General features: G+C 68.9%; 91 protein-coding genes and 1 pseudogene (2 of these 92 cut by a window edge). 55 read left to right on the top strand and 37 right to left on the bottom strand.

Features of this window, described 5'->3' with window-relative positions:
- From OHS16_RS06205 to OHS16_RS06160, 10 genes are all read left to right on the top strand, one after another.
- Positions 1-111, top strand: the 3' end of a protein-coding gene (locus tag OHS16_RS06205) for an AAA family ATPase (protein WP_328536162.1). 1,014 nt of this gene lie to the left of the window's left edge; only the last 111 of its 1,125 coding nucleotides appear in the window; the start codon falls outside the window, past its left edge; its stop codon occupies positions 109-111.
- Positions 108-458 carry a nucleotide pyrophosphohydrolase gene (locus OHS16_RS06200; RefSeq protein WP_328536161.1) on the top strand — a complete coding sequence of 117 codons (351 nt, stop codon included), beginning with the start codon at positions 108-110 and terminating at the stop codon, positions 456-458. Before OHS16_RS06205 ends, OHS16_RS06200 begins: the two co-directional genes overlap by 4 nt.
- 122 nt (positions 459-580) lie before the next feature.
- Positions 581-1,042 (top strand): DUF6099 family protein, encoded by a 462-nt coding sequence (locus OHS16_RS06195; protein WP_328536160.1) that lies wholly within the window; start codon positions 581-583, stop codon positions 1,040-1,042.
- Positions 1,043-1,198: 156 nt separating this feature from the next.
- Positions 1,199-2,119 carry an LLM class F420-dependent oxidoreductase gene (locus OHS16_RS06190; RefSeq protein ID WP_328536159.1) on the top strand — a complete coding sequence of 307 codons (921 nt, stop codon included), beginning with the start codon at positions 1,199-1,201 and terminating at the stop codon, positions 2,117-2,119.
- Positions 2,120-2,129: 10 nt separating this feature from the next.
- Positions 2,130-3,038 carry a homocysteine S-methyltransferase gene (mmuM, locus tag OHS16_RS06185; RefSeq protein ID WP_328536158.1) on the top strand — a complete coding sequence of 303 codons (909 nt, stop codon included), beginning with the start codon at positions 2,130-2,132 and terminating at the stop codon, positions 3,036-3,038.
- A 358-nt stretch (positions 3,039-3,396) separates the two neighbouring features.
- Positions 3,397-4,884, top strand: a complete 1,488-nt coding sequence (locus OHS16_RS06180; protein WP_328536157.1) for a 3' terminal RNA ribose 2'-O-methyltransferase Hen1 — start codon at positions 3,397-3,399, stop codon at positions 4,882-4,884.
- The gene (locus OHS16_RS06175) at positions 4,881-7,421 is read left to right on the top strand and encodes a polynucleotide kinase-phosphatase (RefSeq protein ID WP_328536156.1); all 2,541 of its coding nucleotides are present in this window, start codon (positions 4,881-4,883) and stop codon (positions 7,419-7,421) included. Before OHS16_RS06180 ends, OHS16_RS06175 begins: the two co-directional genes overlap by 4 nt.
- 50 nt (positions 7,422-7,471) lie before the next feature.
- A complete protein-coding gene (locus OHS16_RS06170) occupies positions 7,472-8,698 on the top strand; it encodes an arginine deiminase (protein ID WP_328536155.1) in 1,227 nt (408 codons plus the stop codon).
- A 103-nt stretch (positions 8,699-8,801) separates the two neighbouring features.
- Positions 8,802-9,809, top strand: coding sequence for an ornithine carbamoyltransferase (gene argF / locus OHS16_RS06165; RefSeq protein WP_328536154.1), 1,008 nt, complete (start codon positions 8,802-8,804; stop codon positions 9,807-9,809).
- Positions 9,810-9,939: 130 nt separating this feature from the next.
- A complete protein-coding gene (locus OHS16_RS06160; RefSeq protein WP_328536153.1) occupies positions 9,940-11,367 on the top strand; it encodes an amino acid permease in 1,428 nt (475 codons plus the stop codon).
- Here OHS16_RS06160 and OHS16_RS06155 read toward each other — a convergent pair.
- Positions 11,339-11,740, bottom strand: a complete 402-nt coding sequence (locus OHS16_RS06155; RefSeq protein WP_328540734.1) for an ATP-binding protein — start codon at positions 11,738-11,740, stop codon at positions 11,339-11,341. The two genes, OHS16_RS06160 and OHS16_RS06155, sit on opposite strands and share 29 nt — an antisense overlap.
- Positions 11,741-12,088: 348 nt before the next feature.
- On the opposite strand from OHS16_RS06155, the gene OHS16_RS06150 reads away from it, so the two are divergent.
- On the top strand, positions 12,089-12,916 hold the full coding sequence (locus OHS16_RS06150; RefSeq protein ID WP_328536152.1) for an enoyl-CoA hydratase family protein: 828 nt from the start codon (positions 12,089-12,091) through the stop codon (positions 12,914-12,916).
- Positions 12,901-15,252, top strand: coding sequence for a bifunctional salicylyl-CoA 5-hydroxylase/oxidoreductase (locus tag OHS16_RS06145; RefSeq protein ID WP_328536151.1), 2,352 nt, complete (start codon positions 12,901-12,903; stop codon positions 15,250-15,252). The genes OHS16_RS06150 and OHS16_RS06145 overlap by 16 nt, the downstream gene beginning before the upstream one ends.
- Here the strand turns inward: OHS16_RS06145 and OHS16_RS06140 are convergent.
- The 3 genes and pseudogenes from OHS16_RS06140 to OHS16_RS06130 form a co-directional block, all read right to left on the bottom strand.
- A pseudogene (locus OHS16_RS06140) lies at positions 15,239-15,394 on the bottom strand (GNAT family N-acetyltransferase); the annotation flags it as partial. The gene OHS16_RS06145 and the pseudogene OHS16_RS06140 overlap by 14 nt on opposite strands.
- 80 nt (positions 15,395-15,474) lie before the next feature.
- On the bottom strand, positions 15,475-15,822 hold the full coding sequence (locus OHS16_RS06135; RefSeq protein ID WP_328536150.1) for a VOC family protein: 348 nt from the start codon (positions 15,820-15,822) through the stop codon (positions 15,475-15,477).
- A gap of 90 nt (positions 15,823-15,912) precedes the next feature.
- Complete coding sequence (locus OHS16_RS06130; RefSeq protein WP_328536149.1) at positions 15,913-17,526, bottom strand: AMP-binding protein; 1,614 nt, start codon at positions 17,524-17,526, stop codon at positions 15,913-15,915.
- 81 nt (positions 17,527-17,607) lie between these two features.
- On the opposite strand from OHS16_RS06130, the gene OHS16_RS06125 reads away from it, so the two are divergent.
- The 4 genes from OHS16_RS06125 to pspAB all read left to right on the top strand — a co-directional run bounded on the left by OHS16_RS06125 (position 17,608) and on the right by pspAB (position 20,803).
- A complete protein-coding gene (locus OHS16_RS06125; protein WP_328536148.1) occupies positions 17,608-18,717 on the top strand; it encodes an acyl-CoA dehydrogenase family protein in 1,110 nt (369 codons plus the stop codon).
- Positions 18,714-19,112, top strand: a complete 399-nt coding sequence (locus OHS16_RS06120) for a RidA family protein (RefSeq protein WP_328536147.1) — start codon at positions 18,714-18,716, stop codon at positions 19,110-19,112. The genes OHS16_RS06125 and OHS16_RS06120 overlap by 4 nt, the downstream gene beginning before the upstream one ends.
- 158 nt (positions 19,113-19,270) lie before the next feature.
- Positions 19,271-20,188, top strand: coding sequence for a zinc metalloprotease HtpX (gene htpX / locus OHS16_RS06115; protein WP_328536146.1), 918 nt, complete (start codon positions 19,271-19,273; stop codon positions 20,186-20,188).
- Between the two features lie 33 nt (positions 20,189-20,221).
- The gene (gene pspAB / locus OHS16_RS06110) at positions 20,222-20,803 is read left to right on the top strand and encodes a PspA-associated protein PspAB (protein ID WP_328536145.1); all 582 of its coding nucleotides are present in this window, start codon (positions 20,222-20,224) and stop codon (positions 20,801-20,803) included.
- A gap of 129 nt (positions 20,804-20,932) precedes the next feature.
- On the opposite strand, the gene OHS16_RS06105 is transcribed toward pspAB, so the two are convergent.
- The 3 genes from OHS16_RS06105 to OHS16_RS06095 form a co-directional block, all read right to left on the bottom strand.
- The gene (locus tag OHS16_RS06105; RefSeq protein ID WP_328536144.1) at positions 20,933-22,462 is read right to left on the bottom strand and encodes a helix-turn-helix domain-containing protein; all 1,530 of its coding nucleotides are present in this window, start codon (positions 22,460-22,462) and stop codon (positions 20,933-20,935) included.
- Between the two features lie 9 nt (positions 22,463-22,471).
- Positions 22,472-23,872 carry an FAD-binding oxidoreductase gene (locus OHS16_RS06100; protein ID WP_328536143.1) on the bottom strand — a complete coding sequence of 467 codons (1,401 nt, stop codon included), beginning with the start codon at positions 23,870-23,872 and terminating at the stop codon, positions 22,472-22,474.
- A 107-nt stretch (positions 23,873-23,979) separates the two neighbouring features.
- On the bottom strand, positions 23,980-24,495 hold the full coding sequence (locus OHS16_RS06095; protein WP_328536142.1) for a YceI family protein: 516 nt from the start codon (positions 24,493-24,495) through the stop codon (positions 23,980-23,982).
- 233 nt (positions 24,496-24,728) lie between these two features.
- Here OHS16_RS06095 and OHS16_RS06090 point away from each other — a divergent pair, with 233 nt between their 5' ends.
- The gene (locus tag OHS16_RS06090; RefSeq protein ID WP_328536141.1) at positions 24,729-25,175 is read left to right on the top strand and encodes a MarR family winged helix-turn-helix transcriptional regulator; all 447 of its coding nucleotides are present in this window, start codon (positions 24,729-24,731) and stop codon (positions 25,173-25,175) included.
- On the top strand, positions 25,168-26,610 hold the full coding sequence (locus OHS16_RS06085) for an MFS transporter (protein WP_328536140.1): 1,443 nt from the start codon (positions 25,168-25,170) through the stop codon (positions 26,608-26,610). The genes OHS16_RS06090 and OHS16_RS06085 overlap by 8 nt, the downstream gene beginning before the upstream one ends.
- A gap of 127 nt (positions 26,611-26,737) precedes the next feature.
- Here OHS16_RS06085 and OHS16_RS06080 read toward each other — a convergent pair whose 3' ends face one another.
- Together OHS16_RS06080 and OHS16_RS06075 are read right to left on the bottom strand one after the other, a co-directional pair.
- Positions 26,738-27,883, bottom strand: coding sequence for an RNA polymerase sigma factor (locus OHS16_RS06080; RefSeq protein WP_328540733.1), 1,146 nt, complete (start codon positions 27,881-27,883; stop codon positions 26,738-26,740).
- Between the two features lie 6 nt (positions 27,884-27,889).
- The gene (locus OHS16_RS06075; protein WP_328536139.1) at positions 27,890-28,297 is read right to left on the bottom strand and encodes a YciI family protein; all 408 of its coding nucleotides are present in this window, start codon (positions 28,295-28,297) and stop codon (positions 27,890-27,892) included.
- Between the two features lie 161 nt (positions 28,298-28,458).
- Here OHS16_RS06075 and OHS16_RS06070 point away from each other — a divergent pair, with 161 nt between their 5' ends.
- Entirely contained in the window at positions 28,459-29,676 is a 1,218-nt protein-coding gene (locus OHS16_RS06070) for a sensor histidine kinase (protein WP_328536138.1), read from the top strand.
- A complete protein-coding gene (locus OHS16_RS06065; RefSeq protein WP_328536137.1) occupies positions 29,673-30,323 on the top strand; it encodes a response regulator transcription factor in 651 nt (216 codons plus the stop codon). Before OHS16_RS06070 ends, OHS16_RS06065 begins: the two co-directional genes overlap by 4 nt.
- Positions 30,324-30,510: 187 nt before the next feature.
- On the opposite strand, the gene OHS16_RS06060 is transcribed toward OHS16_RS06065, so the two are convergent.
- Positions 30,511-31,107, bottom strand: a complete 597-nt coding sequence (locus OHS16_RS06060) for a TetR/AcrR family transcriptional regulator (RefSeq protein ID WP_328536136.1) — start codon at positions 31,105-31,107, stop codon at positions 30,511-30,513.
- Positions 31,108-31,283: 176 nt separating this feature from the next.
- On the opposite strand from OHS16_RS06060, the gene OHS16_RS06055 reads away from it, so the two are divergent.
- The 3 genes from OHS16_RS06055 to acnA all read left to right on the top strand — a co-directional run bounded on the left by OHS16_RS06055 (position 31,284) and on the right by acnA (position 37,180).
- Complete coding sequence (locus OHS16_RS06055) at positions 31,284-32,249, top strand: alpha/beta hydrolase family protein (protein WP_328536135.1); 966 nt, start codon at positions 31,284-31,286, stop codon at positions 32,247-32,249.
- 650 nt (positions 32,250-32,899) lie between these two features.
- A complete protein-coding gene (locus OHS16_RS06050; RefSeq protein ID WP_328536134.1) occupies positions 32,900-34,120 on the top strand; it encodes an MFS transporter in 1,221 nt (406 codons plus the stop codon).
- Between the two features lie 345 nt (positions 34,121-34,465).
- On the top strand, positions 34,466-37,180 hold the full coding sequence (gene acnA, locus OHS16_RS06045; RefSeq protein ID WP_328536133.1) for an aconitate hydratase AcnA: 2,715 nt from the start codon (positions 34,466-34,468) through the stop codon (positions 37,178-37,180).
- A 297-nt stretch (positions 37,181-37,477) separates the two neighbouring features.
- Here the strand turns inward: acnA and xylA are convergent, their stop codons facing one another.
- Positions 37,478-38,647 carry a xylose isomerase gene (xylA, locus tag OHS16_RS06040; RefSeq protein ID WP_328536132.1) on the bottom strand — a complete coding sequence of 390 codons (1,170 nt, stop codon included), beginning with the start codon at positions 38,645-38,647 and terminating at the stop codon, positions 37,478-37,480.
- 227 nt (positions 38,648-38,874) lie between these two features.
- Between xylA and xylB the strand changes: the two genes are divergently transcribed.
- Entirely contained in the window at positions 38,875-40,341 is a 1,467-nt protein-coding gene (gene xylB / locus OHS16_RS06035; protein ID WP_328536131.1) for a xylulokinase, read from the top strand.
- A gap of 455 nt (positions 40,342-40,796) precedes the next feature.
- Here xylB and OHS16_RS06030 read toward each other — a convergent pair whose 3' ends face one another.
- The 3 genes from OHS16_RS06030 to OHS16_RS06020 all read right to left on the bottom strand — a co-directional run bounded on the left by OHS16_RS06030 (position 40,797) and on the right by OHS16_RS06020 (position 46,260).
- On the bottom strand, positions 40,797-41,426 hold the full coding sequence (locus OHS16_RS06030) for a class F sortase (protein WP_328536130.1): 630 nt from the start codon (positions 41,424-41,426) through the stop codon (positions 40,797-40,799).
- 52 nt (positions 41,427-41,478) lie between these two features.
- A complete protein-coding gene (locus tag OHS16_RS06025) occupies positions 41,479-42,162 on the bottom strand; it encodes a hypothetical protein (protein WP_328536129.1) in 684 nt (227 codons plus the stop codon).
- 273 nt (positions 42,163-42,435) lie between these two features.
- Positions 42,436-46,260 (bottom strand): GH92 family glycosyl hydrolase, encoded by a 3,825-nt coding sequence (locus OHS16_RS06020; RefSeq protein WP_328536128.1) that lies wholly within the window; start codon positions 46,258-46,260, stop codon positions 42,436-42,438.
- 472 nt (positions 46,261-46,732) lie between these two features.
- Here OHS16_RS06020 and ngcE point away from each other — a divergent pair, with 472 nt between their 5' ends.
- The 10 genes from ngcE to OHS16_RS05970 all read left to right on the top strand — a co-directional run bounded on the left by ngcE (position 46,733) and on the right by OHS16_RS05970 (position 59,988).
- A complete protein-coding gene (ngcE, locus tag OHS16_RS06015; RefSeq protein ID WP_328536127.1) occupies positions 46,733-48,178 on the top strand; it encodes an N-acetylglucosamine/diacetylchitobiose ABC transporter substrate-binding protein in 1,446 nt (481 codons plus the stop codon).
- A gap of 49 nt (positions 48,179-48,227) precedes the next feature.
- Complete coding sequence (locus tag OHS16_RS06010) at positions 48,228-49,151, top strand: carbohydrate ABC transporter permease (RefSeq protein ID WP_328536126.1); 924 nt, start codon at positions 48,228-48,230, stop codon at positions 49,149-49,151.
- Positions 49,151-50,071: a carbohydrate ABC transporter permease gene (locus OHS16_RS06005; RefSeq protein WP_328536125.1), complete on the top strand. Its 921-nt coding sequence runs from the start codon at positions 49,151-49,153 to the stop codon at positions 50,069-50,071. Before OHS16_RS06010 ends, OHS16_RS06005 begins: the two co-directional genes overlap by 1 nt.
- A 242-nt stretch (positions 50,072-50,313) precedes the next feature.
- Positions 50,314-51,513, top strand: coding sequence for an ROK family transcriptional regulator (locus OHS16_RS06000; protein ID WP_328540732.1), 1,200 nt, complete (start codon positions 50,314-50,316; stop codon positions 51,511-51,513).
- 132 nt (positions 51,514-51,645) lie between these two features.
- The gene (locus OHS16_RS05995) at positions 51,646-52,746 is read left to right on the top strand and encodes an ABC transporter substrate-binding protein (protein ID WP_328540731.1); all 1,101 of its coding nucleotides are present in this window, start codon (positions 51,646-51,648) and stop codon (positions 52,744-52,746) included.
- A gap of 170 nt (positions 52,747-52,916) precedes the next feature.
- Positions 52,917-53,705: an ATP-binding cassette domain-containing protein gene (locus OHS16_RS05990; protein ID WP_328536124.1), complete on the top strand. Its 789-nt coding sequence runs from the start codon at positions 52,917-52,919 to the stop codon at positions 53,703-53,705.
- Between the two features lie 2 nt (positions 53,706-53,707).
- The gene (locus OHS16_RS05985) at positions 53,708-54,982 is read left to right on the top strand and encodes a sugar ABC transporter permease (RefSeq protein ID WP_328536123.1); all 1,275 of its coding nucleotides are present in this window, start codon (positions 53,708-53,710) and stop codon (positions 54,980-54,982) included.
- A 304-nt stretch (positions 54,983-55,286) separates the two neighbouring features.
- Complete coding sequence (dxs, locus tag OHS16_RS05980; protein ID WP_328540730.1) at positions 55,287-57,203, top strand: 1-deoxy-D-xylulose-5-phosphate synthase; 1,917 nt, start codon at positions 55,287-55,289, stop codon at positions 57,201-57,203.
- A gap of 124 nt (positions 57,204-57,327) precedes the next feature.
- Positions 57,328-58,842 carry an amino acid permease gene (locus OHS16_RS05975; protein WP_328540729.1) on the top strand — a complete coding sequence of 505 codons (1,515 nt, stop codon included), beginning with the start codon at positions 57,328-57,330 and terminating at the stop codon, positions 58,840-58,842.
- A 99-nt stretch (positions 58,843-58,941) separates the two neighbouring features.
- Complete coding sequence (locus OHS16_RS05970; RefSeq protein WP_328536122.1) at positions 58,942-59,988, top strand: hypothetical protein; 1,047 nt, start codon at positions 58,942-58,944, stop codon at positions 59,986-59,988.
- A gap of 52 nt (positions 59,989-60,040) precedes the next feature.
- On the opposite strand, the gene OHS16_RS05965 is transcribed toward OHS16_RS05970, so the two are convergent.
- The gene (locus OHS16_RS05965) at positions 60,041-61,039 is read right to left on the bottom strand and encodes an LCP family protein (RefSeq protein ID WP_443042746.1); all 999 of its coding nucleotides are present in this window, start codon (positions 61,037-61,039) and stop codon (positions 60,041-60,043) included.
- A gap of 319 nt (positions 61,040-61,358) precedes the next feature.
- Between OHS16_RS05965 and OHS16_RS05960 the strand changes: the two genes are divergently transcribed.
- On the top strand, positions 61,359-62,498 hold the full coding sequence (locus OHS16_RS05960; RefSeq protein WP_328536120.1) for a hypothetical protein: 1,140 nt from the start codon (positions 61,359-61,361) through the stop codon (positions 62,496-62,498).
- Between the two features lie 23 nt (positions 62,499-62,521).
- On the opposite strand, the gene OHS16_RS05955 is transcribed toward OHS16_RS05960, so the two are convergent.
- The 11 genes from OHS16_RS05955 to OHS16_RS05905 form a co-directional block, all read right to left on the bottom strand.
- Positions 62,522-64,141: a glycosyltransferase family 2 protein gene (locus tag OHS16_RS05955; RefSeq protein ID WP_328536119.1), complete on the bottom strand. Its 1,620-nt coding sequence runs from the start codon at positions 64,139-64,141 to the stop codon at positions 62,522-62,524.
- Complete coding sequence (locus OHS16_RS05950; RefSeq protein ID WP_328536118.1) at positions 64,135-64,971, bottom strand: Ig-like domain-containing protein; 837 nt, start codon at positions 64,969-64,971, stop codon at positions 64,135-64,137. The genes OHS16_RS05955 and OHS16_RS05950 overlap by 7 nt, the downstream gene beginning before the upstream one ends.
- The gene (locus OHS16_RS05945) at positions 64,968-65,783 is read right to left on the bottom strand and encodes a rhamnogalacturonan acetylesterase (protein ID WP_328536117.1); all 816 of its coding nucleotides are present in this window, start codon (positions 65,781-65,783) and stop codon (positions 64,968-64,970) included. Before OHS16_RS05945 ends, OHS16_RS05950 begins: the two co-directional genes overlap by 4 nt.
- A 7-nt stretch (positions 65,784-65,790) precedes the next feature.
- Positions 65,791-67,233, bottom strand: coding sequence for a bifunctional cytidylyltransferase/SDR family oxidoreductase (locus tag OHS16_RS05940; RefSeq protein WP_328536116.1), 1,443 nt, complete (start codon positions 67,231-67,233; stop codon positions 65,791-65,793).
- A 45-nt stretch (positions 67,234-67,278) separates the two neighbouring features.
- Positions 67,279-69,273 (bottom strand): hypothetical protein, encoded by a 1,995-nt coding sequence (locus tag OHS16_RS05935; protein ID WP_328536115.1) that lies wholly within the window; start codon positions 69,271-69,273, stop codon positions 67,279-67,281.
- Between the two features lie 338 nt (positions 69,274-69,611).
- Positions 69,612-70,649 carry a phage baseplate protein gene (locus OHS16_RS05930; protein WP_328536114.1) on the bottom strand — a complete coding sequence of 346 codons (1,038 nt, stop codon included), beginning with the start codon at positions 70,647-70,649 and terminating at the stop codon, positions 69,612-69,614.
- Between the two features lie 93 nt (positions 70,650-70,742).
- Positions 70,743-72,875 (bottom strand): 3-hydroxyacyl-CoA dehydrogenase NAD-binding domain-containing protein, encoded by a 2,133-nt coding sequence (locus OHS16_RS05925; protein ID WP_328536113.1) that lies wholly within the window; start codon positions 72,873-72,875, stop codon positions 70,743-70,745.
- Positions 72,872-74,092: a thiolase family protein gene (locus OHS16_RS05920; protein ID WP_328536112.1), complete on the bottom strand. Its 1,221-nt coding sequence runs from the start codon at positions 74,090-74,092 to the stop codon at positions 72,872-72,874. The genes OHS16_RS05925 and OHS16_RS05920 overlap by 4 nt, the downstream gene beginning before the upstream one ends.
- A gap of 453 nt (positions 74,093-74,545) precedes the next feature.
- Complete coding sequence (locus OHS16_RS05915; protein WP_328536111.1) at positions 74,546-75,829, bottom strand: ribonuclease D; 1,284 nt, start codon at positions 75,827-75,829, stop codon at positions 74,546-74,548.
- A 78-nt stretch (positions 75,830-75,907) separates the two neighbouring features.
- Complete coding sequence (locus OHS16_RS05910; protein ID WP_328536110.1) at positions 75,908-76,564, bottom strand: response regulator transcription factor; 657 nt, start codon at positions 76,562-76,564, stop codon at positions 75,908-75,910.
- A gap of 289 nt (positions 76,565-76,853) precedes the next feature.
- Positions 76,854-77,501 (bottom strand): DUF3000 domain-containing protein, encoded by a 648-nt coding sequence (locus tag OHS16_RS05905; protein WP_328536109.1) that lies wholly within the window; start codon positions 77,499-77,501, stop codon positions 76,854-76,856.
- A gap of 92 nt (positions 77,502-77,593) precedes the next feature.
- On the opposite strand from OHS16_RS05905, the gene hemE reads away from it, so the two are divergent.
- Positions 77,594-78,700, top strand: a complete 1,107-nt coding sequence (gene hemE, locus OHS16_RS05900; RefSeq protein ID WP_328536108.1) for a uroporphyrinogen decarboxylase — start codon at positions 77,594-77,596, stop codon at positions 78,698-78,700.
- 25 nt (positions 78,701-78,725) lie between these two features.
- On the opposite strand, the gene OHS16_RS05895 is transcribed toward hemE, so the two are convergent.
- Entirely contained in the window at positions 78,726-80,105 is a 1,380-nt protein-coding gene (locus OHS16_RS05895) for an FAD-dependent oxidoreductase (protein ID WP_328536107.1), read from the bottom strand.
- A 47-nt stretch (positions 80,106-80,152) separates the two neighbouring features.
- Entirely contained in the window at positions 80,153-81,127 is a 975-nt protein-coding gene (locus OHS16_RS05890; RefSeq protein ID WP_328536106.1) for a DUF4349 domain-containing protein, read from the bottom strand.
- A gap of 128 nt (positions 81,128-81,255) precedes the next feature.
- Between OHS16_RS05890 and hemG the strand changes: the two genes are divergently transcribed.
- Both hemG and hemQ read left to right on the top strand, forming a co-directional pair.
- Positions 81,256-82,677, top strand: a complete 1,422-nt coding sequence (gene hemG, locus OHS16_RS05885; RefSeq protein ID WP_328536105.1) for a protoporphyrinogen oxidase — start codon at positions 81,256-81,258, stop codon at positions 82,675-82,677.
- A 4-nt stretch (positions 82,678-82,681) separates the two neighbouring features.
- Positions 82,682-83,419 carry a hydrogen peroxide-dependent heme synthase gene (gene hemQ / locus OHS16_RS05880; protein WP_328536104.1) on the top strand — a complete coding sequence of 246 codons (738 nt, stop codon included), beginning with the start codon at positions 82,682-82,684 and terminating at the stop codon, positions 83,417-83,419.
- Between the two features lie 46 nt (positions 83,420-83,465).
- Here the strand turns inward: hemQ and OHS16_RS05875 are convergent, their stop codons facing one another.
- The 4 genes from OHS16_RS05875 to OHS16_RS05860 all read right to left on the bottom strand — a co-directional run bounded on the left by OHS16_RS05875 (position 83,466) and on the right by OHS16_RS05860 (position 88,310).
- Complete coding sequence (locus tag OHS16_RS05875; RefSeq protein ID WP_328536103.1) at positions 83,466-85,082, bottom strand: alpha/beta hydrolase; 1,617 nt, start codon at positions 85,080-85,082, stop codon at positions 83,466-83,468.
- Between the two features lie 85 nt (positions 85,083-85,167).
- Positions 85,168-85,944 (bottom strand): TIGR04222 domain-containing membrane protein, encoded by a 777-nt coding sequence (locus OHS16_RS05870; protein ID WP_328536102.1) that lies wholly within the window; start codon positions 85,942-85,944, stop codon positions 85,168-85,170.
- A 61-nt stretch (positions 85,945-86,005) separates the two neighbouring features.
- Positions 86,006-87,355, bottom strand: a complete 1,350-nt coding sequence (locus tag OHS16_RS05865; protein WP_328536101.1) for a DUF692 domain-containing protein — start codon at positions 87,353-87,355, stop codon at positions 86,006-86,008.
- Positions 87,356-87,584: 229 nt separating this feature from the next.
- The gene (locus OHS16_RS05860; RefSeq protein ID WP_328536100.1) at positions 87,585-88,310 is read right to left on the bottom strand and encodes a peptidyl-tRNA hydrolase; all 726 of its coding nucleotides are present in this window, start codon (positions 88,308-88,310) and stop codon (positions 87,585-87,587) included.
- A gap of 71 nt (positions 88,311-88,381) precedes the next feature.
- Between OHS16_RS05860 and OHS16_RS05855 the strand changes: the two genes are divergently transcribed.
- The 12 genes from OHS16_RS05855 to OHS16_RS05795 all read left to right on the top strand — a co-directional run bounded on the left by OHS16_RS05855 (position 88,382) and on the right by OHS16_RS05795 (position 102,768).
- Positions 88,382-89,059: an AIM24 family protein gene (locus OHS16_RS05855; protein ID WP_328536099.1), complete on the top strand. Its 678-nt coding sequence runs from the start codon at positions 88,382-88,384 to the stop codon at positions 89,057-89,059.
- 613 nt (positions 89,060-89,672) lie between these two features.
- Positions 89,673-90,641, top strand: coding sequence for a GlxA family transcriptional regulator (locus tag OHS16_RS05845; RefSeq protein ID WP_328536098.1), 969 nt, complete (start codon positions 89,673-89,675; stop codon positions 90,639-90,641).
- A 304-nt stretch (positions 90,642-90,945) separates the two neighbouring features.
- Complete coding sequence (locus tag OHS16_RS05840; protein WP_328536097.1) at positions 90,946-93,861, top strand: AfsR/SARP family transcriptional regulator; 2,916 nt, start codon at positions 90,946-90,948, stop codon at positions 93,859-93,861.
- A gap of 878 nt (positions 93,862-94,739) precedes the next feature.
- Positions 94,740-95,495, top strand: a complete 756-nt coding sequence (locus OHS16_RS05835; protein ID WP_328536096.1) for a class I SAM-dependent methyltransferase — start codon at positions 94,740-94,742, stop codon at positions 95,493-95,495.
- Entirely contained in the window at positions 95,492-96,751 is a 1,260-nt protein-coding gene (gene ectB, locus OHS16_RS05830) for a diaminobutyrate--2-oxoglutarate transaminase (protein ID WP_328536095.1), read from the top strand. Before OHS16_RS05835 ends, ectB begins: the two co-directional genes overlap by 4 nt.
- 12 nt (positions 96,752-96,763) lie before the next feature.
- Complete coding sequence (locus tag OHS16_RS05825; RefSeq protein WP_328536094.1) at positions 96,764-97,765, top strand: isopenicillin N synthase family dioxygenase; 1,002 nt, start codon at positions 96,764-96,766, stop codon at positions 97,763-97,765.
- Positions 97,762-98,442, top strand: a complete 681-nt coding sequence (locus OHS16_RS05820; protein WP_328536093.1) for a 7-cyano-7-deazaguanine synthase — start codon at positions 97,762-97,764, stop codon at positions 98,440-98,442. Before OHS16_RS05825 ends, OHS16_RS05820 begins: the two co-directional genes overlap by 4 nt.
- Before the next feature lie 53 nt (positions 98,443-98,495).
- The gene (locus OHS16_RS05815) at positions 98,496-99,209 is read left to right on the top strand and encodes a 7-carboxy-7-deazaguanine synthase QueE (RefSeq protein ID WP_328536092.1); all 714 of its coding nucleotides are present in this window, start codon (positions 98,496-98,498) and stop codon (positions 99,207-99,209) included.
- Positions 99,210-99,249: 40 nt separating this feature from the next.
- Positions 99,250-99,612, top strand: a complete 363-nt coding sequence (locus OHS16_RS05810) for a 6-pyruvoyl trahydropterin synthase family protein (RefSeq protein WP_328536091.1) — start codon at positions 99,250-99,252, stop codon at positions 99,610-99,612.
- 84 nt (positions 99,613-99,696) lie between these two features.
- Positions 99,697-100,290 (top strand): GTP cyclohydrolase I, encoded by a 594-nt coding sequence (gene folE, locus OHS16_RS05805; RefSeq protein WP_328536090.1) that lies wholly within the window; start codon positions 99,697-99,699, stop codon positions 100,288-100,290.
- Positions 100,291-100,407: 117 nt separating this feature from the next.
- Positions 100,408-101,859 (top strand): helix-turn-helix domain-containing protein, encoded by a 1,452-nt coding sequence (locus OHS16_RS05800; protein ID WP_328536089.1) that lies wholly within the window; start codon positions 100,408-100,410, stop codon positions 101,857-101,859.
- A gap of 27 nt (positions 101,860-101,886) precedes the next feature.
- Positions 101,887-102,768 carry a fumarylacetoacetate hydrolase family protein gene (locus OHS16_RS05795; protein ID WP_328536088.1) on the top strand — a complete coding sequence of 294 codons (882 nt, stop codon included), beginning with the start codon at positions 101,887-101,889 and terminating at the stop codon, positions 102,766-102,768.
- Between the two features lie 409 nt (positions 102,769-103,177).
- Here the strand turns inward: OHS16_RS05795 and OHS16_RS05790 are convergent, their stop codons facing one another.
- From OHS16_RS05790 to OHS16_RS05770, 5 genes are all read right to left on the bottom strand, one after another.
- A complete protein-coding gene (locus OHS16_RS05790; RefSeq protein ID WP_328536087.1) occupies positions 103,178-104,470 on the bottom strand; it encodes an ATP-grasp domain-containing protein in 1,293 nt (430 codons plus the stop codon).
- A 93-nt stretch (positions 104,471-104,563) separates the two neighbouring features.
- Positions 104,564-105,580 (bottom strand): hypothetical protein, encoded by a 1,017-nt coding sequence (locus tag OHS16_RS05785; protein WP_328540728.1) that lies wholly within the window; start codon positions 105,578-105,580, stop codon positions 104,564-104,566.
- A gap of 531 nt (positions 105,581-106,111) precedes the next feature.
- On the bottom strand, positions 106,112-106,762 hold the full coding sequence (locus OHS16_RS05780) for a cyclase family protein (RefSeq protein WP_328536086.1): 651 nt from the start codon (positions 106,760-106,762) through the stop codon (positions 106,112-106,114).
- A gap of 74 nt (positions 106,763-106,836) precedes the next feature.
- The gene (locus OHS16_RS05775) at positions 106,837-107,724 is read right to left on the bottom strand and encodes a TauD/TfdA family dioxygenase (RefSeq protein ID WP_328536085.1); all 888 of its coding nucleotides are present in this window, start codon (positions 107,722-107,724) and stop codon (positions 106,837-106,839) included.
- Positions 107,725-108,251: 527 nt separating this feature from the next.
- Positions 108,252-110,144, bottom strand: coding sequence for a methylaspartate mutase subunit E (locus OHS16_RS05770; protein ID WP_328536084.1), 1,893 nt, complete (start codon positions 110,142-110,144; stop codon positions 108,252-108,254).
- A gap of 489 nt (positions 110,145-110,633) precedes the next feature.
- On the opposite strand from OHS16_RS05770, the gene OHS16_RS05765 reads away from it, so the two are divergent.
- The 5 genes from OHS16_RS05765 to OHS16_RS05745 form a co-directional block, all read left to right on the top strand.
- A complete protein-coding gene (locus OHS16_RS05765; protein WP_328536083.1) occupies positions 110,634-110,957 on the top strand; it encodes a hypothetical protein in 324 nt (107 codons plus the stop codon).
- A gap of 20 nt (positions 110,958-110,977) precedes the next feature.
- A complete protein-coding gene (locus OHS16_RS05760) occupies positions 110,978-111,892 on the top strand; it encodes a phytanoyl-CoA dioxygenase family protein (RefSeq protein WP_328536082.1) in 915 nt (304 codons plus the stop codon).
- Positions 111,893-112,417: 525 nt separating this feature from the next.
- Entirely contained in the window at positions 112,418-113,554 is a 1,137-nt protein-coding gene (locus tag OHS16_RS05755; RefSeq protein WP_328536081.1) for an ATP-grasp domain-containing protein, read from the top strand.
- A 76-nt stretch (positions 113,555-113,630) separates the two neighbouring features.
- Positions 113,631-114,872: an MFS transporter gene (locus OHS16_RS05750; RefSeq protein WP_328536080.1), complete on the top strand. Its 1,242-nt coding sequence runs from the start codon at positions 113,631-113,633 to the stop codon at positions 114,870-114,872.
- Positions 114,869-115,343 carry the beginning of an ATP-grasp domain-containing protein gene (locus OHS16_RS05745; protein WP_328536079.1) on the top strand. 743 nt of this gene lie beyond the right edge of the window, so only the first 475 of its 1,218 coding nucleotides appear in the window; it begins with the start codon at positions 114,869-114,871; its stop codon lies beyond the right edge, outside the window. Before OHS16_RS05750 ends, OHS16_RS05745 begins: the two co-directional genes overlap by 4 nt.

Genomic DNA, 115,343 nt, shown 5'->3' with positions numbered 1-115,343 from the left:
CTGGCCGCCGCGATCTGCAGGCACGGCCACATCCGTGTGGTGGGGACGGCGGCGGAGGCCTCATGGGCGGGCGAGGTGGCGGGGGCCGCGGTGGTAGACCTGAGCGCGTGACAGAACTCGACATGGCGGGATTGCAGCGGCGGCTGACCGAGTTCGCCGCTGCGCGCGACTGGGAGCAGTACCACACGCCGAAGAATCTGGTGGCGGCGCTGAGTGTGGAAGCGGCAGAACTGCTGGAGATCTTTCAGTGGCTCACCCCGGAACAATCGGCGCGGGTGATGGAGAGGCCCGAGTCCGCGCACCGGGTGGTGGACGAAGTCGCCGATGTGCTGGCGTATCTGCTGCAGTTCTGCGAGGCACTGGGGATCGATGCGCTCGCGGCACTTTCAGCCAAGATGGACCGAAATGAGACGCGGTTCCCGCCTGTGGATTCAGCTGATCGTCACTCTCCGGAGTGAGTGAGTTATCAACAACTCGCTTTGAGTCCACAGATTTCCGATTTCCTCTGGCTTTTCGGACTCCATCACTTCACTCTGGGTAATGAAAGGGGAGAGGGAAAGTCATACGAACGGGGGCGCAGATGGACGGAGTGCGGCTCATTGCGATCAGCCGGGACGCTCTCGCGCGGAGCCTGCCGGAGCTGGACACCATGGTGGAGGCCTGGCAGGCGCAGGCGCTTGCCCAGGCGGTTGGCGGACACCTCGCGTTGAGCGGTCCGCCCGAGTTGCGGGCCGAGGGCAGGGCGCTGGGCGAGGCGGGCGGGCGAGGGTGTGGGGCCATCGGTATCCCGGCGCTGCGCGGTGGGTCGATACGAGCGGCCCAGCTGACCGAAGTCACCGATGTGCACGCGGTGTTGACCGAGCTCGGGGTGTTGCTCGGCGAAGTGGGAATCGCCCTGGTCGGTGTCGCCTGCGGCACCGACGAGGAGGGCGTGTACTGGCAGTGCATCGAGGCCATGGACGCTGCCGACGAGTCAGGGGACCGCGTGCGAGGAATGCTGCGCAGGCTGGAGGCGCGCGACGAGGAGAGATCGCGGGGGTGACATATGAGTTGGCGCCCGGTGTGATGCGTCAGATCGGCGAGCCGGGGTGAGCGCGGGGCCCGGAGCGCCGGCCGGCCTCACCGTGCCCTGCGGTGGGGCAGGGTGGCGGGCGGTGCGAGCGCCGCCGGTGCGGGCTCGAAGGTGCAGGATGGATGCATGGATCTTCGAATCTTCACCGAGCCCCAGCAAGGGGCCAGCTACGAAACGCTGCTGACCGTCGCCAAGGCGACCGAGGACCTCGGCTTCGACGCCTTCTACCGCTCCGACCACTATCTGCACATGGGGTCGGGGGACGGTCTCCCCGGTCCCACCGACGCCTGGATCACGCTGGCCGGACTCGCCCGTGAAACGAAGCGGATCCGCCTCGGGACACTGATGACTGCCGGAACGTTCCGGCTGCCGGGTGTCCTGGCCATTCAGGTCGCCCAGGTCGACCAGATGTCCGGTGGCAGGGTCGAACTCGGTCTGGGGGCCGGCTGGTTCGAGGAGGAACACCGGGCGTACGGGATCCCCTTCCCCAAGGAGAAGTTCGGCCGGCTCGAAGAACAGCTGGCGATCATCACCGGGCTGTGGGGCACGGGCGCCGGTCACACTTTCAGCTACGACGGCACGTACTACCAGCTCACCGATTCGCCCGCGCTGCCCAAGCCGGCGCAGGCCAAGGTACCGGTGCTGATCGGCGGGCACGGTGCGACCCGTACTCCCCGGCTGGCCGCGCAGTACGCGGACGAGTTCAACATCCCGTTCGCTTCGATCGAGGACAGTGAGCGCCAGTTCGGGCGGGTGAAGGAGGCCGCCAGGAAGGCGGGGCGCACCGACGAGCTGGTCTATTCCAATGCCCTGGTCGTCTGCGTCGGCAAGGACGACGCCGAGGTGGCGCGCAGGGCCGGCGTCATCGGACGGGACGCGGCGGAGCTCAGGGCGAACGGTCTGGCCGGCTCGCCTGCCGAGGTCGTCGACAAGATCGGCCGCTATGGCGCCATCGGCGCCTCGCGGATCTACCTCCAGGTCCTCGACCTCGATGATCTCGACCATCTGGAGCTGATCTCCTCCCAGGTCCTCTCCCAGCTGAAGTAGGAGCCCCATCGTGAAGCCTGCCCGTCCGCTTGCCGCCGCGCTGGCCGAGGCCGCCGTCCTGCTGGACGGCGGCCTCTCCAACCAGTTGCGGGACCAGGGCTGCGATCTCTCCGATGCCCTCTGGTCGGCGCGACTGCTCGCGGACGATCCGCAGCAGATCGAGGCAGCGCACCGGGCGTATCTGCGGGCAGGCGCACAGGTACTCATCACCGCGAGCTATCAGGCGACGTTCGAGGGGTTCGTGCAACGCGGCATCACGCGGCGCGAGGCCACGGACCTCATGGCCCGCAGTGTTGCTCTGGCCCGCAGTGCCGGCGGGCCGGTGGACCGGGAGGTCTGGGTCGCCGCATCCGTCGGCCCGTACGGCGCGATGCTCGCGGACGGCAGCGAGTACCGGGGCAGGTACGGGCTCTCGGTGCGGGAACTCGAGCGCTTCCACCGTCCGCGCATCGAAGCGCTGGCGGCGGCGGGACCCGATGTGCTCGCCCTGGAGACCGTGCCGGACACCGACGAGGCAGAGGCGCTGTTGCGTGCGGCGCAGGGATGCGGGGTGCCCGTGTGGCTCTCGTACAGCGTCGCGGGCCGGCGGACCAGGGCCGGCCAGGACCTGGCCGGTGCCTTCGCGCTCGCCTCGGGCCTTGACCAGGTGATCGCCGTGGGGGTGAACTGCTGCGAGCCGGCCGACGTGGAATGGGCGGTGGAAGCCGCGGCGCTCACCGGCAAGCCGGTCGTCGCCTATCCCAACAGCGGAGAGCGGTGGGACGCCGTGAGCCGTGACTGGCGCGGTGGAGCCACCTTCGCCGCAGCCCGGATACGGGACTGGCGGGCTGCGGGGGCGCGGCTGATCGGCGGCTGCTGCCGGGTCGGCCCATCGGAGATCGCCGGACTGGCTGAGTACCTGGATCGGGGCCCCCGGTGAGCGCTGCCCGCGACCGGGGCGGGTCCGAGAAGTAACGGCGTCCACCCGGAGGGCGGGCCCTGTGGCGCCCGGTGCGTGCCATCGCCCGGCGGATGATCGCCCGCGTACTGGGCGTATTCGGGCGGCTCCGAAAGCACGGCGAGGCGCCGTGGCCGGCGGCGTGCGCCCGCCAGGGATGACCGGACAGCCCTCAGGGGTCGCGGGGGCCGCCGGGACCTCCCGAAACAGGGGCTCGCCCCCTGCCGAGCGGTGCGGGCCCAGTGGGGTGTGTCCCGAGCCGGGTCACCTGTGGACAGCGGGGCGTGACGGCGGCGAAATCCTCTGGTCGGGAGGGGTGAAGCGGACGATACTCGGACGTGTGTTCCTGACGATCAGTACTACCGGCACCCCGGAGCGTCCTGCCACCGACCTGGGCTTTCTGCTGCACAAGCATCCCGGCAAGGCGCAGACGTTCTCCACCTCGCACGGCACGGCACATGTCCTCTACCCCGAGGCCACTGCCGAGCGCTGCACCGCGGCGCTGTTGCTGGAGGTGGATCCGGTGGCGCTGGTGCGGCGCGGCAAGGGCAAGGGACGTGGTGGCGCGCCCGATTCCGCGCTGGCTCAGTATGTCAACGACCGGCCGTACGCAGCGTCCTCCCTGCTCTCCGTAGCCATCACCACCGTCTTCAAGAGCGCACTGCGCGGAGTGTGCAAGGCACTCCCCGAGCGGGCGGCGGCCACGATGCCGCTGCGTATCGAGGTGCCCGCGCTGTCGGCACGCGGCGGCCCCGAGCTGGTGCACAAACTGTTCGGCCCGCTCGGCTGGGAGCGGGTGAAGTCCGAACCGGTCGCCCTGGACGAGAAGTTCCCGGCGTGGGGTGAGTCGCGCTACGTGAAGCTGGTACTCGAGGGCGAGCTACGGCTCGCCGACGCACTGCGGCAGCTCTATGTCCTGCTGCCGGTGCTCGACGACACGAAGCACTACTGGGTCGCGCCCGACGAGGTCGACAAACTGCTGCGAGCCGGTGAGGGATGGCTCGCCGACCACCCCGAGCAGAAGCTGATCACCAGCCGCTATCTGTCCCGTCGCTGGGGACTGACCAGGCAGGCGATGGAGGCGCTGGAGCTGGTCCGGCTCGCGGAGGCGGACGACACCGAGGTCGAGGACATCGACAACGCGGTGGCGGAGACCGCGGAAGCCGACGAGAAGCCCGCACCGCTCGCCGCTCAGCGGCGCGAGGTGATTGGGCGGGTGCTGCGCGCCGCCGGCGCCGGCCGGGTGCTCGACCTGGGGTGCGGCGAGGGCCAGTTGGTCCATGAGCTGCTGAAGGATGTGCGTTTCACCGAGATCACCGGTGTCGACGTGTCCATGCGCGCGCTTCGCATCGCGGCCCGCAGGCTGCGGCTCGAGCAGATGGGCGAGCGCCGGTCGGAGCGGGTGAAGCTGCTGCAGGGCTCCCTCGCCTACACCGACAAGAGGCTCAAGGGCTACGACGCGGCGGTGCTCAGCGAGGTGATCGAGCACGTCGACCCGGAGCGGCTGCCCGCCCTGGAGTACGCGGTGTTCGGTGCGGCAAGGCCGCAGACCGTCCTGGTGACCACCCCCAACGTCGAGTACAACGTCCGCTGGGAGACCCTCCCCGCCGGACATGTACGCCACGGCGACCACCGGTTCGAGTGGACACGCGAGGAGTTCCGGGGCTGGGCGGCGAAGGTGGCGCAGCGGCACGGCTACGAAACGGAGTTCCTCCCGGTGGGACCCGACGACCCCGAGGTCGGCCCGCCGACCCAGATGGCGGTCTTCCGCAGGGCAACCGCCGACAGGACCGACGAGAAGACCACCAAGGAGGCGAAGGCGGCATGACGGACACCATCGGCGAGCGCATCCTCCCCGTGACCGACCTCTCCCTCGTGGTCCTCATCGGGGCGACCGGTTCCGGTAAGTCCACTTTCGCGCACCGGCACTTCAAGCCCACCGAGATCATCTCGTCGGACTTCTGCCGTGGTCTGGTCGCGGACGACGAGAACGACCAGAGCGCGAGCGGCGACGCGTTCGACGTTCTCCACTACATCGCCGGGAAACGGCTGGCCGCCGGCCGGCTGACCGTCGTCGACGCGACCAATGTGCAGTCCGAGAGCCGCAAGCAGCTGGTCCAGCTGGCGCGCGAGTACGACGTACTGCCCATCGCGATCGTCCTGGACCTGCCCGAGGAGGTCTGCTCCGAGCGCAATGCGGCGCGCCCCGACCGGGCCGGGATGCCCCGCCATGTCGTCCAGCGCCACCGCCGTGAGCTACGGCGTTCACTGCGCGGCCTGGAGCGCGAGGGTTTCCGCAAGGTGCACATCCTGCGCAGCGCCGAGGAGGTCGATGCTGCCGAGGTGACGCTGGAGAAGCGCTACAACGACCTCACCCACCTCGAGGGGCCGTTCGACATCATCGGCGACATCCACGGCTGCAGCTCCGAGCTCGACACCCTGCTCTCCGAACTGGGCTATGTCGACGGAGCGCACCCGGAGGGCCGCACCGCTGTCTTCGTCGGCGACCTCGTCGACCGCGGACCCGACAGCCCCGGCGTGCTGCGCCGCGTCATGTCGATGGTTGCCGGTAACAACGCCCTGTGCGTGCCCGGGAACCACGAGAACAAGCTCGGCCGCTATCTCAAGGGCCGCAAGGTCCAGCACACCCACGGCCTCGCGGAGACCATCGAGCAGCTGGAGAAGGAGGACGACACCTTCCGGGACCAGGTCCGGGAGTTCATCGACGGGCTGGTCAGCCACTACGTCCTCGACGGCGGCAGACTGGTGGTCTGCCATGCCGGTCTGCCCGAGAAATACCACGGCCGCACATCGGGCCGGGTCCGCTCACATGCGCTGTACGGCGACACGACCGGTGAGACCGACGAGTTCGGCCTGCCGGTGCGCTACCCGTGGGCCGAGGACTACCGGGGCCGTGCCGCCGTCGTCTACGGCCACACCCCGGTGCCCAGCACCAGCTGGATCAACAACACGATCTGCCTGGACACCGGTGCGGTCTTCGGCGGGAGGATGACGGCCCTGCGCTGGCCCGAGCGCGAGATCGTCGACGTACCGGCCGAGCAGGTCTGGTACGAGCCGGCCAGGCCCCTCACCACCGAAGCCCCGGGCGGTCACGACGGCCGTCCGCTCGACCTCGCGGATGTGCACGGCCGGCGGACGGTGGAGACCCGGCACACCGGCCGGGTCGCCGTCCGTGAGGAGAACGCGGCGGCGGCTCTGGAAGTCATGAGCCGCTTCGCTGTCGACCCACGGCTTCTCGCCTATCTGCCGCCGACCATGTCGCCCACGGCCACCTCGCAGATCGACGGCTATCTGGAGCATCCTGCCGAGGCCTTCGCGCAGTATGCGTCGGACGGTGTCACGAAGGTCGTGTGCGAGGAGAAGCACATGGGCTCGCGAGCGGTGGCGCTGGTCTGCCGTGACGCGGATGTGGCGCGTGAGCGGTTCGGGGCCGATGGGCCGACAGGCGCATTGCACACCCGGACCGGCCGCCCCTTCTTCGACGACCCCGCGGTCACCGAGGAGATCCTGACCCGGCTGCGCACCGCCGTGTCCGACGCCGGACTCTGGGACGAGCTCACCACCGACTGGCTGCTGATCGATGCCGAGCTGATGCCCTGGTCGCTGAAGGCCACCGGGCTGCTGCGCAAGCAGTACGCGGCAGTGGGTGCGGCGGCCCGGGCCGTCTTCCCGGGCGCCATCGGAGCGCTCGAAGCGGCGGCCGCGCGTGGTGTCGAGGTCGAAGGGCTGCTCGCCCGCCAGCGCGAACGGGCGGAGGACGCCGTCGCGTTCACCGAGGCGTACCGGCGTTACTGCTGGACGACCGATGGCCTGCAGGGCGTGCGGATCGCGCCGTTCCAGCTTCTCGCGGTGCAGGGCCGTTCGCTCGCCTCCGTACCGCACGATGAACAACTGGCCTGGCTGGACCTGCTGGTCGAGCACGACCAGAGCGGTCTGCTGCAGACCACGCGAAGGCTGATCGTCGACACCGGCGACGAGGAATCCGTGCGCCTGGGCACCGACTGGTGGCTGGAGATGACCGGACGCGGAGGCGAGGGCATGGTTGTCAAACCGCTCCAGACGCTGGTACGTGACCAGAAGGGCCGCCTGATCCAGCCGGGCATCAAGGTCAGGGGCCGTGAGTATCTGCGCATCATCTACGGGCCCGAGTACACCCGCCCCGACAATCTGGTGAGACTGCGCAGCCGTTTCCTCGGCCACAAGCGGTCGCTGGCCCTGCGCGAATACGCACTCGGCCTGGAGGCGCTGGACCGGCTGGCGGACGGCGAACCGCTCTGGCGGATCCATGAGGCGGTCTTCGCGGTGCTGGCACTGGAGTCGGAACCGGTGGATCCCCGGCTCTGAACCGGCCGGTTCGGGGGGTGAGCGCGGCGGCCCGGGGACAGGATGGAGAGATGGGATTCCATGTCGACTCCGAGACCGGGCCGCTGCGCCGCGTCATCCTCCACCGGCCCGATCTGGAGCTGAAGCGACTCACCCCGAGCAACAAGGACGCGCTGCTCTTCGACGATGTGCTCTGGGTGCGGCGCGCCCGTCAGGAGCACGACGGTTTCGCGGATGTACTCCGTGACCGTGGTGTGGAGGTGCATCTCTTCGGCGATCTGCTGCGCGAGTCGCTGGAGGTGCCCGAGGCTCGCACGCTCGTCCTGGACCGGGTCTTCGACGAGAAGGAGTACGGACCGCTCGCCACCCACCACCTGCGGACGGCATTCGACGATCTGTCGGTGGGCGAACTGGTCGAGGCGCTGATCGGCGGGATGACGAAGAGGGAGTTCCTGGAGCGCCACAAGGAGCCGACGTCGGTACGTTTCCACGTGATGGATCTGGACGACTTCCTGCTCGGCCCGCTGCCGAACCACCTCTTCACCCGGGACACCTCGGCCTGGATCTACGACGGTGTCTCCATCAACGCGATGCGCTGGCCCGCCCGGCAGCGTGAGACGGTCCACTTCGAAGCGATCTACCGCCATCATCCGCTGTTCACCGGTTCCGGTGCCTTCCACCACTGGTCCCAGGGGCAGGTCGACTACCCCTCGACCATCGAAGGGGGTGACGTCCTGGTCATCGGCAACGGCGCGGTGCTGATCGGAATGAGCGAGCGCACCACCCCGCAGGCTGTGGAGATGCTGGCCCGGGGGCTGTTCGCAGCCGGCTCGGCGCACACGATCGTGGCGCTCGACATGCCGAAGAGGCGGGCGTTCATGCATCTCGACACGGTGATGACCATGGTCGACGCGGACACCTTCACGCAGTACGCCGGGCTGGGCATGCTCCGTTCCTACACGATCGAACCGGGCGGCGGAGAGAGCGAGCTGAGGGTCACCGACCACGCGCCGGAACAGATGCACCGTGCCATCGCCGAAGCCCTCGGTCTGAAGGACATCCGGGTGCTGACCGCGACGCAGGACGTGCACTCGGCGGAGCGCGAGCAGTGGGACGACGGCTGCAATGTGCTGGCCGTCGAGCCCGGCGTGGTCGTGGCCTACGAACGCAATGTCACCACCAACACCCATCTCCGCAAGGAAGGGATCGAAGTGATCGAGATTCCCGGCAGCGAGCTGGGCCGCGGAAGGGGAGGACCCCGGTGCATGAGCTGTCCGGTGGAGCGGGGGACCGCATAGACATGTCGTATAGTGATGCACTCAATCGCATACACTTCCATCATCCGGTGTTTTCCGTGCCCGCATTTTCCGTGCCCATATCTGCGACCCAGGAGCAGTCATCATGGCGATAGACCTCGCAGGCCGCCACTTCCTCAAGGAGCTGGACTTCACAGCGGAGGAGTTCCGCAGCCTGATCGAGCTGGCTGCCGAGCTCAAGGCGGCCAAGAAGTCCGGAGCCGAGGTGCAGCGGCTGCGCGGCAAGAATGTCGCCCTGATCTTCGAGAAGACCTCGACCCGCACCCGCTGCGCGTTCGAGGTGGCGGCGGCGGACCAGGGCGCGTCGACCACGTATCTGGACCCGTCGGGCTCCCAGATCGGCCACAAGGAGTCCTTCAAGGACACCGCGCGTGTGCTGGGCCGGATGTTCGACGCCATCGAGTACCGCGGGGACAGCCAGCCCGATGTCGAGGTGCTCGCCCAGTACGCGGGAGTGCCGGTCTACAACGGGCTCACCGATGACTGGCACCCCACCCAGATGCTCGCCGACGTCCTCACCATGACCGAGCACAGCGCCAAGCCGCTGGAGCGGATCGCCTTCGCCTACCTCGGTGACGCCCGCTTCAACATGGGGAACTCCTATCTGATCACCGGTGCGCTGCTGGGCCTCGACGTGCGGATCGTCGCGCCCGAGGCGTACTGGCCGGCGGATGACGTCGTCGTGCAGGCCCGAAAGCTCGCCGAGGTCAGTGGTGCGACCGTCACGCTGACCGAGGACATCGCCGATGGGGTCCGCGGTTGCGACTTCGTCGTCACCGATGTCTGGGTCTCCATGGGGGAGCCCAAGGAGATCTGGGCCGAGCGCATCGCCGCACTCGCGCCGTACGCGGTGACGATGGACGTACTGCGCGCCACGGGCAACCCGGACGTGAAGTTCCTGCACTGCCTGCCGGCCTTCCACGACCTGGGCACCAAGGTAGGGCAGGAGATCCACGACCAGTACGGGCTGAGCGAACTCGAAGTCACCGACGAGGTCTTCGAGTCGGCGCATTCGGTCGTCTTCGACGAAGCGGAGAACCGGATGCACACCATCAAGGCGATCATGGTCGCCACCTTGGCGGACAGGGATTAGACATACGCCCAATTGGGTGAATATGTGGTGCGACCGTTAGTGTGTCGCCGACTGGTGGGGTTCGGGCTCGCACGCTCGAACCCCACTTTGCTGCGTTCGCACCCCCTGTACGTCCAGAGAAAGAACCCCCATGAGTCCGCTCCGTCCGTCCGGACTGCGCATCAAACCGCCGGAACTGCTGATCGCCGAGTCCGGTGCGGACCTGGAGGGGCACGGCCTCCGGCGCAGCATGGGGCTCTTCCAGCTGGTGTGCTTCGGTGTCGGGGCGATCGTGGGGACCGGTATCTTCGTCGGCCTCTCCGACACCGTCGCCGAGGCAGGACCCGCGGTCATCGTCTCGTTCGTGCTGGCCGCGGCCACCTGTATCTTCACGGCCTTCTCCTTCGCCGAGCTCGGCGGTGCGATCCCGGTGTCGGGCAGCTCGTACTCCTTCGCCTACGCGACGCTCGGCGAGCGCATCGCCTTCCTCGTCGGCTGGTGCCTGCTCCTGGAGTACGGCGTCTCGGTCAGCGCGGTCGCCGTGGGGTGGAGCCAGTACCTCAACGAGCTGCTGAACAGCCTCGTCGGGCTCCAGCTGCCCGCCGCGCTCTCCAGCGGGCCCGGTGACGGAGGTGTGATCAACCTCCCCGCCATCGTCGTGATCATGCTGGCCGCTGTGCTGCTGGTGCGCGGGGTCCGCGAGAGTGCGCGGGCCACGGCCGCGATGGCGGTGCTGAAGATCGTCATTCTGCTGGTCTTCTGTGCCATCGCGTTCACCGCCTTCGAGGCCGGACATCTGGTGCCCTTCGTGACGGACGGCGCCGGCGGCATCACATCAGGCGCGTCGATCGCCTTCTTCTCCTACATCGGCTTCGACGCGATCACCACCGCCGGCGAAGAGGTGAAGAACCCCCGGCGCAACATCCCGGTCGCGATCATGATCTGCATCGGTGTCGTCACCGTGCTGTACTGCGCGGTCGCGGTGGCCGCCATCGGCGCTTTCGGAGCCACGGCTGTCGGCGGCAAACCGGCCGCGCTCTCCCTGATTGTCGACCAGGTGACGGATTCGACGGTCGGCGGTGGTGTCATCGCCTTCGGCGCGGTCGTGGCCATCGCCTCGGTGGTATTGGCCGTGATGTACGGGCAGACCCGCATCCTGATGTCGATGTCCCGGGACGGCCTGGTCCCGAGGGTGTTCGAAAAGGTCTCCCCGAGGACCTCGACACCTGTCGCGAACACGTGGATCGTCGCGATCGTCTTCGCGGTGCCGGCCGCGTTCGCCTCGCTCGACGTCGTGGTGAATCTGACGACCATCGGAGCGCTCGCGACCATGGTCGCGGTGAATGTGGCGGTGGTGGGGCTGCGCCGCAGCCATCCCGCGCTCCCGCGCACCTTCCGGGTGCCCCTCTACCCCGTCAGCCCGCTCCTCGGCGTCGGCTTCTGCGCGTACCTGATGTACGGGACGGGCTGGCAGGCATGGGTTCAGTTCGCCGTGTTCCTGCTGGCGGGGCTTGCGATCTACGCCGGCTACGGCCGCCGCAATTCGCGTCTCATCCGGACGGAGCCGGCGGCAGGGTGAACCAGACCGCCTTGCCGTGTTCGGTGGGGCGGTGGCCGTAGTCCGAGCTGAGGGTACGGATGAGCAGCAGTCCGCGGCCGTGCTCCTGCCACGGGTCGGGGGCATCGGCCGGCGGCGGACGGGTGAGGCCGCCCGGCGGGAACGGGTCGCCGTCATGGACTTCGACCTGACAGCCTGCCGTCATCAGCTCGATGACCAGCTCGATCGGGTCATCACCGGCTGTGTGCTCGACGGCGTTGCCGACCAGTTCGGCGGTGAGCAGTTCGGCGGTGTCGCGGTCGGCCGCCGAAGCATGTCCCTCGATGTCGGCGAGCACCGTCCGGATCAGCGCACGCGCAATGGGCACGGCGGCCGCGGAGTGCGGCAGCGCCATGCGCCAAGAGGCGGGGCTGTGGAGGTCGGGCACGGCTGGTGTTCCGTTCTGTGTCGTTCGATTTCCTACGGGTTGTCCGGGGCGTCCGGGTCGTTCGATGCCGAAGTGAATGTCCTGCTTTCAACCTTACGAAGTGTGGGCCTTCCCGAGTAGAGGCACCGGCCCGCAGGAAATGGGACCTGCGACACACATGCCGTCCGGACTTTGATCGGACGGCACCCGCCTTCTCTTTATTGCGTACTCGTGACGGTAGTCACGCGGGAGTGATATTTTGGTCCCGCAGGCACCCCTCTCACGGGCCCGGCCGGTCCACGGGCGGCCCCCTCCGACCGAAGGAGGCCGCATGTCATGAGCCCCTTTACCGGCTCCTCCCCGCGCACGGCCGGCTGGCAGCATCTCCGCCTGACGAGGCAGGACGGGGTCGCCACCGTCACTCTGGCGCGCCCCGACAAACTCAACGCGCTCACCTTCGGCGCCTATGCCGATCTCCGCGACCTGCTGGCGGAACTCTCCCGTGAGCGATCCGTGCGAGCACTGGTTCTCTCGGGTGAGGGACGGGGATTCTGCTCGGGTGGCGATGTCGACGAGATCATCGGTGCCACTCTCGCCATGGACACCGCCCAGTTGCTGGACTTCAACCGGATGACCGGGCAGGTGGTGAGGGCGGTACGCGAGTGTCCCTTCCCGGTGATCGCCGCCGTGCACGGGATCGCCGCAGGCGCAGGGGCCGTCCTGGCGCTCGCCGCCGATTTCCGCGTCGCCGATCCTTCGGCCCGCTTCGCGTTCCTCTTCACGAAGGTGGGGCTGTCCGGTGGCGACATGGGGGCCGCTTATCTGCTGCCCCGGGTGGTGGGCCTCGGGCATGCCACCCGGCTGCTGATGCTGGGGGAGCCCGTGAGGGCGCCCGAGGCCGAGCGCATCGGCCTGATCAGCGAACTGGCGGAGGAGGGCCTGGCCGATGAAAGGGCGGCCGCCCTGGCGCACCGCCTCGCCGAAGGCCCCGCACTCGCGTACGCACAGACCAAGGCCCTGCTGACGGCCGAACTCGACATGCCACTGGCCGCCGCGGTCGAGCTGGACGCGGCGACCCAGGCGCTGCTGATGAACGGCGAGGACTACGCCGAGTTCCATGCCGCCTTCACCGAGAAGCGGCCTCCGAAATGGCAGGGCAGGTAACCGTGGCCACGGCCCTGCGGGTCGCCGTCGTAGGAGGCGGGCCCGGTGGTCTCTACGCGGCCGCCCTACTCAAGCGGCTCGACCCGGCCCGGTCCGTCACCGTCTGGGAGCGCAACGGACCCGATGACACCTTCGGCTTCGGCGTCGTCCTGTCCGACGAGACCCTCGGCGGTATCGAGCATGCAGATCCGGTCGTCCACCGGGCGTTGCAGGCCGAATTCGTGCGATGGGACAACATCGACATCGTCCACCGCGGGACCGTACTGACCTCGGGCGGACATGGATTCGCGGCGCTCGGACGGCGCCGGCTGCTGGAGATCCTGCACCAGCGCTGCCTCTCGCTCGGTGTGCGGATCCGCTTCCGGGAGGAGGCACCGCCGCCCGCCGAACTGGCCGCCGCCCATGACCTGGTGATCGCCGCCGACGGAGTGCACAGCGCGACCCGCGAGGCGTTCGCCGATGTCTTCGCGCCCCGCGTCACCACGCATCGCTGCCGGTACATCTGGCTCTCCGCGCCCTTCGCCTTCGACGCCTTCCGTTTCGAGATCGCCGAGACCGACCACGGCGTCATGCAGCTGCACGGCTACCCCTACTCCTGTCCGCCGCCCGGCGACGGTCCGGCCGGGGCACCAGGCCGGCACCACCCGGCGGGCGCCTCCACCGTCATCGTCGAGATGCGCGAGGAGGTCTGGCGGGCCGCCGGATTCGACGGCTGCGACGAGCAGGAGTCCATCGGACGCTGCGCCAAGATCTTCGCCGATGCCCTCGGGGGGCACCCTCTCAGTGGCAACAACTCCTCCTGGACCGCCTTCCGCACCGTCGTCAACGACCGCTGGTCGCACGGCAACACGGTGCTGATCGGCGATGCCGCACACACCGCGCACTTCTCCATCGGCTCCGGCACCAAGCTGGCCGTCGAGGACGCTCTGGCGCTGGCCGCGAACATCGAGGAACACTCCGGTCTGCCCGAGGCTCTGGCCGCTTACGAGGCCGAGCGTCGCCCCGTGGTGGCCTCCACCCAGCGAGCCGCGGGAGCCAGCCTGGAGTGGTTCGAACAGCTCGGGATGTATCTCGACCAGCCGCCGCGCCAGTTCGCCTTCAACCTGCTCACCCGCAGCCGACGGGTCACCCACGACAACCTGCGGCTGCGTGACGCCGGCTTCACCGACACGGTGGAGAGGGGCTTCGGCTGCCCGCGGGACACCCCGCCGATGTTCACACCGCTCAAGCTGCGCGGCCTCGAACTGCGCAACCGCGTCGTCGTCTCGCCCATGGACATGTACTCGGCGACCGACGGCGTGCCCGGCGACCTCCACCTCGTCCACCTGGGCGCACGGGCGCTCGGCGGGGCGGGCCTGGTCATGACCGAGATGGTGTGTGTCAGCCCCGAGGGCCGTATCACTCCCGGCTGCACCGGTCTCTACACGTCCGAGCAGGCCGCCGCATGGCAGCGGATCACCGAATTCGTCCACGGACAGTCGCCCGGCACGGCCATTGGCGTCCAGCTCGGTCACTCGGGACGCAAGGGCTCCACCCGGCTGATGTGGGACGGTATCGACGAGCCGCTCCCCGACGGTCACAACTGGCCGCTCTCGGCGGCCTCAGCACTTCCCTACCGGCCGGGCGTCAACCAGGTTCCCGGCGCCCTCGACCGTGCCGGACTCAATGAGATCCGCGAGCAGTTCGCCGCAGCAGCCCGCCGCGCCGTCCGCTGCGGCTTCGACCTCATCGAACTGCACTGTGCACACGGTTATCTGCTGTCCGGCTTCCTCTCTCCGCTCACCAACCGCCGCACCGACGGCTACGGCGGCTCGCTCAGGGGCAGGCTCCGCTTCCCTCTGGAGGTCTTCGACGTCATACGGCAGCTCTGGCCCGCGGACCGGCCCATGACGGTCAGGATCTCGGCGACCGACTGGGCGCAGGGCGGCACAACAGCCGCCGACGCGGTCGAGATCGCACGGGCCTTCGTGGCGCACGGGGCGGACGCCATCGACGTGTCGACAGGCCAGGTCGTGGCCGACGAACAGCCTGCCTACGGGCGTTCGTACCAGACTCCGTACGCCGACCGTATCCGCAACGAACTGGGCATCCCGGTGATCGCGGTGGGCGCCGTCTCCTCCTGGGACGACGTCAACTCCCTGCTGCTGGCGGGCCGCACCGATCTGTGCGCCCTCGCCCGCCCGCACCTCTACGACCCGCACTGGACCCTGCACGCGGCGGCGGAGCAGGGATACGCAGGCCCCGCCGCGCCCTGGCCGCTTCCGTACCGGGCGGGCAGCAGGGCGCCGCAGACCGGCAGGACCGATGCCCCGAAGCCCCGGCTCAGACTCGGCTGACGCCAATCAGGTCGCCGACGGGGCGGAAGCCGATGCGCCGGTACACACCGTTGCTGGTCGGATTGGCCAAGTCGGTGAAGTGCAGCACCTGACCCGCTCCGGCGACCAGCGCCGCGCTGCTGACAGCGGCCGTCACCGCCGCCGGGGAGCGGCATCCGCCTGTCGGCCGTGAGCACCGGCCGGTGACCTGCGTCGTACGCCCGCCGGGGACGCCGGACAGCCTCAGGAGACCGGGTTCTCCAGCAGGGTGACCCGGTTGCCGTCGGGGTCGTGCACGGCGGCGAAGCGCACCTTCTCACCGCCCGGCTGGATCTCACCGGCCGTGATCCCGCGGTCCGCGAGCTCGGAGAGTGTGGTGTCGAGGTCGTCGACGACGAGATTGAGCAGGGTCGATCCCGCGTGCTCGGGTGACCGGAACACCTGGAGCCAACCCCCGGGCGAGAGGTGCCAGTCGGCCAGTCCGGGCATCGGTGTCCTGTCGGCGGGCCGTCCGAGCAGGCGCTCGTACCAGTGCACCGAGGTGCTGATGTCGCTCACCGGGGCTACGGCGAGAACGTGGGTGAATGCCATGGGCCGGGTCATCTCCTCGGCTGTGCCCGCTGATACCTGTATCAGTGCAGACCCCCGGCCCAGGGAAAACTCATCGCTGTCCGGGGCCGGTCATTCCGCGTCCCGCAACCGGAACCGCTGCAGCTTCCCGGTGGGGGTCCTGGGAAGTGCGTCGAGGAACACCACATCCCGCGGACACTTGTACGGCGCCAGCTCCGATCTCACGAACGCCTGCAGGGCCTGGGCGTCCCGTCCGGCGCCGTCCCGCAGCACGACGTACGCCACCACCACCTGTCCGCGGCCGGCATCCTCCCGTCCGATCACCGCGGCCTCCACCACATCCGGGTGCCGCAGCAGCGCGTCCTCGACCTCGGGACCCGCGATGTTGTATCCGGCGGAGATGATCATGTCGTCGGCGCGGGCCACATAGCGGAAGTAGCCGTCCGGGTCCCTGGTATAGGTGTCGCCCGTGAGGTTCCAGCCGTCCCGTACGTAGTCCGTCTGCCGGTCGTCGGCGAGATAACGGCAGCCGACAGGACCGCGCACCGCGAGCAGACCGGGTTCGCCGTCGGGCACCTGGCGGCCCGACGCGTCCACCACCCGCGCCTGCCACCCGGGCACCGGCACCCCCGTGGTTCCTGGACGGATCGCCTCGTCGGCCGCCGAGATGAAGATGTGCAGCAGCTCCGTCGCGCCGATGCCGTTGATGATGCGCAGACCGGTCCGGTCGTACCAGTCCTGCCAGGTTGCAGCCGGCAGGTTCTCGCCCGCCGACACACAGCGCCGCAGGGCGGAGATGTCGTGTGCGCCGATGTCCTCCAGCATGCTGCGGTACGCCGTGGGGGCGGTGAACAGCACCGTCACCCGGTGTTCGGCGAGCGCCGGGAGCAGGTGACGCGGAGCGGCCTGCTCGAGGAGCAGCGACGAGGCCCCGGCCCGCATCGGGAAGATCACCAGGCCGCCGAGGCCGAAGGTGAAGCCCAGCGGCGGACTTCCGGCGAAGACATCATCGGGGCGTGGCTTCAGGACGTGCTGTGCGAAGGTGTCGGCGACCGCCAGTACGTCGCGATGGAAGTGCATACAGCCCTTGGGCCGCCCGGTCGTTCCCGAGGTGAAGGCGATCAGCGCCACATCGTCGGCCGAGGTCTCGACGGCGCTGAAGTCGTCGGGCCCGCCCGCTGCCAGATGCAGCAGATCCTCGGGTCCTTCGCCGCCGTAGGTCGTGATCCGCAGACCGGCCACCTCAGCTTTCACCAGGTCATCCACCGATCTGATGTCGCACAGCGCATGGCTGATCCGTGCGATCCCGCAGATCGTGGCCAGTTCCTGCGGGCGTTGCGCGGCCAGTACGGTCACCGCCACCGCCCCCGCCTTCATCACAGCGAGCCAGCAGGCCGCCAGATGAGGGGTGGTGGGCCCCCGCAGCAGCACCCGGTTTCCGGGCACGACCCCGAGACCGGTGGTCAGGACATGAGCGATACGAGCGACCTCCGAGCGGAGTTCGCCGTAGGTCCAGACCTCGCCCGCGGCGGTCCGGAAGACGGGGCGATCCGCGCCGAAACGCTCAATGGTCCGGTCGAGCAGCTCAGCACCGCAGTTGAGGCGGTCCTGACCGGCGGGCCCCGGCGGGCCTGCAGGGTCGAGGAGCAGCGCCGGCCATTGGTGAGCGGGCGGCAGCTGCTCGCGGGGAAAGGTGTCGACGTGCGCTGATGTTTTCAGCTCCATGACGGGATCGCCCCCTAGTCGCCTATGGAGCGTATCGTTTGCGTGACGACAGTCAACGGTTCACGATAGAGGGGATCGGTGATGGCCGCATTCGCGCTGGACCACGACCAGCTGATGTGGTGCGAGGAGCTGCGCACACTTGCCGCCGAGCGGCTCCGCCCGCTCGCTGAGCAGGGCGAGCCCGGACGCGTCAACCGGCCCCTGGTGGCCGCGCTCGGCCAATTCGGCCTGCTGGAGCGCTTGTTCGGAGCCGGCGCACTGGAACTCTGCCTGATGCGTGAGTCCCTGGCGTACGGCTGCACCGAGGCGGAGACCGCCCTCGCCCTTCAGGGCCTGGGCACGTATCCGCTCGTCCAGGCGGGGAGTCCGCAGCAGCGGGAGCGCCTGCTCCCGGAGGTCGTCTCCGGCCGCGCCGTCGCCGCTTTCGCGCTGAGTGAGGCCGGTGCCGGATCGGATGCCGCCGCGCTGGCGCTGAAGGCGGTTCCGGACGGGGCGGGGTGGCGGCTGTCCGGCGAGAAGTGCTGGATCTCCAACGCCCCCGAGGCCGACTTCTACACGGTCTTCGCCCGTACCGGCGCGGGTGCCGGTGCCCGGGGGGTCACCGCCTTCCTGGTGCCCGCCGACCGTCCCGGCCTGACCGGAACCCCGCTCGACATGCTCTCCCCGCACCCCATCGGCACACTGGCCTTCGACGATGTCCGGGTCACCCGTGACGATCTGCTCGGCGAGCCGGACCGCGGGTTCCGGGTCGCCATGAACACCCTCAACCTCTTCCGGCCGAGCGTCGGTGCCTTCGCCGTCGGGATGGCCCGGTCCGCGCTGGACGCGACCATCAGCCACACCTCCCGGCGAACGGCCTTCGGCGGTCCGCTGAAGGACCTCCAGTCGGTGGCCCACCAGGTCGCCGACATGGCCGCCCGTACCGAGGCCGCCCGGCTGCTGGTGTACGCGGCGGCCTCCGCCTACGACGCGGGAGCCCCCGGAATCGCGATGCGTTCGGCCATGGCCAAGATGGTCGCCACCGAGACCGCCCAGTACGTGGTGGACTCCGCAGTCCAGCTGCACGGCGCCCGGGCCCTCCAGCGCGGCCACCTTCTGGAACACCTCTACCGCGAGGTCCGCGCACCGCGGATCTACGAAGGCGCGACCGAGGTCCAGCGCACCATCATCGCCAAGGAGCTCTACGGATGAGTCTCGACCGCCTCAACCCGCCGGAACTCTCGCCGCCCACCGGTTTCTCCCATGCCGTCGCGGCAACCGGCTCCCGGCTGGTCTTTCTCGCCGGCCAGACCGCACTCGACAGGGACGGCAAGGTCGCCGGGGGCGCGCTCCCCGACCAGTTCGAACTGGCTCTGACGAATCTGCTCACCGCGCTGCGCGCGGCCGGCGGTACACCCGCCGACCTGGCCCGGGTCACCGTCTATGCCACGGATGTCGCGGACTACCGCGCACATGCCGCCGAACTCGGCCTCATCTGGCGGAAGCTGGCAGGCCGCGACTATCCGGCCATGGCGGTGATCGGCACCACCCGGCTGTGGGACGAGCAGGCCATGGTGGAGATCGACGGGTTCGCCGTACTGTCCTGACGCGCCACGGAGTGAGCAGTCCGTCCCTGCCGCCCCTGACCGCGCCGCCGCGGCCCGACGGGGCCGATCGCCGTCCCACGTTGCTTTTTTGCCCCCTTATGCCGTCCTTCCGGCGAAGAGAGCACTATGGGAGGTGAGAGAGCGACGGGAGGAGGACGATGGCGCGAACGCGTAATCGCTACGCCCAGGACCGCGGGCTGACCACCCGCATGGTGACCACCATGTTCCTGATCGGTCTGCTCTACGTCGTCCTGGTCGGCGTACTTCTCGCGCTGCTGCGCGGCGCCTGGCCGATCATCCTGATCCTCGCGGGCGGTCTGTTCGTCGCGCAGTTCTGGTTCAGTGACCGCATCGCGGCGTACGGCATGGGCGCCCGGGAGGTCACCCCGGAGGAGGCACCGGAACTGCACGGCACCGTCGACCGGATCTGCGCACTGGCCGATATGCCCAAACCCCGCGTGGCCATAGCGCAGAGCGACGTCCCGAACGCCTTCGCGACCGGTCGCAGCGAACGCTCCGCACTGGTCTGTGCGACCACCGGCCTGCTGCGCAGGCTGGAGCCCGAGGAGCTGGAAGGTGTCCTGGCACACGAGATGTCGCACGTCGCGCACCGGGATGTCGCCGTCATGACCGTCGCCTCGTTCCTGGGTGTGCTCGCGGGCCTGATCACCCGGATCGCGCTCTGGGGCAATCTGGGCCGCAGCGCCCGGAGCAACGATCCCGTCGGTATCGCCATCATGCTGATCCCGCTGGTCAGCGCAGTGGTGTACGCGCTGAGTTTCCTGCTGACCCGGCTGCTCTCCCGCTACCGTGAACTGTCCGCCGACCGCACCGCGGCCCTGCTCACCGGACGTCCGTCGGCGCTCGCGTCCGCGCTGACCAAGGTGAGCGGGCAGATGGCACGCATCCCGACGGAGGACTTGCGGGCCGCCGAGCCGTACAACGCCTTCTACTTCATGCCGGCCTTCGCCGCGAAGGAGAGCCTGGGGCGGCTGCTCTCGTCCCACCCGACACTCGAGCAGCGCCTCGACCAGCTCGCCCGTATCTCCGCATCCCTCGACCGGCCGCAGCAGTAGCGGCAGTCACGCCGTCCGTCAGGAGTTGATCCTGTGGGTCTGCTCGACACCATCCTGGGCCGGAGCAAGCCGGTCCGGCCCGACCTCGACCAGCTCTTCGCCCTGCCCTCGGCGGCTCTCACTCTCGAGGCGGGTGCCGGATTCACCCCGACCGGCCGTGGGTCGGTCTGTTTCGCCGGCGCCGAGGGCGGTTCCTTCGCCCGGATCCAGCAGGATGTGCGGGAACTGCTCGACGCGGACACCGGCCGGGGCGGAGTCCCCGTAGCGTTCAGCCAGGACTCGTACGGATACACCTGGCTGCTCGCCCGCAGAACGCCCGATGACACGGCCGGCCTGGTCAACGACCTGCACGCGGTGAACAGCCTCCTGCAGGACGGGGGCTTCGGTCCGCAGCTGCTCTGCTCCCTGATCGGCTTCCAGGATGAGGCGCACCGGCCGCTCGCCCTCGTCTACCTCTACAAACGCGGCACCTTCTACCCCTTCGCGCCCCTGCCGGGGGACCAGAAACGCGACAGCCGGCGCGAGCTCCAGGCCAGGGCGGTACTCGGCGACGATCTTCGTATCGAGAAGGACCTTGCCCGCTGGTTCCCGGTCTGGGGTGCGCCGGGTCTCTAGCGCCGCGGCACGCAACGTCCGCCGCGTCGCGAGGCCCGGCACGTACGCTCGCCGAGCACGCACGGGATGCCGCTCCTCCCCGGGCAGAGTTCGTCTGGGGAGGAGCGGCATCCCGTGCGATCCGCCGGCCTAGATGTCCCGGAAGATCTCGATCTGCGCCCCGACCGAATTCAGCCGCTCGGCCAGCTCCTCGTACCCGCGGTTGATCACATACACGTTCCGCAGGACCGACGTGCCCTCGGCCGCCATCATCGCCAGCAGCACCACCACGGCCGGACGCAGTGCGGGCGGACACATCATCTCGGCCGCCCGCCAGCGGGTCGGGCCTTCCACGAGTACCCGGTGGGGGTCGAGAAGCTGCAGTCTGCCGCCCAGCCGGTTGAGGTCGGTCAGATAGATGGCCCGGTTGTCGTAGACCCAGTCGTGGATCAGGGTCTGGCCCTGGGCGACCGCCGCGATGGCCGCGAAGAACGGCACATTGTCGATGTTCAGTCCCGGGAAGGGCATCGGGTGGATCTTGTCGATCGGCGCTTCGAGCTTCGATGGCCGGACGGTCAGGTCCACCAGCCGGGTCCGCCCGTTGTCCGCGGGGTACTCCGCGCTGCGGTCGTGGTCCAGGCCCATCTCCTCGAGTACCGCGAGTTCGATCTCCATGAACTCGACCGGCACCCGCCGGATCGTCAGCTCCGACTCCGTGACGACGGCGGCGGCCAGCAGGCTCATCGCCTCGACCGGGTCCTCGGACGGCGAGTAGTCGACGTCGGTGTCGATGTGCGGGACGCCGTGCACCGTGAGCGTCGTCGTGCCGATGCCCTCGACCTTCACGCCCAGGGCCTCGAGGAAGAAGCACAGGTCCTGGACCATGTAGTTGGAGGACGCGTTACGGATCACCGTCACACCGTCGTTGCGGGCGGCGGCGAGCAGCGCGTTCTCGGTCACGGTGTCACCGCGCTCGGTCAGCACGATCGGGCGGTCCGGGGTGGCGCCCCGGGCGACTCGCGCGTGATAGAGCCCCTCCGTCGCGGTGATCTCCAGACCGAAGCGGCGCAGCGCGATCATATGGGGCTCGATGGTGCGGGTGCCGAGGTCGCAGCCGCCGGCGTACGGGAGTTTGAAGGCGTCGAGGCGGTGCAGCAGCGGACCGAGGAACATGATGATCGAGCGGGTGCGGCGGGCCGCCGTCGCGTCGATCGCGTCCATGTCCAGGCGGGCGGCTGGGACGATCTCCAGATCCTTGCCGTCGTTGATCCAACGGGTGCGTACGCCGATGGAGTTGAGCACCTCCAGCAGGCGGTACACCTCCTCGATGCGGGCCACCCGGCGCAGTACGGTGCGGCCTCTGTTCAGCAGCGAGGCGCACAACAGGGCCACACAGGCGTTCTTGCTCGTCTTGACGTCGATCGAGCCGGAGAGCCGGCGCCCGCCGACCACGCGCAGATGCATCGGCCCGGCGTACCCCAGCGAAACGATCTCGCTGTCGAGCGCCTCGCCGATGCGGGCGATCATCTCAAGGCTGATGTTCTGGTTCCCACGCTCGATGCGGTTCACGGCACTCTGACTGGTGGACAGCGCATCGGCAAGCTGTGTCTGTGTCCAGCCCCGGTGTTGACGGGCGTCACGGATGAGCTTGCCGATGCGTACGAGGTAGTCGTCTGCCATGGGGCAACGCTATCTCAGATATGAGATGACAGTCTGTCCGGGGTGGGCCATTGGAGTGATGTTGCGGTTGAAGCGGAACAGGTTCGCCGGGTCGTGGACGGCCTTCAGCCGGGCCAGCCGCGCATAGTCGGCGGGGTCGAAGCCGGAGCGGGTCAGGTCCTCCCCGGCCCGCTCCCCGTCCCCGTACACAAAGGGGAGCGAGCGTCCTACGGTCCATGGCTCCAGCGTCCGCTCCACCGTGTCCTGCAGGTCACGCGCGACGGAATGGCTGTCCGGGTCCTGGAGCATGGTGATGACCCGCAGGATGTAGCCCGCGTCCCGGCGCCCGACCGCGCTGCCGCCCTCCGGCCGGCGTGCCAGAGCGCCGCCCATCTGCCGGAGGTCGACCACGGACATCAGAGGGGCGCTGGGGCCCGTCAGGCCGCTCACGGCTCGCAGCGCGCCGGCGTCCAGCTCGCGCAGCAGCACATTGGTGCCGCTGTAGGCGTGCGGGAACGGCGGGTCCTGGTAGACCGACCCGCTCTCCGTGTACGGCAGTACCCGCAGGGAGTCGATGAGCCGTGGCCCGATCGCGCGCAGCGGAGCGACCAGCCTCTCGCCCTCCTCCGCGGAGCCGTTGAGGACGAGCCGGATGTGCGCGACGTAACGGCCGCGCAGCTTCTCCGGCAGCTGTTCCATGTCCGGGTAGTCGATGAGCCCCACCGATGAGGTCAGCTCCTCCGGGACCGAAGCGGACCAGGTGCGGTAGGTCTCCAGGACCTGGTCGACCAGATCTGCGGCGAAGAACATGCCTCCGCCCCAGACCCTCGACACCTCGACCAGCTCCACTTCGAGCGCGGTCACCACCCCGAAGTTGTGCCCGGCCCCGCGCAGCGCCCAGAACAGGTCCGGGTCGCTCTCCGCGGTCACCCGGCGCAGCCGCCCGTCGGCGGTGACGATGTCCGCCGCCCGGACACGGTCGGCCGCGTACCCGAACTCTCTGGCCAGCAGGCCGATTCCGCCCCCCAGGGTGTACGAGACCGCGCCGACGCCCGGGGCCGAACCGCTCAGCGGTGCGAGTCCGTGCGCGGCTGCCGCTTCGACGACCTGCTCCCAGCGCACACCGGCCTCGATCCACGCGGTGCGCGAGGCGGCGTCGACGCGGACCCCGTCCATCCGGCCGGTGGTGATGAGCACCCCGTCGTCGGCGGGCACCGAGAGTCCGTGCCCGGTGGCCTGGACGGCGACCGGCACCTTCCGCGCGGCGGCGAACGCCACCGCGACCCGCACATCCTCAGGGCAGCCGGCGCCCACGATCACCGATGGCCGGTGCCGGTACGCGGTCTGGAAACCGGCGGTCTCCGCGTCGTAAGCCTCGTCGCCCGGGAACAGGACCGGGCCGCTGATCTCGTCCGTGGGGAAATCGTTCATCGCAGGACCCTCCATCTGTCGCCGGCTGTCGCCGTCCGGATCATGGAGGGAGTCTGACGCCCATACCTGACATCTGCTGTCAGGTATGAGGAGCGACCGGGGGTGGGTCAGCCCCGCACGCACTCGACCTCGATCGACACGTCGAGATGACGGCCTGCCATCCCCCGCGACGCCGTCACCCCGAAGAGGGTGCGGTCGATACGGGCGGTGGCACGGGCGGTGAACCCCCGAGGTGTCGCCGACTGCTGTTCGACCGACAGCCGGACCGGCTGGGCCACACCGTGCGCGGTGAGCGTTCCGGTGACGCAGGCGCCGTCGACGCCATCGGCGGCGAACGTGATGAGCGGATGACGGTCGGCGTCGAGGAAGCGCGCCGACCGGACGGCGTCGTCCCGCATCGGATTGCCGGTACGGAAGCTCGATGCCGCGATCTCCACGCGGATGACCGATGCGCCGAGCGGTTCGGCCACGTCGACCGTCCCGGAACGGATCTCGAAGGTGCCGTTCACCGGCAGGAGCCCGAAGACGTGACGGGTCCCGAAGGTGACCGTGGAGCTGGCGGTGTCGATGGCGTAGCGCCCCAGTCGGGGCGCAGCCGGCGGGTTGTCCGGTTTCGGTTCCATGACCCCATCAGACAGCAGGTGGCCGCCCGGGCACAGGGCGAGCGGTAGGTTCCCGGTGCGACGAACGGATGGCCGGCGTGAGGCGCCATGCGACTTTCGTAGGGGTGCCGCCCAGCGGAGTCCCGCCGGCTGTGACCGGATGCCCGGCACGGCCCGCAGAGTACGGTTCATCAAGCAATCAAACTGTACAGGTGAACTGTACAACTTGAGCTGCGTATTTTAATGTGCACCGCATGAACGAGAGCCCGCGCCTGTCGCCCTCGGCGATTCAGGCTTCGCGAGAGGTCCGAGCGGTCATCAGCCGCCTGCGGCGCCGCATCCTGAACGCCGCCGAGGCCGAGGACATGACTCTCGGGCAGGCGTCCGTCCTGGCTCGCCTCTCCGGCAAGCAAGGCGTCACGGCAAGTGAGCTTGCCTCGGCCGAGGGGGTGCGCCACCAGTCCATGACGGCGACGGTCGCTTCACTGACCGCGCTGGGGATGGTGAAACGGCGGCCCGACCCCGATGACGGGCGCCGTCTGCTGATCGCGCTGACCGCGGAGGGGCACCGGCGTGTGGAGGAGGGCCGGCAGGCCCGGCAGGAATGGCTTGCCGGTGAGTTGCAGGAGAAGTGCACGGAGGAGGAACGGCGGGCCGTGATCGCCGCCATGGCGATACTGGAGCGCCTCACCCATGACTGAGCAGAGAACAGCGGGGCGGGACGGGACGGCGACGGCCGGTTTCGACCGGCGGCTGCTGCCGCCGATGATGCTGGGCTCGGTCCTGAACCCGGTCAACTCGACGATCATCGCCGTCACGCTCGTACCCATCGGCGACGCATTGCGCGTGCCGCCCGCGCAGACCGCGTGGCTGGTCTCGGCCCTCTACCTGGCCACTGCGCTCGGGCAGCCTGTCGTAGGGCGGCTCATCGACGTCTTCGGGCCGCGCAGACTCTTCCTCGCCAGCACGAGTCTTGTCGGGGTCGCCGGTGTCGTCGGCACCCTGGCGCCGAACCTGGGGATGCTGATCGCCTCGCGGGTCCTGCTCGGGTTCGGCACCTGCGCCGGATATCCCGCCGCGATGGCGCTGCTGCGCAGCGAGGCCAAGCGCACCGGGCAGGACAGTCCCGGCGGGGTGCTGACCGCCCTGGCGGTCGCCAACCAGACCATCGCCGTGCTCGGCCCTCTGCTGGGCGGCCTGCTGATCGGGCTGGGCGGCTGGCGCGCCACCTTCGCGCTGAATGTGCCACTGGCCGTCGCGGCCGTGCTGCTGGGACTGCTCCGGCTGCCCAGGGAAGCGGGTACAGGGGAGTCCCCGCAGCGTGGGCGGATCGCCGCCCAACTCGACCTGCCCGGCATGGCGCTGTTCGCCGTGCTGCTGATCTCGCTGCTGGTGTTCCTGATGAACCTGCACCTGCGCGACTGGTATCTGCTGGCGATCGCCGCCGCCGCGAGCGCCGCTTTCGCGGCGCGGGAGCTACGGGCCCCCACCCCGTTCATCGACCTGCGGGTGCTGGGTGGCAACACCCCGCTGCTCGTCACTTACGGGCGTGCGCTGGTGGCCTACGTCGTCGCCTACGCCTTCCTCTACGGCTTCGCCCAGTGGACGGAGGAGGGATTCGGGCTCTCGCCCTTCCACGCCGGGCTGGTGCAGATCCCCATGTTCCTCGTGGCCATCGGTGTCTCGGTCGTCTCCGGGCGGCGCGAAGGGGTGCGCGGCAAGCTGCTCGCCGGCGCGGTCGGGCAGGTTGCCGCCTGTGCGGTGATGCTGACGCTCACCGGGGACAGCGCCGTGTGGATGCTGATCCTCGTCGCCCTGATCTTCGGCGTCCCGCAGGGACTGAACAGCCTGGCCCTGCAGAACTCCGTCTACTTCCAGGCCGATCCCGAGCGCACCGCCTCATCGGCCGGTCTGCTGCGCACCTTCGCCTACGTCGGTTCGATGGTCGCCTCCTCCACAACGGCAGCCTCCTTCGGGCAGCGCGCCGACACCGATGGAATGCACCACCTCGCCTGGATCATGCTCGGCACGGGCGTGCTCCACCTCCTCATGACCGTCATCGACCGCACTCTCGGCCGCGGGACGGCCGGGGACACCTCGGCCGATACGCCGCAAGCGCCGCAGACCACCCGGTAGCTCCGCACCCTGAGGCTGTAAGCGCCTCAGCACCCGGCTTCCGGAGATCCGCGCGACCGCACACACTCGACGCCACTTGCCAGGCGTTCGCCGTCACGTCTCACCGTGTGCCGCGCCCGCCTGCCGTTCAACTGCGCAGCTGGGTGTTGAGCCGTGCGGCCTGTCGCGTGAGGTGGTCGCGTTCGGGGAGGCTGGACGCCGATCGGGCGGCTTCGGCGTAGAGCCGTGCCGCGGTCACCGGGTCACCGTCGCGCTCGTGCAGGTACGCCGCGACGGCGGTGTGGCGGGGCAGGGCCGGGTCGAGCCCGGCCAGGGCGGCCAGGCCGGCCCGCGGGCCGTCGGCCTCGCCGACCGCGACGGCCCGGTTGAGGCGGGCCACCGGGCTGTGCGTGAGTCGCACCAGTTCGTCGTACCACTCGACGATCTGCACCCAGTCGGTCTCCTCGACCGTCCGGGCGTCGCCATGGAGCGCGGCGATGGCGGCCTGGGCCTGGAACTCGCCCAGGCGGTCGCGGGTGAGGGCTGTCTGGAGCACGTCGACGCCCTCGGCGATCAGGCGGGTGTTCCACAGGCCGCGATCCTGCTCGGCGAGAGTTACGAGTCTGCCGTCGGGGCCGGTCCGTGCCGGGCGCCGTGCGTGGTGGAGCAGCATGAGCGCGAGCAGGCCCGAGACCTCTTCATGACGGGTCATGGCCGCCAGCCGGCGAGCGAGCCGGATGGCCTCGCCTGCGAGGTCGACGTCACCCGAGTAACCCTCGTTGAATACCAGGTAGAGCACGCGCAGCACCGTGGCGACGTCACCGGGCTGGTTGAACCGGACGTCCGAGACGGTCCGCTTGGCCCTGCTGATCCGCTGCGCCATGGTCGCCTCCGGCACGAGGTATGCCTGCGCGATCTGACGTGTCGTCAGGCCACCGACCGCGCGCAGCGTGAGTGCGACGGCCGATGCCGGCGTCAGGGACGGGTGCGCGCACAGGAAGTACAGCTGGAGCGTGTCGTCCACCGCCTCGCCCGGGCCGGGCACGGGCTCGCTGTCGACGCGCACCTCGCGGTGCCGCCGGGAGGCGTCGGCGCGCGCGGCGTCCAGGAACTTGCGCCAGGCCACGGTGACCAGCCAGCCCTGGGGGTTCCGTGGCGGGTCGTCCGGCCACACCCGCACAGCCTCCACCAGGGCGTCCTGCACGGCATCCTCGGCCGCCGCGAAGTCTGCTCCGCGACGGACGAGGATGCCGATCACGGTGGGGGTGAGGGCCCGCAGCAGAGCCTCGTCCACCATGTGTCACTCCGTGATGGTCGGGGGCGCGGTCAGGAACGGGCGCAGCTCGAGCCACTCGTGAATCGGCTTTCCACCCGCACCGGGAGCCGCGGACAACTCGCCGGCCAGCTCGAGCGCCCGCTCGTAGGTCTCGACGTCGATCACCATCCAGCCTGCGATGAGGTCCTTGGTCTCGGCGAACGGGCCGTCGGTCACCGGTGGCCGCCCCTCGCCGTCGTAGCGGACGAAGGTGCCCTCCGGGGAGAGTGCCTGACCGTCGACGAACTCGCCGGTGCCCTCTAGCCGAGTGGCGAAGTCCTGCATGTACTGCATGTGGTCCGAAACCTCCTCCGGCGTCCACTTGTCCATCGGCACGTCGTTGAACGATGCGGGCGCGCCCCGGTAGTGCTTGAGCAGCAGGTACTTGGTCACTGTTCTCTCCTTCGTGCGATACGGCCCATTGTGGCCGTGTTCACCCCTGGGACGGAGCCGCACCCGGGTTCTCGACATCCCGCCGCGATAATTTTCCGCCGGATTTCGAAGACTCCGCGGACCGGGCCACCGGAGCCCGGTCCTGCCCTACCGTGAGCGGCATGACTGACGGCCCGTGGCACCGCCGCCACTGTGTGGTCCTGGACGTGGCGATCGCGGTCCTGTTCGCGCTGGCCGACACCGCTGCGACGATGCTGGGGGCGAGCTGGTGGCCGGCCCGCCCCGGGCCGCTCGCCTGGGCCGTCCTCGGCGTGCAGGCTGCCGCCTGTCTGTCGCTGGCCGCCCGCCGTCGCGCCCCGCTCACCGTGATCGGAGTACTGGGCGCCTTCACCCTCGCTGTGACACTGCTGATCCACCCGGTGGGTGCGATCACCCCGGAACACAGCGCCAACGTCTGGGCGCCGTACTCCACCGCCCTCGCCGCCTACGGTCCGGTGCTCCACCGGCAGGACCGGCGAACGGCGTACGTCGCGCTGGGGGTCTTCAGCTTCGTCGTCGCGCGGCCGTGGCAGCCATCGGTGCCGGTCATGACGGTGGGGCTGCTGCGCACCGCCGTCGGACCGTTGCTCGCGCTGTACTTCGAGGCCCGCAGACGGCTGGTGCTCGCCCTGACGGAGCGGGCCGAACGGGCCGAGCGTGAGCGCCATCTGCTCGCCGAGCAGGCGAGGACCGAGGAACGCGCACGACTGGCGGGGGAGATGCACGATGTGGTGACCCACCGGGTGAGCCTGATGGTGTTGCAGGCGGGCGCGCTGCGGATGACGGCGGCCGACGACGCGACCCGGCAGGCGGCGGAGCAACTGCGGGCGGCCGGCTGTCAGGCGCTGGATGAACTGCGGGACCTGGTCGGCATTCTGCGCACGGCGCCCGGGGGCGACGAATCGCCGTCGGTATCGGGGTTCGCCGCGCTCGTGGAGGAGTCGACCGCGGTGGGCACCCCGGCCGAGCTGGTCGAGCAGGGCGACCGGACGCTCGCCTCGCCGGTGGTCGGGCGCACGGCCTACCGGGTGGTGCGGGAGGCACTGACCAATGTACGCAAACACGCTCCCGGCGCGCGGGTCACCGTCCGGGTCGAGTACGGCGAGGCCTGGCTGCTGCTCACCGTACGCAACGCACCGCCGCCGGCCCGAGCGGCCGGTGCCCCCGTCGGCGGTGGACTGTCCGGGACCGGCTCGGGCCTGGGGATCGCCAACCTCAGGCAGCGGATCGAGCTCGTGCACGGCACTCTGCGTGCCGGAAGCACACCGGACGGCGGCTTCTGTGTCGAGGCCGGACTCCCCGCGTACGTTCCGACCGCCGAACCGGTGGTGGGACGGTGATCAGGGTTGTCGTGGTGGACGACGAGCCGATGGTGTGCGGATTTCTGCGCACCATTCTGGGGTCGGCGGACGACATCGAAGTGGTCGGAGAGGCACACGACGGGGCGGCGGGTGTCGACGCGGTGCGGCGCAGCCGCCCGGACGTCGTACTGATGGACTTGCGGATGCCGGTGATGGACGGGCTCACCGCGATCGAGCACATCGGCACACTCGCCGAGCCGCCGGCCGTGGTGGTGCTGACGACCTTCGACGCCGATCAGTACGTACTGCGCGCGCTGCGGGCGGGCGCGGCCGGGTTCCTGGTCAAGTCGACTCCGCCGGAGGACCTGATCGGCCTGGTCAGGGTGGCGGCCGAGGGGCACACCGTGCTGTCCGCCGCCGCGGCGCGCAGGCTCGTCGCGGCGTCGACCGACGGCCTTTCGGCCCGTGACCGGGCACGGAAGCTGACCGAGTCGCTGACCGGGCGGGAGAGGGAGGTGCTGGCCTGTCTCGGGCAGGGACTCTCGAACGCGCAGGCCGCTGCCCGGCTCCATCTGTCCGAGGCCACGATCAAGGGATATGTGTCCCGGACGCTGGACAAGCTGGGCTGCGTTAACCGCACCCAGGCCGGTCTGATCGCCCATGACGCGGGCATCGCCCGCCCGTGACACTCCCGGCCACGGACCTCGTTGTGGGTGCGCTGTCCCGGCGAAGCCGGTCGCGGACGGTGTTCATGAGCAGCGACAGCACCAGCTCAGGGGCACCGTTGCCTGTCGACGGCTCCGGCTGTTGGGGCGGCAGCTCGGATCGCGTGCGATTCGCGCGGGGACCCGGCCACGATGTCGCTCGTCGGCATCAGGACGCGTGAGGTCGCTGGAGTCCCTCGAGGAGGAGAGCGATCAGGCGTCGGGGGTCGTAGCGGGGGTCGTTGTCGCGTCGGATGCAGAGATTTCCGATCCCGCGCATCAGCTCGTACGGCTGCGTGCCGGGGCTGATGCCGCCGGCCTCGACTGCGGCGTCGAGCAGTTGGGCGCAGACGGGCAGCAGGCGGTCGAGGAAGTGGGCGTGCAGCGCGGCGAAGCGGTCGTTGTCGGACTGCAGGGCGTCGGCGAGTCCGTGCTTGGTGACGAGGAAGTCGACGAAGAGGTCGATCCACTGGCGCAGTGCGTCGAACGGGGAGTCAGCACTGGTGAGCAGGTTCGGGCCGGCTTCGGCGCATTCCTCGATCTGGTGGCGGTAGACGGCGGTGACGAGATCCGCCCGGGTCGGAAAGTTGCGGTAGATCGTGGCCATCCCGACGCCTGCCTGGGCCGCGATCTGGCGGATCGGCGCGTCGACGCCGGAGGTGACGAACACTTCGGCGGCGGCAGTGAGCACCGTCTGCCGGTTGCGCTGGGCGTCGGCCCGCTTGCCTCCGGACGGCGACTCCCCTGCAGGGCTCTCGGTGGCCATCACGTAGTCCTTCCACGCCGGTTGACAAAGCGGAGCGCTGCTCCAGATACTAAATGGAGCGGCGTTCCGTTTCAGCTTAGCCGAAACGGGACGGCTTCTGACCGCCTTGCCCGTCGCCGATCGCCGGTCTGTGGAGACCAGCGGGCGGCAGTTGCCACCGAAAGGGAACCCTCATCGTGAGCACATCCACTGCCACCAGGGCCGACGCCTTGGGCACGCCCGCCCCTGTCCTGTCCTTCAGCCCCGTGGTCCTCTCCGTGCCCGGGCGTCCCGTGGACCTCCAGGTGCGCGTCTCCGTACCCGCGACCGGAACCGGTCTCCCGGTCATCCTGCTCTCCCACGGTCACGGCCCCTCGAACAGCCTCTCCTCACTCAACGGCTACGCGCCGCTCGCCAACTACTGGGCCGCCCACGGGTTCGCCGTCGTCCAGCCCACCCACCTCACCTCCCGGACACTGAGCCACCTGGTCGCCGACGCACCCGGTGCACCCGACTTCTGGCGCTCCCGCGCCGAGGACATGACCCACATCCTCGACCGGCTCGACGTGATCGAGGGCACCGTGCCGCAGCTCGCGGGTCGGATCGACCAGACCAAGGTCGCCCTCGCCGGACACTCGCTCGGCGGTTTCACCGCCGCCCTCCTGCTGGGCGCCGGGCTCAACGACCCCGCCACCGGAAACGTGGTGCACCTCGTCGACCCCCGGATCAAGGCAGGCGTACTGCTCGCCGCGCCCGGCAGGGGTGGCGAAGCCCTCAACGGGCCCATGGCCGAGCAGTGGCCGATCATCGGGGCCGTCGACTTCTCCACCATGACCGCACCCGCGCTGGTCGTCGCCGGCGACAAGGACGACTCCCGCCACTTCACGGACATGGGGCCCGACTGGCACGCCGACCCCTACACCCTCGCCCCCGGTCCCAAGACCCTGCTCACCCTGTTCGACGCGGAGCACGGACTCGGCGGGATCGCGGGATACGACGCCGCCGAGAACACGGACGAGAACCCGGTGCGAGTCGCCGCCCTCGCCCGGCTCACCGCGGCCTATCTCCGCACCCGGCTTCACCCCGGCTCCCTCGCATGGCAGACCGCGTGCGAGGAACTGACGACCGGCACAGACCCGGTAGGACGAGTCGAATCCAAGTAGGCCTCCCCACGGCGCGCCCCCGTCGCGCGAGGCGAAAGGGGCGCACAGGGACAGTCAGGGGGCTCGTGCTCGGCGACATGTCCGGGCAGCCGGCGCCACGGCGTGAAGTGCCGCGGGATCCAGGGCCCTCAGACGAATCGGCTGCCTCCGCGCTGCCCGGACCCATACACCTGGCCGATGGCCCTTGGCTGCGACCCTGGTGCGCAGCTTGTCGCGCACCATCGGCCATTCGTCTGCGAGCAGGCTGTAGGAGAACGAGTCACGAGATTCACCGTGTTCGTCCCACAGGATCTGAGCCGGAACCCGGGAAGCGACGGCATCACCAGCCCACCAGCGTCTGTTCTCCGGCCTCGCGCTTGAGCCGGCTGACGCCTCGCCGGATGTGACAGCTCACCATCGGCACATCGGGACCGCCGATGGGGCCTGGACATGACCGGCCGCGGGTGCCTACGCTCCCGAGTGTGATCGGCTGAGACCAGCCGGACTACGAGACCGTACGAAAGCTTCTGCCCGGTGACGGAGTCGGCGTGGGGTGTGTGTCCCCGCTCCACGCCAGCACTGGACGGTTCCAGGCGATGACCACGGGTCGGTGAACCGGACGCCGACGACCCAGGGTGGTCCGCCCCGCCGGGCAGCGAAGGGCAGACGCCGTGTCGTCGGCGCCTTACCGTAATCTGCTGCGCGCTCCCGGCGCCGCAGCTTTCTTCCTGACCGCCACCGGTGGCCGCATCGGTATTGCGATGACCGGCCTCGGCATCATCTGGCTGGTGCACGGCCACACGGGCAACTACGCCTCGGCTGGTTCGGTGAGTGGCGGCTTCGCCGTGGCCGAGGCCGTGGTCGGGCCTCAACTGGCCCGGCTGATCGACCGCTTCGGCCAGACCCGGGTGCTGCCACCTGCTCTGCTGGCCCACGCCGCAGCGGTGACCATGCTGGTGGCGCTGGTCGCCGGTGACAGCCCGAGCGTGCTCATGACGGTGGGCGGGGCACTGGTCGGCGCCACCGTCCCGCAACTGGGCGCGCTGTCCGCTGCCCGCTGGGTGGCGCTGCTGCGCGAGGAGCGGCCTGCGGAGCTGCCCAGTGCCTTCGCGCTCGAGTCGCTCAGTAACGCACTCGGCTACCTGGCCGGCCCGACGCTGGTCAGCGTCCTCGGGGCGAACGGGCATCCGGCGCTGGGAACCGTGCTGGCAGCCGCCCTGGTGGTGGCCGGCGGAGGGTGTTTCGCCGCGCAGCGCCGTACCGCGCCGCCGCCGTCCGGAGCCGCCGAGCGCTCCCGGGCGGATCGCTCGCTGCTGCGGCCCCGATTCGCCGTACTGGCCGGTCTCAACCTTGCCATCGGCGTGTACTTCGGCGCCGTGCAGGTCTCGGTGACGGCCTTTGCGGTCGAGCACCACGCGGCAGCCGCAGCCGCACCGATCTTCGCGGTATCGAGTTGCGGCGGCCTGCTGGCCGGATGGCTGTACGGGCTCCGGCGGTGGCGTACGCCACCGCGGATCCAGCTGGCCGTGGCCACGGCCGGGCTGGCGCTCGGCAGTCTGCTGCTGCTCGCGGCCGGCTCACCGCTGGCGCTGGGATCCGTGATCGTGCTGACCGGTGCAGCGGTTCCACCCGTCCTGGTACTTCTGTCGGTGCTGGCCGAGTCCGCTGTCCACCGGGCCGTGATGACCCAGGCATTCACCTGGCTGAACTCCGCCAGTGCGGCCGGCTCAGCCGCCGCGGCGGCGGTTTCCGGCCGGGCGGTGGATGCCTTCGGCGCGCACGGCGGCTTCGCGATCGCCGCCGCGGCAACCACCGCGATGGCCGCACTGGCCGTGGCCGGCCTGCGAGCCGTGCGCGAGCGGGGGTGTGTTCCTCCCGCGCACGGCTCCTGACGGGCCTGTTGAGGAGCTCGGGTGGCCGCTGTGGCCGCCTGCACCCTTGGCCGGCGCGGTACGACCCCTGCCCTCCCCGGAGCGAGAACCTCTATCGGATGGGAGGGGTCACCGGCCACGGGCATGGGTGTGGGAGTCCCCACATGACCTCCGGCCGGTCGTGTACTAGAGTTATCTCGACATCGAGATATCTGCCGAGGGCACATCGCCGCCATCAAGAGGTAAGGGTTACCTAAAAAACCTTACCTCACCGGATGGCCGGTGAGCCGTCGGCGCACCCGCGGCGCCGGCCGCAAAATGAGGCGCGGCGCGGAGTTACGCGCACATTTGATGAAGGAGACTGTCGTGTCGGCGAACAGCTTCGACGCCCGCAGCACGCTGCGCGTGGGCGACGAGTCGTACGAGATCTTCAAGCTGGACAAGGTCGAGGGCTCCGCGCGCCTCCCTTACAGCCTGAAGGTGCTGCTGGAGAACCTGCTGCGTACGGAGGACGGCGCGAACATCACCGCCGACCACATCCGGGCGATCGGCGGCTGGGACTCGCAGGCCCAGCCCAGTCAGGAGATCCAGTTCACGCCGGCCCGCGTGATCATGCAGGACTTCACCGGCGTCCCGTGTGTCGTCGACCTCGCCACCATGCGCGAGGCCGTGAAGGAGCTCGGCGGTGACGCCGCACAGATCAACCCGCTGGCCCCGGCCGAGCTGGTCATCGACCACTCCGTCATCGCCGACAAGTTCGGCACATCGGACGCGTTCTCGCAGAACGTGGAGCTGGAGTACGGCCGCAACAAGGAGCGCTACCAGTTCCTGCGCTGGGGCCAGACCGCCTTCGACGAGTTCAAGGTCGTCCCCCCGGGCACCGGCATCGTCCACCAGGTCAACATCGAGCACCTGGCCCGCACCGTCATGGTGCGCAACGGCCAGGCGTACCCCGACACCCTGGTCGGCACCGACTCGCACACCACCATGGTCAACGGCCTCGGCGTGCTGGGCTGGGGCGTGGGCGGCATCGAGGCCGAGGCGGCGATGCTCGGTCAGCCCGTCTCGATGCTCATTCCGCGCGTCGTCGGCTTCAAGCTGACCGGCGAGCTGAACCCGGGCACCACCGCGACGGACCTCGTCCTCACGATCACCGAGATGCTGCGCAAGCACGGCGTCGTCGGCAAGTTCGTCGAGTTCTACGGTGAGGGCGTCGGCGCCACATCGCTCGCGAACCGCGCCACCATCGGCAACATGTCGCCGGAGTTCGGTTCCACCGCCGCGATCTTCCCGATCGACGACGAGACGCTGAAGTACCTGCGGCTGACCGGACGTGACGAGAAGCAGGTCGCGCTGGTCGAGGCGTACGCCAAGGAGCAGGGGCTCTGGCTGGACCCGGCCGCCGAGCCCGACTTCTCCGAGAAGCTGGAGCTCGACCTCGCCACGGTCGTCCCCTCCATCGCGGGCCCCAAGCGTCCGCAGGACCGCATCGTCCTCGCCAACGCCAAGCAGCAGTTCGCGCAGGACGTCCGCAACTACGTCGCCGACGACGAGGAGTCGGGCAAGGAGTCCTTCCCGGCCTCCGACGCCCCGGCCGCCCACAACGGCGTGCCGTCGCGTCCGACCACCGTCACGGCCCCCGACGGTTCGACGTACGAGATCGACCACGGCGCCGTCACCGTCGCCGCGATCACCTCATGCACCAACACCTCGAACCCGTACGTCATGGTCGCCGCCGCGCTGGTGGCCAAGAAGGCGGTGGAGAAGGGCCTCACCCGCAAGCCGTGGGTCAAGACCACGCTCGCTCCGGGCTCCAAGGTCGTCACCGACTACTTCGACAAGGCGGGGCTGACGCCCTACCTCGACAAGGTCGGCTTCAACCTCGTCGGCTACGGCTGCACCACCTGCATCGGCAACTCGGGCCCGCTGCCCGACGAGGTCTCCAAGGCGGTCAACGAGCACGACCTGGCCGTGACCTCGGTGCTCTCCGGTAACCGGAACTTCGAGGGCCGGATCAACCCCGACGTCAAGATGAACTACCTGGCCTCCCCGCCGCTGGTCGTCGCGTACGCCATCGCGGGCTCCATGAAGGTGGACATCACCAAGGACGTCCTGGGCACCGACCAGGACGGCAAGCCGGTCTACCTCAAGGACATCTGGCCCACCGAGGCCGAGGTCAACGACGTGGTGGCCAACTCCATCGGCGAGGACATGTTCAACAAGTCCTACGCCGACGTCTTCGCGGGCGACGCCCAGTGGCAGGCCCTGTCGATCCCGACCGGCAACACCTTCGAGTGGGACCCGGACTCCACCTACGTCCGCAAGGCCCCGTACTTCGAGGGCATGACGATGGAGACCTCGCCGGTCGAGGACATCATCGGCGCGCGCGTTCTCGCCAAGCTGGGCGACTCGGTCACCACCGACCACATCTCCCCGGCCAGCGCGATCAAGGCCGACTCCCCGGCCGGCTCGTACCTGACGGAGCACGGCGTCGAGCGCCGTGACTTCAACTCGTACGGCTCGCGACGCGGCAACCACGAGGTGATGATCCGCGGCACCTTCGCGAACATCCGCCTGCGCAACCAGATCGCGCCGGGCACCGAGGGCGGTTACACCCGCGACTTCACCCAGCCGGAAGGCCCGGTGTCGTTCATCTTCGACGCCTCGCAGAACTACCAGGCGGCGGGTGTCCCGCTCACCATCCTCGCGGGCAAGGAATACGGTTCGGGCTCGTCCCGTGACTGGGCGGCCAAGGGAACCGCGCTGCTCGGTGTCAAGGCCGTCATCGCCGAGTCGTACGAGCGCATCCACCGCTCGAACCTCATCGGCATGGGCGTTCTGCCGCTGCAGTTCCCGGAGGGCCAGACCGCCGAGTCCCTCGGGCTCGACGGCCAGGAGACCTTCTCCTTCACCGGCGTCACCGAGCTGAACAACGGCGTCACCCCGCGGACGGTCAAGGTCACGACCGACACCGGCGTGGAGTTCGACGCGGTCGTCCGTATCGACACCCCCGGTGAGGCGGACTACTACCGCAACGGCGGCATCATGCAGTACGTGCTGCGCAACCTGATCCGCAAGTAAGAGATCACACGCCAAAGCGCCGCATCCCGTCCGCGGGATGCGGCGCTTTGCCGTGCGTTCGGCGCCGGTGAGCGGCGATCGGTTGCGGATCGCAGCGGGGGCGATCGCGCCGGAGGCGGCCGCGGCCCTCCGTCCGGGACACCTGAGGTCGTCCGGCGGGCACCTCGGTCCGGCGCGACGCGGTGGCGGCGCCGAAGCCGAATCCGCGCAGGAGACCGGACACCTCGCTTCCTTGCCGCCTCAGGTGACGGGCCCCGGTGATTCCGGCGGTGAGTACTCCCGGGCTGCCCCAGCGGGTCAGCGGACGCCGAGCAGGTGCTCCATGGCGAGCTGGTCGAGCGCCTCGAAGGCCATGCTCTTCCCGGCAGCGGCCTCGACGTCGAACTCCTCGTACGCGGAAGCGTCGCCGAGCAGGCCCTTGACACCGTCGGCGGCGGTGGGGAGGGCGAGCTCGTCGAGCCGGGAAGCGGTCAGCGCCTCCTGGACGGCGGGGTCTGCCCGGAAGGCGGCCGCACGCTCCTTGAGAATCAGATAGTTGCGCATGCAGTTCTTCGCGGACTCCCAGACTCCGTCGAAGCCGTCGGTACGGACCGGCTTGAAGTCGAAGTGGCGCGGGCCCGCGTAGTCGGAGCTCTCGAGCAGGTCGACCAGCCAGAAGGCCTGGCGCAGATCACCGGCGCCGAAGCGCAGGTCCTGGTCGTACTTGATGCCCGACTGGCCGTTGAGGTCGATGTGGAAGAGCTTGCCCGCCCACAGGGCCTGGGCGATGCCGTGCGGGAAGTTGAGCCCCGCCATCTGTTCGTGGCCTACCTCGGGGTTCACGCCGTACATCTCGGGGCGCTCCAGGCGCTCGATGAAGGCCAGGGCGTGGCCGACGGTGGGCAGCAGGATGTCGCCGCGCGGCTCGTTGGGCTTGGGCTCGATCGCGAAGCGCAGACCGTAGCCCTGCTCGACGACGTACTCGCCGAGCAGGTCGAAGGCCTCCTTCATACGGTCGAGGGCCACCCTCACGTCCTTGGCGCCGCCGGACTCCGCGCCCTCACGGCCGCCCCAGGCGACGTAGGTCTCGGCGCCCAGCTCGGCCGCGAGATCGATGTTGCGGATGACCTTGCGCAGCGCGAAACGCCGTACGTCGCGGTCGTTCGCGGTGAAACCGCCGTCCTTGAACACCGGATGCGTGAACAGATTCGTGGTCGCCATGGGGACCTTGAGACCGGTGCGGTCCAGGGCGTCCTTGAAGCGTGAGACGAGCGCCGTGCGCTCGCTCTCCGACGAGCCGAACGGAATCAGGTCGTCGTCGTGGAACGTCACGCCGTGAGCGCCGAGCTCCGCCAGGCGCTCGACGGATTCGACGGGGTCCAGGGCGGCACGGGTGGGCTCGCCGAAGGGATCGTTGCCCCGCCAGCCGACGGTCCACAGACCGAAGGTGAACTTGTCCGCTGCGGTGGGGGTGAAACGGTCCGACATGATCTGCCCCTTGTCGACGAAGGCACCGGGGGCCGCTGTGCTGCCCGCCCTGCCAATTTGTTTGTTGACACTACTAATACGGCATCGGCTCGCCTGTTTCCAGAGTGCGCCGACTGAATCCGGGTCACATCACGTCGTGGCGGCGTACGGGATCAGGGGTGTTGCCCGGCCCCTCGGGTGTGATTTGTTTTGTGTACGATCAAAAAAACCAAGAGGAAGGTGGCCCCGTGACGCTGCGACCGGACACGACCGTGCTGTCGGCTGTCATCGGTGTGGACAGCTCTACTCAGTCCACCAAGGCCGCGATCGTCGAGACCGGCTCGGGCCGGCTGCTCGCCGTGGGACGGGCCCCGCACACGGTGACCGGAGCGGACGGTGCCCGTGAGAGCGACCCCGAGAACTGGTGGCAGGCCCTGCGCGCCGCCGTCGCAGAAGCCCTCGCCGAGTCCGGGCTCGCCCCGTCCGCGATCTCCGGTATCGCCGTGGCAGGCCAGCAGCACGGTCTGGTCGTCCTCGATCACGACGGCGTTCCGCTGCGCCCCGCCCTGCTGTGGAACGACACCCGCTCGGCGCCGCAGGCCGCTGCCCTGACGGCGGCGATGGGCCCGGACGGCTGGCTGGACCGGGTGGGATCGGTGCCGGTCGCCTCCATGACGGCCGCCAAGTGGATGTGGCTGCGCGAGAACGAACCGGACACCGCGGCGGCGGCAGCAGCCGTCCGGCTCCCGCACGACTTCCTCACCGAACGGCTGTGCGGGGTCGCGGTCACCGACCCCGGCGACGCATCGGGAACCTGCTGGTACTCCCCGGCCGCTGGCGGCTACGACCCCGAGGTGCTGGCTCTCACCGGTATGCGTGCGGAGCTGTTGCCGGCCGTCGCCGCCACCGGCGCCGCCCTCGCCGGAAGACTCACCGCCGCGGCAGCCGAGGCACTGGGCCTCCCCGCGGGTATCGCTGTGGCCGCCGGCACCGGAGACAACATGGCCGCAGCAGTGGGCCTGGGCCTTGGCGCCGAAGGGCTCCTGGACCATCCGGTGGTCAGCCTCGGCACATCCGGCACGGTCTTCGCGGCCACCCGCAGCCGCCCGCACTCTCCGCTGCTGGCCGGCTTCGCCGCCGCCGACGGCACCCATCTGCCCCTGGGCTGCACCCTGAACTGCACACTCGCCGTGGACAAGGTCGCCGAGCTGCTCGGGCTGGCCCGCGAGGACGCGGCCCCCGGCGGCGACACCGTGCTGCTTCCCTTCCTGGACGGCGAGCGCACCCCGGACCTGCCGTCCGCGTCCGGTCTGCTGTACGGGCTGCGGCACACCACAACCCGGGAGCAGATCCTGGGCGCCGCCTACGAGGGCGCTGTGGTCACGGTCCTGCGCGCGCTCGACGAGCTGCCCTTCGACGCCCCGGACGCGCCGTTGAGGCTGATCGGCGGCGGGGCCCGCGGGGCGTTCTGGGTGGAGACGGTACGCCGGCTGTCCGGCCGCCCGGTGGTCGTGCCGGACTCCGGTGAGCTCGTCGCACTCGGCGCCGCCGCGCTTGCCGCCGGCGCCGTCACGGGCCGTGACCCGGTGGGTCTGGCCACGGACTGGGGCACCGGCCTGGGCCGCGAACTGCCCGCCCTCGCCCGCGACAAGGCCACCTGGGACCGCGTCACCTCGGTTCTCGACCGTGCTGCGCCCGCACTGCTCAGCCCCTGAACCGCCTCCGGTCCGCCGGTGCGGGCCGGGCTCACCGTCGCCCACCCCCGGGTCACCGCCAGCCGTCGGACCTCCCGTCCGGATCACGCACCGATCGGCGCGTCCGTCCCGCCCGTCCTTGTGCCATGGAGGCACTGGCCCATCGGCCGCCCCTGGATTCGCACGGGCAAGGCGCGGTCCGCGGCGTCGCCTTCTACGACACGCTGATGCGCCGGCGGGTGGATCTCCCGGCGCTCGCCCGGGCATCGGCGGGCCTGGCCGGGTGCGTGGCCGGGATCCGGCTCCACCGCACCGGGATGGTGGTCCGCGTGTCGCCCGACCGGGGGGAGTCGTCCCGAACCGCCGGATCCCGCGTCCACCACGGCGCCGATCACCCTCGACGACGAGGAGACCGGCACGGTGTGGCTGGAACCGTACCCGCCCACGTGCCCTTCGCCCCGCGTGCACCGTCCGGGTCAGGTATTCCTGACGTTGCTGAGGTGGGCGAAGACGACCACGTTGGCCGAGTAGCCGGACTTCTTGTCGAAGCTCCCGCCGCATGTCAGCAACCGCAGTTCGGGGCGGCCCGTCGCGCCGTACACCTTGGCGCTGGGGAACTCCTCCTTCTTGTACGTCTTCACCGTGTCAACGGTGAAGACCGCGGTCCGGTGGTCCGACCGGACGACGTTGACGGCATCCCCGCGGTTCAGGGCGTTGAGGTTGAGGAAGATCGCGGGCCCGGTCCTGGTGTCCCGGTGGCCGACGATCACGGCTGTTCCCATGTCCCCGGGTACCGGACCGCCCCGGTACCAGCCGACGACCTTGGGTCTGCTCAGCGGTGGAGTGCCCAGACGGCCCTTGCTGTCGAGCCCCAGACTGATGACCGGGGCCTCGATCACCATGGCGGGAATGGCGAGTTTCCTGACGGGGGAGGATGACTGCGGCGCCGCACGCTCCGACGTCACCGCCCTCCCCTTCGCGTTCCCGGCCGCCCCCTCGCCGCCCGCGGCGTGAGTGCCGTGGGCGGCGTCGACCGTCGGCGGATCCGAGTCCCTGCTCGCCCAGACCACGCCGCTCACCAGTGCTGAGGTCACACACAGCGTCATGGTGAGGCGGCATGCGCGACTGGGGCCCCGCCGCCGTCGCCGGTAGGGGGCGTTACGCGGCGCCACGGGCACGGCGGCGGGCTGCCCGGCGGACGAAGACCAGCCCGGTCGCCGCGGCGGCCGCGGCACCCAGCACCGTGGTCACCCCTGCCGCCGATCCTCCGGCCGTGCTGCTCTCCGCGGTGGGAACACCGCCGCCACCCGCGTGCACCGCACCGTCCGGCCGGTGCTCCGGCCCTGCCCAGGAGCTGCTGTGCTCCTGGCCCCCCGGCGACCAGGGCTTGCCGCGCGCCTCCTGGCCGTTGGCACCCTGGTGCGAGCAGTCGACCTCGAATGTCTTCTGCTTGGAGAGACCGCCGGGGAACGTCCAGTTGAGAACGTAGGTGCCGTCCGGCAGTGAGTACTCCTCGGTGCGCCCCTTGCCGTCCACGAGCGAGATGGCCCCGGTCAGGGTGGCCGTGATGGGCGACGGAGGCCGAGCGGTGATCGTCCAGTTGACCAGGGGCACCGACTCGAAGTTGGCCGCGGACAGCACGAATCTGCAGACCGGCGCCGCGGCGCGGTGGGGGCCGTAGGCGGCGCGGGATGCCGGCTGGACGGTGACATCACCGCTGTCGCCGGGGACCGCGTACGCGGCCGGCGCGCCGGCGAGTGAGAATCCTGCGACGGCGAGAGCTGCGGCGACCGCGGTGCCTGTGCGGGCGCCGGGCAGGCGGACGTAGGCTGAGATGGGCATGCGGGGCTCCTTCAAGCCGAGATGATTGTCATACTGATCACTCGATCGCCTAACTCAATGTCACCTCATGTCGCAAAAAGGTGCAGAAACGCCGCAGATTGATCGAATACCCCCTGACTGGCCGAACAGGGGGAGCGTGCCGACGGGGTGAGAGCGCTCCCTGAGCCCGGCCCCGGCAGACGGTGGCGCACGAGAACGGGCCACCCGCGATGCCGCGAGTGGCCCGTCCTGTGAGCGCGCCCGGAACGGTCCGGACGGTGATGTGCCCGGGTCTCAGCCGAGAAGCTCGATCTCCGCCAGGGTCGCCGGCGCCGTGCTCACCAGCCGGTACTTCGCGTACGTGCCCGGCTTCTGCACCGAGAACACCCTGGTCTGCTTGTCCCAGCTGAACGTCTGGGCGGACCGCTTGTCGAGGTCCTTCCAGGTGGTGCCGTCCGACGAGCCCTGGAGGACCCAGCCGGCCGGAGCCTTGTCCGCCGCGCTCGACGTCAGCGTGTACTGGACCGCCTTCGTGGCCGACCCCACCGGCAGGTCCACCGAGTCGACCGTGGCCGAGGTGGCGGAGGTGTTGTCGAAGAGCGCGCCGTCACCCTTCAGCATGTCCTCCTTCGGGGACGGCACCTTGTCGTCCTTGGTGATGGAGACCGGTGCCGCGTCCTTGCCCGTACCCCATGACGACGGCTTGGAGCCCATGTCGAAGTCCAGCACACCGCCCTTGGACAGCAGGTCGTTCGGCAGCGAAGTGGACTTCCACTGCTTGCCGTTGACCTTCAGGCCCTGGATGTAGATGTTCTTGTTGCTGTTCTTCGGAGCCTTGACCACCAGGTCGCGGCCGTTGTCGAGATGGACGGTGGCCTTCGTGAACTGCGGTGAGCCGATGGCGTACTCACCGCTGCCCATGACCAGGGGGTAGAAGCCCAGCGAGGAGAAGATGTACCAGGCCGACTGCTCGCCGTTGTCCTCGTCTCCGTGATAGCCCTGCCCGATGTCACTGCCGGTGTACAGCCGGCCGAGCACCTCGCGGACCTTCTCCTGTGTCTTCCAGGGCTCGCCCGCCGCGTCGTACATGTAGGTGACGTGGTGCGCGACCTGGTTGCTGTGGCCGTACTGGCCCATCCGTACGTCACGCGCCTCGGTCATCTCGTGGATGATGCCGCCGTACGAACCCGCGAACTCCTGGGACGCCGTCTCCGGGGTGGAGAAGTAGGTGTCCAGCTTCTTCGCGAGCCCCGCCCGGCCGCCGTAGAGGTTGGCCAGACCACGTGAGTCCTGCGGCGCGGTGAAGGCATAACCCCAGCCGTCGGTCTCCGTGTAGTCGTAGCCCCAGACCCGCGGGTCGTACTGGTCGGCCGGCAGCCGCCACTTGCCGTTGAGGTCCTTGCCCTGGAAGAAGCCGACCTCGGGGTCGAACAGCTTGACGTAGTTCTGCGCCCGGTTGAGGAAGTAGTCGGATTCCTCCTTGTAGCGGGCCTCGTGGGTCTTCGCGTAGAGCGCCTTGCCCATCTGGGCGATGCCGTAGTCGTTGACGTAGCCCTCCATCGACCAGGACATGCCCTCATGGGTGTCGGTGGACGCGTAGCCGAGGAACGGTGAGGTGTCCATGCCCTTGCGGCCGACGCCGGAGGACGGCGGGACGACGGTGGCGTTCTTCAGGGCTGCCTCGTAAGCCGCCTTGGCGTCGAACTTCACGCCCTTCACATAGGCGTCCGCGAAGGCCACGTCCGAGCTGGTGCCGGTCATCAGGTCGGCATAGCCGGGGGACGACCAGCGCGAGATCCAGCCGCCGTCCTTGTACTGCTGGACGAAGCCGTCGACCAGTGTTCCCGCCTTCTTGGGGGTGAGGAAGGAGTACGCGGGCCACGTCGTCCGGTAGGTGTCCCAGAAGCCGTTGTTGACGTACACCGAACCGTCGACGACTTTCGCGCCGGTGTGGGTCGGGGTGTTCTCACCGGCGTGCGCGGAGAACGGGCTGGCGTACTGGGTCTTCGAACCGACCTTCTCGGAGCCGGAGTTCGGGTACAGGTACAGCCGGTAGAGGGAGGAGTAGAGCGAGGTCAGCTGGTCGTGGCCCGCACCCTCCACCTCGATCTTGCCGAGGATCTTGTCCCACTGGGACTGCGCCTTCGCCTCGGTGCCCGCGAAGCCGGCCGACGCGGGCAGCTCCTGGGACAGATTGGCCTTCGCCTGGTCCAGGCCGATGAGGGAGGTCGCCATCCGCAGCGTGACCGTGCGGTTCTTGCCCGGCTTGAAGCGCATGTAGCCGGTGACGTTGTCGCCGCCACCGCCGCTGAGCTTGGACCCCGCGGTGACCGGAGTGTCGAAGACGCCGTATACGAACAGCCGGGTCGCGCCGGCCGAACCACCGCTCTTGACATCCGAGTAACCGCTGAACGAGCCGGTCTTCGGGTCGAGGGTCAGACCACCGTCATCGGTGATGTTGTCGAAGATCATCGAGGCGTTGTCACCGGGGTAGGTGAACCGCATCATCGCCGCGTGGTCGGTCGGCGTCATCTCGGCCTTGAGGCCGTTCTCGAAGGTGACGCCGTAGTAGTGGGGCTTGGCGACCTCGTTCTCGTGCTTGAAGGGAAGCTCCCGCGCGGTACGGGAGGCGTCCGGGGTGCCCGCGGCCACCGAGGGCATCAGCTGGAAGGTCTGCCGGTCGCCCATCCAGGGGCTGGGCTCGTGGCTGGCGCTGAACGCCTGGATGGTGGGCAGATTGTCGTCGTTGTTTCCGTTCGCGTAGTTGTAGAGCCAGCTGGTGGAGCCCGCGTCGGTGACCGGCGTCCAGAAGTTGAAGCCGTTGGGGACGGCGGTCGCCGGGAAGTTGTTGCCGCGTGAGAAGGAGCCGCTCGAATTGGTGCCCCTGGTGGTGAGGGCGTAGTCCGAGAGGTGCCTGAGCTTCTTCTCCGGCGCCTTCGCCTTCAGCGAGATGTCGTCGATCCAGCCGCGGAAGACGGCGGGGCCCTTGGGGGAGTCGTACGCCACCAGGATCCGGTCGACGGTCTTGCCGGCCGCGACATCTCCGATGTGGGCGGCGACCTGGTTCCACTGGTTGACGTAGAGCCGCTTGGCCGCGCCCTGGCCCTGCGGGGTCAGCACCCCGCCGTTGGTGTCCGTGGCTTTCAGATCGCTCAGGTAGGTGCCGTCGGTGAAGGCCAGATCGACCGACACATCGGTGGCGGGGTAGTTCAGGTCGGTCTTCTTCATCTCGGGGAAGACCTTGTACGACAGCTCGGTGTCGCGGGAGATGCGGGTGTTGACGTCAAAGATCTTGTTGTACGAGTAGGCGCGGCCGTCGCCCTTCTGCGTACCGGAGTAGCGCAGCGACCGTATTCCGGTGTACCCGGCGCCGGACTTCGCGGTCGGCGACGAGAGCGGACCGCTGTCGACCCTGGTGATCATGTCCTGGGGTGCGGGCGTGCTGGTGTCGCCGTTCGAGAACTGAACGTCGGCGAGCTGGGTGGCGTCGGTGGCCCCGTTGTTTCCGGTGATGTTCAGCCGGTAGTGCGCGTACGCCGTGGACGCGTCCGTGTTGTCGTACGTCCTGGTCTGGAAACGCTTGTCGAAGCCCTCGCCCTGCCGGGTGTCCAGGGTCTTCCAGTCCTTGCCGTCGGCAGATCCCTGCAGGGTCCAGTCCTTGGGGTCACGCTCGTCGTGATCGTTCGCGGAGGTCATCGCGTACTGGGTGACCTTGACCGCCTCGTCGAGATCGAACTCCACCCAGGCGGTGGGGTGAAAGGCCAGCCATTTCGTGCTCGGGTCGATGTCGACGAGATTTCCCTTCCCCTCGCCGCCTCCCGAGTTCTCGTCACTGGCCCGGACAGCGACCACGTGGTCGGTCACATCGCCCGGTATTCCGGTATTCGTGTTGCCATCAATACCGGAGGCGCGTTTGTGCCCATCGGGGCCGACTTCGACGGTATTGCGCCAATCCGGCTGCGGTTGGCCCGCTTCGAAGGAGGAGGTGAACTCCTCGTCCGCGGGGTGCGGATGGGCCGGCCCGGCGACGGCGGCACCCTGCGCCGTCACGACGAGTACGAAAGCGGCCGCCACCAGGGCGGCGGCCGAACCGGCTCTGCGCCGTGGTCTGGTCTGCATGAGGAGCCTTTCCTCTCGGCTAAGCGCTTGGACAACGTTGTCACTGAGTCGCGCAAGGTCAAGTAGGAAGGCAAGTGACGGGTGGCGTCAAGGGTGTTGCGTGGTGCGGACGAGTGAAGAGGGCGCGCTCCCACTGTGACGGGCGAGGTGGGGTGGACAGGCCGTCCGGATGTCCGCGAGGTCTCAACTCGGGAAAGACTGGCGCGTAACCATGCATTCGATCTTGCCCAGCTGAAGGGAAGTGGACTATACCTGTCGACGTCCGCCTAGCCGCTTTCCGGCAGCGGTCCAGGGGGGCGGGATCGGGTGGGGGAGCTTGAGGGCATCCTCATCCAAATTCTCATTCTTCCCTCCTGCAGCCACGTACAACCCAGCTTCAACTGACCGCGGTGGCGGGGCCCTTCGCCTGAGGCGAATTCTCAACGGGCGACCGGTACACCGCCTGAGTCCTGTAGAAGGCGAGGACTTGAGCATGGGATCCACCTCCGCCCGCACCAATGAGGGCCTCGGCCGTCGTGATCTGATCAAGCGGTCTGCCGCTCTCGGCCTGATCACCGTCCCGACGATGAGTTTCCTGTCCGCATGTGCGAGCAGCGACAGCGGCAACAAGGACAAGGTCAAGAAGGGCAAGACGAGCGCGAGCAACCCGCTCGGCATCAATGAGACCGCTCCGATGGAGATGGTCATCTTCGACGGCGGGTTCGGCACCCAGTACGCCAAGGACGCCGAGGCGCTCTACACGAAGGCCCACCCGAAGTCCAAGGTCAAGTTCGGGTCGACCCAGAAGATCCAGTCCGAACTGCAGCCGCGGTTCAACGGTGGCACCCCGCCGGACCTGATCGACAACTCGGGCGCCGAGCAGATGGACATGGGCGTCCTGGTCGGCAAGAAGCAGCTGACCGACCTCACCCCGCTGCTGGACGCGCCGTCCATCGACGACCCGAGCAAGAAGGTCAGGGACACCCTGCGTCCCGGCATCGTCGAGATGGGCCAGTACGACGGCGACCCGTGCTGGATCATGAACTACGCGTACACCGTCTACGGCGTGTGGTACTCGCAGACCGCCCTGGACAAGCTCGGCGTCGAGTACCCCAAGACCTGGGACGACATGCTCGCCGTCTGCGCGAAGGCGAAGAAGAAGGGCATCGCGGGCTGGACCTACGCCGGCAAGTACCCCTACTACATCCCGTTCTCGCTCTACCCCTTCATCGGCAAGATCGGTGGCCGCGAGGTCCTCGACAAGATCGACAACCTGGAGCCGAACGCCTGGAAGGACCCCGCCGTCAAGGCAGGCTTCGAGGCGTACTACGAGCTGTTCAAGAAGGGCTACATCCTCAAGGGCACGCCCGGCATCGACCACATCCAGTCGCAGACCGCGTGGACCGAGGGCAAGGCGCTCTTCATCCCCAACGGTTCCTGGGTGGAGAACGAGGCCGCGAAGACCACGCCCAAGGACTTCCAGATGAAGGTCGGCGCGCCGTCGAGTCTCGATTCGTCGGACAAGATGCCGTACGGCACCATCTGGGCGGCCGGCGGTGAGCCCTTCATCGTGCCGAAGAACGCGAAGAACCCGGAAGCGGGCATGGAGCAGCTGCGCATCATGCTCAGCGAGGCCTCGTCGAAGAACTTCACCACCAAGGTGAAGTCGCTCTCGGCCTTCAACGGCGGGACCGAAGGCCTGACGCTGTCCACCGCCCTGCAGTCGGGCATCGACGCCCTGAAGGTGGCCGGCGACAACGTGGTCAACCCGCGCCTGCAGGACTGGTACGTGAAGCTCCAGAAGGAGCAGATCGGTGTGTCGGTGCTCGGCGAGATGATGGCCGGCCGCATGACCCCGGCCGAGGCCGTCAAGAAGTGCCAGGCGTACGCCGACGCGGCCGCCAAGGACCAGTCGATCAAGCACTACAAGCACCAGTGAGCGCGCGTCACCAGCGGCGGCACCCGCCGGAAGATCGGGGTCGGTAACCATGCAACACGGTAAGTATGGGTTCATTGTGGGGTTTTTGACGCTCCCACTGGCGTTGTACGCAATCTTCGTCATCTGGCCGTTCATCCAGTCGATCTACTACTCGTTCACCGACTGGACCGGTCTGAGCCCGGACTTCGCGATGGTCGGCTTCGACAACTACAGCCGGATGCTCCACGACGACACTTTCTGGAAGTCGTTGGAGCACAGCGTGCTGTTCCTGCTGCTGCTTCCGCTGGTGACGCTCGGCCTGGCACTGTTCTTCGCCTTCATGCTGAACGTCGGCGGGCGGCGCCGTAAGGGCGCCGCCGTCGCCGGCGTCACCGGATCGGCGTTCTACAAGATCGCGTACTTCTTCCCGCAGGTGCTGTCGATCGCGATCGTCGCCCTGCTGTTCAGGTTCGCCTACAACCCCAACGGCGGTGTGATCAACGGCGCGCTGGAGGCGGTCGGGCTCGGCAGCATCCAGCCGGACTGGCTCGGCGACCCGAATCTGGCCCTCTGGTGCATCATGGCCGTCCTGGTCTGGTCATCGGTCGGCTTCTTCGTGGTGCTGTTCTCCGCCGGAATGGCCTCCATCCCGAAGGACTTCTACGAAGCGGCGCTGCTGGACGGGGCGAGCCGGGTCACCACCTTCTTCCGGATCACCCTGCCGCTCCTCTGGGACACCGTGCAGTCGGGTTGGGTCTACATGGGCATCCTGGCCCTCGGCGCGGAAGCCTTCGCAGCCGTACAGATCATGAGCGTGGGGCCCGGCGGTCCTGCTCAGTCGACCACTGTGCTGCCGCTGTACGTCTACCAAGCGGCGTTCCGTGACGGCCAGGCCGGATACGCCACAACGATCGGCGTGGCCCTCCTTCTCGTCACCCTCGGCTTCGCGGCCATCGTGATGCGACTGGGCCGGCGCGAGCGGCTGGAGTTCTGATGAAAACCACTGAGACCCCTCCTCCGGCCGAGGTCACCAAGGACCAGGAGCCGGTCACCACGACGGCACCCCCGGCTGCCGGCCCGGAGCGGCGCACCGGCAGCACCCTCAATGTCTTCTCGCACGGCATCCTGATCATCTGGGCGATCCTGGTCGTCGTGCCGCTGGTCTGGGCGGTGATGTCGTCCTTCAAGAACGACCACGACATCCTCACGGCGCCCTGGAAGCTTCCGGACCGGCTGCACTTCGAGAACTGGTCGCGCGCCTGGGGGCAGGCGCACATGAGCGACTATTTCGCGCACACCATCGTGGTGGTGGGCTTCTCGCTCTTCGGGACGCTGCTCCTCGGCTCCATGGCGGCCTATGTACTGGCCCGCTTCGACTTCCCGGGGAACCGCTTCATCTACTACCTCTTCGTGGGAGGGATGAGCTTCCCGATCATCCTGGCGCTGGTCCCGCTGTTCTTCGTGATGAACAACATGGGTCTGCTGAACACGACCCAGGGGCTGATCCTGGTCTACGTCGCGTATTCGCTGCCGTTCACCGTCTTCTTCCTCACATCGTTCTTCAGGACGCTGCCGGGAGAAGTAGCCGAAGCGGCGATGATCGACGGGGCCTCGCACACCCGGACCTTCTTCCAGGTCATGCTGCCGATGGCCAAACCGGGCCTGATCAGCGTGGGCATCTTCAACTTCCTCGGGCAGTGGAACCAGTACATGCTGCCGACAGTTCTCAACACCGACCCGCACAAGCGGGTCCTTGCCCAGGGGCTGGTCGAACTGGCCACGAGCCAGGGCTACAAGGGGGACTACTCCGGACTCTTCGCCGGTCTCGTGATGGCGATGCTGCCCGTGCTGGCGGCGTACATCATCTTCCAGCGGCAGGTCGTGGCGGGTCTGACCGCAGGAGCGCTGAAGTAGAGGCTCCTCTTCCGTTCTGAACACGAACCGCCCGAAGGCATATGCCATCGGGCGGTTCGTCCTGTTTGTATCTTGCGGTCCCCGCTCATCCGTGTCCCGGCTTGCTCAAGGTCTTGACGGAAGGGAGCCCTAAAGGCTCAGCTTAGGGTTCACATGTTGGAGATAGGGCGGGGCCTCATCAGACGCGCCCCGCGCGGGGACGGCCGTCGCGCCGTCCACCCATGGCAGGAGTGGATGAGTCGATGGAGACTCCGGGGTCGCAGACATCTCTGCACCGGGCCAACCTCGAGCGGGTCGTGCGCGCGGTGCGTATGGCGGGCTCGCTCACTCAGGCGGAGATCGCCCGCAGCACCGGACTCTCGGCAGCCACGGTCTCCAATATCGTTCGCGAACTGAAAGACGGCGGCACCGTCGAGGTCACCCCGACATCCGCTGGCGGCCGCAGGGCCCGCAGTGTCTCGCTCAGCGGCTCGGCGGGCATCGTCATCGGCGTCGACTTCGGCCACACCCATCTGCGGGTGGCGGTCGGGAACCTGGCGCACCAGGTCCTCGCCGAGGAGTCCGAGCCGCTGGACGTGGACGCATCGTCCGCCCAGGGCTTCGGGCGGGCCGAAGAACTGGTCAACCGGCTCATCGCGGCCACCGGTATCGGCGCCGACAAGGTGGTCGGGGTCGGCCTCGGGGTGCCGGGGCCCATCGACGTCGAGTCGGGCACGCTCGGCTCCACCTCGATCCTGCCGGGCTGGACGGGCATCAACCCGAGCGACGAGCTGGCCACCCGGCTCGGTGTGCCGGTCTACGTCGACAACGACGCCAACCTCGGCGCGCTCGGCGAGCTGGTGTGGGGGAGCGGCCGCGGGGTCAGGGACCTCGCCTACATCAAGGTCGCCAGCGGGGTGGGTGCCGGTCTGGTCATAGACGGTCAGATCTACCGGGGCCCCGGCGGCACGGCGGGGGAGATCGGCCACATCACGCTCGACGAATCGGGCCCTGTGTGCCGCTGCGGCAATCGCGGGTGCCTGGAGACCTTCACCGCCGCGCGGTATGTCCTGCCCCTGCTGGAGTCCAGCCACGGCACCGGTCTGACCATCGAGAGGGTCGTCCAGCTCGCCCGTGGCGGTGATCCGGGCTGCCGACGGGTCATCGCGGACGTCGGCCGGCACATCGGCAGCGGCGTCGCCAATCTGTGCAACCTGCTCAACCCGAGCCGGGTGGTGCTCGGCGGTGACCTCGCGGAGGCCGGTGAGCTGGTGCTCGGACCCATCAGGGAGTCGGTCGGCAGGTACGCGATCCCCAGTGCTGCCCGGCAGCTCTCGGTGCTGCCAGGGGCCCTCGGCGGACGGGCCGAGGTGCTGGGCGCACTGGCCCTCGTGCTCAGTGAAATGGGCGATTCGAGCCTTTTGGAGAGCGCGATTCCGGCCGGTACCCCTGCCTTCACTTAGATAACGAATGACACCGTTGCCATCTCGTTAAGGATTTAATCCTTGACGTCGCCTCGGCGGCCGAGTTGACTCCAGGCACCTCGGCCGCAACGTCGCGGCCTCGTCAGGGAGGTTTCTGAAGTGAACACGCAGATGCGTCGTGCCGCCGTGGCCGTGGCCGCCACCGCAATGGCCGTCTCTCTCGCTGCCTGTGGCAGCGCCAAGGACTCCAAGTCCAGCTCGGACACGGACAGCAAGAAGAAGGGCGACGCGATAACCGTCGGTCTGCTGCTGCCGGAGAACCAGACCGCCCGGTACGAGAAGTTCGACCGCCCGCTGATCGCGAAGAAGATCAGGGACCTCACCCACGGCAAGGGCAAGGTCCAGTACCTCAACGCCAAGCAGGACGCGCCCACCCAGGCGCAGCAGGTCGACACGATGATCACCAACAAGGTCGACGCACTGATCGTGGACGCGGTGGACTCCGCGTCGATCAAGAACTCGGTCCAGAAGGCCCACGACGCCGGTATCCCGGTCGTCGCCTTCGACCGCCTGGCGCAGGGTCCGATCGACTCGTACGTCTCGTTCGACAACCGGCAGGTCGGCGTCACCCAGGGCAAGGCCCTGCTGGAGAAGCTCGGCGCCAAGGCGAGCAGCGACACCATCGTCATGATGAACGGCGCGATCACCGACCCCAACGCCGCAGACTTCAAGAAGGGCGCGCTCTCCGTCCTCCAGGGCAAGGTGAAGATCGGCAAGTCCTACGACACCAAGGAGTGGAAGCCGGAGAACGCCAACGCCAACATGGACGGCGCCATCGCCGCCCTCGGCAAGGGCAAGATCGACGGCGTCTACTCCGCCAACGACGGCATGGCCGGCGGTATCATCACCTCCCTCAAGGCCGCCAACATCTCCCCCCTCCCCCCGGTCACGGGTCAGGACGCCGAACTCGCCGGTGTGCAGCGCATCGTCTCCGGTGAGCAGTTCATGAGCGTCTACAAGCCCTACGTGCTCGAGGGCCCGATCGCCGCGGAGATGGCCGTCAAGCTGGCGCAGGGCAAGGACCTCGGGTCGCTCACGACCTCCACGGTCGACAGCCCGACCGTCAAGAAGGTCCCCTCGGTGATTCTCCCGGTCGTCTCGCTGACGCAGAAGAACATCCAGGACACCGTCCTCAAGGACGGCATCTACAAGCTCAGCGAGATCTGCACCCCCAAGTACAAGGCCGGCTGCGACAAGATCGGTCTGAAGTAAGTCCCGGGCTCAGCCCAGGACCTACGCACTGTTGAAGCCTGTCCGGTGCCTCGGCCCACTCTCGCCCCGCTGGCAAGGGCGGGGCACCGGACGGATCGCTTCGTTTTCTCTTCTGCTCAGCCACCGCGCCGTTCCGGCGCGGCATCCCCGCCGGTCAGGCGGCGAAGGAGATGGTTCACGTGTCCGCTACGCCCGTGTTGGCGTTGCGCGGAGTCTCCAAGCGATTCGGTGCCGTCCAGGCGCTCACCGACGTAGAGCTTGAGGTCCACGCCGGTGAAGTGGTCGCCCTGGTGGGCGACAACGGAGCCGGAAAATCCACGCTGGTGAAGACGATCGCCGGCGTTCACCCCATCGATGACGGAGTCATCGAGTGGGAAGGCAGGCCCGTCCAGGTCAACAAGCCGCAGGACGCCCAGCACTTGGGTGTCGCGACCGTCTACCAGGACCTCGCGCTGTGCGACAACATCGACGTCGTGGGCAACCTCTACCTCGGCAGGGAGCTCCGCAGGCGCGGAATGCTCGACGAGGTCGAGATGGAGCGCCGCTCGCGCGAGCTGCTCACCACGCTGTCGATCCATATCCCCAGTGTCCGCATCCCGATCGCCTCGCTCTCCGGCGGCCAGCGCCAGACGGTGGCGATCGCGCGGTCGATGCTCGGTGAGCCGAAGCTCGTCATCCTCGACGAGCCGACGGCGGCCCTCGGTGTCGAGCAGACCGCCCAGGTCCTCGACCTGGTCGAGCGGCTCCGTGAGCGCGGCCACGCGGTCCTGCTGATCAGCCACAACATGGCGGACGTCAAGGCGGTCGCTGACAAGGTGGCTGTGCTCCGTCTCGGCAGCAACAACGGTGTCTTCGATGTGAAGACCACCTCGCAGGAAGACATCATCTCCGCCATCACCGGAGCCACGGAGAACGCCGTGACCCGTCGTGCGGCGCGGAACGCGGAGGTTCAGAAGTGAGTATGCAGAAGACCTCCGCCCACCAGGTCGAGAACACCGCAGCCGCCGAGGGCGCAGTCGCCGCGGTGGACCCGCGGCTGCTCGTGCGCGAGCAGGGCTTCGCCGGCTATCTCGGGGAGTTCAAGCGCAAGATCCGCGCCGGTGACCTGGGCTCGATACCCGTGGTTCTCGGCCTGGTGATCATCTGGGTCATCTTCCAGAGCCTCAACTCGAACTTCCTCTCCGCGGAGAACCTGAGCAACATCTCCATCACGATGGTCGGCACCGGCATGATCGCCGTCGGTATCGTCTTCGTGCTGCTGCTCGGCGAGATCGACCTCTCGGTCGGCTCGGTCAGCGGTGTGTCGGGCGCTGTCGTCGCGGTGATGAGCGTCACGCACGGCCTGAACGAGTGGCTCGCCATTCTCGTCGCCATCGTCAGCGGCGCGCTCATCGGCACGATTCACGGGTTCTTCTTCGCCCGCATCGGCGCCCCCGCGTTCGCCGTCACCCTGGCCGGTCTGCTGTTCTGGCTCGGCTTCATGCTGCAGATCCTGGGCGACAACGGCACGATCAACCTGGACTCCGACGGAGTCGTGGGCAAGCTGACGACCTACTACTTCACCGATGTGGCGGCCGCGTACGGCGTGGCCCTCATCGCCGTCGTGGTGTTCTTCCTCAGCACGTTCTTCGACAACCGCCGCCGTGACGCGGCCGGCATCCCCTCGCGCCCGCTCAGCGAGATCGTGGTGCGGACGGTCCTGCTCGCGATCCCGGCCTTCGCCGCCGCCTACGTGCTGAACCTGCACAAGGGTCTGCCGCTCGCCCTGCTGATCTTCCTGGTGTTCCTGGTGGCGACGGACTTCGTCCTTCGCCGCACCGGATACGGCCGTAAGATCTTCGCACTCGGCGGCAGCGTCGAGGCCTCCCGCCGTGCCGGTATCAACGTCACGGCGATCCGTGTCTCGGTCTTCGCCATCGCCGGTACCTTCGCCGCCATCGGCGGTCTGTTCCTGGCATCCAAGATCGCCGCTGCCAACCAGAGCGCCGGCTCGGGCGACCTGCTGATGAACGCCATCGCGGCGGCCGTCATCGGTGGCACCAGCCTCTTCGGAGGCCGTGGCCGCACCTGGGACGCGCTGCTCGGCGTCATGGTGATCACCTCGATCCAGTACGGCCTGGCCCTCGAGGGCATCGCCACCGCGATCCAGTACATGATCACCGGTGGAGTGCTGCTCGCCACCGTCGTCATCGACTCGGTCACCCGCAAGACCCAGAAGACCGCGGGTCGCGCCTGACGCTGCGGCAGGCGGCGTCCGACCCGTCGCGACGCCCGCCACAGCACCGGCACAGGGCCGGGCGGACGCCCGCTCAGGCTCCCGGAAGCCCGGCACCGGAACGCTCCGGTGCCGGGCATCTGTGCGTTCGTTACCGAAATCAGGTGACGCACGACGCACCGCCCGATGACCGGAGCGGCGGATGGAACATTAGACTCGGCAGATCTGGCAAAGCTCGATCACAGTTCGGAACGTCAAGGAGGCACGGGTGGTACAGCCGCGCGAAGCGCGTCGTTCAAGTGTGGTGGTGGGCGACGGGGAAGAGCTGCTGGCCCGCATCAAGGCACCGCGCGATCTGGACCGGCTCGGCCCTGAGCAGCTGGAACAGCTGGCCGCGGAGATCCGCACCTTCCTTGTCGGCGCCGTGTCCAAGACCGGAGGCCACCTCGGCCCGAACCTCGGTGTCGTCGAGCTGACGATCGCCCTGCACCGCGTCTTCGACTCGCCGAAGGACCGGGTGCTCTTCGACACAGGGCACCAGAGCTATGTGCACAAGCTGCTCACCGGCCGGCAGGACTTCGGACTGCTGCGCACCAAGGGCGGCCTTTCCGGCTACCCCTCGCGTGCCGAGTCCGAGCACGACTTCATCGAGAACTCGCACGCCTCCACGGTGCTGGGCTGGGCCGACGGCCTCGCCAAGGCCAATCAGGTGCTCAGGAAGGACGACCATGTCGTCGCGGTGATCGGTGACGGCGCGCTCACCGGCGGTATGGCCTGGGAGGCGCTCAACAACATCGCCGCCGCCAAGGACCGCCCGCTGGTGATCGTGGTGAACGACAACGAGCGCTCCTACGCGCCGACCATCGGCGGCCTCGCCAACCACCTCGCCACCTTGCGCACCACCGACGGCTACGAGCGGTTCCTGGCCCGTGGCAAGGACCTCCTGGAGCGCACACCGGTCGTCGGCAGGCCGCTGTACGAGACGCTCCACGGCGCCAAGAAGGGCCTCAAGGACTTCATCGCCCCGCAGGGCATGTTCGAGGACCTCGGGCTGAAGTACGTGGGACCGATCGACGGCCACGACATCGAGGCCCTGGAGTCCGCGCTGGAGCGCGCCAAGGGCTTCGGCGGTCCCGTCATCGTGCACTGCATCACGGAGAAGGGCCGGGGCTACCAGCCCGCAGAACAGGACGAGGCCGACCACTTCCACGGCATCGGCCCGATCCATCCGGACACCGGCCTGCCCATCAAGGCGGCGGCCGCCAGCTGGACCTCGGTGTTCGGCGACGAGATGGTCAAGCTCGGCCGGGAGCGTGAGGACATCGTCGCGATCACCGCGGCCATGCTCCAGCCGGTCGGCCTGGCCAAGTTCGCCAAGGAGTTCCCCGGCCGGGTCTATGACGTCGGGATCGCCGAGCAGCACGCTGCGGTCTCCGCCGCCGGCCTTGCCACCGGCGGGCTGCACCCGGTCTTCGCGGTCTACGCCACCTTCCTCAACCGTGCCTTCGACCAGCTGCTGATGGATGTGGCGCTGCACAAGTGCGGTGTCACCTTCGTCCTGGACCGGGCGGGTGTCACCGGGGACGACGGCGCCTCGCACAACGGCATGTGGGACATGTCCATCCTGCAGTGCGTCCCGACACTGCGGATCGCGGCCCCGCGCGACGCCGAGCAGGTGCGTGCCCAGCTGCGCGAGGCGGTACGGGTCGAGGACGCGCCGACCGTGGTGCGCTACTCGAAGGGCGTGGTCGGCCCGGCCGTCCCCGCCGTGGGCCGGATCGGTGGCATGGATGTGCTGCGCCGTGCGGGTACCGACAAGCCGGACGTCCTGCTCGTCTCGGTGGGCGCGCTCGCCCCGATGTGCCTGGAGATCGCCGAACTGCTGAACAAGCAGGGCATCACGTCCACCGTGGTCGACCCCCGCTGGGTCAAGCCCGTCGACGAGGCACTTGCCCCGCTCGCCGAGCAGCACCGGGTCGTCGTGACGGTGGAGGACAACAGCCGGGCCGGAGGTGTCGGATCCGCCGTCGCGCAGGCGCTGCGGGACGCGGGGGTCGATGTACCGCTGCGCGACTTCGGTATTCCGCCGCGCTTCCTCGATCATGCGAGCCGTAAGCAGATCCTGGCCGAGATCGGGCTCACCGCCCCGGACATCGCCCGCCAGGTCACCGGTCTCGTCGCGAAGATCGACGGACGGTACGACAGCGAGTCCGCCGGGGCCGCGGAACCCGCTCGCGACTGACCGCGCCGCGTCACTGCGCGACCGCCGATGAGCCGGTGGGACCAGCCTGTATGGGTGGTCCCACCGGCTCATTCGTGTGAAAGAGGTGGACAGCCGGGTGCACCGGGTGCTCGCGCTCCCGATCATGGCGGGGACGACAAGCGTGGGAGGTACGCCCGTGAGCAGCAATCTCTTCCGGACCAAATCCGTGGAGCAGTCCATCCAGGACACGGAGGAACCGGAGTACGCGCTCAAAAAGGCCCTTTCCACTCTGGACCTCACGGTCTTCGGCGTCGGGGTCGTCATCGGTACCGGCATCTTCGTGCTCACCGGGAAGATCGCGAAGGAGACCGCGGGCCCCGCCGTGGCCCTGGCCTTCGTCGTCGCCGGCGTGGTGTGCGGTCTTGCGGCTCTCTGCTATGCGGAGTTCGCCTCGACCGTACCGGTGGCCGGCTCCGCCTACACCTTCTCGTACGCCACACTCGGTGAACTGCCCGCCTGGATCATCGGCTGGGACCTCATCCTCGAACTCGCCCTGGGCTGCGCGGTGGTGGCGGTCGGCTGGTCCGGTTACATCCGCTCCCTCATGGACACGGCGGGGCTGAGCATGCCTCAGGCGCTCAGCGGCACACACAACGGTGTGTTCGGCTTCGATGTGCTCGCCTGTCTGCTGGTGATCATCCTGACGGGCATTCTGGTCGTCGGTGTGAAGCTGTCCTCGCGGGTGACGGCGATCGTCGTCGCCGTCAAGGTCACCGTGGTCCTGCTGGTGATCGTCGTCGGCGCCTTCTTCATCACCGGCTCCAACTACCACCCGTTCATCCCGCCTGCCCAGCACGGAGAGGGTGGCACTGGAGTCTCGGCCCCGCTGATCGAGCTGATGTTCGGATTCAACCCGGGTGCGTTCGGTGTGATGGGCATCTTCACCGGCGCCGCGGTGGTCTTCTTCGCCTTCATCGGTTTCGACATCGTGGCGACGACTGCCGAGGAGACCCTCAATCCGCAGCGCGACGTACCGCGCGGCATCCTGGGCTCGCTCTTCATCTGCACGGTGCTCTACGTGGCGGTCTCGATCGTCGTCACCGGTATGCAGAAGTACACGGAGCTGTCGACCGACGCCCCGCTCGCCGACGCGTTCAAGTCGGTCGGTCACCCCTTCTGGGCGGGCTTGATCAGCTTTGGCGCGGCGGTCGGTCTGACCTCCGTCTGTATGATCCTGCTGCTCGGCCAGAGCCGGGTCTTCTTCGCCATGAGCCGCGACGGTCTGCTTCCGATGTTCTTCTCCCATGTGCACCCGAAGTTCGGCACCCCGTACCGCTCCACGATTCTGCTCGGCGGGATCGTCGCCATCGTGGCCGGCTTCACCTCGATCGACGTGCTTGCCGAACTGGTCAACATCGGGACGCTGTTCGCGTTCGTCATGGTGGCGGTCGGAGTCGTCATCCTGCGCAGGAAGCGCCCGGATCTGCCGCGTTCGTTCCGCACCCCGCTGGTCCCGCTGATCCCGGCACTCTCGGTGCTCGCCTCGTTCTGGCTCATGCTGAACCTCCCCGCCGAGACCTGGATCAGGTTCGCCATCTGGATGGCGGTCGGGGTCGTCGTGTACTTCACCTACAGCTCGCGCAGCAGCCGGCTGCGGCAGTTCCGCGACGCGAGGTAGTCCTGGGCTGCCCGGCCACCGGGCCACCGGCTCCGACCTGCCGGAATGTTATGGTCGGTGGAGAGTATGCCCAGTTGAGGGGAAGGCTGGCAGCCGGCCATGGAGTCGCGTTCCGTATCTGCCACGGGTCCGGCCACCGGTTGCTGGCTGCTGCGCGGCAAGGACGGTTCCCTCAGCGCCTACGCGCCGGCCGAAGGCGGGATCCTGCGCTGGACCGAGCAGCGTCCCGGCGGTCCTGACTGGACGGCACCCGAGCTCATCGCCGTTGCCGGCTCCACCCATATGACGCTCGCACAGGGCCCGGACGGCTACGTGCATCTGCTCTCACGTCGCAGTGACGAGCGCGGGACCGTGATCATGCATGCCACGCAGTACCAGACGGGCCGGCCCTTCGGGCCGTGGCACGCTCTCGGCAACCCGCACAAGGAACCGGACCGCGCGCGGAAGGTGGGCGCGCCCGCTGTGGCGGTCGGTGCCGACGGCGGCGTCCATGTCTTCGTCCGCAACGCCGGGCGCGGTATCAGCATGCGCAGACAGGCCGGGGCCGGCAAGTGGGAAGGGTGGAAGGACCTCAAGGGCGCGAACGTCTCGGACGGAGTGCCCGCCGCGGTCGCCCTGACCGACCGTGTGGAGCTGCTCGCCCCGGCGGACGAGCAGGTGCTGCGCTGGGCCCAGGAGGAGGCGGGCGGCGATTTCGTCCAGGCCGGTCCCACCGCCGCCAGAGCGGCCGCCGGATCGGCCACCGGGGTGTGCACCCGCGACGACCGTGCCACGTACTACTGGTGCGACCCTGAAGGGGCCGGTGTGATCGCGCACCGGCCCGGAGCCGACGACGTGGTGCTCGGCGGTGAACCGGACGGCGGTGCGCTGTCCGTGCTGCGCACCCCTGTCGAGGGCTACGACTGCACGGTATTGGCGTTCCGAGGCCGGAACGGCCGCCCCGCCGTAGCGGCCTGCCCCACCGAGGACGAGGCGGACGGCCTGTGGTGGACGGAGACCGGTGAGGCTTCGCTGGGTGTCCCCGCCCTCGCGCTGGATGCGGTGGGCCGGGTCGTCCTTGCCGCCGTCGCGGAGGACGGCACCCTGCGGGTGGCGCGCCAGAAGGCCGAGCCGGGCCTGGCGCTCGCCGCCTGGACCCGGGCCTGAGCGCCTGGTTCCAGGCGGAGCGGTGGCTCTGCCGGAATCAGGCGCTTGCGGCTCAGCCGCCGGTGGCGGGGGACTTCTTCGCCGCCGCCGGCACCTCGGTGTCGGTGCGGATGGCCTTCCACAGCTGCGTCGCCTGAGGCTCGGCCGCCACCACACGGTTGGGATCAGCCTTGTCGTACGCCACCGGAAGCATGATCGTCTCCATGGTGTCGGGGTTGACGCCCTTCATGCTGCGGGCGAACTCACCCAGCGACTTCAGGGATGCCAGATCCGAGTCGGTGGTCAGTGACTTGGTGGCCGAGTTGGCGATCTTGTACGACTTGGTGGGGCTGCTCAGCAGGTCCTGCTTCTGCACCTCGCCCAGCAGGTCGAGCATGAACTCCTGCTGGAGTCCGATCCGGCCCAGGTCGCTGCCGTCACCTATGCCGTGACGGGTCCTCACGAACTCCAGCGACTGCGTGCCGTTGAGCTTCTGCGGGCCCTTCTTGAGATCGAGGCCGCTCGCCCCGTCGTGGATGTCCTGAGGGACGTCCACCGTCACTCCGCCGATCGCGTCGACAAGGTCCTTGAAGCCCGCGAAGTCGATCTCCATGTAGTGATCGATGCGTACATCCGACATCTTCTCCACGGTCTTCACCACGCAGGCCGGACCGACCAGTGAGTAGACCGAGTTGAACATCACACGCTTCGCGGACGGCATCGGCGAGCCGTCCTTCTTGGTGCACTCGGGCCGGGTCACCAGGGTGTCGCGCGGGATGCTCACCGCGGTCGCCCGGGACCGGCCCTGCGGTATGTGGATCACCAGCGCGGTGTCGGAGCGGGCGCCGCTGACATTGCCGCCGGCGATCTTGCCGTTCTCCCCGGCCCGTGAGTCGGAGCCGAGAACCAGCAGGTTCTGTCCTGCGGTGGGCAGCTTCTCGGGGCGGTCCTTGCCGAGAGCCTTGTTGATGTCGACGCCCTTGATGTTGCCGTCGAGGCTGTTGTAGAGCCACCAGGCGGTACCGCCGGCGGCAACCAGCAGTACAGCGAGGCAGATCAGCACGATGCGCAGCGGACGGCGCCGCTTCTTGGCCCTGCCGCGCTTGCGCGGTGCGCGTCGGGAGGGTGTTGGCTGATCGTCCGTCGGCCGTGTTCCTGTGTCCTGGTACGTCACTGCTCGTCGAGCCCTTCCGTCGGAACGCTGAGATTGCGCGCGAGGGGAATCGGGCGGTCGAGGGGTACCGGCCCAGCTGTCAGCCTCGGGTCTCCATGAATAATAGACAAAGCTTTCGATCGGTGGGAATTTAGAGACGGTTTGGTGAACCAACCGTGACCGGTATGACAAACTTCCGAGCTGTGGCGGTGTGTTCAGTGAAGGGCGGAACGGAGTCGTGAGCCGGTCCAGGAGCGGTGCCAGGGCGACCGGTTCCCACGGAGTCGCCGGCCGTGGCTCCGTCGTCGACGCGCCGTCCCCGGCACGCACCTCGGCACCTCCCGCACCCCCGGGTGACTGGCTCTTCCGCGGAAGTGACGGCCGGCTGACCGCCTACGCACCTGCCGCGGACGGATTGATGCGCTGGACCGAGGCCCCGGGGCAGCATGGCTGGCTCGAGCCCGACGTGATCGCGGTACCCGGCTGGGCCGGGCGTGCCGCCATGGCACAGACCAGCGAGGGATATGTCCACTTCGCCGCCCTGCGCCGGGCGCCCGCCGGCACCGGAGCACCCGAAGTCGTCGTAGCCACACAGTTCCAGAGCGGACGAGGGCTCACGGACTGGCGCAGTCTCGGCGTTCCGGGAGACGGCGTGTCCGCCGGACCGGTGATCGCGGTGAACCAGGTGTCCGGCACCGTCCATGTGCTCGTCTCGTTGCGTGCCGGTGGCATCCTCCGGTGCAGCAGGAACGCCGAGGGCGGCTGGGGCCGCTGGAAGGCCGTCACGCCCGATCCGTACACAGGTGATCTGCTCGCCGTCATGCCACACGGCGGGCCCCTGGAGATCATCGCGGTCGGAGCGGCCGGAGTGGATCGCTGGGTGGGTGTGGCGAACGGCAGGTTCGAGCTGCGCGACCGGCTGCGGACCCCGGTCGTCGACGGCACACCGACTGCGCTGGAGACCGGTGCCAGGCGTGCCACCTACTTCTGGCGCTATCCCGGCGACGACTCGCTGGTCGCCTGGCGTCCCGGCGCGCAGGCCCAGCAGGACGGCGGCCTGCTGCCGGTCGGCGGCGCGGCCGGCAGCGGGCGGGCGGGCGCCGCCCGCGCGCTCGTCGGGGGCTTCGACTGCACGGTGCTCGCACAGCCTGGGGCCGACGGCTCCATCGAGGTGACCGCGTATGTCACCGAGAACGAGAGTTACGGAACGTGGTGGGCCCCCCTGGGCGGCGCGCGGGCGTATGCGCCCCAGGTGGCGGTGGACAGCGCGGGACGCATCGTGGTCGCCGCCCTGGACGGGACCGGCGGCATTCTGATGGCCCGCCAGGACACCGCCCAGCAGGGCCTGGCCTTCGAGGGCTGGAGCCCGGTCGGCTGACCCGGCCGGAACCGCGGGTTCACTCACCGAGCTACGGGCAGCGGAAGCTGTTCGGAGATCTGCAGCGAGATGTCGCCCTGGGGTGTGCAGAAGGGCACGGCGACCAGATGGTGGTCCGCGGAGCGCGGCGAAGGGGCGATCACGACCGGCGGCCTGCTCGTGACATCCACGTCGTCGGAACGTCTGCGGCCGAGCCGTACCTCCCGGGTGACGCCCTCGAAACTCACCGAGAGCCACAGATCCCAGATGCCGGGCCCCAGCGGGCGGCCGCTCGAAGTCTGTCGGAGGTTGACCCGCGCGGAGAAGCGGCCCATGGCCCTCGGCTTGCCCTTGGCGTTGACCAGCTTCTCGTCTCTGCGCGCCGTCACCGAGAAACGCTCCTCGGCGCCGCTGAGACGCTCGCGCAGCACCACTTTGGTGGCCCGGTCGCGGGTGGAGAGCTGCTCGAAGAAGGCGGTGCCATCGATTCCCAGGATCGACTTCGTCCATTCCAGACGGGTCAGCTGATGGGTCACCGTCATCCGGTCCGTGATGTCGAAGAGCTCGTCCGGCAGCGCTGTCTGCGGGTCCCGGAAGAACGGCAGGGCCGTGAAGACCCGGCCGTTCTCGATGGTCTTCTTCGGCGCCGGCTGTCCCTTCTGCGCTTCGTACTCCGCCATCCGACGGGCCTCGGCGAAACGTCCCGCCGACAGCAGGGCCATACGTACGGCCACCGGCCGGGGCAGCAGTGCCAGCGCGCCCGCGGTGAGATGGGCGTGCAGGACGTCCGAAGCGGCCCACATCGCACGCTCCTGCTCGGCGGGGTTGTCCGATGCGAGCAGCAGGGCGCCGGTGGGCTTGCCGAGTTCGGACTCCAGATGCCGTGAGAGCAGCCGGTCCCGCTGAGGGCCCGCGGGAACCAGAGTGGTGACCAGCGCCATCATCCGTGCCGCGAGTGCCACGCGTTCGGTCAGCGTGACCGCTGCCGCACCGGAGGGGCCCTTGAACACACAGGTGCGGTCCGCCACCACCGCGATGTTGTCGGCCGCGGTCAGTGCCTGCGCGGTGAAGACCTGGTCGTCGCCGATGTGCAGGTCGGTCGGGAACTGCAGCCCGCGGCGTTGCAGCAGGCTCATCCGGAACAGTTTGTCCGGGGTGAGAGACCAGTAGACCCGCGACCCGTAGAGGTCGGTGTAGTCCTGGTTCGCGCGGAACATCGACGTCGCGACCGAGTGCCGGCCGGTGCTCTCCAGCTTGCCGAGCACCACATCGGCCTCGCTGCGGTCCGCGGCCGCGACCATCCTGGCCAGTGCGTCGGGCGCGAGCCGGTCGGCGGCCTCGAGGAAGATGACGTACCGTCCGGCCGCCTGGCTCAGCCCGAGATTGCGCGCCGCGGCGGGTCCCAGCCCGTGCTGCTGCTGACCGGTACGCAGCATTCCGCGGTGGGTGCGGGCGGCCCGGGCGAGCAGTGGACCGCTGTCGTCGGTCGAACCGTCGTCGATCGCGATGACCTCGATCCGCTCAGCTCCCAGCGACTGCTGGGCCAGCGACCCGAGGCACGCCTCGAGAGTCGCGGCGTGATCGCTGACCCGGAGGACCACCGAGACATCCCGGATGTGGCCGGGGTGGGCCGTACCCGCGCCCTGGCCCGCGGAATTCACCATGTCTGACCCTCCTGGGCCGGTCCCTGCTGTGCCTGCGTGGTCCCCGACGCCTGCGGCCACGGCATCTCACCGGTGAGTTCCGGCCATTGCCAGGCACGGAACGCGGCGGCGCCGGTGTGCTCGGGGAACACGCCCGGCACCTCGCCGAGCTCGCCGACGTGTACGTTCACCGGCGCCGAGCTCTTGCCACCGTCCGCGGTCGCGACGGTGTACTGGAATCTGTCGTAGCCCCGGAATCCGGGACGCGGCTGATAGGACACCCAGCCGTCGGCCGTCAACCGCGCTGTCCCGTAAGCGGGTTGGGTCACCGAGATCGGGGTGCTGCCCGGGAGCGCGGAGGTCGCGTGCACCGTTCCGCCCTCGCCCGGACGCACCACGATGCGCAGGCCCCTCGCCGCGGGTGCCAGGACGGGCAGTGCGGCATCGCTGAGCCGGCCGGTACGGACCGGCTTGCGCCCCGGGCCGTCCGGCACGGCGACCCTGATCTGCGGGCGCAGCCTGGGCGCCCCGGTGGGATGTTTTATCCGGAGGAGGAGGACGCCCGAGGCGTGTGTGCCGGGATCCGCCCGTACCCGGAAGCAGCGCTGTTCGGGGAAGTACTCCAGCTGCTGGGCGTCCAGGACGTCGGCTGCGTCGAGCAGCGAGTCCTCCATCAGATAGGCGCAGCCGTAGGGCGCGCCCCCGTCGGCGGCCACCGAGAGGCCGAGTTGGAGCTGGTCGCCGGGGGCGACACCGGACAGCGGGTCGGCCGAGCTGTAGAGGGCCGCGTACACCGCGCCCCGGGACGGTTCGGTGCCGGTGGCCCTGCCACGGCACAGCAGATGGTTCATGCGCCGGCCTCCGGAGCGGGACTCGTGGACACACGGGCCTTGGTGCGCTGCACGAAGGTGGCGTCGTCCAGCCAGCCGAGCTGGCGGTAGGAGAAGGAGGTGACGTCGAGACCCCGCACCCAGTGAGCCGGGATCACCTGCTGTTCGGCGAGGCTGCGGGCCACGAAGCGGGCGCATTCCACAGCGCCCTCGGGTCGCAGATGGACGTTGTCCGCGTCCTGGACGATCTCCAGGAGCGGCTCACCAGGACGCAGGTAGGTGAAGGCGTCCTGGGAGTTCTCCGGGCCCAGCTCCTCCCACCAGGCGAGGCTCTGTCCGTAGAGATCAATCACCGGGATGTGTTCGTCCACGGCGAGTCGGCGCGCCGCCACCGGATAGTCGCCCAGGAAGCGCGTCACATTGCCGTGCCGGTCGATCCTCCGCCGTTCGAACGGCAGCAGGATCACCGGGTGGCCCTGGCGTTCGCGCGCACCCGTGGCGTACGCCCGCATCTGGTCGACGAAGCTGCCGAAGGGATCGGTGTGCAGCCCCGGGTCCGGCTTCCAGTCGATCTGGCCGAAGCCGTAGACGAGGTAGTCGCCCGGCGCCATGTTCTCCAGGATCCACTGCAGCCTGCCGCGCTCCCGGAAACTCTTGGAACTCGCCCGCGCGCGCGCACAGTTGACCACCTCGACGGCATCGGTGAGGAAAAGTGGCAGCGCCTGTGCCCAGCCGGCCATCGGGAGATGGCTGACCGGGCGGGTGACGGCCGTGGAGTCACCGGCGACGAAAATCCTTGCCCGGCGGCCGGGTTCGGGTGCTGAGTGGGTCATGGGTGTTTCACGTCCGTTCCTCCGCCGTCGGGTCCTGCTTGCGTACGTCGATGACGTGGCCCGTCATGCCGGAGAGCAGCACGTCCAGCGAACTGCGGGCCACGGACTCCGACGTCAGCAGCGAGCCCTCGGGCTCCTGGCCGAATGCCCTGGTACGCATCGGGGTAGCGGTGCGCTCCGGATTGACACAGTTGACCCGCACCCCGTCGGTTGCCCACTCGTCCGCGAGGGCCTGGGTCAGATTGACCATGGCCGCCTTGGTGGACGAGTAGAGGCTGTACTCGGCGCGGCCGCGGGTGTAGCTGCTCGACGTGAAGAGCAGCAGCTGCCCCCGGGTCTCGCTGAGGTAGCGGAAGGCCGTGCGGGCGATGTTCAGGGGAGCGAGGTAGTTCACGTCGAGTGCCTCGCGAATAGTGCTGGGCGCGGCCTCGTCGAGCCGGCCGATGCGCAGTACCCCGGCCGTGTTCACGACGAAGTCGACCCGGCCGGTCTCCTGGTGCGCCCGGGAGAACGCGGCGTCCACATCCTCGGGGCGCTCCACATGGGTGCCGGTCGTGGAGCGTCCCAGGGCGTACACCCGTGCCCCGTAACTCTCCGCCAGCCGGGCGATGTCGGCGCCGATCCCGTAGGACCCGCCGAACACCAGCATGGTGGTGCCGGCCAGACGGTTCCGGTAGAACTCGTCGCCGCCCCGGTCGGGGGTGGCCGATGCGGCGAGCTGGAAGAGCTTGTCGGCGATGAAGACGTCGACGGGCTGGGTGACCTTGGTGTTGACCTCGTCCCCGCGCACCACATGCACCGGGACGTCAGGGAGATAACTCACCACCACCGAGCAGTCGTCGGTGGTGTGGAAGGCCGGGTCGGCCGCCGCCAGTTCGTAGGCTCTGCGGATCGTCGAGAGACGGAAACCCTGGGGGGTCTGCCCCCGGCGCAGCCGGGCGCGGTCGGGAATCCGGGTGACGAACTCACCGTCGTCCCCGTGCGTCCGGGTGACGATGATCGTGTCCGACGAGGGGATGGCGACGTCGACGGCCCGGTAGCGGCCGAGTGCCTCGACGCACTCCCTCACCACCCGTTGCGAGACCAGCGGACGGACCGCGTCATGGAGCAGGATGTTGCAGTCCTCGCCATCGGCGAGCCGCTCACCGGCGGCAAGGAGGGCCAGGCGGGTGGTCGCGCTGCGGGTCGCTCCGCCGGGCACGACCCGGGACACCTTGCGCAGCCCCGAGGCCGCGATGATCCGCTCGGCCGCCGCGACGTGGTCGGGGGCCATCATGACGATGACGTCGTCGACATCCGGAGCGTTCTCGAAGATGCGCAGGGTGTGCTCGAGTATCGACTTCCCGGCGATCGTCAGAAGCTGCTTCGGTATCGCGAGTCCGACGCGCTGTCCGGTGCCGCCTGCGAGGACGACAGCGACCGTGGGGCGGCGCGATGCATGGCGGGACAAGGGTTTCGGTCTCCTGCGGGGTGAGCGGACGGGGCACGGGAACGGCTATGCCATGAGCTGCGGCTCGTCCGGGTACTCGATCGGGAAGTCGTTCAGCCCGCGGGAGTAGAGCCTGTTCGCGGCGTTGTTGAAGCGCACGATGGACGGTGGGTAGTCGGCGCCGAGCAGATATTCCTTGAGCTGTTCGCGGTACGGCGCCATGATGTCGCGTTCGGGGAAGAGCAACGCGTTCAGGGCGTCGTCGAGACCGTTGCAGTCGGCGTCCAGCAGGTAGGACGCGTAGGCGGTGCGCTGCTCGTTCCTGAACTCGTCGTCCGGCAGGCCGTCCAGGTTGAAGATCGCGTACGGCTTGCGGGTCGCCACGAAGTCGGACACCACGCTGGACATGTCACCGATCAGCAGATCGGAGTGGTTGAAGCACTCGTAGAGACTGGGTACCCGTTCGGTCACCACGTGGTGGGCCTCGTCCGGGATGGCGCTCCAGTAGAGCGCGCCCGCCTGGTTGCGGCTGCGGCGGATCCGCGCGGTGCGCTCCTCCTCGGTGAGGTCCGGGAACGTGGAGCGCACTCCGCGCTCCGAGAGCTCGGCGATCCGCTTGTCGATCCGGGCCAGTTTGCGGGCCGCGCTCTTGGAGTCCATCAGACTGCGGCCGAACCGCTGGGCGTTGTCGGCCTGCAGCAGGGAGATGATGCGGCGGTGCGCGGCGGCGGCCGCGGGGGAGCGTGTCCCGGTGAGCGGATGGGGTTTGTAGATGACCCGGATCTGCCGGTCGTGCTCGAGCAGCGTCCGGACCAGCTTCTCGCCGGCCGGAATGACCGAGGTGTAGCAGGCGTCGTCGGTCCAGCCCTCCCAGGTGGGGGCGTAGACCACGGTGGGCACCTTGTTGACGACCGAGCCGGTCCAGCGGTGCAGCGGCATCAGCTGCGGACGCCCCACCTCGACGATCTCGTGGGCGTTGACGGCGTGCTTGATGCGCTCGTAGCGGTCACGCCCGGCGCGCCCGGCCACCCAGATCTCGTCGAACACCTTGCTGACGCGGTTGCTGCTGGCGAGCTTGTCACTGTCGCCGTGCCCGATGAACACATGCTTCACCTCGGCCCGCTGGAGCATATGGACGTTCTTGCCCGCATTGCCGGGATACAGCGTGACCCGCAGTTCGGGCATCTCGACCCGGGCCAGATATTCGGCCTTGGGCACGCAGACGACCGGCACGGACGTGGCGTCGAGGAACCGCAGGGTGGCGCGCTCCCTGAGCACGATGATGGGCCGGAGATCGAGTGACTCCAGAGACTCCAGCCACATGTTCACCTGGTACATGAAGTCACGGGAGACCGCGGCGAAGGTGAAGTACAGGGCGATCTGCGGCCGGTAGTCCTTGAGCTGCCGGTTCAGCTCGTCGATGGCCTCGTCGGGGGTGGGCAGGACAAGCGCGTTCCGGGCGCCGGGAAGGACGACGATCAGCGCCAGACAGGCGATCCATACAGTGATGATTCCGCCGAAACTGACATAGCGCCAGTCGTCGGTGACCATGGTGACGAGTGCACCGCCCACGAGTGGGATGTCCAGATGCAGCATCTTGCGGACGTGTTTGGACATCAGGAAAGGATGCGGCATCCGCCGGATGTCCAGCGCGTCCAGATCCAGTGAGCGGGTGGTGAAAGGCAGCGCGGCCCTGGTGCTGCGTACGTGCTTGAGGACACCGCCGTACGCCATCTGCAGGACGAAGAGCAGCAGCAGGCCCACCGCGGTGATCTTCACTACGAACGAGTCGATGTCCGCGATCGAGCCGCACAGGGCGAGCAGCAGGAACTGGCGGATCAGGAAACGCATGGTGAGCCCGAACCGCGAGTCTCTCAGCCGGTCGAGGGTCGACGACTGCGCGGAGTGCAGCAGCAGGTCCGCGAGATAGCTGACCGCGGCGGCGCAGACGAAGACGGGCAGGGACGGGATCACCACCGCCGCCATCATGGCGACGAAACTGAGCACCAGCGCACTCGATATGAGGATCCCCAGCAGAGCCTGACGGTGTTGCTTGCCCATGGCCGGTGAGGCCCTCCTTCGACGCGGCGTCGTGCGTTGCCCGGCGTGGGGCCGGCGTTGGGGATGTACTGAGGGTGGTGCAGACACGTCACGTCGGAGGCTGCGCCACGGTGGGGCGGGCAGGCAGCAGGACTGTGGTGGATTCGTGAAGTACTCGACGCATTCTAGGCACTGATGCGGTCTTAAGTGAACTTTTGATGACCGAAAAGCGACTTGGTGCGGGTCTGGATGCTGAAGAGTTACGGAGTCACCGCGCTCGTGTGATCTGCGTCGCCGACAGGGCGCCGCAGGGTGCCGCGGAGATCGTCCGGTGGTCGCCCCCCGGGGTTCCCCACCGCTCAGCGGGTGAAGCCGTGGACGCTCAGTTCCCGGCGCCCGGTTGTCTTCGAGGAGAAGCCGGTACACAACTGAGGGGCGGGGGAGAGCCGTACAGCGATCCCCTCCGGTTCACGGAAGGGGAGTGAGAGCGCCGCGGTGACGTGCCGGCGGCCCGCTGAGCCGCCCGCCGTGATCGCGATCGCGGACACAAAGGTGTTTCCACCGGAATCAGGTGGATTGATACCAGTTCTGACGGTATAGGGATTTCCGGTGAGTTGGTAGATATGGTCCCCGTGCAGTGCGCACCCCTGAAGTGGCTCACCCCTGCGCCTGGCCGTATCACGCACCAGGTGTGTCGGCTCATAGCGTCCCGCGAGGAACTCGTTCATCCGGTAGACGGCGTAGCGGTGTTGGCCGCCCGCCCAGTGGCTGATCAGCACCCGGCGGCCGGCCAGGTCGAGCGCCGGGTGGTTGCGCAGCGTGCCGGGCAGCGGAACGTGATGCCGTACGGACGGAGCCCCGCTGTCGAGCACCGCGCCGTCGCTGAAGGGGATCCGAGCCACCGCCCGGCCGTAACCGGTCACCGGGTCGGCACCGGACTCCACCCAGAGCTTCACCTGGCCGGCTGATGGTTCGACCCCCAGGGATATCCCATGGCCGAATCCCCGTAGATACATGTGGCCGAGAAGGGCCCCGCTCCGCGACAGCTTGGAGACGCACAGGTCACCGCGGCGAAGCCGCTCGGCGTAGCGGACCGGCCGCGGTTCGCCGGGCAGCCGCAGTCCGTCCTGCATCTGCTGCACCGCGTAGAGATGGCCCCGGGTGTCGTCGAAGGCGAACGACTGCGGGCCGGTGGTCTCGTGCAGCGCGGTGGGCGGGAGCAGTTCCGACGGTGAGGTGAGGGAGAACTCGCCCACCCCGTGCACGGCCGAACGGTGTCCGGACGTGCCGTCTCGGCCGACCGCTGCCACCACGCCGCCGGTGGCAGCGGCCACCACCGCCGCCCCGCCCGCGAACAGCAGAGCTCTGCGGCTGGTACGCCGCCCGGTGTCCGCCATCTGAGCCGTGCCGCCGTTCGTGGAGTCCGATGGAACAGACGAACGCCCGTCCGCACCGGGTGCGGACGGGCGTCCTCGCCTCTGTGGACCAGACTACGCCGGGACGCTCGCCACGCCCTGCGCCAGGAACCTCTTGCCGTTGACGCGCTCCGAGACACCCTCGCGGTCCAGGTACGGCGTGATGCCGCCCAGGTGGAAGGGCCAGCCGGCGCCGGTGATCAGGCACAGGTCGATGTCCTGGGCCTCTGCCACGACACCCTCGGCGAGCATCAGACCGATCTCCTGCGCGACCGCGTCCAGGACACGGTCACGGGTCTGCTCCTCGGACAGGACGGATGTGCCCTGCTTGAGGAGGGCGGCGACCTCCGGGTCCAGCTCGGGCTTGCCCGAGTCGTAGACGTAGAAGCCCCGCTTGCCGGCCTTGACCACGGCGGCCAGGTTCTCTGAGACCGTGAAGCGCTCCGGGAAGGCGCGGTTCAGGGTCTCGGAGACATGGAGGCCGATGGCCGGGCCGACCAGCTCGAGCAGCACCAGCGGGGACATCGGCAGGCCGAGCGGCTCCACGGCCTTCTCCGCGACCTCGACCGGGGTGCCCTCGTCGATGACGTTCTGGATCTCGCCCATGAAGCGGGTGAGGATCCGGTTGACGACGAACGCCGGGGCGTCCTTCACCAGGACCGTGGTCTTCTTCAGCTTCCGCGCCACGCCGAAGGCCGTGGCCAGCGAGGCGTCGTCGGTCTGCTCACCGCGGACGATCTCCAGCAGCGGGAGGATCGCGACCGGGTTGAAGAAGTGGAAGCCGACGACCCGCTCGGGGTGCTTCAGCTTCGACGCCATCTCGGAGACCGAGAGAGACGAGGTGTTGGTGGCGAGGATCGCGTGGGCCGGGGCGACCGCCTCGACCTCCGCGAACACCTGCTGCTTGACGCCGATCTCCTCGAAGACGGCCTCGATGATGAAGTCGGCGTCCGCGAAGCCCTCGGCCTTGTCGAGCACACCGGTCACCAGGGCCTTGAGACGGTTGGCCTTGTCCTGGTTGATGCGGTGCTTGGAGAGCAGCTTGTCGATCTCGGAGTGGACGTAGCCCACCCCCTTGTCGACCCGCGCCTGGTCGATGTCGGTCAGTACGACCGGCACCTCGAGGCGGCGCAGGAAGAGCAGCGCCAGCTGTGAGGCCATCAGACCCGCACCGACGACACCGACCTTGGTGACCGGGCGCGCCAGGCTCTTGTCCGGGGCGCCGGCCGGACGCTTGGCGCGCTTCTGCACCAGGTTGAACGCGTAGATACCGCTGCGCAGTTCGCCGCCCATGATCAGGTCCGCGAGGGCCTGGTCCTCCGCGTCGAAGCCGTGGCGCAGGTCGCCGTTCTTGGCGGCCGCGATGATGTCCAGCGCGCGATAGGCGGCCGGGGCGGCGCCGTGCACCTTGGAGTCGGCGATCGCCCTCCCGCGCGCCACGGCCTGGTCCCAGGCCTCACCGCGGTCGATCTCCGGGCGGATGACCTGGATCTCGCCGCGCAGCACGGCGGAGGTCCAGATCAGTGACTGCTCGAGGAAGTCGGCACCCTCGAAGATCGCGTCGGCGATACCGAGCTCGAAGACCTGCTTGCCCTTGAGCTGGCGGTTCTGGTTCAGCGAGTTCTCGATGATCACCGAGACCGCGCGGTCCGCACCGATGAGGTTCGGGAGCAGCGCGCAGCCGCCCCAGCCCGGGACGAGACCCAGGAAGACCTCGGGGAGCGAGAACGCGGGAAGAGCCTGGGTCACGGTGCGGTAGGCACAGTGCAGACCGACCTCGACACCGCCACCCATCGCCGCACCGTTGTAGTACGCGAAGGTGGGGACGGCGAGCGCGGACAGCCGCTTGAAGACGTCGTGACCGCCCTTGCCGATGGCGAGCGCGTCCGAGTGGTTCTTCAGCAGCTCGACGCCCTTGAGGTCGGCGCCGACCGCGAAGATGAACGGCTTGCCGGTGAGGCCGACTCCGACGATCGTGCCCTCGGCGGCCTCCTTCTCGACCTGGTCGATGGCGGCGTCGAGATTGGCCAGCGACTGGGGGCCGAAGGTGGTCGGCTTGGTGTGGTCCAGGCCGTTGTCGAGCGTGATCAGCGCGAACCTGCCCGCACCGCCCGGCAGGTCGAGGTGGCGTACGTGCGCCTGTGTGACGACCTCACCGGGGAACAGCTCGGCCGCGCCCTTCAGAAGCTCAGAGGTGGTGGTGCTCACTTGTTGCCTCCGTCGAAGTGCGGGTTCTCCCAGATGACCGAAGCGCCCATGCCGAAGCCGACGCACATGGTGGTCAGGCCGTAGCGGACGTGCGGCTGCTCCTCGAACTGCCGCGCCAGCTGCGTCATCAGACGCACACCGGAGGACGCGAGGGGGTGGCCGAAGGCGATCGCGCCGCCGTACTGGTTGACGCGCGCGTCGTCGTCCGCGATGCCGTAGTGCTCGAGGAAGGCGAGCACCTGGACGGCGAAGGCCTCATTGATCTCGAACAGACCGATGTCGTCGATGGACAGGCCCGCCTTGGCGAGCGCCTTCTCGGTCGACGGGATCGGGCCGTAGCCCATCACCTCGGGCTCGACGCCCGCGTAGGCGTAGGAGACAAGGCGCATCTTGACCGGCAGGCCCAGCTCGCGTGCGGTCTCCTCGGATGCGATCAGGGACGCGGTGGCGCCGTCGTTGAGACCGGCGGCGTTGCCCGCAGTGATCCGGCCGTGCGCACGGAACGGGGTCTTGAGACCCGCGAGCGACTCCAGAGTGGTGCCGGGCCGCATCGGCTCGTCGGCGGTGGCCAGGCCCCAGCCGGTCTCGCCGGCCTCGGCGTTGGTGCGGCGCACGGAAACCGGCACCAGGTCCTGCTGGATCTTGCCGTTGGCGTACGCCTTGGCGGCCTTCTCCTGCGAGCGGACCGCGTACTCGTCGGTGCGCTGCTTGGTGATCGTCGGGTACCTGTCGTGCAGGTTCTCGGCGGTCATGCCCATGAACAGGGCGGACTCGTCGACCAGCTTCTCCGACACGAACCGCGGGTTCGGGTCGACGCCCTCGCCCATCGGGTGACGGCCCATGTGCTCGACACCGGCCGCGACGACGATGTCGTACGCGCCGAAGGCGATCGAACCGGCGGTGGTCGTCACCGCGGTCATCGCGCCCGCACACATGCGGTCGACGGAGTAGCCGGGTACGGACTGCGGCAGGCCGGCGAGGATGCCGGCGGTGCGGCCGAGCGTCAGGCCCTGGTCGCCGATCTGGGTGGTCGCCGCGACGGCGACCTCGTCGATCTTGGCGGGGTCCAGATCCGGGTTGCGGCGCAGCAGCTCCCGGATCGCCTTCACGACAAGATCGTCGGCGCGGGTCTCGTGATAGATGCCCTTCGGGCCCGCCTTGCCGAACGGGGTGCGGACGCCGTCGACGAAGACGACGTCCCGGATGGTACGAGGCACGATGGCTCTCCTCCAGGGTGCGGGATGGCACTGCTGCTGCGGGCACGCCGGAGCGCGCTGCACTGAGGCCATGCTACCCACCGGTAACCAACGTGCCCAGTCTTCTGGGCCGGAGCGGTGAAGGTCACATGTGGCCCGGGGCGCCCCCAGGACCGCCGTGTACGTCCGCAGCCCCGGAACGTGGCTCGGTGCCGGGGCCCGGTTCCGGTGCGCCCCGGTCCCCCCGCCGTCCCGGGAGTGGGGAGCGGTCCGCCGCCCCCGGTGGACCTCCCGGGCCTCCAGACCACCACCGATGCCACCCCGCACCCGGTGGCCGGCCACCGATCGGCCGGGCCAACGACGCGGCGGGTCAGCGCAGTTGGCGCATGCGGGCACGGTCCGGTTCCCGGAGATGCGGGTCCGCGGCAAGGGCAGCCGCAGACCCGCTCGTCCGGGCTTCCGGTCAGCGCTCCGTCATCCCTGGCCCGGAACATCCTGAAGAGCGGTCACCAGCAACGGCGCCACGTGCTCGATCTGCCAGCGCCTGGCCCCGAGCTCCGAGAGAACGGCCGAGATCTTCTCCACCGTCCGCTCCCGGGGCGGCTCCCAGCACACCCGGCGCACCGTGTCAGGGGTCATCAGATTCTCCTGCGGCATGTTCAGCTGGTCGGCCAGAGCCGATACCGCCGTGCGCGCCGCCGAGAGCCGGGCCGCCGCGGCCGGGTCCTTGTCCGCCCAGGCCCGGGGCGGCGGCGGACCGGCCACCTGCTGGCCCGGCTGGGGCAGCGCCGTGTCGGGGAGGGACTTGGCCCGGTCGACCGCCGCCTGCCACTGTTCGAGCTGACGTTTGCCCATGCGGTGGCCGAAGCCGGGCAGCGCGGTCAGCTCCTGGACGTTCACCGGCAGACCCAGGGCGGCTTCGACGATCGCCCCGTCCCCGAGCACCTTGCCGGGTGAGACGTCACGCCGCTGCGCCACCTTGTCCCGGGCGGTCCACAGTTCCCTCACGACGGCCATCTGGCGCCGCCTGCGGACCTTGTGCATTCCGGAAGTGCGGCGCCAGGGGTCCTTCCGGGGCGGCGCCGGCGGAGCGGACGCAATGGCATCGAACTCCTCCATCGCCCAGCCCAGTTTTCCCTGCCGGTCGAGATCCTCCTCCAGGGCGTCCCGGAGATCCACCAGCAGCTCGACGTCGAGGGCGGCGTACCGCAGCCACGGATCGGGCAGCGGACGGGTCGACCAGTCGACGGCGGAGTGCCCCTTCTCCAGCGTGAAGCCCAGGACGTTCTCGACCATCGCGCCGAGGCCGACCCGGGGGAAGCCGGCGAGCCGTCCGGCCAGCTCGGTGTCGAAGATCCGGGTGGGAATCATGCCTATTTCGCGCAGGCACGGAAGGTCCTGGGTGGCCGCGTGCAGCACCCACTCGGCATCGGCGATGGCCGCGCCGAGACCCGAGAGGTCCGGGCAGCCGACCGGGTCGATCAGCGCGCTGCCCGCACCCTCCCGGCGCAGCTGGACCAGATAGGCCCGCTGTCCGTAGCGATAACCGGACGCGCGTTCGGCGTCCACGGCGACGGGACCCGTCCCCGCGGCGAATGCCGCGACCACGTCGGCCAGTGCCTCATCGGTGGCAGTCACAGGCGGAATGCCCTCGCGGGGCTCCAGCAAGGGGATCGGCGCCTTTTCGACGTCGTCCGGGGGAGCGCCCCCAGTGGTTCGCAGTGCTGTCTCTGCTGCGGTCTCTTGAGCGTCGGTCACGCGTCAAGCGTATCGGTGAACGCACAGCACCCGTCGACGGAACGTTCCGTCGACGGGTGCGAAGGGGGTGCGAATGCGTCAGTGGATGATTCCGGTGCGAAGGGCGACCGCGACCATTCCGGCCCGGTCGCCCGTGCCGAGCTTGCGCGCGATCCGGGCGAGATGGCTCTTCACGGTCAGGGCGGACAGCCCCATGGAGACTCCGATGGCCTTGTTGGACTGGCCCTCCGCGACCAGTCTCAGCACCTCGACCTCGCGGCCCGAGAGCTCGCGGTAGCCGCCGGGGTGGCTCGGGGCGCCCGGGGGGCGGCGCTGCATCCGGGCGGCGCCGATGGGTGCGGCGCCCGGTCGGGTCGGGTGTCCGATGTTGGTTCGAGTACCGGTGACGACGTAGCCCTTCACGCCGCCCGCGAGGGCGTTGCGAACGGCGCCGATGTCGTCGGCGGCCGAAAGTGCCAGCCCGTTGGGCCAGCCTGCGGCCCGGGTCTCCGACAGCAGGGTCAGCCCGGAACCGTCGGGCAGGTGGACGTCGGCCACGCAGATGTCGCGCGGGTTGCCGACGCGGGGACGGGCCTCCGCGATGGACGACGCCTCGATGACGTCACGCACTCCGAGAGCCCACAGGTGGCGGGTGACGGTGGAGCGGACGCGCGGGTCGGCCACGACGACCATGGCCGTCGGCTTGTTCGGGCGGTAGGCGACCAGGCTTGCGGGCTGCTCGAGGAGAACGGACACCAGGCCTCCTGGGAAGGTGCGGAACGGTGCCGGCCAGGGGATGGAGCCGGGACGAACCGTGCTGGAAGGGTCACAGACTCCTTCGGCAGCAATCCCTCCGGGCTTTAGAGAATGATCACGATTTAGTGAGTAACAATTCGGGCAAATAGGACGCGCGATCGATCCTTCGAAAACGGCCGGCCGCACGGAAGCCCCGGTCGGGGCGGTGGTGAGGTCACCGTCCGGGCTTCCGGGTGCGGTCCTGCGGTCCGGCGCCGGACCGGACCCGGCGCGGCATCCGGCAGGTCTTCTATGGCGTCTGCGGGCGCCGCTGCGGCAGCGAGACCACGGTGGTGTCCAGCGGATCGACCGGCGGCAGTCCGGCGATCTGGCACAGCAGATCGCACCAGGCGGCCAGATGCGACGCCGTGTCGGGCACCCCGCCGCGCCCCTCACGGGGGGTCCAGGAGGCCCGGATCTCGATCTGGGTCGCCGGCCTGCGCTCGGCGAGGCCGCCGAAGTAGTGCGACCCGGCGCGGGTGACGGTGCCGCTCGCCTCTCCGCAGGAAAGCCCGCGCCCCTGCAGTGCGCCGGTCAGCCAGGACCAGCAGACCTCGGGGAGCAGCGGATCGGCGGCCATCTCCGGTTCCAGCTCGGCCCGTACCAGCGTCACCAGGCGGAAGGTGCCCTGCCAGGCGTCCTGCCCGGCGGGGTCGTGGAGGAGCACAAGTCTGCCGTCGGCAAGATCGTTGTCGTTCTCGACGACCGCGGCCTCCAGGGCGTACGCGTAGGGCGCCAGGCGCTTCGGTGGCTTGGCGGGGTCGATCTCCATCTCGACCCGGAGCCGGGCCGACCGCAACGCGTCGACCGCCTCCTGGAAGGCCGGCGGGACGGAGACCGTCTCCGCGGTGTCCGTACCGTCAGCGCCATCTGAAAATCGTCCCTGAGCCGCAGCCATGCGGGGAAGACTAGGCGGAACGGGGCCCGCGCGTGGGGAGAGACACCCTGCCCGGGGCGACCGCTTGCCCCGTGCATGCGAAACTTCTGAGCGTGAGTGCCAACGACCTTCCCCAAGCCCCCGATTCCGGTCGAGCAGGGGAGACCCCTTTCACGGGCCAGCAGACACATGACGCCGCGGACTCCGTCTTCCTCAAGGCGTGCCGGCGCGAACCCGTACCGCACACGCCGGTCTGGTTCATGAGGCAGGCGGGTCGCTCACTTCCCGAGTATCTGAAGGTGCGGGAGGGCACCGGGATGCTCGAATCGTGCATGCGGCCCGACCTGGTCACCGAGATCACGCTGCAGCCGGTCCGCCGTCACCGGGTGGATGCCGCGATCTACTTCAGCGACATCGTCGTCCCCCTCAAGGCCATCGGTGTCGACCTCGACATCAAGCCCGGGGTCGGACCGGTCGTCGCACAGCCGATCCGCAGCCGCGCCGACCTCGCGCAGCTCCGCGATCTTGAGCCTGCGGACGTCTGGTACGTCACCGAGGCGATGGGCCTGCTCACGGCGGAGCTCGGGACGACACCGCTGATCGGCTTCGCCGGCGCCCCGTTCACTCTGGCCAGCTACCTCGTCGAAGGCGGCCCGTCCCGCAATCACGAGCACACCAAGGCTCTGATGTACGGCGACCCGCAGCTGTGGGCCGACCTCCTCGACCGGCTCGCCGAGATCACCGCCGCCTTTCTGCGGATCCAGATCGAGGCGGGCGCCGCCGCCGTCCAGCTCTTCGACTCATGGGTGGGGGCACTGGCCCCCGCGGACTACCGGCGCTCGGTGATGCCCGCGTCGGCGAAGGTCTTCGAAGCGGTGGCCCCCTACGGCGTCCCGCGCATCCACTTCGGAGTCGGCACCGGTGAGCTGCTCGGGCTGATGGGTGAGGCGGGTGCCGATGTGGTCGGCGTCGACTGGCGGGTGCCGCTGGACGAAGCCGTACGCAGGGTGGGGCCCGGCAAGGCGCTCCAGGGAAATCTGGACCCGGCCGTGCTCTTCTCGTCGCCTGATGCGGTGCGGACGAAGACGGACGAGGTGCTTGCGGCGGCTGCCGGTCTCGAGGGCCACATCTTCAACCTGGGTCATGGGGTGCTGCCCACGACGGATCCGGACGCGCTGACCGGGCTTGTGGAGTACGTACACACCCGGACGGCTCGCTGAGGCCGGGGGCCGGGGCGCCCGACTCTCATGCCCCGGCCCGGCGCACTGCCCCGACCGCCTTCCGCGCGGCGACCAGCACCGGATCCCACACCGGCGAGAACGGCGGCGCGTACCCGAGGTCGAGGGTCACCATCTGCTCCACCGTCATCCCGGCGGTGAGCGCGACCGCCGCGATGTCCACCCGCTTCGCCGAGCCCTCCCGGCCCACGATCTGCACACCGAGCAGCTTCCCCGTGCGCCGCTCGGCGAGCATCTTCACGGTCATCGCGGCGGCCTCCGGGTAGTAGCCGGCGCTGTTGGTCGCCTCGATGGTCGCGGTGACGAACTGCAGGCCGGCCGCGCGGGCGTCCTTCTCGCGCAGGCCGGTCCTGGCGATCTCCACGTCGCAGACCTTGCTGACCGCCGTACCGACGACGCCGGGGAACGTCGCGTATCCGCCCCCGATGTTCGCGCCGATGATCTGGCCGTGCTTGTTCGCGTGGGTACCGAGGGGGATGTGCCGCATCCTGCCCGACACCAGGTCGAGCACCTCGACGCAGTCGCCGCCCGCCCAGATGTTCTCGTGGCCCTGCACCCGCATCGACAGATCGGTCAGCAGTCCGCCGTGCTCACCGAGCGGGAGTCCCGCCGCGCGGGCGACGGCGGTCTGCGGGGCCACGCCCATGCCCAGGACCGCGATGTCCGCCGGATACTCGGTCCCGTCGGCGGACACGGCACGCACCCGGCCGGCGTCATCAGTGAGGATCCCGGTGACCTCGGCCCCGGTCACCGTGGTGATGCCCATGCCGTCCATCGCCTCGTGGACGAGTCGCCCCATGTCGGGGTCCAGGGTGGCCATCGGCTGCGACCCCCGGGTCAGCACCGTCACCCGATAGCCGCGGCGCAGTAGTGCCTCGGCCATCTCGACGCCGATGTAGCCGGCCCCGACGACGACCGCGCGGTTGCCCCGGGCCGACTCCAGGGAATCGATGAGGGACTCCCCGTCGCCGAGCGTCTGCACCCCGTGCACGCCCGCGGCGTCGATCCCGGGCAGCGCGGGCCGCACCGGCCGCGCACCGGTCGCCAGGACCAGCTCGTCGTACGACGTCCAGGTCCGGGCGCCCGACTCCAGGTCGTGGCTGCGCACCCGCTGCCCCGCGACGTCGATCTCGGTCACTTCCGTACGCATCCGCAGATCGATCGCACGCGCCCGGTGCTCGTCGGGCGTACGGGCCACCAGATCGTCGCGTTCCGCAACCGAGCCCCCCACCCAGTACGGGATCCCGCACGCCGAGAAGGAGGTGAACCGGCCGCGCTCGAAGACGATGATTTCCAGCTCTTCCGGGCCCTTCAGCCTGCGGGCCTGGGATGCGGCGGACATGCCCGTCGCATCCCCGCCGATGACCACCATTCGCTCCGCTGCCATTGCGCGTCCTTCCGTGGCTGCCGGAACCGCGGTCACCGGACCGGCCGTCAGCTCTCCTCGCGTGCTTCTTCCTCCTGGGACGGTACGTGCGCGGGCCGCGGAACATTCCCCCACGACGCGGTGACCGGCTTGCGGCGCCGCGGCAGCCGCCTGCGCAGCCACCGCCAGATCACACAGAACACCGCGAGTACGGCGGCGAACGGTGCGACGGCGGCCACCGCGATCGCGATCCACTCCAGCACTGCGACAAAGGCGTTCCAGCCGCCGCTGAGGGCATCGAGGATGCCGGGTCCGTCGTCCTTCTTCTCGGTCCTGGCCTTCGGCGCCCTGTCGGGCTCGGAGAGATTGAGAGTGATGGTCGCCAGATCGGTGCGGTCCCTGAGCGATGCCTGCTGGGCGAGCAGGGAGTCCAACTGCGATTCCCTGGTGCTCAGTTCACCTTCCAGGGAGACCACGTCAGTGAGCCGGTCCGCCTGGTCCATCAGCTTGCGCACCCGTGCCACGCTGGCCCGCTGCGAGGCGATCCGGCTCTTGACGTCCACGACCTGATCCGTGACGTCCTTGGCATCGGCCTTGCGGCCCAGCAGCTTTCCCGATCCCTGGAGCCCCATGAGCACCTCGTCGTACCTGTCCTGCGGGACACGCAGGACGACGGTGGACCGGACCTGACCGCTCCCGTCCCGTTCGGTGGATTCCCTGCCGACGAAGCCACCCGCGTCCGTGGCCGCGGTGCGGGCGTCGTTCAGGGCCTTCTCGGTGTCCTTCACCTGCACCGTGAGCTCGGCGGTACGGATGATCTTGTTCGCGACCGGGGCGGGTGCCTTGCCGGCCGGCTGCTTCGCGTCGGATGCGGAACCGGAGCCCGTGGCGGCCTCCCGGCCGGCCGTGTCCGCCGCGCTGCCACCGCGGGCTGCCGCCTTGTGGTCGCTGCTGCTGCCGCCGGTGTCGCCGGTCGCGCCGCAACCGCTGACGGCGATCGACGAGATGAGCAGGACTGCCGCAAGGGCTCTGGCTGGGCGCATAAGTGATCCCCCGGAACATGGCTACGGATGTTGCAGGTTCGACGTGCGAGGCCGGTGGGCGGGTTGCCCGGATCCGGTCCCGAAGCGGTCACGGTCAGGACTCGGAAAGGGTTTGAGAGGGTGGGGGCATGAATGCGGACACGCGTACCGGCCATGTCGTCGTCATCGGAGGCGGGATCTCGGGACTCGCAGCGGCCCACGAGCTGCTCGGCACCGGGGTCGCGGTGACGGTCCTCGAGGGCTCCGGCCGGGTGGGCGGGAAGCTTCACGCCGGTGAGATCGAAGGTGTACGGGTCGATCTCGGCGCCGAGTCGATGCTCGCCCGGCGCCCCGAAGCGGTCGCGCTGGCGCGCGCGGTGGGGCTCGGAACCGCCTTGCAGCCTCCCGCCACGAGCAGCGCCCGCCTGTGGAACCGCGGTGAACTCACGCCGATGCCCAAGGGGCATGTGATGGGTGTTCCCGCCGACGCCGCCGGGCTCGGGGGCGTTCTGTCCGAAGAGGGACTCCGCCGGATCGGCCGGGACCGCGAACTGCCGCCCACCGGGATCGGCGATGACGTGGCGCTCGGCGAGTACGTCGCAGCCCGGATGGGCCGGGAGGTGGTGGACCGGCTGGTCGAACCGCTGCTCGGCGGGGTGTACGCGGGCGATGTCTACCGCACGTCGATGCGCGCCGCGGTCCCCGCGCTCTACGAGGCGGCACGCAGCCACTCCACCCTGGGGGAAGCGGTGCGGTCCGTCCAGCAGCGCGCCACCGCATCCGCCGCGCCGTCGGCCGCCCCGGTGTTCATGGGTCTGGACGGCGGGATCGGCACCCTGCCGACCGCCGTCGCCGACGCGGTCCGCGCGGGTGGCGGCGATGTCCGGCTGCACACACCGGTGCTGGGGCTCGGAAGGACAGCTGGCGGCTGGTGGATCCGCACCGACGACACCACGCTCGAGGCCGACGCCGTGGTCCTGGCGGTACCCGCCTGGTCGTCCTCGGAACTGCTCGCACGGGAGTCGCCGGCCGCTTCCGCCGAGCTGGCCGCCGTGGAGTATGCGTCGATGAGCCTGGTCACCCTGGCCTTCCGCCGTACCGAGCTGAGCCTCCCCGAAGGCTCGGGCTTCCTGGTACCACCGGTCGACGGGCGCACCATCAAGGCCGCCACCTTCTCCAGCCAGAAATGGTCCTGGTCCGACGCGGACCCGGAGCTCGCGGTGGTGCGCACCTCGCTCGGCCGCCACGGGGAAGAGGAACATCTGCACCGTGAGGACGCCGAACTCGTCGAGGCGTCCCTGCACGACCTGGCGTCCGCGACCGGGCTCACCGCGAAGCCGGTGGCATCCGATGTGACCCGGTGGATCGGTGGACTGCCGCAGTATCCCGTCGGGCACCCGGGCAGGGTCGCGCGGGTGCGGGAAGCCGTCGCGCTGCTGCCGGGCCTGCGGGTCTGCGGCGCGGCGTACGACGGTGTGGGCATTCCGGCCTGTATTGCGAGCGCTCAGCGGGCTGCGAACGAGATCACAGCAACCCTGGCGTCGGGCACCGTCCGTGACGCGGGACAATAGCCGCATGACTGATGCTCCGGAGACCTCGACATCGCCCAAGGCCCCCAACGCCGGCAAGAAGGCCAGGGACCTCAATGACGTTGTCCGCTACACACTGTGGTCCGTCTTCAAGCTCCGGGACGTGCTCCCTGACGACACCGACCGGGCCGGCTACGCCGACGAGGTCCAGGGGCTGTTCGACCGGCTCGCCGCCCGGGACGTCACCGTGCGCGGTACCTACGACGTCTCCGGACTGCGCGCCGATGCCGACCTGATGATCTGGTGGCACGCGGAGACCTCCGACGAGCTGCAGTCCGCTTACAACCTCTTCCGCCGCACCCGGCTCGGCCGGGCGCTGGAGCCGGTCTGGTCGAACATGGCCCTGCACCGTCCCGCCGAGTTCAACAAGTCGCACATCCCGGCGTTCCTCGCGGACGAGACACCCCGCGACTACATTTCCGTGTACCCCTTCGTGCGCTCCTACGAGTGGTACCTGCTGGCCGACGCGGACCGCCGGAGGCTCCTTGCCGAGCACGGCAAGATGGCCCGCGACTACCCGGACGTGCGCGCCAACACGGTCGCCTCGTTCTCACTCGGCGACTATGAGTGGCTGCTGGCCTTCGAGGCCGACGAGCTCTACCGCATCGTCGACCTGATGCGTCATCTGCGCGGTTCCGAGACGCGTATGCACGTACGCGAGGAGGTCCCGTTCTACACCGGCCGGCGCAAGTCGGTCGCCGACCTGGTGGCCGGGCTCGCCTAGACGGACCTACCGTCGAGGCGGCTCCGGCCGACCATGACCCGGAAGATCAGACAGCAGGGTGCGGCCGCGGCTGCGTCCGCTTGTCCAGCGACACCGGGTCCGGCAGCGGGTGCGGCGCGCATGATGCGCGCCGCACCGGCGTCCGCCCCTTCAGCAGATAGTCGTCGACATAACGGTCGATGCACTTGTTGCGGCCACCGGCGACACCATGGGTCCCGGCGCCCCGCTCCGTGACCAGAGCCGACCCGGCCAGCCGCCGCTGGAGTTCCAGCGCCCCCGGGTAGGGGGTGGCGGCGTCCCGTTCGGCGGCCAGGATCAGCGTCGGCGGCAGAGCGCCGGACGGGCTGCGTACATCGAGTACCCGCTGCTGCGGCGCGGGCCAGTAGGCGCACGGCAGATTCATCCAGACGTTGTCCCAGGTCTCGAACGGCGCCCGGCGCGCGATCGCGCTGTTGTCGTCGTCCCAGACCCGCCAGTCGGTCGGCCAGGCTGCGTCGTTGCACTCCACCGCCGTATAGACCGCGGCGCCGTTCTCGTCGCTCTTCGCGGCCGCCGGATCCGGCGCGGCCAGCTTGATCAGCGGTTTGGGCTTGCCCCGCAGATACTGCGAGAGCGCCTTGGCGCTGGCCGGCCAGGCGGCGTCCGTGTACCCGGTGCGCAAGAAGGCGCCCTGCAGCTGCGCGGTGCCCACGTGTCCCGCCGGCCGGCGGGCGATCCTGGCACGTGCCGTCTCGTAACTGCTCAGCACGGCACCGGCGGTCCTCCCGAGGTGGTACGTGCCGTCGTACCGGGCGACCCAGCTGCGGAAGTCCCGCCAGCGCCGCTCGAAGGCGATCGACTGGTCGAGATTGTCGCCGTACCAGATCTGGCCGGGGGAGGGATCGACCACCGAGTCGAAGATCATCCGGCGCACATGTGAGGGGAAGAGCGTCGCGTAGAGGGCCCCGAAGTAGGTGCCGTAGGAGGCGCCCATGAAGGTGATCCTCCGCTCGCCCAGAGCGGCCCGCAGGACGTCCAGGTCGCGGGCGTTGTTCAGCGAGGTGTAGTGCCGGAGTGCGGGCCCCGACCGGCGGGCGCAACCCAGCGCGTAGGCCCGGGCCGCGGCGATCCGCTCGTGCTTGTACGCCTCGGACGGATGGACCGGAGACGCGGTGGGGGCCTTGGCGTACACGGCGGGGTCCTGGCAGGAGAGCGGCGCCGAGCGGCCGACGCCACGCGGTGAGTAGCCCACGAAGTCGTAGGCCGCCGCGATCGGCTTCCAGGCGGCGAGCGCGGCCGCCTTCGGGAAGTACATGCTGGTGGCCCCGGGTCCGCCGGGATTGTAGATCAGCGCACCCTGGTGGGCCTTTCTGCTGCCGGTGGCGAGCGAGTGGCTGACGGTCAGTGAGAGCTGCCTCCCGTCGGGATGCCGGTAGTCGAGCGGAACCTCGAAGGTGCCGCACCGCGCGGACTCGGGCAGTTTCTCCGCCTTCGGGCAGCGGCCCCAGCCGATCCCGGCGGCGGACGCGCGCGCCGCGGCGACCGCTGATCCCGCGGTCTCCTCGGCGGTGGTGGTGAGGCCGCCCCGCGGGGCGGCCGCGTGGCCGGGTGGTGCGGCGCCCAGAGTGGACAGCGCGGAGAGGACCAGAACTCCGGCGGTTCCGTACAGCGCGACTGCCTTCATGGGCTTCCCTTCGTACAACACCTGGACAAAGGGGATAATCAGTGCGGCAGTTGACGTTGTAAAGCACCGTCCGCCGGTGTCGTGGTCATTGACCCCGATGAGTCGGCCGGCCGCTCAGCAGAGCCGCCCGCAGCTGCGGGTCGTCGACGGCGGTCGGCCCGCGCACCGCGACGGCGGTCAGAGAGGCCCTGTCGCCGCCGGTTTCCGCCCGGACCAGCTTGTCCAGCAGCCGTTGCCCGAGCGGAGACGCCCACTTCGTGCAGGGGTGGATCTCGATCCTGGCGATGGCGAGACAGCCCAGCAGGAGGGCCAGCGGCAGCGAGAACCAGGCGGCGATCATTCCCGCCTCCGCAGTTCCTCCGTCCAGCAGCAGCGCGGCGACGGACGCCGCGAGAACGACCAGGATCGCGCCGCGCACCCGGCTCATGGCTGCGCCGACACCCGTTCTCGCCGCGTCGGGGACGGCCAGGCCGGCGCGGACCAGACGGTCGGCCAGCGTGCGCACCGCTTCGGTGGCGGCTGCCGCGGAGCGCACCGCCGCTGTCCTGGCCTGGCCTGCCGGGCCTACGGCGCCGATCACGGAGCGCTCCAGATCGTCCCGGCCGTCGGGGTCCACCACGGTGGTCCAGCCGGTGTGCGCGAGCAGCAGCCGGCGTGCCCGGTGCATCGAGACGAGCGTCAGATCGGTGACCCGGTGAGGGCCTCCCGCGAGGAAGGCCGCCTCGTACAGGGTCAGCGTCTGACCGTGGTGTGCGGCGCCTTCGGACGGCTGCCGGGCGGCTTCGGCCGCGGCGAGACAGAGCCGGCCGCAGGAGATGCCGGCGGCAGCCCACGCGGCCAGCAGAAAGATGACCCAGTACATGACAGATTTCTATGTGACCTGGTAGCGCGGCGCCACGGGATTTCACCCTGTGGACATGCGCTCACGCCCCGGTGGCCGTCGCCGGTGTGTCGGCGCGGGGAAGCCGCCGGGTGCCCCGCGGGTTGCCCGTCAGCCTGGCCCTGGCGGCGCGGGCGATGCGCGTCGTTCTGGTCGGGGGGCGAGGAGCGGCCCGCTCCTCCCACCAGAGGGTGAGCCGGCGACGTACCGCGGCATCGGCAGGGCGGCCGGTGCTCAGCATGTGCTCCGCGAAGTCCAGTGCGTCGCGACGATAGCCACCGCGCATCGGGCGGGACCTGGCGTACGAGAGAAACGCCTGCCGGTAGCCCGCACCGAGCAGTCCGGGCAGCTCCGGAGCGACTTTCGCGACGACATCGGCGCGCTTGGCCGCCAGCGAACGGCTCTGCACGCTCAGTCGCCGACTGTCGAAGCCCTCGGGTGCGGGAGTGCCGGCGACCAGAGCGGACAGCAGCGAGGTCTCGGCCAGTGCGAGCCGCTGCCGGGCCTGGCCGGAAACGGCACCCACCGGTGCCGCCGGGTGGCTGCTCCGCACGCTGCCGGGCGCCGGACGCCGTACCGACAGGGTCTCCCGTATCGCGGTCAGTTCGTGTGCCAGTTCCGCGGTGGGCGGGAAGGCGTCGTCGCGCTCCAGCAGCACGCCCGGCGGGTCGACCCTGGTACGCAGCAGCGACAGCACGTCCAGCACCGACGCGGTCACCGGGTGCGCGTGGGTGTCGTGCCAGACGCCGTCCTTCTCCACACCGCCCGCGACATGGACATAGGCGATGGCCTCGACGGGGAGTTCGTCCAGTGCGGCCGCCGGGTCCTCACCTCGGTTGACGTGGTTGGTGTGCAGATTGGCCACATCGATCAGCAGACGTACACCGGTGCGGTCCACCAGTTCCGCCAGGAACTGACCCTCGGTCAGTTCCTCTCCGGGCCAGGAGATCAGGGCGGCGATGTTCTCCAGCGCCAGCGGTACGGGCAGCGAGTCCTGCGCGATGCGCACGTTCTCGCACAGCACATGCAGCGCGTCCCAGGTGCGCGGGACCGGCAGCAGATGACCGGCCTCCAGATCCGGCGACGCCGTCATCGGCCCGCCGGCCCTGACGAACGCGATGTGCTCCGTCACCAGCGGGGACTCCAGGCAGAGCGCGCGCGCCGCCAGGGCTTCCAGCCGGCCCGCGTCCGGCCGGTCCGCGCCCCCGATACCCAGCGACACACCGTGCGGTACCACCGTGACACCGCGCTCGCGCAGACGCAGCAGAGAGTCGGGAAGATGGCCGGGGCAGAGATTCTCCGCTACCGCCTCGACCCAGTCGATACCGGGCAGTTCCTCCACCGCGGCGGCGATCTCCGGCCGCCAGCCGATTCCGATTCCCAGATGCTTCACGCTGTCCCCCTCCGCCGCCGCTTGCCGTGGTGTGTGCAGGGGTGATGACCCCGGGAAGTCGCGCCCAATCCACGCCCGGGGACGTTCAGAGCTTCATTTGAGGTTCGTGGCAGGTGCCTCCGGAGCTCCCGCCGACCGGCATTCCACCGTGCGTCCTCGGCTGTACGCCCCTGCCTCCGGCATCGAACCCGTCGGGAGAGACCGATGCGGGGGCGCCGAAGGGCCGCGGCTACGACCGTCGTTCGCGCGGGAGCGGGCAGAAGCGGCTGCCGCCCTCGACGGCGACGGTCGGCCCCGGCGCGATCTCCGTGAAGCCGGCGTCCACCACCACGGGCAGGTCGCTCGCGGTGAGTTGCCGCCAGCGGTCCGGGGCCGCGGTCCGTACCGAGAGCGGGAAGCCGGCCGCGCGCCACGCGTCGCGCTCGGCGCCGGACAGGTCCCACCAGGCGATCTGCGCCCCATGACCGGTCTGCGCCATCGACTTGCCGGCCGACATGGTGACATCCGGGTTCAGCCACAGCACGGGCGCTGTGGGACCGGGCGCCGGCGGACCCACCGGGTCCGCCAGATCCGTCCCGCTGACCTGGAGCTTCGCCAGCTCCTTCGGCCAGCCGTCCAGCGGGACCGGCGGGAACACCCGTACCTCGGCGGTGTCTCCGACGACCGTGATGCCGGGGAGCGCCGATGCCTTTCGCCATTCCGCGCCGCGCGCTCGCCGTACGACCTTGCGGATCCGGGCGTCCTGCCAGTCGCGGATCAGCTGCGCCCACTCGCCGTCGCCCAGCGACCGCTCGTCCGACAGCATCACCAGCACGGCCCGGGCCGCCGTCTCCAGTGCGTCGGTACGGGCCGGCGGATCGGCCTTCTCGATGTGCACCACCAGCGGAAGAACGTACTGCGGGGCCTCGTCGCGTGCCGTCGGCTCCGCGCGGAAGGGACTGTCGTTGCTGCTCACATCGCCAGTTTGCCAGCCTGTGACGCGGGAGTTCTTGGCGGAGGGGGACCCTCCGGGTGAGGATGCACACCATGAAGAGCGATCTTTTCCAGACCGAGAACATGGCGCAGCAGGCGGCCACCCCCGGGATGACCCTGCAGAACACCAAATCGATCAAGTACGCCGTCAACGGTGACATGCTGGCGCGGCAGGGGGCAATGATCGCCTACCGGGGAACGCTGCAGTTCGAGCGCAAGGGGCAGGGCATCGGCGGGATGCTCAAGCGCGCCGTCACCGGTGAGGGGCTGCCGCTGATGTCGGTCACCGGACAGGGGGAGGCCTGGTTCGCGCACGAGGCGGCGAACTGCTTCATAGTCGACGTGGACCAGGGCGACTCGCTCACCATCAACGGGCGCAACGTCCTGTGCTTCGACTCCACCCTCTCCTACGAGATCAGGACGGTGAAGGGTGCGGGCATCACCGGCGGCGGGATCTTCAACAGTGTCTTCACCGGATACGGCAGGCTCGGCCTGATCTGCGAGGGCAGCCCCATCGTCATCCCGGTCACCCCGCAGCAGCCGGTCTACGTCGACACGGACGCGGTCGTCGGCTGGTCCACCCATCTGCAGACGTCTCTGCACCGCTCCCAGTCGATCGGCTCGATGATCCGCGGCGGCTCGGGAGAGGCGGTCCAGCTGATGCTCCAGGGTGAGGGATTCGTGATCGTGCGGCCCAGCGAGGCGAAGCCCGAGCGGGCGCAGCAGCACTGAGGCTGCAACGCGTCGGCCGTCGTTGCGGCGTGCACGGCCGCCGGGTGCTGCGCGGGGTGCATCGCGAGCTCCTGAGCGGCCCCCGGCCCGTGTCAGGGGAACGAACGGAGCAGGGGAATCCACCCTGTTGAGGCTCATCGCCGGTCAGAGGGGCGAACGTGCGCTCCACGAAGCAGCGTTGGCCCCCCAGGCCGGAGCCGTGGCCGGTGCCCCGGCGGGCGATCAGCTGCCTCACGCCGTAGACCCCGGACGAGGCGGCGGCACGTGTCGTGGTCGCAGCCGCGATCGGCCCGCGTCACGTCCGGGCGGAGCCGGGGCCGACCCCGTGCGCCAGGACCGGCGGGACGGCGTGGAGGAGCGGGGTCAGCCGGGTGACGGCGCGGTAGCCACCGGTCAACGTGCAGTACCTTTCGGCACCTTCCTGGCCGACGCCGGACGGTGGACCACCGTCTGCCCGTTCTCGTGACGACCTGGTGCCCGCCCCCACGTACCGCACCCTGCCCGCTGACAGCAGCTGTTCCGGCCGAAAAGCGGAACCTGGCATCAAGCCGATGGCGGAGATCGTCATGTTTGTGTCCTTGCTGCCAGAAGACCCTGCGGCCATGATGAACAGGTGACTCAACGGCGCGTCGTCTTCCTCGTCTATCCACGATTTCAGGTGCTGGACCTGGCGGGACCGCATGAGGTGTTCGCGCAGACGCAGCGGTGGGTGCCCGAGGGAGAGGGCTATGCCCTTGAGATCGTCGGGGGCCGGGCCGGAGCGATGCGGGCCTGTCACGGAATCGACGTGGTGGCCGGCAGTGGCGTCCAGCAGTGTGAGGGACCGCTGGACACGCTGGTGGTCGTCGGTGGACCGGGCGATCGCGAGGCGGTGGACGATGAAGAGCTTGTCGGCTGGGTCAGGGAGGCGGCCGGCCGGGCCCGGCGGGTCGCCGCCGTGTGTACGGGCGCGTTCCTGCTCGCGCGGGCCGGGCTGCTCGACGGACGGCGCGCGGTGACGCACTGGGCGGCCTGCGAGCGGCTGGCCCACGAGCACCCGGACGTCACGGTCACCCCGGACCAGATCTTCGTACACGACGGGGCGGTGTGGACATCCGCCGGAATCACGGCGGGGATGGACCTGGCGCTTGCCATGGTCGAGGAGGATCACGGCCCCGAGATCTCCCGGGCGGTCGCGCGGATGCTGGTCATGTTCGTCCAGCGCCCCGGCGGCCAAGCGCAGTTCAGCACCCAGCTCGCCGCGCAGCGGCCTACGCGCAAGCCGCTGCGGGACGTTCAGGCATGGGTCGCCGACCACCTCGCCGACGACCTGACCGTCCGGGTGCTCGCCGAACGGGCCGGTATGAGCGAGCGCAACTTCACCCGGGTGTTCCGCACCGAGACCGGAATCACCCCGGCCGCCTACGTGGAGACCGTCCGCGTCGAGGCTGCCCGGGCTCTACTGGAGACGACGGACACCACGATCGACGCGATAGCCCGAGTCTGCGGCTTCGGTTTCGCCGAGACCCTGCACCGCCGCTTCAAAAGCACCCTGGGCGTCACACCGGGCCAGTATCGTCACCACTTTTCCAGAGCACGGTGAACGGGCGCCCGGATCCGGTCGTCGCGCCGAGAAGCCCGGGTGCCACCGGCACGTCTCCTCGATCACCTTCGGGCGCTGCGGGTTGTGGAGCACCGTCGACCCTTCGCTGACCCGGACACCGACCTCGCCGTGCAACCGCACAGGTTCATGGACTTGACCGGGTCGGGGTCGGTGAATGCCGAGCTCTTGGAGGTGCTTGGTGGTACAGACCACGGTCACGGCTGAGCAACCAGGTCGGCATAAGTTCCATCCCACTTCGTAGCCGGACCACATCGCCTGGCTGATACCAAGAAGCAGGTTATGCATGGCAGACTTGTCAGGTTGCGACGGCAGCGGCGTCGCGGCAGCTCCTTTCCGGGTGCTCGGGCCGCTTGAGGTGAGCGGCGAGCTGGGGGCCGTAACCGTGGCACCGGGGCGTCAAGAGATCGTTCTCGGGGCTCTGGTGCTCCAAATGAACCGGGTGGTGGAGACGACCCATCTGGTCGATGTCATCTGGGCTCACCATCCGCCGAAAACCGCACGTGCCCAAGTGCAGATCTGCATCTCCCGTCTCCGCAAGGCACTTTCGGGCGGGGGAGTCGATGCCACCATCGAGACCCGCGCCCGCGGGTACATCCTGAGGGCGCCGGAGGACGCGACCGACGTCGGCAACTTCCGCCGCCTGGTGGCAGAGGCGCATGCTCTGGACCGTGATGGTCTGAAGATGCCCGCGGTGGAAACGCTTCGCTCGGCGATAGGCCTGTGGCGGGGGCGGTGCCTGACCGGCGTACCCAGCGAAGTCCTGGCCGGTACGGCAGCCCAGTTGGACGAGAGCCGCCTGGAAGCGGTGGAGACCAGCATGCGGCTGTTGCTGGAGCTGGGCCGCCACGAGCACCTGGTCTGCGAGCTGATGCAGCTTGTCGCCGACCATCCGCTGCGTGAGCGGCTGCGGGGGCACCTCATGGTCGCGTTGCACCGTTCGGGCCGGCAGGCGGAAGCACTGGATACCTACCACCAGGGCCGCGCGTTACTCACCGAGGAACTGGGCCTGGACCCGGGCAGGGAACTGCGGGACCTGGCGCAAGCAATCCTGACCGACGACCCCGGCCTGGCAGTCGCCGAACAACCCGGACCGCGTGCCGTCGTGGCACCGCACGTCTCTCCATCGCCGCAAGAGCCCGGTGCCGATCCCGACCCCGTCGTCGCCCCTCGGCAACTGCGGGCCGACATCGGCGATTTCGTGGCCGACGACACGATCGTTTCAGCGATCTGTGACGCGGTGACCGAGGGCCAGGGAAAGCGGCCGCTGAGCGTGGCCCTGGTGCTCGGCGGGCCCGGCGTCGGCAAGAGCACGCTGGCCACGCACGTGGCCCACCGACTGGCAACCGAGTACTTCCCGGACGGACAGCTCTACTGCGACCTCCGAGGGCTGGGCGGTCAACCGTTGGACCCCGCTCAGGCGTTGGAGCGATTCCTCCGAGCACTGGGCGTACCCGGCGAGGCCATCCCCGATTCGCTCGACGAGTGCGCGGAGATGTACCGCAGTCTGCTGGCCGACCGCCGGATCCTGGTGTTGCTTGACGACGCGGTGAGCGAGTCGCAGGTGATGCCGCTGCTGCCCGGAACCGGCAGCAGCGGCGTGCTGGTCACCAGCCGCAGCCTGCTCACGGCGTTGCCGGGTACACGCCGGTTCGACCTGGAGCCGCTGAGCCCGGAGCAGGCCCTCCGGCTGCTCGGACGGATCATCGGGGAGCGCCGGGTCCAGGGTGAGGCGGATGCAGCGCGGGTCCTCATACGCCTGGTGGGCGGGCTGCCGCTCGCGCTGCGTATCATCGGCGCACGTCTGGCCGCGCGCCCGCACTGGTCACTGGCCTCCCTGTGGAAGCGGCTTGAGAACGAGCACCGCAGGCTGGACGAGCTGGCACACGGCGAGCTGTCGATCCGGGCCAGTCTTTCGCTCAGTTACGACGGCCTGGCGGCAGCCGACCGCCGCCTGTTGTGTCTGCTCAGCCTGGCCGAAGGAACGGTGATTCCGAGCTGGCTGGGTGCCGCCCTCGTCGACGACCGCACGCTGCGCCCCAGTGACCTCCTGGAACCGCTCATCGACATGCGGCTGCTCGACATCACGGCCATGGACCAGTGCGGGGAGATCCGGTACGGACTGTCGCCGATCGTGCGGACGTTCACGTACGAACGGATGGCCGCGGAGATTCCCGAGGCAGAACGTCTCGGTGCGGTGCGGCGTATGGTCGGTGGCTGGCTGGCGCTCGCTGAGCGGGCGCACAAGGAGATCTACGGCGGTACGTACACGCTCGTGTCCGGCCGGGCCGAACGGTGGCATCCGCCGGAGGACCTCGTCCGGCCGTGCCTACGCGACCCGCTCGGGTGGCTGGAGAGCGAGCAGACCAACCTTGTGAGCGCGGTGGAGCTGGCGGCCCGGTTCGGGCTCGACGAGTTGTGCTGGGAGTTGGCCACCACTCTGGTAACGCTGTTCGAGGCCCGTGGCTATCCCGACCTCTGGGAGCGCACACACCGGACAGCGCTGACTGCGGTACAGGAGGCCGGCAACCAACGGGGCCAGGCGGCGGTTCTCGGCTCCTTGGGGACCCTGCACCTGCATCGGAGCGAGCATGAGGCAGCAGGCCCTTACCTCAGCGCCGCGCTGGTGATGTTCGAGCGGATGGGTGAGGAAGGCGGGCAGGCGCTCTGCCTGCGTGACCTGGCGCGCATCGAGCGGCACCACGGTGACGACGACCGGGCACTGGCCCTTTACGAGAGGGCCGAGCGCCACTTCGTGCAGGCGGAGGACGTCATCGGTCGCGCGTACGTGCTCGGCGAGATGGCGCACATCACGATGCGGCGTGCGGACTTCACGCGAACCCGTTCCTGTCTCGACGAGGCCCTCGGCATCTGCCGGTCGACCGGCTTCGACCGGGGTCAAGCCCTCGTGCTGCGGCGGTTGGGCCAGATGCTGACGTACCAGCAGCAGTACGAGGCGGCGGAACGGACCCTGCTGGAAGTTCTCGCCATGGTCAGGGCGAGCGGCGATGTGGTCGGGGAAGGGTATGTGCTGCACGACCTCGGCCGCGTCAACGTCGATCTGTGTCGCGTGGAACAGGCCGTCGCGTACTACTCGCAATCGGCCGGGATCCGGGAGCGGATCCTGGATCACACTGGGGCCGCTGCCGTACGGGCCGACATCGTTGCTCTCCTGGCCAGGCCCGTGACGCCGGTCAGCTGACCCCATCCGGCGGTCGGCCGGTCACGTCCAGGGCGTGTTGTCGGTGGTCGGTCCGTCGGCAGATGTCATGGCGGCCGGCAACTTCTTGACGTTCATCTCTGCTCTCCTTCGATGGGCCATTCGTCTCGCAACCCGCTTCGTGATCCGTGCGGCGTTGCTGGAACCAGCGTTGGCCAGGTGCCCATCGCGGCCGCATGCCGTCGCTATCACCGTCTTATCCCGGTCCTGTCCGCCGTGGATGTTCCAGGATGCCGGGCCGATAGGGCGACACCGGAGATTGGGTCCTGCCGACCTCGGCGCCCCTCCAGGGGACGGCCCTCAAGGAGTAGTCCAATGGCAGCAGTGACCCGGGACGCGGTGATGCCCGTCCTGTCAGGCGCCCCGCGACCCGAACCGCAGCACAGCACGGGTCTCCCCGCGACAGCAGTGTCAGACCTCGTCGGGGAGTTCCCCCGGAAGAGGAAGCGCGAGAACCACGAGTTCCGGGGTGCCGTGCAAAAGGTCCCCCGAAGGGTATTGCAGCCGCGCACCGGGCACGTGCTGGACCGATTCGGCCTCGGCCTCGGAGGCGGAGGCGGAGGCGGACGCGAGGGGCGAGACGTATGCGCGCGGCATCAAGCGGTGACCGCACCTGGCACGGGGCCTGATCGAGGACGCCCGGGTGCTGTTCCTGGAGGAGCCGGCCGTCCACGTGGGCCCGGGTGCCGCCCGCGAATACCACGAGCTGCGCCTGAGATTACTGAAGCGCCATCACAGCGCCTGGCTGTTGATGCTTCAACGCTGTTCCTTCCGACGGCAGTCGGACGCAATACGACCCACATGCCGAACGAATTCCGCGCAATGGTTCTGCCGGATCGATTGAACCGAGGTAGGTGACGATGAACCCGGATTTCTACTCGCGGGTCGCCGACGAGTTCGGCGAATACACCAGCGGGGGTCTGCGTACTGACGTCTTTCCGGACGGTGATCCGGAGGCAGCGTTCGACGAGCTGGCGAGGGGCCTTGGCGGTCCGGATGGCCGTCTGGTCGATGTCGGCTGCGCCGATGGGCGCAGCCTGCTGAGGATCGCCCCGGCGTTCGGCAGTGTGCTCGGCATCGACATGTCGGCCTCGATGCTGGAGTCCGCGGAGCGGAAGCGCGCGGAAGTGGGGCTGGGCAACGCCAGGTTCGAGCGGCGTGACGCTTCCCGTACCGGCCTTCCTGACGGGGAGGCCGACGTGCTCACCTCCCGGCGTGGGCCGTTGTTCCCGGGCGAGTTCCGCAGGGTGCTCAAGCCCGGCGGTCATCTGATCTACATGGGCATCGGCGAGACGGACGCCCGCGAGCTGAAGGAGTCCTTCGGCCGCGGCCAGCTCTACGGTCGCTGGGACGGCAGGCCGGTGATGGATGAGGTGGTGGAGGAGCTCACCGGGGCCGGTTTCACGGTGGTGCTGGAGAAGACCTTCCGGACCGAGGAGTTCTACCACTCGCCGGTCGAGCTCGACAGGTTCCTGCGCCAGGTGCCGATTTTCGAGGACTACGAATCGGCGGCGGACCGGGTTCCGTTCGAGCGCTATGTGGCATCGGCCGGCAGCGATGGTGGTGTCCGGCTCGACCGGCACTGGTTCGTGGTCCAGGCACGGAGGGCGGTATGACTGTCTTCGCCGATCTTGAGTCCGAGGTCCGCAGTTACAGCCGGATGTGGCCGGTGGTGTTCGACCGGGCGGAAGGCAGTCGGCTGTTCTCCGAGGACGGGCGGCCCTATCTGGATTTCTTCGCCGGTGCGGGTGCGCTCAACTACGGTCACAACAACGCCTTCCTGAAGCAGTCTCTGATGGACTACATCGCCCGGGACGGGGTCTCGCACGCGCTGGACATGTTCACCGTGGCGAGGCGGGACTTCCTCGACGCCTTCCAGGACCTGGTTCTGACGCCGCGAGGGCTGGAGTACAAGGTGGTGTTCCCCGGCCCTGGCGGTGCGAACGCGGTGGAGGCGGCTCTCAAGCTCGCCCGGCGGGTCACCGGACGGCAGTCGGTGGTGAGTTTCACCAACTCCTTCCACGGGATGACGTTGGGGGCCCTCGCGGTCAGCGGCAGCGCGGCGAAGCGTGCGGCCGCCGGCGTGGCTCTGACCTTGACGACCGCGATGCCCTACGACGGCTACCCGGGCCTCGGGGAAAACGGCCCGCGCCATCTTGACCGGCTTTTGTCGGACGGGGGCAGCGGGCTGGACCTGCCCGCTGCGGTCATCGTGGAGACCGTTCAGGGGGAGGGGGGGCTGAGGGCCGCCGACGCGGAATGGCTGCGCGACCTCGCCGGCGTGTGCAAACGGCACGAGGTGTTGCTCATCGTGGACGACGTCCAGATGGGCTGCGGCCGCACAGGATCGTTCTTCAGCTTCGAGGACGCCGGGATCACTCCCGACATGGTGTGTCTGTCCAAGTCCATCGGAGGGTTCGGCCTTCCTCTGGCTCTCACTCTCATCCGGCCGGAACTGGACGTCTGGAAACCGGGCGATCACAGCGGGACGTTCCGCGGTGTCAACGCGTCTTTCGTGACGGGAACGCAGGCCCTGCGCTCCTACTGGAGTGACGGGGCGCTGGAGAAGTCCACCCGCGCGCGAGGGGAGCGGATCGCGGCGGCTCTGGGCGCGATTGCCGTCGAGAACCCCGAGGCGGACCTGGAGGTCCGGGGCCGGGGGTTCGCGGCCGGGCTGCGGTTCGCCACGCCCGGCGCGGCCCGCGCGGTGTGCGCCGCAGCGTTCGAGAACGGCCTGCTCATGGAGACGTCCGGTGCGGCCTCGGACGTGGTGAAGCTGCTGCCCCCACTGACCATCACCGACGACGACCTGGACGAAGGTCTCAACATCATCCGTACATGCGTGGGCCCTGTGCTCGCGCGGAGCAAGTGAGAGGTCACGGCTGTGCCAGGTAAAATTCCCGAAGTCGACCTCGAGGCATGGCGCAGGGCATCCGACGCCGATCGCGCCCCGATCGCCGCGGAGCTGGACGCCGCGCTGCGCAGCACCGGTATGTTCCTGGTGTCCGGGCACGGGGTGCCACACACCGTGATCGATGACTTCCGGGCCGCTGCCAAGCGCTTCTTCGCCCTGCCGAAGGAGGTCAAGGCTCAGTACGCCATCGAGGCCGCGTACGACAGCGGGTGGCTCGAGATGCATCCCCCCGGTGGGGTCGGGGTGCCGGTGAGCGAGCACGGGGAGGCCCCTGGCGCGCCGGATCTTCACGAGTCGTTCTACGTGGGGCCCGGTCACCGTACCGGCGACGAACAGCGGGACCGGTTCAACTATCCGGCCAACCGCTGGCCGGTCGAGCTGCCGGAGCTGCGGGCAGCCGAGGATGCGTACACGACGCATATGTTGCGGGTGGTACAGGCGGTCAACGAGGTGCTTGCCGTCACGCTGGGGCTGCCGGAGGACTTCTTCACCTCGCGGGCGCAGATGGCGACGTGGACGCAGAACGCCAGTTGGTACCCGTCGTATTCGAGCATCGGAGACGTCGCCCGCGGTCAGTTCCGCAACGGGCCACATACCGACTTGGGTACCGTCACGTTGCTGAGCCGCCAGCAGGGTGTGGGTGGGCTGCAGGTGTGGAACGAGGAGGACGACTGGTTCTCCCCGCCGTACAGCCCGGACTCGCTCATCGTCAATCTCGGTGACTTGATGGAGTTGTGGACCGACGGGCGCTGGCGGGCGCTGAAGCACCGTGTGCTGGCGCCCAGCCCGGTGGCTCCGGATGAGGAACTGCTGTCGCTGGTCTTCTTCTTCGAGACCGACCCGGACACGCTGGTCGAGCCGTTGGCCGCTCCGGCGGGTGGTGGCCGGGGGCTGTCGCCGGCGTATGCGCGGCGGACGGTCCTCGGGAAACTCGGTGTCCCGACCGACTCCGTCCCGGGGGTCATGGCATGAGCAGAATCGTTGCCGTGGTGTCCGGCGGGATCGACTCGGTCACCATGGCGCATCACATCGCCGCCGAGGGACACGACCTTCACGTGCTGGCCGTTGACTACGGCCAGCGGCACCGCAAGGAGCTCGAGTTCGCAGCCGCTGCTGCGGCACGGCTCGGTGCGCCGTACGAGGAAGTCGATCTGCGTTCGCTGCGGAGCGTCATGCGCGGATCGTCGCTCACGGATCCGTCCGTGGCCGTGCCCCGACCGGACCGGCCGGTCGGCGGGAACCCGAACATCGTGCCGAACCGTAACGCCGTGCTGCTGTCGGTGGCCTTCGCGCTGGCGGTCACCGTGCAGGCGGATGCCGTTGCTTTCGGCGTCATGGCCGAGGACGTCGGCCCGTCCGACACCTCTCCGGCGTTCCTGCGGCTGTTCCTCGAGATGGAGCGGGTGGCGACCAAGGGTTCGCTCGCGCCGGAGGTCGAACTGCTCGCTCCGCTGATCGAACTGCCGAAGACCGGAGTGGTCGCTCTCGGCGAGAAACTCGGCGTGCCCTGGGACCGGACGTGGACGTGCTTCCGTGGTGAGGACATCCACTGTGGTGCGTGTGCGGCCTGTGCGGAGCGGCGCGGGGCGTTCGCGGATCTGGGCATCACGGACCCGACGGTCTATCGCGAAGGAGTGACACCGAAGTGACCGGTGCCGGCCGCCTCACCGGTGGCCTCGACACGGAAGGAGGCGGTGCCCGCGTGGAAACGGAACTCGTGGTCAACGAGATCTTCGGCCCGACCGTCCAGGGCGAAGGCCGGTCCATGGGACGCAGGTGTGCGTTCCTGCGGCTCGGTGGCTGCAACTTGTCGTGCACGTGGTGCGACACGCCCTACACATGGGACTGGACAGGGGCGGGCGACTCCGGGGTCACGTACGACCCCCGCGAGGAGTTGCACCGCCGTCCCGTCCGCGAAGTGGCCGAGGAGCTCCTCGCGTTCGGCGTCGAGCTGATCGTCATCTCCGGCGGTGAGCCGCTCGGACAGCAGAACCGTCTGGTCCCGCTGGTCGAGCTGCTCACGGCGCGAGGCCTGGAAATCGAGATCGAGACCAACGGCACGCACGCCGCAGACCCGGCCCTGGTAGCCGCCGGAGTCCGCTTCAACGTCTCGCCGAAGCTGGCTCACTCGGGCGATCCGGTCAAGCGGCGGATCGTGCCGGACGCACTGAAAAGCCTCGCGGTGACGGAAGGCACCACGTTCAAGTTCGTCTGCCGTAACGCCGGCGACCTGGACGAGGTGGCCGGACTGGTCGAGGAGTTCAGCCTCGGCTCGGTCTGGATCATGCCGAAGGGGCAGACGGGCGCCGAGGTGAGCCGCCACATGGCCGAGCTGGCCGACGCGGTGATCGCACGAGGCTGGAATCTCACAACACGCCTGCACACCTTGTTGTGGGGCGACACGCGAGGTGTCTGAGCGCGTGGCTGAAATCAAGCGAGAAAGGTGAATCGGAGACATGACGCTGCGCATCACGAAGAAGTTCGAGTTCTCTGCCAGCCATCAGCTCTCCGGCCTGGCCGAGGGACACCAGTGTGCTCGGCTGCACGGCCACAACTATGTCGTCGAGCTGGAGCTGAGCGCCGACCTGACAGAACTGACGCCGACGGGGTTCGTTCGTGACTACGGCGAGTTGGCCCCCTTCAAATCGTGGCTGGACCAGACGCTCGACCACCGTCACCTCAACGACCTGGTGGACAACAACCCCACCGCCGAGAACCTGGCGGTGTGGCTCTACGAGCGCTGGTCGAAGGAGTTCCCGGAGCTGACATCCGTGCGAATCTCCGAAACCCCCAAGACATGGGCCGAGTACCGGGCCTGAAACGCCGGGCGGCCGGCGAGAGCCTGCCGCCCGTTCATCGGAATCGAGCAACGACCGTGCCGGTCGGACTGGAGAGGTGCCTGAATGTCTGTGACCACGTGGGTGCAGGAGGGTGACGTCGACTCGGAGAAGCCGCGGGAGGAAGACCCACTGGTCGGACTCGCCCGGCAGCTCCTGAAGGAGATCGGGGAGGACCCCGACCGCGACGGGCTGCGCGATACGCCCGCGCGGTTCGCCCGCTGGTGGCGCGAATTCATCAACTACGAGCCGGGCTCGGTCGGCACGCTGTTCGAGTCGGTCGGCACCAGGCAACTGGTGGTTGTCTCGGACATTCAGGTCTGGTCTCTCTGCGAGCACCACCTGTTGCCGTTCAACTGCTCGGTGACGATCGCCTACCGCCCGACCGACCGGCTGCTGGGCCTTTCGAAGTTCGCCCGGATCGCCCACCGGCATGCGCACAAGCTCCAGGTTCAGGAGCGGCTGGTCTCCGAGATCGCCGAGGACATCGCCGTGCTCAGCGGGGCGGAGGACGTGGCCGTCATTGCCAAGGGCGAGCACCTCTGCATGACGATGCGCGGCATCAAGGCGGCCGCCCAGATGACCTCGACGGCCTACCGCGGGGCCTTCGGCGAGGACGCCGGGCTCCGGGCCGAGATGTTCAACCTGCTGCGCCCCTGAAACCGATCCGCACCCCTGAGACCTGACCAGGGCCGCTGCCACGGCCCTGTACACCGATCCGGGGCCGCCGCCGCGGCCTGTACCGGGTCGCGGCAGCGGCCCCGAGGAGCATGTGCCATGGAAACACCATCGGTGTCAGGAATCGGCTGGATCTCCACTCGGCCTTCGGGGCGGGAGACGCCGATGACCCTGCGCCGCGAACCGACCATCGCCGCCGGCGAGTCGATCAAGCAGAGCATTCCCGTCGGATTTCGTCAGGGCGGGGCCAACGGCGGCGGGACCGGGGCAGCGCCCTTCGGCCGACGACTCCGCAACCTGCGGCTACAGGCCGGACTGTCCCAGATGCAGCTGGCGCGCTCCAGCACACTCAGCGTTCGAGCGATACGCGATCTGGAGAACGGGAGGGTGCGGCAGCCCAGGGCAGACTCCCTGCGCCTTCTCGCCGACGCCCTAGGTCTCAGTGCCCCCCAGATGAACCGGCTGGCGAACGACCATTCGCTCGGCTTCCTGGCGGGGGCAACCGAGCCTGCCGTGAGCGGCCCGCTCATCGGGCGGGAGCAGGAGCTGGCGGCGCTGACGACGATGCTCGGCGCCGGGCATCACCGCCTGGTCACGATCACCGGGATCGAGGGCGTCGGCAAGACACGGCTCGCACTGGGGGTGGCGCACGCACTTGAGGCAGCCGAGCAGTCGACGGTCTTCTGGCTGGCCCTCGACGACGACCGGTTGCGGAGCCGAAGGGGGCCGGTGGGCGCTCCGGAGCGGCCCACGTGGTTGCGCGAGGTCGTGCACTCCGGGCCCGACAGCCGCAGGCGCCTCGTCGAGACCATCGGGGAGTCGAACAGCCTCCTCGTCCTCGACGGTGCCCGGCCGGAGGACGAGCTGGCGGACATCACAGCCGGTCTCGTGGCCGCATGCCCCCGGCTGCGGATTCTCGTCACGACGAGAAACCCCGTCGATATGCCCCTCGATACTCTCTTCCCCCTGGCACCGCTTCCGGTGCCTCTGTCCGACACCGAGCCGGCGGACCTGGACAAAGTGGCGTCGGTGGCGCTGTTGCTCGCCCAGATGAAGCGCATTCAGCCGGCCTTCCGTCCCGACCCGCATGTCCTCGCGGACGTCGCCCGGATCTGCCGCGCACTCGACGGCCTTCCCGCTGCCCTGGAATCCGCCGCCCACTGGAGCTTGATCTACTCTCTGCGGCAGCTCGCCCACCAACTCACCACCGATCCGCTCACCGTTGCACGGCGACCCCACGGCGGTCACCGGCAGCCGGACGCCTACGCGTCGGTCCACCACACCATCGCCACACTGAGCAGCCGCCAACGTGACCTGCTGTCGGCCATGTCCCACAGAACGTCCCGCGAACCGGACGGTTACTGGTCGGTGCCGGAGGTGGCGGACACGATGGGCCTGACGGCTGGGGAATGCGCCGACGGCATCTACCACCTTCTTATCCTCGGCATCCTTCGCCGGGTCGACCACCACGACGTGGCGATGTTCAAAGTACTCAACATCGTCAGCATCGCCGGACAGAACGCAATTGCCGGACAGAACGCAGCCGCATGATCTGCGCCTACCAGGAAGGATGAAACAGTGCGACTCTGCACTCTTCGCACCGAGACCGGTGAGGACGTCGGCGTGTCTGTGCCCGGCGGGATCGCCACACTGAGCCTCGTCAACGCGTCCGCGGGAACCCGGTACGGCCCCACCATGCTGGACATCATCCTGAAGGGCGAAGCCGTCGCACTCGCGGCCACGATCGCCTCCCTGCCCGAACCCGCCCTGCTGGGCGCGCAGGGCGGGCCGGACTTCGGGCCGCTCTACCGGTCTCCGCCGAAGCTGTGGGGTGTGGGCCTGAACTACGTGCGCCACGCCGACGACCTGGGGGTAGGACAGCCGACCGACGCCCCCGGCTCCTACCTGCGGCCGCCCTCCACGGTGATCGGGTACGGGGACGACATCCTGCTCCCCGGCCAGTCGCAGCGCGTCACCGCCGAAGCCGAGCTCGGCGTGGTCGTCGGAACCACCTGCCGCGACGTGTCACCTGAGGACGCCCCGTCCGTCATCTTCGGCTACACCAGCGTCCTGGACATGACCGCCGAGGACGCGATCCGGGTCAACCCCCGCCACATTCCCTGGGCGAAGGCCTTCGACACCTTCTGCAGCCTCGGCCCCTGGGTCGTCACCCCCGACGAGATCCCCGATCTCTCCGCCGTGCGGATCTCCACCGTCGTCAACGGGGAGACGATCGCGTCCAACCGGGTGTCCGCGATGATGTACGACCCCCATTGGCTGGTCGGCTACTTCTCCGGCGGCATGGTCCTCGAAGCCGGAACCGTGATCGCCACCGGAACCCCCGGCGCCGGCGTCATCCACGACGGGGACACCGTGGAAGCCCGTGTCGACGGCGTCGGCGACCTCCGCAACACCGTGAGGCTCAAGCCTGCCGAGCCACGTGGAGTCACGCGCGGCTGACCTGCGCCGGGGCGGCACACCGACCCGCAGCTGGCTTCCCAGCCGCAACAGCTGATCGCGGCGAGGAATTCGCCGAGCAGGACTGCGAGTTCGGCACGGCCGGCAGCCGGGTGGCACCAGGTGCCGTGCGATGGCCGGCTGAACACGGCCATCCGGCGGGCCCGGTACGCGTGGGCGACGTTGCCGGCGCACCGGGCCCGTTCGGCGTGCCCGTTCGGCGTGCCCGTTCGGCGTGCCCGTTCGGGGTGCGGTCGAGGGGGCGCGCAGTCGAGCCGGCCCGGTCGTGTGCTCGGCGCCGTAACCCGCCGGCACCGGGCACACGGCACAGTCGCGCCGAACGCGGACCAGGCGGCGGGACCGGATCGACCGAGTGCCGCGGCGGCCACGACGTAGGAGTAGCGGGGGACCCTCAGCTTCCGGCGACGGTGCCCGGTGCCACCGTAGTGCGGCCGACGGGGTCGGGTGCGATCTCCAGCCTGACCGTCTCCCGCGCTATGGCGATGGTACGGAGCACGGTCGCCCGGTCCGGGCCGTGCACCGAGGCGCTGACCGGAATGCACATGTTGTGGTTGGTAATCGGCACGTGGTCCCCGGGCCGGAACTCCGCGAGCACATCGGCGACGCCGGGCAGGGCGCCCAGCTCGTCCAACCCGTGCACGGCCACCAGTGTGCCGGGCGCGTCATCGTTGCGTATGACGACGGAGCCGAGCACAGCCCTGAACCCGTGATCCCCGTCGATGATGTCCGGACGGCGGCCGAGGAAGCATTCCACGGCGTCGTGGAACGGCCGCAGGTCGGAGTGCCTCGTCCACATCGGCACCGCAGGCCCGCCCGAGAACCGGGCCGCGAGCTCGATCAGGTAGACGTCGTCTCCGTCGCCACTGCACTTGACCTCGATGTGGCCCGGTCCCTGCCGGATGCCGAACGCGTCGAGCACCTGCCTGCAGAACCGCTCCACCCGGACGTAGTCGGGATGGGCGCTGTCGATCTGGACGATGTCCCACAGGGGGAAGTCGTAGTCGCGGTCATCGGGCCATCGGTACTCCCAGATGTCGATCAGCCGGTGCTCACCGTCAGCGCTACAGAAATTCACCGCGTACTCGCGCCCGCGTACGTAGCGCTCCACCAACCACTCGGTGACCGGCCGACCTCGCCGGTCCACCGTCCCCAACGTCTCTGCCTCGTCCAGAGCCGCGGCGTCACTGATCACCGAAACGCCGTACGACCCCGTTCCCATGGTCTGCTTCACGATGACGGGAAAGCCGATGTCCTGAGCGGCCGCCGCCACCTCACCGAGGGAGTGGACCAGCCGGAACTCCGGTACGCGGACCCCCGTTTGCGCGGCCCTGACCCGCATCGCCGCCTTGTTCCGCCGCGCCCAGCCCAGAGCGGGGTCGTTTCCGGGCAGGCCGAGCCGCGCCGCGATCTGGTCAGCCACGTGGAGGCTCGATCCATTGGCGGGGACGACGGCTCGCAGGTCGAACCCAGCCGCACGGACCTGCCGGACGGCGTCGTCCACGTCGTCGGCGTACAGCGATGTCTCGCCGTCGGGGTCGAGCGGCGGGGTCGCGTCTGCGGGCAGTAGACCGGTGGACAGCGAGACCACGCGGAAACCAAGATCGCGTATGGCGGTCTCGTACTCGCTTCCGTTCCTGGTGTTGGCCGGGTCGATCAGCAGGATCACCGGGTCTCTCGGTTCCACAGAGACTCCTCTCAGGTCAGGCGTGTGAAGGGTCAGGGGCGGTGAGGTCGAGCAGTTCTCCGCGCAGCGTCACCAGCGCCGTAGCGACGACGGCTAACGCGCAGCGAGGGCGCTGGCGGTCTCCTGCACCATGTCCTCCGCAGGGTGGACCCGATCGATGTCGGCGACTGCGGCCATCAGCTCGAAGACGTCGACGTTCGCGGTCCTCGCGCACCTGCTGATCAGCGGGAAGAAGCTGGAGTGCGTTCGGGTGATACCGCCGACGAGCTGGTACGTGCGGTCGTCGTGCAGTCGCTCCAACGGGCGGATGACGGACTCGCTCAGCTCCGCGAGAGCCCGGAAGTCGTACGTGTGGCGGTTGCCCTGGGCGTGGAGGGTCGCTGCGAAGGTCTCAGTGACGGTGTTGCCGGCTCCACGGCCGATGCCGTCGAGCGTCGTGTCGACGAAATGCGCTCCGCTCATGGCCGCGGCGAGAGAGTTGGCGTTCGCCAGGCTCAGGTTGTCGTGCCCGTGGAACCCGAGCGGGATCGGCACCGACTGGCCGACCTTCTCGAACAGTTCGGTGACATCCGACGGCAGGTAACCACCCACCGAGTCGACGAGATAGACGGTGTCGGCGCCGTACTCCGCGCACTGCCGGACCGCATCCGTGACACCGTCGATGCCGAGCACGTTCGTCTTCATGAGGTTGGCGAACGCCGTAATGCCGAGGTCCTTGGCGAGGGCGATGAAAGCCTCGGCCGGCGCAACAGCAGAGATATCCACGCCGACCCGGACGAACTGCATGCCGGCGTCCACGGCCTGTCTGAGGTGATCCAGCTCGGCTATTCCTGGGATGCAGAACATCCCCCAACTCGCGCTCGTCAGCGTCTCGGACGCGATACGGAAGCACCGTGCGTCGGAAACACGGGTGGGATGAGGCGTGCGCTCGTCGGCGTTGAGGCCCAATCCGTGACCCAGCTCGATGAACCGGACACCTGATCCTTCGAGACCGCTCAGGACACTCTTGATCGTACCTTCGGTGAACTTGAAATCCACGGCGTAACTACCGTCGCGGAGAGTGCAGTCCAAGATTTCGACTGTGGATGACTGCTGGTCCTCGGTGACCATCGGCGATGTCTCTGACATTGAACACCTCAAGCAGAGGAGTACGGGGCAAGTGCTCCGACACTAGCCAAGAAGTGCCCATCCGCCAGCGGCAGAAGCCCGGCAGAAGAGCGCACATTGAGTGGCTCAACTGCCTCCCGGATGACGACCGAAGGCCGCATCCCACCGCTATCTGCTCGGGAAAAGGCCAGCGAGATGAGCATTTCTCGGAGCGGAATTCCTGTGGCAGATGTGGCGGTGTCCCTGACGGCAGCGACGACGTCGTGCGCGGTGTCCTGGAAGACTCATACAGATCTTGTTGAGGGGCTGTCAGGCCGTGGGCCGGACAACGACGTGGCCGGCGCCCGAGCGCCTCCCGGCCCCGTTTCCCCACCACCACGAAAAAGGGGTCCGGCCCCGCCGCTCACACGGCGGGGCCGGACCCTGAGATCTGCATCGGCGTTCCAGGCGCCGCTGGACATGGTGCCGTGCGTGCGCCCGGCCGGTCCGGTGACGCGATGCCGACCCGTTCGATCTTCAGGAAGGCGCTGCCCTTCAGTCCAGCACGGCCAGTGCCCGCGCGGGTGCGCCGTCACCCCCGAGCAGGTTGAGCACGCCGACGAACAGCGTGCACCACTGGCCCGAGACCTCCCGCAGTACGAGATTCTCCACGATCGGCGTGCCGGCACCGAGCAGCGTGCGGTGGACGTCGTAGGGGAAGTTCGGCGGGCGCATACTCATCGGCAGATCAGGGCTGAGCGTGTCCATGCCGATGAGTCGAAGTCCGGCGGCCACAGCCCATTCGGCCGCGTCGACCGAGAGGTACGGATGCCTGTCCACGTAGGCCGGTTCGGTGTAGCGGTCGTCCCAGCCGGTGCGGATCAGCAACGCGTCACCGGGTTCGAGGTCAACGGCGGACTTCAGGTCGTCCGCCGTGATCGGCTCGGGACCATCCCGCAGTACCTCGAGGCAGTACGCCCGACCGACCAGCGCCGACAGCGGCAACTGGTCGACCGTGGCGCCGTCCTCGACGAAGTGCGACGGCGCGTCCAGATGGGTGCCGATGTGGGTCGGTATGTCCAGTCGTGTGACCCGCATCCGGTGTTCCGCCCAGGTACTCGCGGGCTTGAACTGGGGGGCCGGGACCGTGCGCGCGTGCGGCATGCCCGGCTCCAGTGTGTGTGAGAGATCAACTGTACGTGGCATGCGGTGCCCCTTGCTTCAACTTGACGGTCTCACTGAGTGATTCGGATTCGAGCGGCGCGTAAGGCTGCCTCGACTCAATTGGCTCGCCCATCGCCCTGCACCCCGTAGATCCGGCGCAGCCTGCGGCTGGAGGTGGTTTCCTGGAACGGCCGGCGACCGTGGAGCATCCGCCGGTTGTCCCACATCAGGCCGACGCCGCGTTCGAGCAGCACGGCCGCCGCGCTTTCCGCCGCAGAAGAAGAGACCTTGTCGAATGCGTCCATGGCCGCAAGAAGCCCTGGCGGCACCGGCGTCTCCTCGGCGGCAAACCCCTGCTCAATGTACATGCGGACATAACGCAGTTCGTAGCCGTTGGCAGTGTGCGTGAGCACGGGCTGGCGTTTGATTTTGATTCCCGCCATCTGGTCCTTCACGTCGAAAGGTACGGGCCGGCACAGTTCGTCGACGTGCGCCGGGTCGATCTGGGTAAGCTGCTCGACCAGGGCGTTGACGTCCATCAGCAGCGTTTCCCCGCCTGTTGCCGCGGACAGACCGAACAGGAATGCCACGTCGGGCAGCTCCGGGAGCAGGGTGCCGTCAGTGTGATATCCACCCGCCTTGCTCGAATTCGAGTAGTGACTGGTTTCCGCGGCTCCGGTCCTGACCTCGACGGGATAGATGAGTTCGCCGGAGCTGTACTGCGGGACCGGACGGGAGATCGCCGTGAAGAAATTCCAGTAGAGGGTGGAGATGTCGTGGTCGCTGAGTCCCTCAGGGGCGACCCGCACGACGACACCACCCGCGTCCCCGTGGATGGCTGCCAATATCTCGTCACCCAGCGCCGAGATCTCCGCGCCGGCTGTCCGGAACGCCTCTGTCGGCCATGTGTCCAGCGGTGTGTCCGCGGCTATGCCCCGCGCCAACAGCGCTGAGACCGCCGTGCTGGGGATCGTGAATTCCGGGATCGTCAATTCGTGTTCCATCTTGACTGTCCATTTCTGTGACGAGATGAGGTCCGGGAGTGTCCGTCGCGATCGCCTCGGCCAACGTCGCGAAAGGGGCGAGGTCGTCGACAGCAAGGCGATCGCCCCGACGTCCGACCTGCACGAGCACTTCGCTTCAGGCCACGATCAGGTGTGTCGCCGAAGTCCTTGATGATTGGTCTGCGATCAGGCAACCGCCCGCTCCAGACCTTTGTGTACTTTGATGTCCTGAACACCGGCCCGCAGGACTGGGCCGTCGTCCAGGTCCGGCATCACCACAGAGGGCCCCGCCCGGGCCCCTCTCGGATACCGCTCGAAGGGGCGGGTTTCCCGCGAATCCTTCGAGTGCAGCATCAGATGACGGCCAGGGGAACGGGATATCTGTGCGATGAGCGCCTCGGGAACGAGACGACGCGACGGAGCGCCTGTTCGGGGAAGCGAGGAAGCCGGTCCAGACGGACGCCGCCGACGACGCGGGGCCCAGTCCGCCCGTATTCCCTGTTCGCGATGGCGCGCGTGGATATCGTTCACGCATCGAGCGGCCATTTCCGGTAATGACCCGACGGTATGCGCAGCACGTCACGTTCGACGAGTTGCCAGTTGCTGCGTACAGGTGGTTCCTCGGTCCTGCGACGCTCGCTCATCCGGCTCCGGTGGAATTCGATCACATCGGCGCTGAACCTGAGCTGTCCGGTGTTCAGGTACCGCACCGCACCCTGGACGTCTCGAGCCGTCAGCACCTCGCCGCGGTTGTAGACGCTGGGCGAGAAGGGAACGTCCAGGTAACCGAGCGCGAACGCCTTCACCACGCCGTCCGTGAGGCTGCCGCCGCCGGCCACCAGGACACTCTCGAGGATCTGATCCACCTCCGCCCGCAGTACGGTGGCCTCCTCGCGTACCGTTCGCTCGTCCACCTCGATGCTGTTCGCCTCGCTCGCGCCCAGCCGGCTCAGGCTCAGCCCCTCCTGGTTGTCGGACACCGACGGAATCGTGGTTGCCTCGACCGGTGTCTTGACGATCAGCCGCGAAGCACCGGACAGCCGGCCGGTGGCGGCCGATGCCACGATCAACTGCGTCGCCCGAGACCGCTCCCGTGGAAATGCTGCCATGTGCTGGTGGAACACGATATTGACCTGAACTCCTGGATACCCCAGGTTGGCCAGATACTTCTGGCCGAGTTCGCGCAGGACCCTGATCGCCGCGATGTCCTGGGATCGATTTCCTTGTTCGGCATATCCGAGCGAAACGGAGCCAACGCCCTGGCTGGCCGCCAGCATTGCCTCGATCACGTTGACGACGATCGCCAGACTCGGTGGGATCAGGACCGCAGTGAGGGTGCCGAAGAATTCGCGGTCGATCACCACGCCGAACTTCTCGCGGTAGAGGCCTACCAGGCGGTCGACGTACTGCCACCTTCTGAGCGACTGGGCCAGCGAGTAGTCCTTGAAGTAAGGAATGTTGTACGTGATCGCGCCACCCTCGTACCCGGTGACGCCACCCGCGCACGAAATCTCGGCGAGGAGTCGTGGGTCGCGTGTGCTGTGCCGGGTCTGCAGCGGCGTACGCACCTCCGCGATCAACTGCCGGAGAACGTCGACCCCGTGATTCACCATGGGAAATCCGTTGAGCGTGGAGGCACCGTTTTCCCGGCTCTCCGCGATCGCGTCGGCGGCCCTCTGGTAGTCGTTGTTTCTGGTAAGGGAATCGATCTGGTAGGACAGCACGTCTGCGCCGGCCCGGCGCAGGGCCACGAATGCCGTGCGCTGCTCGGCGGCGAGTGCCACGCCTGAGCGCGGCTGCACCAGGAACGGCCGTTCCGCCCGGGGCCGCGGTGAGTGCGCGTGAGCGAACGACGGCTGCCGGAGGAGAAACGCCGCGTTGTCCGCCAGGTCCCGCGCGCGCGCGCCGGTCGGCCAGGATTCCAGGACCGCAGTTCGTTGCCGTTGCACGTCGGCCACGGTGAGCCGCTGGTCGGGCGGCGCCGCACCCGGTTGGGTGGGCCAGGGGGAAGCAACGGGTTTGCCGCGTACCGCAGGACCCCTGGTCAGGAGATCCTCGGCCAGGACCGAGAGAACCGTCGGAATATCGACATACGTGGGGAAGACCCGTCGAAAGCCCAGGCGGCGCGCTTCTCCGCGTATCCGTTCGGAGCTGCCCACGTCGAGGTTCCCGCCGGCGTACCAGATCGCGTCGACGTCGGGGTATTTGAGCGTCAGGTCCGGAAATTCAGTCAGGTAGTGGCGCAGATGGCCGTCCATGCAAGAGATCATCACAACATCCGCGTCGGCCGCATGACTGAAAAAGTCGTCGAGGTTGTTCTGCGTGCCCATGAAGTGGACCACGTGGCCTGCCTCATTGATGGCGTGCTTCAGCAGAGTGAGACCGACCGAATGAGCGTCGGCGCCGATCCCGCCGAGCACGATCGATCTTGGCGTCGGCAATCTCATGGTTTTCTCCGTTACCTTTTGGCAGTGCGTGAGCGGCGGCCAATACCGCACCTGAGCAATACCAGGACGTCACGTTCACTCGACGGCAGGTGCAGTGGAGTGATCCGGGTTCAGGATCGTGTCTGCACCGAGTTCCCCGATCACCGCCAGGGCACGGCGCAGTTCGTCGCAGCAACACGCTGCGGCTGGATCTGCACGCCGCCCAGGACCGGACCCGTGTGAAGCGACGTGTTATTCACAAGCGGCACCATGATGGCGGCGAAGAATCAGGGGGTCGCCTAACGGTCCACCTGTTACCCATGTGCGCGAGACATTCGTACCTGGTCCTCGATGCACCGTTCGCGCACCATCCCGCCGGAGGGTTGTGAGCGGTCTGCGGCAGGATCGGTTACTGCTCCCCGTGGTTGATGACCACGACGCATCCGTATTCCTCCGAGCGAACCGTACGAGAGCTTGTCCCCGATGTTCATTTCGGAGTTCACGACTCAGATCCATGAGGCGTTGCGGAAGACCCGCGAGTTCGTCTCGGGGGAGCAGAGGAACGCGACTTTCGGCGATGTCTCTGACATTGAACACCTCAAGCGGAGGAGTGTGGGCAAGCGTTGTATCGACACTAGCCAAGAAGTGCACATCCGCCAGCGGCAGAAGCCCGGCAGAATCCCGGCAGAAGAGTGCCCATTACGTGGCTCAACTGCCTCTCCGGGCGGCCAGGAATGCCTTGCGGCAAGTGAGGGTGACGTGTACGAATTGGATCGTAAGAATCTGCGGCAGCAACAAGGTTACTGACTGTATGGAAGGGTTATTCGATGGGCGGCATCCTCAGTCAGAGTCAGGTCGATTTCTACCGTGAGAACGGGTTCTGCGTCGTCGACGGGATATTCGACACCGAGCTGGTCGAGAAGGCGCGGTCCGTCGTCGACGGACTGCTCTCCTCCACCGACCTCGCCAGCGTGGCCGAGGCAGAGCCGGAGGACGGCTCCAAGGCTCGCCGCATCTGGGCTCCGACCTCGCGGGACGAGCTCTTCGCCGGCATCGCGGAGGACACCCGGCTCCTCGACGCGGTGGAGCAGCTGATCGGCCCCGACATCGTGCTGCAGTACTCGAAGCTCAACGTGAAGCCGCCGCGCGTGGGCAGCGTCGTCGAGTGGCACCAGGACTTCGCGTTCTACCCCCACACGAACACCGGCCTGGTCGCTTCACTGATCTATCTTGACGATGCGACCCGGGAGAATGCCTGTCTGCGGGTCGTCGCCGGCTCGCACCGGCATGGCCTTCTCCAGCACGAGTCCGGGGGCCATTTCGTGGGCAAGGTCTCGTCGCCGGCGGACGCGGGCCTGGATGACTTGACGGTCATCGACTGCGAGGGGTCCGCAGGATCGGTGGTGTTCATCCACCCCCTGCTTCTGCACTCGTCGGAGAAGAACCTCTCGGACATGTACCGCCGTGTCTTCATCCCGTCGTACCGCGCGGCCGACGCCCTTCCCATCTACTACGGGCCGCACGCCGCGCACAACGAACCGACGGCGAAGCTGGTGCGCGGCAGCGCTGCCAGGGCCGTCCGCAGCGAGGCCGGCCTGTGGCAGCTCCCGATCGCGGCGGCGGAGTTCAACTCTCTGTACCAGGTTCAGGAAGGCTCCCACCTCAGCGACGGGACGAGGTCGTCGACCGGATACTTCTCGCACGAGGCCGGCGCGAAGGACACCTCGAGCGCCTCGATGTGAGTCCACACCGCAGCACAATGGCGGTGGCGGCCCGAGCAGTTGTGCTGCGGTGCCGGACACGCCGCGGTACCGAACCGGCCTCCCGGCACGTCCGGTAGCCACACCGGAGTACGGCGCGGCACCGGTGCGGTTCTGTGTACCGGCTCCATGTACTCGCGGCGTGCCCCGCGCCGGTACAGGCGCCGAGGAAGCCACCGCTGCACGGCAACCGCCCAGTTCGGCTGCTCCGGCCCTGGTTGTTCCCGACAAAGGTTCCATCAGGGCTGGTTGGCCACACACGACGCGGGCCTTGGCGAAGGACCTGGACAAGCCACCGGCGGGGAACGGCCGTTGGCAGGAGGACCCGGCCGCAAGGGCCGACGAGCATCCCTGACCCCCCGCATCGGACGAGAAGCCACAAGGAGCATGATGACCAGCTCGCTTAGCGGAACACCCGCTGTCGTGCTAATGGACCCCTGCGGGCCGGGTATGGGTTTCAAACCCCAGGCAGCCGAGCGTGGCTTGGCCGTGATCTCCGTATATACGATGCCCCGCGAGCACCTCCGAACCCGGTACCCCGACCACACGGCCGGTGACACGGTCAGCCTGTACGCCGCGGAGCTCGGCGAGATCCGCGCGCAACTCGCCGAGCTGGGCGCAGACATCCGCGCAGTGGTGCCGGCCAACGACGTGGCTGTGGACAAGGCGGACACGCTGGCCGAGGAATTCGGCCTGCCCGGCAACGGTGCGCGGCTGGCCCTCGCCCGCCGCGACAAGTCCGCGATGCGGGAGACCGCCGCGCGGGCGGGGGTTCGTATTCCCCGTTACGTGATGGTCGAGGACGCGGCCGACATCGCCGGTGCCGCGCGCGACGTGGGCTTCCCTGCCATCGTCAAGCACACGACCGGGGCCGGATCGCACGGTATCCGGTTGCTGAGCGGACCCGAGGACGCCGAGGACCTGTCGACCCTGCACCGGACCGACCACTTCGGACGGCCGGTCGAGGCCTGGTTGGTTGAGCAGTACGTGCGAGGCCGGGAACTGGGTGTGAACTTCTTCTCGCACGACGGCACGCACCATGTCCTGGACATCTGGGAATACCGGCAACCCGACAACCGGGATTACTCGTTCCCCTACTGGGAGTGGGCACAGATCCCCCAGGACGACCCCGACTGGCAGACTGCGGTCGACTACGTGCGGCAGGTGCTCGACACGTTCGGCGTACGTCTCGGCCCCAGTCACACCGAGATCAAGATCTCGGCCGGCGAGGCATATCTCATCGAGCTGGGCGCTCGCCTTCCCGCCTACCCCATGATCAACGCGTGGATCGAGCACAGCGATCTCGACCCGCATCGCCAGACCCTGGCCGGCCGGCTGGGCGAGGTGCCGAAGATCGCGACCGAGCCGGTGAAGTTCGACAGCCTCTGTGGCGCGAACGCCATCCGCAACGACGGGCCGGCCGGTCGTTTGGTCGAGATGCGCGGGCTGGACAAGGTAGAGCGACTGCTCGGCGTGGGCACATTGGTGGTGGGCTACCAGGCAGGCGACATGGTGCCGACGACCAGCAGCATTCCGACCATTCCACTCAGGGTGAGTGTCTCCGCGCCGGACCGTCAGGAACTGCTCCGGCGCATGGCTGCGGTCCGCGACACCGTGGAACTCGTGATCGAGCCGGTCTGCTGATCGCGGCCCGTTGTTCCCCGGCGACCGCTGTCCCCGATGGACGGTGCGGGCCGATCCGGCGAAAGTTACGGAACGCATGAAGCTATTTTCCTCGTATCGGCAGCTTTTCTCTCTGCCGAAATTCGGCACATCTCTGATCGCGGCTGTTGCGGGAAAGCTGAAGCTCGGAATCTCTTCGGTCGCCCTCCTGTTCGAGGTCGCGCACTATCGGGGTTTCAATCAGGCGGCCATCGTGGTCTCGGTGTCCGCGGTGGCCGGAGTCACCGTCCCGGTGAGGGGCAGGCTCATGGACCGCTACGGCTATGCCCCGGTGATGTGTCCGACGCTCGTGGCGTATCTCGGCGCGCTGGCTGTCCTGGTCCTGAACGAAGACGCACATGGGCCGTTCGCCACCACACTGGTCTGCGCGTTCGTCGCATCGGCAACCATCCCACCCATCCAGATCGTGACCCGGTTGATGTGGGGCGCGATGGCCACCGGCGAGCTCCGGAGAACCATCCTGTCCCTGGATGCCGTGTTGGCCGACGTGGGGTACGTCGTGGGGCCGACCATGGCAGCCTTCCTGGTGGTGGCTGTCGCGCCCTGGGCAGGCCTGGCCGCTTCCGCGCTGCTGACCACCGGCGCGACCCTCCTGCTGCTCTCCCGCAAGCTGCCGCATCAGCGCAAACAGCCGCAGCCCGCGGAGCGCCACTGGCTGGGCCCGCTGCACAACCGGGCGTTGCGCACGATCATGGCGGCGGTGGTGTGCTTCTTCATGGCGGTCCGCGCGGTCGAGCTGGCTCTTCCCTCCTGGGCCCAGCAGCACGATTCACCGCTGATGGGCGGAGTGCTCCTCAGCTGTATGTCGGTGGGAAGTGTGATGGGCGGCCTCACCCTGGGAGCGTTGCCGGCGCGGAGGTCGGTCCGCGCGACCTTCCCTGTCACGCTGGCCGTGCTGTGCCTGGGGACCCTGCTCGTAGCGGCGGCCAGTTTCACCTGGACGGCGGTCCTGGTCGTGGCCGCGGCGTTCATGGGCATCGCGGTGGGTCCCAGTTTCGTGGCCCTGTACGCGACGGTCGGCGATCTGTCTCCGCCTGACATGGCTGCGGAATCGCAGTCGTGGATCGGTTCCTCCGTGTCGTTGGGCGGAGCTGCCGGGGCGGCGGGCAGCGGTGTGGTCATCCAAGGACTGGGGCCAGGTGCGTTGCTGTTTCTCGCGGCGGTGTCCTTCGCCATCGCGTCCGGGCTGGCATACGCGGCCATCAAAGCCGAACCAGTGACATCGGAACAGGTGCCGGGAATCGATACCCGTCGCGCCGTGAATACGGAGATGCAGTGACTCGTCAACGGGTGGCTCTTCTGAGCCACGTCAATTACGACGCCTACCGCCACGATGACGGCAGCCCTTACTTCCCGCCAGACGAATTCGACGTCACCTTCCTCGCACGGCCCCGCGATATCGCCCAGCTGGCACCCGGACAGGTAAGCCGCAGTATCCCTGTGGACATGCACCCCTCCGGCGAGCTCGCGGTGCCGCTGCCCCCACTGGTCGGTGACGTCGAATTCGACTGGGTGGTGGCGACCCAGGAACGGCTGCTGCTGCCGGCCGCGCGTCTGCGCGAGGCCAATGGCCTCGGCGGGATGGGAACGGAACACACGCTGCTGCTCCGCGACAAGGTGGCGATGAAGAACCACTTCTCGGCGAGCGGGATCCGGGTTCCGGAGTTCATGGAGATCTCCGAACCCATCCAGGCAACAGACCTGCTCGACAAGTTCGGCCACATCGTCATCAAGCCAGTCCTCGGCTCGT

Origin of the sequence: Streptomyces sp. NBC_00344 (assembly GCF_036088315.1) — a bacterium.
In the GTDB taxonomy this organism is placed as follows: domain Bacteria; phylum Actinomycetota; class Actinomycetes; order Streptomycetales; family Streptomycetaceae; genus Streptomyces.
The sequence above is the reverse complement of the archived record's forward strand: the minus strand, read 5'-3'. Positions and strand labels throughout refer to the sequence as shown.

Coding starts and splice junctions, on each gene's coding strand:
- OHS16_RS06135 (WP_328536150.1), bottom strand. CDS start 15,822: ATGGCATTCACCCACGTTCTCGCCGTAGCCCCGGTGAGCGACATCAGC.
- folE (WP_328536090.1), top strand. CDS start 99,697: ATGTCTGTGACCACGTGGGTGCAGGAGGGTGACGTCGACTCGGAGAAG.
- OHS16_RS05875 (WP_328536103.1), bottom strand. CDS start 85,082: ATGAAGGCAGTCGCGCTGTACGGAACCGCCGGAGTTCTGGTCCTCTCC.
- OHS16_RS05935 (WP_328536115.1), bottom strand. CDS start 69,273: ATGGGCAAGCAACACCGTCAGGCTCTGCTGGGGATCCTCATATCGAGT.
- OHS16_RS05895 (WP_328536107.1), bottom strand. CDS start 80,105: ATGGCAGCGGAGCGAATGGTGGTCATCGGCGGGGATGCGACGGGCATG.
- OHS16_RS05995 (WP_328540731.1), top strand. CDS start 51,646: ATGCGTCGTGCCGCCGTGGCCGTGGCCGCCACCGCAATGGCCGTCTCT.
- OHS16_RS06025 (WP_328536129.1), bottom strand. CDS start 42,162: ATGCCCATCTCAGCCTACGTCCGCCTGCCCGGCGCCCGCACAGGCACC.
- OHS16_RS05820 (WP_328536093.1), top strand. CDS start 97,762: ATGAGCAGAATCGTTGCCGTGGTGTCCGGCGGGATCGACTCGGTCACC.
- OHS16_RS05975 (WP_328540729.1), top strand. CDS start 57,328: ATGGCGGGGACGACAAGCGTGGGAGGTACGCCCGTGAGCAGCAATCTC.
- OHS16_RS05755 (WP_328536081.1), top strand. CDS start 112,418: ATGCCCCGCGAGCACCTCCGAACCCGGTACCCCGACCACACGGCCGGT.
- OHS16_RS05750 (WP_328536080.1), top strand. CDS start 113,631: ATGAAGCTATTTTCCTCGTATCGGCAGCTTTTCTCTCTGCCGAAATTC.
- OHS16_RS05930 (WP_328536114.1), bottom strand. CDS start 70,649: ATGGCGGACACCGGGCGGCGTACCAGCCGCAGAGCTCTGCTGTTCGCG.
- OHS16_RS06010 (WP_328536126.1), top strand. CDS start 48,228: ATGCAACACGGTAAGTATGGGTTCATTGTGGGGTTTTTGACGCTCCCA.
- OHS16_RS06085 (WP_328536140.1), top strand. CDS start 25,168: ATGACTGAGCAGAGAACAGCGGGGCGGGACGGGACGGCGACGGCCGGT.
- ngcE (WP_328536127.1), top strand. CDS start 46,733: ATGGGATCCACCTCCGCCCGCACCAATGAGGGCCTCGGCCGTCGTGAT.
- OHS16_RS06105 (WP_328536144.1), bottom strand. CDS start 22,462: ATGGCAGACGACTACCTCGTACGCATCGGCAAGCTCATCCGTGACGCC.
- OHS16_RS06000 (WP_328540732.1), top strand. CDS start 50,314: ATGGAGACTCCGGGGTCGCAGACATCTCTGCACCGGGCCAACCTCGAG.
- hemG (WP_328536105.1), top strand. CDS start 81,256: ATGAATGCGGACACGCGTACCGGCCATGTCGTCGTCATCGGAGGCGGG.
- OHS16_RS06125 (WP_328536148.1), top strand. CDS start 17,608: ATGGCCGCATTCGCGCTGGACCACGACCAGCTGATGTGGTGCGAGGAG.
- OHS16_RS06175 (WP_328536156.1), top strand. CDS start 4,881: ATGACGGACACCATCGGCGAGCGCATCCTCCCCGTGACCGACCTCTCC.
- OHS16_RS06030 (WP_328536130.1), bottom strand. CDS start 41,426: ATGACGCTGTGTGTGACCTCAGCACTGGTGAGCGGCGTGGTCTGGGCG.
- OHS16_RS06130 (WP_328536149.1), bottom strand. CDS start 17,526: ATGGAGCTGAAAACATCAGCGCACGTCGACACCTTTCCCCGCGAGCAG.
- argF (WP_328536154.1), top strand. CDS start 8,802: ATGGCGATAGACCTCGCAGGCCGCCACTTCCTCAAGGAGCTGGACTTC.
- OHS16_RS05775 (WP_328536085.1), bottom strand. CDS start 107,724: ATGGAACACGAATTGACGATCCCGGAATTCACGATCCCCAGCACGGCG.
- OHS16_RS06095 (WP_328536142.1), bottom strand. CDS start 24,495: ATGGAACCGAAACCGGACAACCCGCCGGCTGCGCCCCGACTGGGGCGC.
- OHS16_RS06060 (WP_328536136.1), bottom strand. CDS start 31,107: ATGGCCACCGAGAGCCCTGCAGGGGAGTCGCCGTCCGGAGGCAAGCGG.
- OHS16_RS06120 (WP_328536147.1), top strand. CDS start 18,714: ATGAGTCTCGACCGCCTCAACCCGCCGGAACTCTCGCCGCCCACCGGT.
- ectB (WP_328536095.1), top strand. CDS start 95,492: ATGACTGTCTTCGCCGATCTTGAGTCCGAGGTCCGCAGTTACAGCCGG.
- OHS16_RS06155 (WP_328540734.1), bottom strand. CDS start 11,740: ATGGCGCTGCCGCACTCCGCGGCCGCCGTGCCCATTGCGCGTGCGCTG.
- OHS16_RS05990 (WP_328536124.1), top strand. CDS start 52,917: ATGGTTCACGTGTCCGCTACGCCCGTGTTGGCGTTGCGCGGAGTCTCC.
- OHS16_RS05840 (WP_328536097.1), top strand. CDS start 90,946: ATGGCAGACTTGTCAGGTTGCGACGGCAGCGGCGTCGCGGCAGCTCCT.
- OHS16_RS05985 (WP_328536123.1), top strand. CDS start 53,708: ATGCAGAAGACCTCCGCCCACCAGGTCGAGAACACCGCAGCCGCCGAG.
- OHS16_RS06145 (WP_328536151.1), top strand. CDS start 12,901: ATGGCAGGGCAGGTAACCGTGGCCACGGCCCTGCGGGTCGCCGTCGTA.
- OHS16_RS05760 (WP_328536082.1), top strand. CDS start 110,978: ATGGGCGGCATCCTCAGTCAGAGTCAGGTCGATTTCTACCGTGAGAAC.
- OHS16_RS05945 (WP_328536117.1), bottom strand. CDS start 65,783: ATGACCCACTCAGCACCCGAACCCGGCCGCCGGGCAAGGATTTTCGTC.
- OHS16_RS05905 (WP_328536109.1), bottom strand. CDS start 77,501: ATGGCTGCGGCTCAGGGACGATTTTCAGATGGCGCTGACGGTACGGAC.
- OHS16_RS05835 (WP_328536096.1), top strand. CDS start 94,740: ATGAACCCGGATTTCTACTCGCGGGTCGCCGACGAGTTCGGCGAATAC.
- OHS16_RS06150 (WP_328536152.1), top strand. CDS start 12,089: ATGAGCCCCTTTACCGGCTCCTCCCCGCGCACGGCCGGCTGGCAGCAT.
- OHS16_RS06170 (WP_328536155.1), top strand. CDS start 7,472: ATGGGATTCCATGTCGACTCCGAGACCGGGCCGCTGCGCCGCGTCATC.
- OHS16_RS05800 (WP_328536089.1), top strand. CDS start 100,408: ATGGAAACACCATCGGTGTCAGGAATCGGCTGGATCTCCACTCGGCCT.
- OHS16_RS06020 (WP_328536128.1), bottom strand. CDS start 46,260: ATGCAGACCAGACCACGGCGCAGAGCCGGTTCGGCCGCCGCCCTGGTG.
- OHS16_RS05855 (WP_328536099.1), top strand. CDS start 88,382: ATGAAGAGCGATCTTTTCCAGACCGAGAACATGGCGCAGCAGGCGGCC.
- htpX (WP_328536146.1), top strand. CDS start 19,271: ATGGCGCGAACGCGTAATCGCTACGCCCAGGACCGCGGGCTGACCACC.
- OHS16_RS05950 (WP_328536118.1), bottom strand. CDS start 64,971: ATGAACCATCTGCTGTGCCGTGGCAGGGCCACCGGCACCGAACCGTCC.
- OHS16_RS05970 (WP_328536122.1), top strand. CDS start 58,942: ATGGAGTCGCGTTCCGTATCTGCCACGGGTCCGGCCACCGGTTGCTGG.
- OHS16_RS05870 (WP_328536102.1), bottom strand. CDS start 85,944: ATGTACTGGGTCATCTTTCTGCTGGCCGCGTGGGCTGCCGCCGGCATC.
- xylA (WP_328536132.1), bottom strand. CDS start 38,647: ATGTCGGACCGTTTCACCCCCACCGCAGCGGACAAGTTCACCTTCGGT.
- OHS16_RS05785 (WP_328540728.1), bottom strand. CDS start 105,580: ATGGTCACCGAGGACCAGCAGTCATCCACAGTCGAAATCTTGGACTGC.
- OHS16_RS06195 (WP_328536160.1), top strand. CDS start 581: ATGGACGGAGTGCGGCTCATTGCGATCAGCCGGGACGCTCTCGCGCGG.
- OHS16_RS06160 (WP_328536153.1), top strand. CDS start 9,940: ATGAGTCCGCTCCGTCCGTCCGGACTGCGCATCAAACCGCCGGAACTG.
- OHS16_RS05765 (WP_328536083.1), top strand. CDS start 110,634: ATGTTCATTTCGGAGTTCACGACTCAGATCCATGAGGCGTTGCGGAAG.
- hemQ (WP_328536104.1), top strand. CDS start 82,682: ATGACTGATGCTCCGGAGACCTCGACATCGCCCAAGGCCCCCAACGCC.
- OHS16_RS06100 (WP_328536143.1), bottom strand. CDS start 23,872: ATGAACGATTTCCCCACGGACGAGATCAGCGGCCCGGTCCTGTTCCCG.
- OHS16_RS05780 (WP_328536086.1), bottom strand. CDS start 106,762: ATGCCACGTACAGTTGATCTCTCACACACACTGGAGCCGGGCATGCCG.
- OHS16_RS06005 (WP_328536125.1), top strand. CDS start 49,151: ATGAAAACCACTGAGACCCCTCCTCCGGCCGAGGTCACCAAGGACCAG.
- OHS16_RS06190 (WP_328536159.1), top strand. CDS start 1,199: ATGGATCTTCGAATCTTCACCGAGCCCCAGCAAGGGGCCAGCTACGAA.
- OHS16_RS05810 (WP_328536091.1), top strand. CDS start 99,250: ATGACGCTGCGCATCACGAAGAAGTTCGAGTTCTCTGCCAGCCATCAG.
- OHS16_RS05890 (WP_328536106.1), bottom strand. CDS start 81,127: ATGCGCCCAGCCAGAGCCCTTGCGGCAGTCCTGCTCATCTCGTCGATC.
- OHS16_RS06090 (WP_328536141.1), top strand. CDS start 24,729: ATGAACGAGAGCCCGCGCCTGTCGCCCTCGGCGATTCAGGCTTCGCGA.
- OHS16_RS05955 (WP_328536119.1), bottom strand. CDS start 64,141: ATGGTGAATTCCGCGGGCCAGGGCGCGGGTACGGCCCACCCCGGCCAC.
- OHS16_RS06070 (WP_328536138.1), top strand. CDS start 28,459: ATGACTGACGGCCCGTGGCACCGCCGCCACTGTGTGGTCCTGGACGTG.